This is a genomic window from Morganella sp. BCCO 40_0007, assembly GCF_032989665.1.
GTDB lineage: Bacteria > Pseudomonadota > Gammaproteobacteria > Enterobacterales > Enterobacteriaceae > Morganella > Morganella sibonii.
The window spans coordinates 57,672-173,014 of record NZ_JAVBIN010000005.1; the positions used below are offsets into that span (position 1 = coordinate 57,672).

Genomic DNA, 115,343 nt, shown 5'->3' on the forward strand with positions numbered 1-115,343 from the left:
CTCAGTCAAACGTATGATGGGACGCTCACTGACGGATATCACGCAGCGCTACCCTGATTTACCGTATCAGTTACAGGCGGGTGAAAACGGCCTGCCGATCATCCGCACTGCAGCCGGGCTGACTGATCCTGTCCGTGTCTCAGCGGATATCTTATCGGTGCTGGCACAGCGCGCACAGGAAACCCTCGGCGGTGAACTGGATGGCGTGGTGATCACCGTTCCCGCGTATTTCGATGATGCCCAGCGTCAGGGCACCAAAGATGCTGCCCGTCTTGCCGGGTTACACGTGTTACGTCTTCTGAATGAACCGACCGCTGCGGCGATCGCCTACGGGCTGGATTCCGGTCAGGAAGGCGTGATTGCGGTTTATGATCTCGGCGGCGGCACCTTTGATATCTCAGTGCTGCGTCTGAGCCGGGGTGTGTTTGAAGTGCTGGCGACCGGCGGCGATACTGCGCTCGGCGGCGATGATTTCGATAATCTGATCGCCGACTGGATTTATGCGCAGCGCGGCATTCAGTCGCAGGGCCATTCGCAGCACCGCGAAGTATTAAACGCAGCAGCGGAAGCTAAAATTGCACTGTCCGGTGCCGCACAAACCACGATTACACTGGATGGCTGGCAGGGCGTACTGACCCGTGACATGTTTGAGGAACTCATCCGTCCGCTGGTCAGAAAAACCCTGATGACCTGCCGCCGTGCACTGAAAGATGCCGGAACAGATCAGGATGAAGTCCGCGAAGTGGTGATGGTCGGCGGATCAACCCGTGTGCCGCTGGTGCGTGAACTGGTCGGCGAATTTTTCAGTAAAGAGCCTCTGACCTCGATTGACCCGGACAAAGTGGTTGCTGTCGGTGCGGCTATTCAGGCGGATATTCTGGCCGGTAACAAACCGGACAGCGACATGCTGCTGCTGGATGTTATCCCGCTCTCGCTGGGGCTGGAAACCATGGGCGGCCTGGTGGAAAAAGTTATTCCGCGCAATACCACCATCCCGGCGGCACGTGCTCAGGAGTTTACCACCTTTAAGGATGGTCAGACCGCGATGAGCATTCATGTGTTACAGGGTGAGCGGGAAATGGTCAGTGATTGTCGTTCGCTGGCACGTTTCACTCTGCGCGGCATCCCGCCGATGGCTGCCGGTAATGCCCATATCCGTGTCACTTTCCAGGTGGATGCGGACGGACTGCTGAGTGTCAGCGCACTGGAAAAATCCACCGGTGTGCAGGCCGCTGTCCAGATCAAACCGTCTTACGGCCTGAGCGATACTGATATCGCCGGGATGATCAAAGATTCACTCGAAAACGCAGAAAATGATTTATCCACCCGCCGTCTGGCGGAACAAAAAGTGGAAGCTGCCCGCCTGCTGGAGAGCCTGACCCAGGCACTTTCAGAGGATGGCAATTTACTGAGCGACGACGAAAATGCTGCTATTGATGCGGCAGTCGGCGTGCTTATTGAGAGCGTTGAAGGCGACTCTCCTGTCGCGATTGAAAACGCAATTAAACAACTGGACAAGCAAACACAGGTATTCGCGGCACGCCGGATGGACAATTCTGTCCGCAAGGCACTCGCGGGTCACTCTGTGGATGAGATATAACGGGAAGATTATGCCTAAGATTGTTTTTTTACCGCATGAGTCATTATGCCCTGAAGGTGCGGTATACGACGCAAATGAAGGTGAGTCAATTCTGGATGTTGCCCTGCGTAACGGTATCGAAATTGAACATGCCTGTGAGAAATCATGTGCCTGCACCACCTGCCACTGTATCGTCCGCGAAGGGTTTGACTCCCTCGAAGAGAGCAGCGAGCTGGAAGATGACATGCTGGACAAAGCCTGGGGACTGGAGCCGGAAAGCCGTCTGAGCTGTCAGGCGAAAGTCGCGGATGAAGATCTGGTGGTGGAAATCCCGAAATACACCATCAACCATGCACGTGAGCACTGATAAAGGAGTCTGAAATGGGACTGAAATGGCAGGACAGCCGTGAAATCGGTGAAGCGCTGTATGATCTGTACCCGGATACGGACCCGAAAACGGTGCGTTTCACCGATATGCACCAGTGGATCTGCGAACTGGATGATTTCGACGATGCACCGGAAAAATCTAACGAAAAAGTATTAGAAGCAATTTTGTTAGTCTGGCTCGACGAATTCGAATGATGTCTTTTGTTACGCGCATCAGGCCGCACAATTGTGTTAGCGTGCGGTCTCTGATGCGCGTATGCTGTTACCGCCTCCTGTGCAGACCGGCACGCCGTGCATTCCTCAAATAAAATCTGACTGTTACGGCAGTCTAAAAGTCAAAAGAGAGAACGAAATGACGCAACTCATCATGCCTGTAACCTTATCGTATGAACCTGCTTCTCCGGCGTGGGGAGAAAAAGCCCTGGTCAGCGCGACTGACAAAGGAATGACCGTTCATTTAAGCCGCAAAGGGATGCTGTGCGCCGTGCAGAGCGCAGGCCGCAAAATTGACGGTCAGGGTATCCGCAATGTGGTCCTGAGCGGCAGCAACTGGGATCTGGAAACCAGCTGGGCATTCTGGCAGGGCTTCCGTGGTCCGAAAGGCGCGCGCTCGATTGAATGGCCGGAATTGCCGGAAGCGGATAAAACCGAACTGGAACACCGTATCCGCATCATTGACTGGGTACGTGATGTTATCAACACGCCTGCGGAAGAGCAGAGCCCGGAACAGCTGGCGCAGCGTGCGATTGATCTGCTGTGCGGTGTTTCCTGTGATTCTGTCGGCTACCGTATCATCAAAGGTGATGACCTGCGTGAGCAGGGTTATATGGGCATCCACACTGTCGGCCGCGGCTCGGTACGCCCGCCGGTACTGCTGGCACTGGATTTCAACCCGGGCAAGCAGGAAAACACACCTGTCTTCGCCAGCCTGGTCGGTAAAGGGATCACCTTTGACTCCGGCGGTTACAGCCTGAAACCGTCTTCCTCTATGGATTCTATGAAATCGGATATGGGCGGCGCAGCCACACTGACCGGCGCACTGGCAATGGCTGTCTGCCGTGGTCTGAAAAAACGCGTCAAACTGTATCTGTGCATCGCGGATAACCTGGTAAGCGGTAATGCGTTCAAACTGGGCGATATCATCCGTTACAGCAACGGTAAATCCGTTGAAATCATGAATACCGATGCGGAAGGGCGTCTGGTGCTGGCGGATGGTCTGATTGAAGCGGACAAAGATAACGCCGGGTTTATCATTGATGCGGCGACGCTGACCGGTGCGGCGAAAACTGCCGTCGGTAACGATTATCACTCTGTGATGAGCTTTGATGATGCGCTGTACAATGAACTGATGTCAGCCGCTGATCAGGAAAAAGAGATGTTCTGGCGCCTGCCGCTGGCGGAATTCCACCGCCGTCAGATGCCGTCCTCTTTCGCTGATCTGAGCAACACCGGCGCACCGAATACCGCCGGGGCAAGCACCGCAGCGGCATTCCTGTCCCACTTTGTGGAAGATTACCGCAAAAGCTGGCTGCACATTGACTGCTCAGCGACTTACCGCAAAGCACCGTCTGAATTATGGTCAGCGGGTGCTACCGGGTATGGTGTGCGCACCGTGGCGGCTCTGCTGCTGAAAAAAGCCGGGCAGTAACCGGACAGCGCAATACTAATTCTGCTGTAAAACGGTCACACACACGTGTGGCCGTTTTTCTGTAACGTTTAAAAAAACAGAAACTGAAATACAGAAGCTGAAATAAGGAGATCTGTGATGGCGGATATACTCCCGGTACAGGAAGTCATGATTGAACAGGGTACAGCACTGCTGCTCAGCGTGCCGGAAAATAAACCGGACGCAGTGCTTGATGCACTGACCGGTGTGTTTAAACAGCATAAACCGGTACGCCGTGCATTTTGGGTGATGGCAGCCGAAAAAAATACGACGGCTCCGGATGAGGCGGCATTACTGATTGTGCTGGAACTCAGCGAAGAAGAAGAGGCGGATATAGTGATCCGGCAGGCGGCAGAGGCTGCCATGGAGCATCTTGCTGACGGGGAACACATTGATTTTTGCCTGTTAAACCCGGATGAGAATGACGGACTGACACACTTTCTGACGCAACATATACAGGCATTCTATCAGCGCCGTCTCGGTGGCTGGTTGCGTAATGCGATTCCGGTAACAGAGGCGTAACAATAATTTATCCGGATGGTGAATATGTATGGTGCATATATTCAGAATAATGCACTATACGCTTGTTTAGGCTTTGTTTACACTTCGTGAAATAATACCGAACAAGTGCCCGTTTTCCGGGCTCACCAGAAAGGATTGATTATGCGTTCTCCGATTGCAGGACAGGGTCCCGGCAAAAAGCGCTGCATTGCAGTGCTGCTTGCTTCAGCGCTCGCACTCACGGGTTGTGATGATACCGGCAGTAACACCACGGCGGCGGGCAGTAATGACAGCGCGCCGGCCAATAATAAAGAAAACTCGTCTTCCTCATCTGCTTCCTCTCAGTCTCCGAAAAAAACACATGATGCCGCATCACTGGCAGAGCTGGCCAAACGTTATGCCGGGAAAGATGTGACGATCATCGATGCCTCTGAGATTCAGCTCGACGGCGCGAATGCGATGGTGGTGACGTTCTCTGTTCCGCTGGATCCGAACCAGGATTTCAGTCAGTTTGCCCGTCTGGTGGATGTGAAAAACGGAAAACTGGAAGGTGCGTGGGAGCTGTCGGATAACCTGACGGAACTGCGCATGCGTCATCTGCCGCCGTCGCGGGAATTACAGCTGAGTATCGACCGCGGCGTGCGCGGTATTAACGAACGCACACTGGTTAACGGTTATGATTTAAAACTGACCACAGCTGATGTGGTCCCGAGTGTCGGCTTTGCCAGCCGTGGTTCACTGTTCCCGTCGGATGTCCTGCAGGGACTGCCGGTATTTGCACTGAACGTGGACAGCATTGATGTTAATTTTTACCGCATCAAACCGGATTCCCTGGCCTCTTTCCTCGCAAGCTGGCAGTACGGTAACAATCTCCAGTACTGGAATTCGGATGACCTGCTGAATAACACTGATCTGGTCTATACCGGGCGTTTTGATCTGAATCCGCAGAAAAACACCCGCGAAAATATGCAGATCCCCCTGAAGGATATCAAGCAGTTACAGGAAGAGGGCGTGTACCTGGCGGTTATGCAGCAGGCCGGGCGCTACAGCTATACCATGCCTGCAACACTCTTTACCCTGAGTGATATCGGCGTTTCCATGCACAGCTATCTGAATGAGCTGGATGTCTTTACTCAGTCGCTGGCGAAAGGCAGTGCCCTGAAAGGGGTGGAAATCCGCCTGCTCGACAGCAAAGGTCAGCTTCTCAGCAAAGCCGAAACCGACAGCAGCGGTCATGCAAAACTGGATCGCGGGGCGGATGCCGCGCTGTTGCTGGCTATTCAGAACGGCCAGACCAGTATGATCGACCTGAAAAACCCGGCGCTTGACCTGGCGGAATTTGATATCGCCGGTCCGCAGGGCTATGCAAAACAGTTCTTCGTCTTTGGTCCGCGTGATCTGTACCGTCCGGGGGAAACCCTGGTGATCAACGGTCTGCTGCGTGACGGCGATGGTCGTCCGGTCAAAGATCAGCCGGTCAAAGTGGATGTGCTGAAAAATGACGGCCAGGTGGCCTCCACCTTCGTCTGGCAGCCGGAAAACGGCCTTTACCAGTATCAGTACGCCATTCCGGAGAACATCGAAACCGGCAAACTGACACTGCGTTTTGACCTCGGGGACAACACACCGCGCTTCTACAGCGTCAATGTGGAAGATTTCATGCCGGAACGTATGGCGATGGAAATCAAAACCGACAAGCAGCCGATCACCACACAGCAGTCCGCCGATTTTGAGATTGAAGGCCATTATCTCTACGGTGCACCGGCAGCCGGTAACCAGCTGACCGGGCAGCTATTTATGCGTCCGGATCGCGAAGTCTCCGCCAGACTGCCGGGTTTTGAATTCGGTAACATTCAGGAAGAAAACCTGACCCGTACTCTGGACGAGTTCGATGAAACCATGAATGACAGCGGAGAGCTGGCATTTACCATCAGTAATGATTACTGGAAAGAGGTTAAATCGCCGTTCAAACTGATCCTCCAGGCAAGCCTGATGGAAACCGGCGGTCGTCCGGTGACGCGCCGTGCAGATGTCGCGGTATGGCCTGCAGCGAAAATGGCCGGTATTCGTCCGATCTTCGCCAAAAAAGAGGTATATGACTACCGTACAGACAAATATGTATCTCAGTACAGTATGGATGAAGATTCACTGGCTGAATTTGAAATTGTCTATACCGACCGTCAGGGAAATAAGTTACAGGCCGATGATCTGAATGCGCGTCTGATTTATGAGCGCCGCGATTATTACTGGCGCTGGTCTGATTCCGAAGGCTGGTCATCCGGTTATGACCAGAAAGACCTGGTGATGTCCGATGACAAAATCACCATCGCCAAAGACGGCACGGCAAAAGTGACCGTTCCGGTTTCCTGGGGGGCATACCGCCTGGAGGTGGTGGATCCGTCCACCGGGCTGACCAGCAGTGTGCGTTTCTGGGCGGGATATTCCTGGCAGGATAACACCGGCGGCACCGGCGCGGTTCGCCCGGACCAGGTGAAACTGAAACTGGATAAACCAAATTATCACGCCGGTGATAAAGTGAAACTGAATGTCACCGCGCCACAGGCCGGTAAAGGCTATGTGCTGCTGGAATCCAGTGACGGCCCGCTGTGGTGGCAGGAAGTGGATGTACCGGAAGGCGGCACCGATGTGGAAGTACCGCTGAACAAAGAGTGGACGCGTCATGACCTGTACGCGACTGCCGTGGTTGTCCGTCCGGGGGACAGCTCCCGCCAGGCGACCGTCAAACGTGCGGTCGGTATTCTGCATATTCCGATGGCCGATCCGGCCCGTAAGATTGATGTGGCGCTGGATACCCCGGCCCGTATCCGTCCGAATCAGGATCTGACCGTCAAAATCAAAGCAAAAGCACAGGACGGCAAACCGGCTCCCGAAAAAGTCAATGTACTGATTTCTGCCGTGGACACCGGTGTGCTCAATATTACTGACTATAAAACACCTGATCCGTACGATGCCTTCTTCGGCCGCAAACGCTACAGTGTTGATCAGTATGATGTCTATGGTCAGCTGATTGAGGGCGGCGGTCGTCTCGGTACGCTGCGGTTTGGTGGTGACGGCGGCGATGACCTTGATCGCGGCGGCCTGAAACCGCTGACCGAAGTACAGATTATCGCGCAGCAGGCCGCACCGGTGGAACTGAATGCGCAGGGCGAAGGTACCGTTACCCTGGCGATCCCGGATTTCAACGGCGAACTGCGTCTGATGGCGCAGGCGTGGACAGATGAGGATTTCGGCCACGCGCAGAATAAAGTGATTGTTGCCGCACCGGTGATCAGCCAGATGGCGCTGCCGCGCTTTATGGCCGGCGGTGACCGCTCGCAGCTGACACTCGATCTGACCAACCTGACTGATGAAACACAGAACCTGACCGTTAATTTCAGCGCGGACGGCATGGTGCATCTCAAAGGTGCGGCAGAGAAAGAAATCACACTGGCGAAAGGCCAGCGCACATCCGTGAATGTCCCGGTTGAAGCCGCAAACGGCTTTGGTCAGGGCGAGGTGTTTATGACCGTCAAAGGGCTGAAACTGCCTGATGAAAGCAGCAACACCTATAAAAACAGCTGGAAAATCGGTGTCCGTCCGGCGTATCCGGCAGAAACGGTGTCTTACTCCATGTCACTCGGCAATAGCGCGGAATGGGCATTACCGGCTGACCAGCTTGGTTATCTGGACGGCAACACTGTGTCCGGTGAAATGATGCTGACCAGCCGTCCGCCGCTGGATATCTCGCGTTACATCCGTGAGCTCTATGCCTATCCGTACGGCTGTCTGGAACAGACCGTGAGCGGGCTGTATCCGTCCCTGTACTCCTCCGAGGCGGAACTGAAAAAACTGGGCATTAAAACCCAGACTGACGCCGGACGCCGCCAGGCAGTGATGACCGGTATCCCGCATCTGCTTGGTATGCAGCGCAGCGACGGCAGTTTCTCCCTGTGGGACAACAGCGGTGCGGAAGAACCGTGGCTGACGGCTTACGCGACTGATTTCCTGTTCCGTGCCGGGCAGCGCGGCTTTGAGGTTCCGGCAGATGCCCTGAGCAACGCCAATAACCGCCTGCTGCGCTATCTGCAGGATCGCTCGGTGATCAGCAGCAGCTATTACGGCAACAGTGACCAGATGCGCTTTGCGGTACAGGCGTATGCCGGTTATGTGCTGGCACAGCAGCAAAAAGCACCGCTCGGGGCACTGCGTCAGGTGTATCAGCGCCGTGACGATGCCGCAAGTGGTCTGGCACTGGTGCAGCTCGGTATTGCCCTGAAGAAAATGGGTGATGCGGATCGCGGTAATGAAGCCATCCGTCTGGGTGTGATGAAAAACCGTGACAGCGTCTATACCGGCGATTACGGCAGTACCATCCGTGATGATGCGATGATTATTGCACTGCTCAGTGAGGCGGATTCCAATGCGGATCAGCGTTACGGCAAGTTGCAGGCGCTTTCTGCGGAGATACAGAATAACCGTTACTTCTCCACGCAGGAGAGCAACGCGCTGTATCTGGCAGGTCGTCAGTACATTAATCAGAGCGAAAAACCGTGGTCTGCACTGATCAACGGGCAGGCCCCGGCGGTCAGCCGTGACAGTGCGCTGCGTGAAACCCTCACTGCCGCACAGCTGAATAACGGTATCAGTGTGGCAAACCGGGGTGATACGGAGCTGTTCGGTCGTGTCAATATCACCGGTTATCCGCTGCAGGCACCGGCTCCGTCTTCTGAAGTGCTGAAAATCAAGCGGACGTATATGGATCTGAACGGTAATCCGATCAGCATTGACCGCCTGAGCAGCGGTGATCTGGTGGCTGTCCGCCTGGATATTCAGGCTGACCGCAACGTGCCGGATGCACTGGTGGTGGATCTGTTACCGGCCGGTCTGGAGCTGGAAAACCAGAATCTGGCAGCGGCAAGTGCCAGCCTGGCTGACAGCGCGCCGAATCTGGCGGAAGCTATCCAGGATATGCAGCAGGCCAATATCCGCCATACCGAGTACCGCGATGACCGCTTTGTTTCCCAGGTGGCTGTGGAAGAGTACCGTCCGGTGACGCTGGTCTATCTGGCCCGTGCGGTCACACCGGGTAAATACAGTGTTCCGGCTCCGCAGGTGGAATCGATGTATATTCCGTCCTGGCGCGCCACCGGTGTGACACCGGCAACACTGGAAGTGGTTCGTTAACAGCACGATTGTTGTCCGCAGCCTGTCCGGGCTGCGGCAGCAAACACAGGTAAAATGCCCTTATAACGAACTATAAGGGCATTTTTATCTCAGAAATTCTGATAATGCGGTTTGATACATGAAAGTGTGGTTTAAACGTCTTGCGCTCACCGGTCTGATAACAATTGTCCTGACGCCGCCGCTGCTCTGGCTGGCCGATAAAATCTGGCCGCTGCCGCTGGATGAGGTGGTAATGGCGCGTACGGTCACAGCTGAGGACGGGTCACCGCTGTGGCGTTTTGCCGACAGCAACGGTGTGTGGCGCTACCCGGTCACGCTGAAGGATGTATCACCGGAGTTTATTGAAGCGCTTCTGACATACGAAGACCGCTATTTCTATCAGCACCCGGGGATTAACCCGGTGGCTATCGGCCGCGCGGCGTTGCAGGATCTGACCTCCGGACGCATTGTCTCCGGCGGCAGTACACTCTCCATGCAGGTCGCCCGGCTGATTGACCCCCATGATCGTACTCTGACCGGCAAACTGAAACAGGTTTTCCGGACTATTCAGCTGGAATGGCATTATTCCAAAGATGAAATTCTGGAGATGTATCTCAACCGTGCTCCGTATGGCGGGACGGTTGAGGGGATCGGGGCGGCAAGCTGGATGTATCTCGGTAAACCGCCGTCAGAACTGACCGCCGGGGAAGCAGCGCTGCTGGCGGTTCTGCCGCAGGCACCGAGCCGTCTGCGCCCGGATCGCTATCCGCAGCGGGCGGAAGCGGCACGGAATAAAGTACTCGACCGGCTGGCGGAGTTTCAGGTGTGGCCGCAGGCAAAAGTGAATGACTTAAAACAGGAGAGCATCTGGCTGGCACCCCGCCAGGTACCGCACTCCGCACCGCTGCTGGCACGGCGTGTGGCGTCGGGGGTGAAAGACCCGGTGATCCGCACCACCATCAATCCTGCCATTCAGCGTCAGCTGGAGGAGATGGCCCGTAACCGCAAATATCAGCTGCCGGAAAAAACCTCCCTCGGCATTATGGTGGTGGATAACCGCGACATGAGCGTGAAGGGCTATGTCGGCTCCATTGATTTCTCTGATGACACCCGTTTCGGTCATGTGGATGTGAACAGCGCCTGGCGTTCGCCCGGCTCAACCCTGAAGCCGTTTTTATATGCCCTGGCGATGGATGAGGGGCTGATCCACAGCGAATCCCTGTTACAGGATGTACCGCGCCGTTTTAATGATTACCGTCCGGGTAACTTTGATACCGGATTCAGCGGGCCGGTGAGTGTCAGTGAGGCACTGCGCCGCTCTCTGAATCTGCCGGTGGTTCAGCTGCTGGATGTCTACGGTCCGAAACGTTTCAGTGCCAAACTGCGTAACGTCGGCCTGGAACTGCGTTTCCCGATTGGCAGTGATCCGAACCTGTCGCTGATTCTGGGCGGTACCGGAGCGCGGATGGATCAGCTGATTGCCGCGTACAGTGCGTTTGCCCGGCAGGGTAAAGTGGCACCGGTACGTTTCCGGCCGGACGATCCGCTGGCTGAACGTCAGCTTATCTCCCCGGGGGCGGCGTGGATCACCCGGCGGGTGATGGCAGGGGAAACACGGCCGCTGGCAGATGACCGTCTGGCACAGGACGTACCGCTGGCATGGAAAACCGGCACCAGTTACGGCTACCGTGATGCCTGGGCGCTGGGCGTGAATAACCGCTATACCATCGGGGTGTGGGTCGGGCGTCCGGACGGGACACCGGTGGCCGGACAGGCCGGGTTTGCGACCGCGATTCCGATCCTGTATCAGGTTGACAGCTATCTGCGCACACGCGGCGGCAAAAAATTACCGGACCCGAAACCCGTCAGTGTCAGCAGTAAAATGATTTGCTGGCCGTCAGGACTGGCCGCAGACAAGCAGGACCCGAACTGCCGTCAGCAGCGGATAGCGCTGGTGCTGGATAATACCGTGCCGCCGACACTACCGTCAGCAGGACAGGAGAGCCTGTCCGGCACCAATGCGGTGATCTGGGTGAACGGGCAGGGGGAACGGGTGTCTCCGGATTGTCCGGATGCACAGGAGAAAACCGTTGCACTGTGGCCGATTGCACTGGAGAGCTGGCTGCCGCCGGGGGAGCGCCGCAGTCACCGCCTGCCGCCGGTGAGCAAAACCTGCCCGCCGCTGCGGGTGGAAGCCGCACCCCTGCTGATTTCCGGTATCCGTGAAGGGGATGTGCTGCGGCGTCTGCCGCTGGCGAAAACCCTTGATTTGCGGGTGGTGACTCAGGGCGGCGAAGGCACACAGTGGTGGTTTCTTAACGGTGATCAGGCCGGCAGCACCGAATCCGGTGATCCGCTGTTGCTGACGCTGGATACCCCCGGGCGTTATCAGCTGACGGTACTGGATCTCAGCGGCCAGGTCAGTTCGGTCAGTTTTACCCTGAAATAGCAGAAACGACGGGAAGTTCAGCGGAAAAAGTGTGATACAGACGGAAAATCTGTGATCTGTTATCAGGAATACTTTGCAAAAATGTTGCGTAACTGTAGGCGAAACAGCGGTGAGCCCGTATAATCATCACCTTACCACAAGGTGTGGACCGGTCTGCCGTCAGCCGCAAATAACAATGACAACAGCGCACATGCGCACATTTGAGGTCAATTAAATGTCTGTACAACGCACATTTTCTATCATTAAGCCAAATGCCGTAAAGAAAAATGCTATCGGGGCTATTTATCACCGTTTTGAAAGTGCCGGTTTCCGTATTATTGCCGCCAAAATGCTGCACCTGAGCCGCGAACAGGCTGAAGGATTCTATGCCGAGCACAAAGGCCGCCCGTTCTTTGATGGTCTGGTGGAATTCATGACTTCCGGGCCGATTATGGTACAGGTGCTGGAAGGGGAAAATGCCGTACAGCGTCACCGTGACCTGATGGGCGCCACCAATCCGGATAACGCACTGGCCGGTACACTGCGTGCTGATTACGCGGACAGTTTCACTGAAAACGCGGTACACGGCTCTGATGCGGAAGAATCCGCCGCCCGTGAAATCGCCTATTTCTTCACTGAAGATGAAATCTGCCCGCGCTGATAAAATAAAGCAGGAAAAACCCTGTGTTATCCTGCTTTATCAGTGAATTCAGTCTCAAAAGCCCGGTTATCCGGGCTTTTGCTTTTTTACCGGACAACAAGGACAGAGATAGTGGCGTAATGGATCAGTGCCGATGCGGTGGATCCGAGGAAACGGCTTTTCATGGTCGGGTTTTTGGAGCCGATAACAATCAGGTCGGCGTTGATTCTTTCTGCATTTTCAAGAATGGCTTCTGCCGCACTTCCGATAAGAACACCGGTGGATATCTGACTTTTCTGTACGGCAAATTTTTCGGTCACCGCGTCGAGTTTCTCCAGCAGCATTTTGATGCGCTGGTCTTCTGATTTTGCATTTTCGGTCATGACAGGGAAGGTCAGGCCATAGTCAAACAGCTGCTCAGACGGGAGGATAACGGTAACAAAATGGAACTTCACATTTTTATCTTTAGCGTAGTCGTTAATTTCAGTAATGACATTCTGAGATAACGCACCGGCATTCAGATCGATCGGGACAAGTATAATTTTATGCATAACAACTCCTTTGTTTCAGATTTAATTACCTGTAAAAGATGAGTGTTAATATCATTAATATCTAAAAAATCGATTTAAACAAGTATTATTATTTAATAAATCGATTTACATTTACGTGTTTTAATTTGCCATATCACTGCGAATGTTTGTACAATGCCGCGCCCCGTCATGATACGGGGCTTTTATGTTTCCGCCGTATCCGTGACGCAGTCCGTTTCAGCGGCTATTCTTATTCCTGTATCTGTGATGCGCACCGCGCGTCACCGCCGAAAGTGTAACAACGAGGCAATGTTAACAATGTCAGAACTGACCACTCAAGACGCCTGTGTAACAGGCTCCGCTCCGATTGCTCCTGAAAAAATCAACGGAAAAATTAATTTACTCGACCTGACCCGCAAAGAAATGCGCCAGTTTTTCGCCGATATGGGCGAGAAGCCTTTTCGGGCTGACCAGGTAATGAAGTGGATTTACCACTATTGCTATGATGATTTCGATCTGATGACCGATATCAACAAAGTACTGCGCACCAAACTGAAAGCGGTGGCGGAAATCCGCGCGCCGGAAGTATCGGAAGAACAACGCTCTGCGGACGGCACTATCAAGTGGGCTATCCGTGTCGGCGATCAGGAAGTGGAAACCGTCTATATCCCGGAAGAAGACCGCGCCACACTGTGCGTTTCTTCCCAGGTCGGTTGTGCGCTGGAATGTAAATTCTGCTCAACCGCACAGCAGGGTTTTAACCGCAATCTGCGGGTCTCCGAAATTATCGGCCAGGTCTGGCGTGCCGCGAAAATCATCGGCTCCCTGAAATCCAGCGGCCGCCGTCCGATTACCAACGTGGTCATGATGGGGATGGGTGAACCGCTGCTGAACCTGACCCATGTTGTTCCGGCCATGGAAATCATGCTGGATGACTTCGGTTTCGGGCTGTCCAAACGCCGCGTGACTATCTCAACCTCCGGTGTGGTACCGGCTCTGGATAAACTCGGTGATATGATCGATGTGGCGCTGGCGATTTCCCTGCACGCACCGACGGATGATGTTCGTGACGAAATCGTTCCGATCAACAAGAAATATAACATTGAGACATTCCTGGCATCTGTGCGCCGTTATCTCGGAAAATCCAATGCGAACGGCGGGCGTGTCACCGTGGAATACGTCATGCTGGATCACATCAATGACAGCACTGATCAGGCGCATCAGCTGGCGGCCTGTCTGAAGGACACACCGAGCAAAATCAACCTGATCCCGTGGAACCCGTTCCCGGGCGCACCTTACGGACGCAGTTCCAACAGCCGGATTGACCGCTTTGCCAAAGTGCTGATGGAATACGGATTTACCACCATTGTCCGCAAGACACGCGGTGATGATATTGACGCCGCCTGCGGACAGCTGGCCGGTGATGTCATCGACCGGACCAAACGGACACTGAAAAAACGCATGGCCGGTGAACCAATTTCTGTCAAAACAGTCTGACAGTAATATTAAGTAACATTCCCGGGTGACACTTTACGTTAATATACCTGCCTTACAGACAAGGAGGCAGTATGATAAGGACGTATTCCCCGGGATTAATTGCAGTCATGCTGCTGGCAGGATGCCGGACAGCACCCGTGATACAGACAGTACCGGCGGCGACCGGTACCCGTCTTGCACTGGGTGAGGCTTATCTTCAGGCCGGCCGGTATGATGCCGCACGCTATCATTTTGACCGGGTACTGAAAGCACAGCCGCAGCATACCGGTGCGCTGGCAGGCGCGGCGCTGAGTGCGAAATGCGATCAGCAGCCTGAAATTGCGGAAAAATACCTGAATTTAGCCGTGAATTCCCCGTCAGGCAGTGATAGTGTGGTACAGTACATTTTGGCTTATGAGTGTCCGCCGGATAACAGTCTGTAAAACAATATAAAAGTGATGTTGTTTTCAGGATTATTTTTATCATCACAGGTGGCATGCTGTATGCCGGAATACGGAACTTCGGTGCGCGGAAGGGCAGATCTCCGCGCTTTCTCGTAACCAGAACTGTTTGTGTCCTGAAACTCATGAATAACTCTCAATCTCAAGATAATTTCCAACTCACTCTTGGCCAGCTTTTAACACAACGTAGGGAACAACTTCAGTTATCACGGGAAACAGTCGCCGACAGACTTTGTCTTAAACTGACAACAGTGCGTGAAATCGAAGAAGATGCACTGAAAGAAGCCAACCCGACGTTTATCCGCGGTTATATCCGTGCCTATGCCCGTTTGCTGCAGATCCCCGAACCGGAGATCATGCCTTATCTTGATAAAATCGCTCCCGCACAGATGACCAAAGTCCAGCCGATGAAAAGTGTGACGCTGGGGCGTCAGCGTAAAAAACGCGAAGGCTGGCTGATGAAATTTACCTGGCTGGTCCTGTTAGTGGTACTGGCTCTGGTGGGCGTATGGTGGTGGCAGCAGTATCAGGCACAGCAGGCTGATATCGCCTCACTGGCACAACAGAATGATGTCACGGTCAATGCCCCGGCGGATGTTCCGGGAACCGATCCGGCAGACACTACCGCACCTCAGGTACTGAATACCCCGGCAGGAACACCGGATTCAGCACCGGCAGGTAATACCAATACCGCTGCACTGGAATTATCAGCGGCCACCCCGCAGGATCAGGAAATTGACAGCAGTAAAATCGTACCGCTGCCGGGCAGTGACCGCGTACCGCCGGTCGTTAACCGTGCCGTGGACAGCGAAGGCGGAACACTGCCGACGACCACGCAGACACAGGATGGTCTGGTGCTGACGTTCAAAAATACCTGCTGGCTGGAAGTGACTGATAATAAAGGAACAAAAATTTTCAGCGGCACCAAACAGAAAGGGGATACCCTGGAATTTGCGGGCGCAGAACCTTACCGTCTGAAAATCGGCGCTCCGGCTGCCGTTGATGTACAGTTCAAAGGTCAGAGCGTTGACCTGAGCCGTTTCATCAAAGCAAATACAGTGGCAAAACTGAGTGTGCCGAAAGCCGGTGAATAATTGATTTATAAATTAAATCTTTACTACATAATAAACACAGCAATGATTAAGGGCACAAGGATGTTCCGGAGAAAGACATATGCATAATGAATCCCCGATAAAAAGACGCAAATCCACCCGTATTTATGTGGGGAATGTGCCGGTCGGTGATGGTGCACCTATCGCAGTGCAATCAATGACAAACACCCGGACAACGGATGTTGAGGCAACCGTCAGACAAATAAAATCCCTTGAGCGCGTCGGCGTGGACATTGTCCGCGTGTCAGTACCGACGATGGATGCGGCGGAAGCCTTTAAACTGATTAAACAACAGGTATCAGTACCGCTGGTGGCAGATATTCACTTTGACTACCGTATTGCGCTGAAAGTGGCGGAATACGGTGTGGATTGTCTGCGTATCAACCCGGGCAATATCGGCAGTGAGGATCGCATCCGTCAGGTGGTGGATTGCGCGCGTCACTATAATATTCCTATCCGTATCGGGGTGAACGGCGGCTCACTGGAAAAAGATATCCAGGAGAAATACGGCGAACCGACACCGGAAGCGCTGCTCGAATCTGCCATGCGTCATGTGGATATTCTCGATCGTCTGAACTTTGATCAATTCAAGGTCAGTGTAAAAGCGTCTGACGTTTTCCTGGCGGTCGGTGCATACCGTCTGCTCGCGAAGAAGATTGATCAGCCGCTGCACCTGGGGATCACCGAAGCGGGCGGTGCACGCGCCGGTTCGGTGAAATCCGCGATCGGATTAGGTATGCTGCTGTCGGAGGGTATCGGTGATACTCTGCGTATCTCGCTGGCGGCGGATCCGGTGGAAGAGGTGAAAGTCGGGTTTGATATCCTGAAATCCCTGCGTATCCGCTCACGCGGCATCAACTTTATCGCCTGTCCGACCTGCTCCCGTCAGGAGTTCGACGTGATTGGCACAGTGAATGCCCTGGAACAGCGTCTGGAAGATATCATCACACCGATGGATGTATCGATTATCGGTTGTGTGGTCAACGGCCCGGGTGAGGCGGAAGTCTCCACGCTGGGCGTGACCGGGGCGAAAACCCGCAGCGGATTCTACGAAGACGGCGTCCGTCAGAAAGAGCGTCTGGATAACACGGATATGATTGATCAGCTGGAAGCGAAAATCCGTGCCAAGGCGGCTATGCTGGATAAAAATAACCGGATTGATATCAGTCTGGTTGATAAAGAGTAATCGCGGACCGGCTCATGACTGATGAGCCGGTTTTGTCTGTTTTGGCAGAGATACGGTTTTAAGACGATATACTGTTTTAAGACGATATATCCGCCTCCCGATATTGCGCCCGCACAGGGTCGCTTTTATAATCGGAAACATATTTCATTGAGTTAAGAGAATTAACGTGGCGACAAAAATCCAATCTGTTCGTGGTATGAATGATTATCTGCCTGCTGATACTGCGGTATGGCAGCGTATTGAAAACACGCTTAAACGCATTCTGACAAGCTACGGGATCAGTGAAATCCGTACGCCGATCGTCGAGCATACCCCCCTGTTTCAGCGCGCCATCGGTGAAGTGACTGATGTTGTTGAAAAGGAAATGTACTCTTTTCAGGACCGCGAAGAAAATGTGAGTTTAACACTGCGGCCGGAAGGAACAGCGGGCTGTGTTCGTGCCGGGATTGAAAAGGGGCTGCTGTATAATCAGGAACAGCGTCTCTGGTATATCGGGCCGATGTTCCGCCATGAGCGTCCGCAGAAAGGCCGTTATCGTCAGTTCCATCAGCTGGGAGCGGAAATTTTCGGCCTGAGCGGCCCGGATATTGACGCCGAGCTGATTATGATGACCGCCCGCTGGTGGCGTGAACTGGGCATTGCGGAGCATGTCACCCTGGAACTGAACTCAATCGGTTCATTGCAGGCGCGTGCTAACTACCGCGAAGCGCTGGTCGTGTTCCTGGAACAGCACAAAGACAAGCTGGATGAAGACTGCAAACGCCGGATGTACACCAATCCGCTGCGTGTGCTGGATTCCAAAGACAAAGTTGTTCAGGAACTCCTGAACGATGCACCGGCACTGTTTGATTATCTTGATGAAGAATCCAAAATTCACTTTGACGGCCTGTGCGCGATTCTGGATGCTGCCGGTATTCAGTACCGCATCAATCAGCGCCTGGTCCGTGGTCTGGATTACTACAACCGCACCGTGTTTGAGTGGGTAACCACCGCACTGGGCTCGCAGGGGACTGTCTGCGCGGGCGGCCGTTACGACGGGCTGGTAGAGCAGCTCGGCGGTCATAATACCCCGGCGGTTGGTTTTGCGATGGGTCTGGAGCGCATGGTACTGCTGGTGCAGGCGGTGAATCCTGATTTTGTGAGCGAAACAGCGGTGACCGATATTTATCTGGCGTCTTTCGGTGAAGGCAGCCAGGTGGCAGCGATGATGCTGGCGGAACAGATCCGCGACAGCCTGCCGGATGTGCGTATCATGACCAACTACGGCGGCGGCAACTTTAAAAGACAGCTGAGCCGTGCGGATAAAAACGGTGCGCGTATCGCCCTGATTTTAGGTGAGGATGAAATTGCCAACGGGACAGTCACTGTCAAAGAACTGGCCACCGGTGAGCAGCAGACGCTGGCACAGAGCGGGCTTTCCGCTCGTCTGAGCGAACTTTTAGGTTAAGGAGAGACGTGTGGAAGTCTATACCACAGACAATGAACAGGTATCAGCGCTGAAGAGTTTCTTTGTTGAAAACGGCAAAGCAATCGCAGCAGGATTGATCATCGGTATCGGCGGTATCGCCGGCTGGAATTATTATCAGTCTCACCAGGTCAGCAAATTACAGGACGCGGCTATTGCCTATGAAATGGCGATCGCAGCGAAAGGTTCTCCGGAGGAGCAGGCTGCCCGTCTGCAGGCCTTTGCGAAGGACGCCAACAATAACTATGGTGCCATCGCCGGTCTTGATCTGGCGATGAAAGCGGTTGACAGCAACGACCTCCCTGCGGCGGAAAATGCCCTGAGTCAGGCGCTGACAAAAACCGATAATGAAGATTTGAAAGATCTGATTAATGCACGTCTGGCCCGCGTACAGCTGGGACAGAAAAAACCGGATGCCGCGCTGGCAACCGTTGCGGCAATAAAAGGGAAAGGCTGGGCGGCTTACGCACAGGATATCCGCGGTGACGCCCTGTTACAGAAAGGGGATGTGAAAGGCGCGCAGGAAGCCTATACCGCCGGTATTCAGAGTGAAGGCGCCGGGACTATCAAATCCGTTATGACATTCAAACTCGATAACTTAGCCGGGTGAGGGGACTATCGATAATGCAACTGCGTAAAACACTGCTGGTGGGATTAGTCGCTTCTGTGCTGCTGGCCGGCTGTTCAAGTGAACAGGATACTATCGTGATGTCACCACTGCCGGAAGTGACAAATCAGTTCACACCGGAAACGGTGTGGGATAAATCCGTCGGTGACGGTATCGGTAAATACTATTCTCACCTTTCCCCTGCATGGGAAGGAAGCAGTATCTATGCCGCAGATCGCAATGGCCTGGTCAAAGCACTGGATGCCGATTCCGGCGTTGAAATCTGGTCAGTGAACCTGGCGGAAAAAACCGGTTTCTTATCTGCCAGTATCCCGGCGATGTTATCCGGCGGTCTGACCGTTTCCGGTGAACACCTTTATGTGGGTACTGAACGCGGTACGCTGATCGCCCTGAACGCAAATGACGGTGAAATAGCCTGGACGGCAAACGCCGGCGGCGAAGTGCTGTCCCGTCCGGAAGTCAGTGAGGGACTGGTGCTGGTGCATACCGGTAATGGTCTGCTGCAGGCATTCGATACCGCAACCGGCGAACAGCGCTGGAGCCTGAACCTGGATACCCCGAGCCTGTCGGTCCGTGGTGAATCCGCCCCTGCCGTGGCAATGGGCGCCGCCTTTGTCGGCGGTGATAACGGTCGTGTCAGTGCGGTTATGCTGGGTCAGGGACAGCTCATCTGGCAGCAGCGTATTTCGCAGGCTACCGGGACCACTGAAATCAGCCGTCTGAATGACGTGGATATGACGCCGGTTGTTGCTGACGGCCGTGTTTATGCTATCGCTTATAACGGTAATCTGGTGGCGATGGATATGCGCAGCGGTCAGATCCTGTGGAAACGTGATTTCGGCTCAGTGAATGAACTGGTGCTGGATGGTGAATCGCTCTATGTCGTTGATCAGAATGATAACGTCTATGGCCTGCGGGCTGCTGATGGCGTCACTATGTGGTCACAGGATAAATTACTGCACCGTAATCTTTCCGCACCGGAACTCTTTAACGGGTACCTGGTGGTGGGTGACGGTGAAGGTTATCTCCACTGGCTGGATACGTCCAACGGGCAGTTCGTGGCACAGAATAAACTGAGCAGTTCAGGTATTCTGAGCCGTCCGTCAGTTGCCGGTGATAAACTGATGGTACAGGCCCGTGACGGACGCCTGTATTTACTCCGCCGCTGACAGTAAACCGCTGTTTCCGGCATCACTCCGGCAGGGTAACTGACTGCGGAGTGGTTTCATTGACGGCTCCTGAATGACAGGGGCCGTTTCGTCTTTAATCTCCTGTATGGTGCAGGGGATTTTTTCAGTGTTATGAGGCAGTAAAAGCATGATACCTGTCGTTGCTCTGGTCGGGCGTCCCAATGTCGGGAAGTCCACATTATTCAACCGCTTAACGCGTACGCGCGATGCGTTGGTTGCTGATTTCCCCGGCCTGACGCGGGATCGTAAGTACGGTCGTGCAGAGGTTGAGGGACAGGAATTTATTATTATCGATACCGGGGGTATTGACGGTACGGAAGAGGGTGTTGAAACCCACATGGCCGCACAGTCACTGCTGGCGATTGAAGAAGCCGATATCGTGCTGTTTATGGTGGATGCCCGTTCCGGTCTGATGCCTGCGGACAGCGGTATCGCCAAACATCTGCGCAGCCGCGATAACAAAAGCACGTTTGTGGTGGCGAACAAAATCGATGGTATCGATCAGGATCTGGCGCTGGGTGAGTTCTACAGCCTGGGTCTGGGCGAAGTGGTACCTATCGCTGCGTCACACGGACGCGGCGTGAGTCAGCTGATCACCCGTGCGCTGGTGCCGTTCTACGGCGAGCCGGAAAGTGAGGATGATGATCGCGAGTTAACCGAAGAAGAGGCTAACGCCGCTTACTGGGAAGAGCAGGAAGCGCTGGCTCAGGCCGCAGAAACGGAAGACGGTGAAGAGGAAGATGATTTCAACCCGATTGACCAGCCGATTAAAATGGCGATTGTCGGGCGTCCGAATGTCGGGAAATCCACACTGACCAACCGTATCCTCGGCGAAGAGCGCGTGGTGGTTTACGATATGCCGGGTACAACCCGCGACAGTATCTATATCCCGATGGAACGTGACGGACGCGAATATATCATTATCGATACCGCAGGTGTGCGTAAGCGCGGTAAAGTCACTGAAACTGTTGAAAAGTTCTCGGTCATCAAGACATTGCAGGCCATTGAGGATGCTAACGTGGTGCTGCTGGTGATTGATGCCCGTGAGGGAATCTCAGACCAGGATCTGTCACTGCTGGGCTTTATTCTTAATGCCGGGCGCTCTCTGGTTATCGCCATCAATAAATGGGATGGTATGACAGCGGACGACCGCGATCACGTCAAAGATATGCTGGAACTGCGCCTCGGCTTTGTTGATTTTGCCCGTATCCACTTTATCTCTGCGCTGCACGGCAGTGGTGTCGGTAATCTGTTTGATTCTGTACAGGAAGCGTATGACTGCGCGACCCGTCGTGTCAGTACCGCACTGGTCACCCGCATTATGAAAATGGCAGCAGACGATCATCAGCCGCCACTGGTGCGCGGTCGCCGTGTCAAACTGAAATATGCGCATGCAGGGGGCTATAACCCGCCGATTATTGTTATCCACGGTAACCAGGTATCAGATTTACCGGATGGCTATAAACGCTACCTGATGAACTATTTCCGTCAGTCACTGAAAGTGATGGGTACGCCTATCCGCATCCAGTTTAAAGAGGGTGAAAACCCGTTTGCGGATAAGAAAAACGTCCTGACAGCGACCCAGCTGCGGAAACGTAAACGCCTGATGTCTCATATTAAGAAAGGGCGTTAACAAAGAAAACCCGCATTTTAATGCGGGTTTTTTTATGTCCGGACATTATTACGGCTCCAGCCCGACGGCGTGCCAGGCACTCATCAGTACCGCTGCAACTTCCTCATCATAATTATCACCGGCGACGGTCATGGTTTCGCGGGCAAAAGTCCGGAAATCACATTCCGGCGGCAGGTTGCCTCTGCGCAGGGTATCAAACCAGATTTGGCCTGCCACCTCCCAGCTGTACCCGCCGAGGGCGGAGGCGAAATGATAAAATGCATGATTCGGGATACCGGAGTAGCAATGCACGCCGCCGTTATCATTTTCCGGATCATCCGGCAGCTCAACATAATCGCGCATATGTGCCACTTGTTTATCCTTACCAATCACCGGATGGTTATAGGCATTTCCCGGTGAAGATAGTGAACGTAATGCTTTTATGCCGCTCTGTTTATTAAATAATGTTCTGCCGATATGCCAGTCCCCCTGGTGGCTCGCGTGGCGGCGGTGATAATGGCCCAGCATGATGGCAAACACATCACAGACGGATTCATTCAGGGCACCGGATTGATGGCTGTAAGTCAGCGGGGAAAGGTGATCAATCACGGCATGGGAAAACTCGTGTGTGGCGATATCCAGCTGAGCAAAACTCAGGAACAGCGGGGATTCACTCAGCGGGGCATCACCGGCACCAAAAACGAGGTGAGCACCGTTCCAGAACGCATTGCAATAGCCGCGCCCGTAATGTGTCATGGCAGAGATAGTGGCATTGCTGTCATTGAACGATTTGTAATCAAAAACATCGTCGAAAAAACCGTAAATGATATTAAGGTATTCAAACATATTGTCCGTGTCCGTATCACTGAGAACGGCCGGATAGTGCTGTGTGTTTTTTGCTTTTCTGTCTTCCCGGTAATACAGAGCAGGAACGGTAGTCAGGTTTTTCAGATGCATAACACGGCGGTGTACCGGTAAATGGCATCCGGTTTCTGTCAGAGAGGCATAATTGCACGGCGTGATGTCTGTGCCGGGCTGGTGACTGTAAGCCAAAAGCTGGTGTATATGCTGATAGCATAACAGCGCTTCTTCATTATTTTCTTCATGAAGCAGCCGTTTCTTCAGAATCCAGGGCGGTAAAAATGAATAGCGCGGGGCGTGTGCTGACATAAGCGGTTCTCCTCAGGTTGGAGCCGCTATTTTTGCGGAGGAAAATACTTACCGCAGCAGACTATCAGCCTGCTTTTCAGTCAGCACACTGTGAATTGATATCAGACCCAGTCCCGCGGGATCAGGAAATCGTCCAGCGCGGCTTCAGGGGAACCGGCCTGCGGCTGGTAATCATATTCCCAGCGCACCAGCGGCGGCATTGACATCAGGATAGATTCCGTCCGGCCGCCGCTCTGTAAGCCGAACAGGGTACCGCGATCCCACACCAGATTGAACTCAACGTAGCGGCCGCGCCGGTAGAGCTGGAACTGCCGTTCGCGCTCACCATAAGGGATAGAACGACGTTTTTCCGCGATGGGCAGATAAGCGCGGGTAAAGCCGTTGCCGACAGCCTGAGTAAACGCAAAGCATTCCTCAAAACCGGGTTTATTCAGATCATCAAAGAACAGACCGCCGATACCGCGGGCTTCATTACGGTGTTTCAGATAAAAATAGTCATCGCACCATTTTTTATAACGCGGCCAGGCATCCTCACCCAGTGGCCGGCAGATATCCCGTGCCACGGTATGCCAGTGTACGGCATCTTCGGAAAACGGATAAAAAGGTGTCAGATCAAAACCGCCGCCGAACCACCAGACCGGCTCACATCCGGCTTTTTCGGCTATAAAAAAGCGGACATTGGCGTGCGCGGCCGGCACATACGGATTATGCGGATGCAGCACCAGGGAAACACCCATGGCCTGATAGTGACACCCGGCCAGTTCCGGCCGGTGTGCGGTGGCAGATGGCGGCAGATTATCCCCGCTGACATGTGAAAAATTGACACCGGCCTGCTCAAACAGTGCGCCGGATTTCAGTACCCGGCTGCGTCCGCCGCCGCCGGACTCCCGCTGCCATTTATCTTCAGTAAACGCCGCACTGCCGTCACTGGCGGCCAGTTGTCCGCAAAGGGAGTCCTGCAATTGAAGGAAAAAATCTTTAACACTGTCACTATCAGGGATATTCATTACATCACGACCATTGAGCTGCGGATAAACTTTAGTATATCATTTTGTTTTTATAAGATATCACACCCGTTCCGTCACGGACACGGGCAGACAACCGGCAGACAGGTAACGGTATGGACATTCGCACATTTCAGCAAGGTGATTTTGAAGAGGTTGTTGCGCTCTGGGAACGCTGTGATCTGGTCACCCCCCCGGATGACCCGGAAACCGTGATCGAGCGGAAAATGGCACATGATCCGGCACTGTTTCTGGTGGCGGAGGTCAACGGTGAAGTGGTGGGCACACTGCTGGGCGGCTATGACGGATATCGTGGCTATGCCTATTACCTGGCCGTGCATCCGGAGTTTCAGGGGCGGGGAATTGCAAACGCTATGGTGGTGAGGCTGGAGAAAAAGCTGCTGGCGCGGGGATGTCCGCAACTGCTGCTGGCTATCCCGGATGACAATACCGCCACACTGAGTATGTTTGACAAACTGGCTTACGACGAATGTCAGCAGGACAGCCTGACCTACACGAAACGCCTGCTCACCGACCCGGAATATTAACTGCCCGGATTCACCACACTGAGCGCATCGGCGGTCACCACAATCTCATGGCGGTCTTTTTCCATTCCGCCTTCAATACGGATAATATCATTAGTCGTAATAATCTTTTTTCCCCACAAATCAGCCGGGATTTTTACTTCGACAATACCACTGTAATCCCCCAGCAGATAGTGTTCCGCTGAAATCTGAGACTGAATATTACCTTCCAGGATCACACGGCTGTTATCCTGCAGATAGGGCAGTTGTTTGATGACAAAACGCTGCGGCGTTTCACATTTGACAGTACTCTGATGATATTCATACGCGGAAAATGACGGCAAAGCAGCAGCAGGCTGAAGCCCTGATATACCTGTCAGAACAACTGCTGAAAGCAGATAAAAAGACGATGATGTGAATGTCATTTCAGCCATAGCTTACGACGCCGGTAAATGAGAATGTCGGTGATATGCCGGGACATATCTTATCGGAAACGTTAATTTACTGAATTCGTAAATATACTTATTTCATTAAAGTTATTTGATGTAATAATTCAGAATGAATGTTTTGTCAATTCCGGAGTCTGATATCTGAACCGAATGAAAGGAGCAATGAATGAAGTGTTATCAGGCAATTAAACTGGCTGCCGTGGCCGGTACCGTACTGATGCTGAACGGGTGCAGTTCGTTTTCATGGTCATCATTATCGCCGGTAAGCTGGTTCAGCAGCAGTGCAATGACGATGACGGCACAGGGGGTCGGTGATGTGAATAGTCAGACCGCCATGACAGAAAGTGCAATCAGTCAGGGTCTGGACGACAAATACACGCTGCGTGGTGGTATGCAGACAGAGCAGGGTGAGATCGTTAAGATTTTTGAGGGCCGGAAGAATGATAAAACCGTTATCCGGCTGTCCGGGCCGGAAAACGGGACTGTGCAGCGTATTGTCGTCAATGATGCGGATATCCGCACTGAGTGGGATACCGGAACCGGAACGCGGTTTTCTGATATCTATCCGCAGGCCGCTGCCGGTGCCTGTACGCTGACATCTGAATTTGACAATGTTGCACAGGTTATCTGTCGTTCACCACAGACCCCGCGTATTTCCTATGTTTTCCGCGGAATCTGGTTTGGTCCTGAAACACTGATGCCGTCAGATGATATTCTGAAAAACTGGACAGTCAGTTATGTCGTCTGGGCAAATAAATAACCCGCAATGACAGATGAACTTGCGGAATAGCAATGTAATTCCGTGTCAGTGATTTATGATAAGGCCATTTCCTGATCAGACTGACGATGCAAAGGGAGCAATATGTCACAAGCACAAAGCGGTATTCTGCCGGAACACTGCCGTTTCGGTATTTTTATTGAAGCAAACACGAAAGATGATTTACCGGCAATCCGGCGCGGTTGTCAGGTTTTTCTGGCGGCACTGAAAAAATTACAGGAACAATTTGCCTCTGATCAGCTGAGTGCAACAGTGGCATTCGGTCATGATCTGTGGCGTCAGCTGGGCAGTGAGAGCAGTGCGCCGGAGCTCAAAAACTTCCGTGAACTGGGGCGCGGTCTGGCACCGGCCACGCAGTATGATTTACTGATCCACATTCATTCTCAGCGTCATGATATCAACTTCTCGCTGGCTCAGGCGGCGGTGGCGGCATTTGCCGGTGCGGTTGAAATTCAGGGGGAAACACACGGTTTCCGCTGGACAGAAGAGCGCGACCTGAGCGGTTTCATCGACGGTACTGAAAACCCGGAAGGGGAAGAGCGTCCGGAGGTGGCACTGATCGCGGATGGGGAAGATGCGGGCGGCAGTTATATCCTCACGCAGCGCTGGGCGCACAGCCTGAATAAATGGACACGTTTTTCCGAAGAGCAGCAGGAAAAAATGATTGGCCGCACCAAAGCAGACAGCACCGAGCTGGATGAGAATGTGCGTAACGTGACTTCCCATGTATCCCGTGTGGTCATTGAGGAGGAGGGCGAAGAACTTTCCATTCTGCGCCAGAGCCTGCCGTACGGTACTGCCAGTGGTGAGCACGGACTGTTTTTTATCGCGTACTGCGGTCGTCTGCACAATATTGAGCAGCAACTGCTGAGCATGTTCGGCGAAACTGACGGTAAATTTGATGATCTGCTGCGTTTCAGTAAACCGAAAACCGGTGCTTACTATTATGCGCCGTCGCTGGAACAGCTGAGCGCGCTGTAATAGCAGGTTATGCGGTAAGTAACACAGTTGCTTATGTATAGCTGAAGCAACGGACAAATGAACGAAAAGCATGCGCGTCATGGATGACGCGCCTGAGCTTACAGGGAGGTATTTACAGCGGCTTTTCGTTTTGTCTGTTGTGGCAGCGCTCCCCGGACACTACCAACCGGCATTATCTTTATCCTTACAAAAACAAAGGTTAAATGACACTATTCCGCTGTACCTTCCCCTGAGGGCAACCCCTATCCTGCAGGTATCAACCACACAGGAGGTTCCTCATGTACGAATTTTTCAGAGAAAACTGGTTTCTGCTGATGTTACTGATTTGCCCGCTGATGCACTTCTTTATGCACAGAGGACACGGTTCACACGGCAGTTGTGACCACAATCAGCATAATGAAAAAGCATCAGCACAGCAGGAAGAAAAGAAACATATCGATGCGTAATATCCGGAAGGAAATAATCACTATATATAATTCCATAATGGTATAAGCAAATGGCTTGTATCACTTTACTGATATATGCACACTGACCGGAGTTCCCTGAAACGCATCATCATAATGAGGTTCTCCGCCGTGAAACTGTCTGCCAACGCTGTATTACCTGCCGGTCTGCTGCTCCTCTCTGCGGTGTGGAGTGGCGCCGCCGGTGCTGCTCAGCTGCTGAACAGCTCCTATGATATTGCCCGTGAGTTGTTCACGGACATTAACCCGCTGTTTGAAAAACAGTGGAACGCGGAACACCCGGACGATCCGCTGACTATCCGCCAGTCGCACGGCGGCTCCTCAAAACAGGCCCTGGCGATATTACAGGGACTGCGGGCAGATGTGGTCACTTATAACCAGGTGACAGATGTGCAGATTCTGCATGATAAAGGAAATCTGCTGGCGGCTGACTGGCAGGCCCGTCTGCCGAATAACAGTTCTCCGTATTATTCCACCATGGCTTTTCTGGTGCGCAAAGGAAACCCGAAACAGATAAAAGACTGGGATTCCCTGCTGCGTGATGATGTGAAAATCGTCTTCCCGAACCCGAAAACCTCCGGTAACGGCCGCTATACTTACCTGGCTGCGGAGGGTTTCTGGCAGCAGAAAAACGGTAAAAACAGTGCCAAAACGCAGGAGCAGATGAAAAAATTCCTCAGTAATGTCGCGGTATTTGATACCGGCGGCCGCGGAGCCACCACGTCATTTATCGATCGCGGGCTGGGGGATGTGCTGATCAGTTTTGAATCAGAAGTGAATAATATCCGCAATGAATATGGCGCGGATGATTACGATGTTATCGTTCCGGCATCGAATATTCTGGCGGAATTCCCGGTGGCGCGGGTGGATAAAAACACCGAAAAAAATGGTACTCAGGCTGTTGCCGATGCGTATCTGACTTTCCTGTACAGCCCGGCGGCGCAGGCAAAAATGACACAGTTTAATTACCGTGTTACTGACCCGGATGTGATGGCGGCGACCAAAGGACAATTTCCGCCGGTCACGCTGTTTAAAGTGGAAGATCAGTTTGGTTCATGGTCTGAAGTGATGAAAAGTCGTTTTAATTCAGGCGGTGAATTTGACACTCTGATGGCTCAGGGACGCTGATATGGCAAGGCGGGTATTGCCGGGATTCGGCCTGTCCCTCGGGTTTACCCTGCTTTACAGCGGGCTGATCCTGTTGCTGCCTCTCACCGCGCTGGTATTACAGCTGGCGCAGATGAGCTGGGCGCAGTACTGGCAGGTGATCACCGGTCCGCAGGTGGTTGCCGCCTATAAAGTCACACTGCTCGCTGCGCTGGCCGCCAGTCTGTTCAATGCCGTTTTTGGTGTGCTGATGGCCTGGATTCTGACCCGCCACCGCTTTCCCGGCCGCCGTATTCTCGATGGCCTGATGGATCTGCCCTTTGCGCTGCCCACCGCGGTGGCGGGGCTGACGCTCGCCACACTGTTTGCCCCCAACGGCTGGTACGGCCGTTTTTTTGACTCATTTAATATCACGGTGGTGAATACCTGGATTGGTATTGCTGTCGCGATGATGTTTACCAGTATTCCGTTTGTTGTCCGCACGGTACAGCCGGTGCTGGAAACCCTGAAACCGGAATATGAGGAAGCGGCAGAAACGCTGGGTGCTTCGCGTTTTCAGATATTCCGCCGTGTGATCTGGCCGGAAATTGCGCCTGCCGCCCTGGCGGGCACCGTTTTATCGTTTACCCGCAGTCTCGGTGAGTTCGGCGCGGTGATTTTTATCGCCGGTAATCTGGCGTGGCAGACGGAAGTGGTGTCGTTCCTGATTTTTGTCCGTTTGCAGGAATTTGAATATCCGGCAGCGGCAGCAATTGCCTCTGTGGTGCTGATGACATCACTGGTGCTGCTGCTGGCGGTGAATATCATCCAGAGCCGCGCCGGGTTGCGCACAGGCAGGTCACATGGCTGATTCACTGCGCCGCAGGCGTTTTCCGTGGCAGAAGTGGCTGCTGATTGGCACCGGTCTGCTGCTGACGTTTGTGATCCTGATTGTTCCGCTGATATGGATTTTTGTCACCGCGTTATCTGACGGTATCGGTGGTGTGGTCCGGGCGCTGGCGGAGGCGGATATGCTGCATGCTATCTGGCTGACGCTGATTGTGGCGCTGATCACCGTACCGGTGAATCTGATTTTCGGCACACTGCTGGCGTGGCTGGTGACACGGTTCCGTTTTCCCGGCCGTCAGTTGCTGCTGACGCTGGCTGATTTGCCGTTTGCGGTATCACCGGTGATTGCCGGGCTGCTTTACCTGCTGCTGTACGGCTCGAACAGCTGGCTTGGCGGTTTTCTGGAAAGCTCGCTGGATACCCAAATCATGTTTGCGCTGCCGGGGATTGTGCTGGTGACTATTTTTGTGACCTGTCCCTATGTGGTCAGGGAACTGGTGCCGGTGATGCTCAGCCAGGGCGCGCAGGAGGAAGAGGCTGCTGTGCTGCTGGGAGCCCGTGCGTGGCAGATTTGGTGGCGGGTGACGCTGCCCAATATCCGCTGGCCGCTGTTTTACGGTGTGATACTGACCAATGCCCGTGCTATCGGGGAGTTTGGCGCGGTCTCGGTGGTTTCCGGGGCGATTCGCGGGGAAACGTTCACTCTGCCGCTGCAGGTGGAATTATTGCATCAGGATTATCAGACGGTGGCGGCGTTTACCGCATCCGGACTGCTGGCGCTGATGGCTGTTGTGACCTTATGCATTCGTCACGGAGTGATGGCATATCAGGGATACCGGAGGAAATATGAGCATTGAGATCCGTCATCTGACACATCATTTCGGCGCAGAGCCGGTATTGCAGGATATCTCGCTGTCGGTGGCGGACGGTGAAATGGTGGCGTTGCTGGGGCCGTCCGGTTCCGGAAAAACCACACTGCTGCGCATTATTGCCGGGCTGACGCCTCATACCGCCGGTGAACTGTATATCAGCGGTGAGGAAGTCTCCGGGATGGCTGCCGGTGAGCGCCGTGCCGGGTTTGTATTCCAGCACTATGCGTTGTTCCGGCATATGACGGTGTTTGACAATATTGCGTTCGGTCTGACCGTTCTGCCGCGTAAAACACGGCCGTCAAAAACGCAGATCCACGATAAGGTGATGTCGCTGCTGGAAAAAATTCAGATGCCGCACCTGGCGGACCGGTATCCGGCACAGCTTTCCGGAGGGCAGCAGCAGCGGGTGGCACTGGCCAGAGCGCTGGCGGCGGAGCCACGTATCCTGCTGCTGGATGAACCGTTCGGTGCACTGGATGCCGGGGTGAGAACCGAACTGCGCCGCTGGCTGCGTCAGCTGCATCAGTCGCTGGGATTCACCGCTGTGTTTGTGACGCACGATCAGGAAGAGGCACTGGAAGTGGCCGACCGTATCGTGGTAATGCGCAGCGGGCATATAGAACAGGTTGCGGCACCGGAAAGCCTCGGCAATGATGACAGCAACCGTTTTGTGACGGAATTTCTTGGTCAGATAAATATTTTCCGCGGTGATATCGGTACTGACGGTGTGGTCCGGGTCGGCGGTGTGCGTCAGCCGGTTACCGCGCTGACGGCCGGATCCGGGCCGGTGGCGGTATTTGTCCGCCCGTGGTCGCTGACACTGAAACATACGTTTTCAGCAGATGCGGTTGCCGCACGGATCGTGACGCTCCGTTCACACGGTCATTACCGCACTGCGGTAGTGACTACGGAAGCCGCAGAAGATGAAGTGACGGTGATATTACCGCCGGACACCCGCGCCGCCGCCGGTGATTCTGTCTGGCTGACTATCAGAGAGCTGCGGCTGTTCCGCGGTGAACACGAACTGGCACTGCTGCCGCAGGCGCAGTGCGCATGAACATGAGAATAAATCCGGTTGCATATTGCCTTGCTGCGGCGGTATGGTTTCAGTTTACGGCTCAGGAGGCAGAATAACGTGGCATCTATCAGTAATGGTATCGGTAATACCCCGCTTTTCCGGCTTGCCCGGCTGGGGGAAGAGTACGGTGCAGAAATCTGGATCAAACCGGAAGGCAATAACCCCGGCGGCTCGGTAAAAGATCGTGCGGCGAAAAGTATGATTGAAGGCGCTGAACAGCGCGGGGAAATTCGTCCCGGCGACACGCTGATTGAAGCCACCAGCGGCAATACCGGTATTGCACTGGCGATGATTTCCGCCATACGCGGATACAAATTAAAACTGCTGATGCCGGAAAATATGAGTGCCGAACGTCAGGCCGCCATGAAGGCGTACGGTGCGGAACTGGTGCTGGTCAGCCGGGCGCAGGGCATGGAAGGTGCACGGGATCTGGCGCGGCAGATGGCAGCGGACGGAGAGGGCTATGTGCTCGATCAGTTTAATAACCCCGATAATCCGCTGGCCCACTACCGGACAACCGGCCCGGAGATCTGGCAGCAGACCGGTGGCCGTATCACTCATTTTGTTTCCGCGATGGGCACCACCGGCACCATCACCGGGGTGGCGCGTTACCTGAAAGAGGTCGCGCCGCAGGTGAATATCACCGGCCTGCAACCGGCGGAAAACAGCCAGATTCCGGGGATACGGCGCTGGTCACCGGGGTATCTGCCGGGCATTTTTCAGCCGCAGCTGGTGGATGATATTCTGGATATCACCCAGCAGGACGCGGAGAACACCATGCGTCAGCTCGCGCAGCAGGAAGGTATTTTCTGCGGGGTCAGCTCCGGCGGGGCGGTGGCCGGTGCGCTGAGGATTGCGAAAGAAAAACCGGGAGCGGTGATTGTGGCTGTCATTTGCGATCGCGGTGACCGTTATCTCTCAACCGGTGTTTTCGGCTGAGACATCATCCCGCTGTTTTGCCGGTATATTTCATGTGCAGCAGCGGGAACGGGTTTCCCTCACCATCCAGTTCAGAACGACCTGTCTGTATAAAGCCCATATGGCGGTAAAAACCGGCGCCCTGCGGGTTTTGTTCATTCACATCCAGCTCATCGGCCTGTAACTGCTCAACCGCATAATTCAGCAGGAATTTACCGGTGCCTTTGCCGCGAATTGCCGCATCCACAAACAGCATCTCAATCCGGTTTCCGTCTGTGCCGAGGAAGCCGTGAATCTCTCCGTTTTCATCCTGTGCCATCACCACATTCAGGTTCGGCAGATAGGTATTCAGCAGCAGCGGACGCAGCTTTTCAATATCAGCCTCACCTAAAAAATCATGTGTGGCACGGACGGATGATTCCCAGATAGCCACAAGGCGCGGAAAATAAGCCGGTTTTGCAGGAATGACAGTTAACATAATAACCTGTAAATCAGAGGTATTGAGATGGCAGATGTCCCGGTATGGCGGGACACCTGCGTATGATTAGCTATTGGTATGACGTCTTTTGGGGGTACAGATATACACCCACGCAGGCGGAACGTTGAACATCACACGCTCTTTGCGGAAATGGAAATAGCGGTGCAGGTATTTCTCAAACTTGGTGGTGTACTGGAATAGAATAAACTGTCCGTTACTGATTTCAAGATTGTCACGTACAGCTTTCAGAATACGCAGCCCGACCCGGCGGTCAATGGACAGGAACGGCAGGCCGGAAAAAATCACATTATACGGATGGTTCAGCTTTTCTGCCGAGTCCGAAAAAATCCCCAGACGGCTGTCCTGAAATTTATTCAGCAGACTGACAAAATACGGATCAATCTCGTAGGCATCCAGTTTTGCCTGCGGATTCATCTGATCCAGAATCTGGCGGGTGATAACCCCGGTACCGGCACCCAGTTCAGCAAAATGCTGAACACCGTTCCAGTCGACGTGGCGGACCATTGCACGACACAGCCAGCGTGATGAGGGAGTAATAGTTCCCATGGTTGCCGGAGACGCAATAAATTTTTTAATGTACGCGTAATAGCTCAGTAACGGTGAATAGTTTGATACTTCCATAATAAGCATTCCTTACAAACCCGGCCGGTGTCCGGCAAAAACAGAACACAACATACAACGCACGTTTAAATAGTCACGTCCGTGAAACTTATTCAATATCATATGCCGATTATTCCCTTTCCTCTACAGATAATTAAGGAATTTTTTTAGTGGGCTAAAAATTAAAAACGTCATAAAATTATCATGTAAAACAATGAAATAGAGTGTTTTATTTCGGCTATTAATTAATGGACAGATAATACTGATTTGTTATAAATAATAATCAGATGGATGAATGAGGTAGCTGACAGGGAAAGAATAGCGGATTAAGAGGCCGTTAGTACAGGGATGACAGAGACTTTTGCAAAAGCTGACATTAACGGAATAAACATGACACTCCGCACCGGCATATTATGCTGAATAAAAGCCGGTACGGAATAAGAATTAACTAGTGATGTATTTTTCCGTGATCCATTATCGCCTGACGGAGGCGCTGCTGTAACTCATAACGCTGTTCATACGGCAGCGGGTTGCTGTCACCCAGGCTGACCATCAGTTCATTCATTTCAGTAATACTGTTGCTCTCAATGGCTTTTTCCACATCAGCAACACTTTGGGCATAATCGCTCATACGGCTGTCCTTATTCAGTCTGATTTTAATGCTGCTATCCTACCTGAACAGCCAAAAAAACGTTAGTGCAAAACGGCGGTGTTCAGGCGGCGTGATCATTATGCCGGGATGGTGGTTCCAGCGGAGGCAGACCGTGTGCGGCTCTTGCCCGGTCACAGGCGGCATTGTGCACACCGCTGACCCATGACTGATCAAATTCACGGCAGGGGGACGGGCGCTGCGCGTAGATACTGCATGCCACACACTGACCGACTTCCCCCTGAAGATTGATACAGCGCGGGGATTTCTGATCTGTACCTTTCATGCAGGCCATAAAATCATTCACTTTTTCTGTCATCTCTGCCGGTACCACACCGCCCGTGATATCCATTTCTCCGTGATAAAATGAGACCCGGAAATAGGCACAGCATGCCCCGCACTGCATACAGGGATTGGTGTCCGCATCAGTAAACGCAATTACATTACTCATGATAGTTAGCCACATTATGCAAACGCGGTGATAATTTCACCGCCGACCGAGTTTTGTCCTGAATAAATCTTCAGGGCGGATTATTGTTTTTATTTTACCGCTTAAATTCATTAAAAATAAACAGCAACAGATCACAAAATAATGGGCAAAGCTAAAATAATAAGTCTACTAACAAAAGATGATCAGGATTATTATCTGATATCTGAGCTAATTTTCTGTTTTTAAAAGATAAAGTAAATTCAGCGCTGGCGGTGTTCTCCTGCACAATCTGCTGCCGCAGTCTGGCGCAAAGCTAAAAAAATCAATGAGGTTGCTGACAGTGGTAATACTTTCAATATGGTTTACTTTCCGCATCGGAAAACAGCGTCGGAAAGTAAAGGGAAAGGCATGCCCATGTCTCAGGATGAGCAGAAAGCACTGTGGTTGCCCGTTTGTGAAACACAGCCGCAGGGGGAGTATTTAAAAGCAGACAGTGCCCGTTACCGGCCGCTGCGTAATCTGTTCAATATTGCCCAGTCTTCACTGCGCCGCCTGCTACAGCAAACCGATGAGGAAAGCAGGGCGCAGCACCGGCAGCAGATGCTCGCCGATCAGACCGCGCTGGCGGATACATTGTTCCCGGTTCTGGCAGATACTGCCCGTGATATCAGTCTTTCCGGCTGGTATCTCTGGTGCCGGATTTTACAGGACCCGTCTCTCCGCGCCCTTGAGCAGTCTCTTGCCTGGTTCTCTGTGCAGATGACAGAACACTGGGAACACCAGCCGCCGCAACATACGGAAGATCCGCAGGCTGAGCAGATAAAATTACAGGAGCTGAGTCTGATTCTGGGCACCGCCACCGAAAACTGCTTGTTTTACAGTGCGGTATTGCTGTTGCCGGTGGCAGATGACATCCCCTATTACCATTATCTGCAATGTCAGCACCGCGGAACGTTGCCGGATCTCCCGGCGCGCTCTGAAGAAGCCCGGACAGATGCCCGTCAGCGCATTGATATGCTGACACAGTGCCTGGCGCACTTACAGCCGCTGGCTGCCTTTTTTACGGCACGGAGTGCTGCCGGCACGGTACATCCCGCCTTTTTTACCGAATTACTGACCGGTTACCGCAGTGCGGTGATGGCTGTCAGCGGTCTGCCGCTGTCCGCACCACCGGTAACGGATGCACCGCCGGAATCCCTGCCGCAAAAACCGGAATCACCGGCTGCGGAACAGTCTGCCCGCCCGGATTTTCCGGCACTCAGTCAGCGTAATCATCACAACCGTGATACTGCACTGCGGCAGTTACGCGAAATTTCACGCTATTTCAGAGACAGCGAACCTCACAGCCCGATCTCCTACCTGCTGGAAAAAGCCATCCGCTGGGGACAGATGTCTCTGGCCGGGCTGTGGCAGGAAATCTTACTGGAAGACAACAGCACTCTGCTGGACCGGATTTTTTCACTGACCGGTCTGAATGACATGCAGATGACGGAATTGCCGGAGCCGGAAAACGGTATATCCGGCACGGCATCCGCAGATGAAAACCCGACCTTACCGGCAGAGCGCGGCAATACCGCACTGCGCTGGTAATTATTACACACACATAATAAGGATAGTTATGGCAAGTATTTATATGCGAATTGATGGCGTTGATATTAAAGGCGGCGCAACAGTTATCGGCCTGGACGGCGCAAACTGGTTTGCGGTGGATTCTTACAGCTGGGGCGGCTCCCGCAATGTGGCGATGGATATCGGTAACGGCAATAACGCCGATTCCGGTATGGTCGCGATTCAGCCGGTCAGTGTGGCAAAACAGATTGATGGTGCATCGGAAGATCTGCTTTCTTTCCTGTTTAATCCGGGTAAAGAAGGTAAAACGGTGGAAATCGCCTTTACCAAACCGGAAGCTGACGGTTCCGGCGCATCGGTGTATTTCCAGATCAAACTTTCTCATGCCCGCCTGACCGGTTACAACGTCAGCGGTTATGACGGCGCACAGCCGCATGAAATGATCACGTTCTCCTATGTGGAGATTTCCCAGAAACATTCCTATGAACTGGAAGGCGGCGAGCTGAAAGAGGGCGGCATTGTTACCTACAACCTGCCGCAGGGCAAACTGCTGTCCGGCGCGAAATAATACTGAACGGGAAGCCTGAGAGCTTCCCGTTTTCTTGATAACCGCAGGAAAATTGTTATGGCAATGAATGCACAGCACAAGCGGGTAAATAAAAACCGCGTCAGTATTACGTATGATGTTGAAGTAAACGGGGGATCAGAAAACCGGGAATTGCCGTTTGTCGTCGGGGTGGTCGGTGATTTTTCCGGCCACAAACCGGCGGATAAAAAATGTGCGCCGGAAGACCGGGAATTTACCGGTATTGATAATGACAATTTTAATGATGTGATGGCGCAGATAAATCCGGAACTGACCTTTAATGTCACCAATACACTCAGTGATGACGGCAGTGAGTTCCCGGTTGAACTCTCTTTTACCTCAATGGCGGATTTCCATCCGGAAAATCTGGTTAATCAGATTGCACCGCTTAAATCGCTGGCTGAAACCCGTAATCAGCTGAAAACGCTGCTCAGCAAAGCAGACCGCTCCCGTGATCTGGAGCAGTTGCTCAAAGAAATCCTGCAAAACACCGAAGCGCTGAGTTCGCTTTCCTCCGAGCTGGCTGTACAGGAGGAGAGCTGATGAGCGACACCCTGCAACAACAGGCGGCAGCATCACAGAGCACGGCAGAACTCAGCTTTCTGGATCGCGCGGTGCAGGCCACGGTGCAGACGCCGCCGGACACCACCCGTGATCTGATGACCGCGCTGACCCGGCAGGCCATGGCGGGTACCGTGAGCTGGGACAAAAATCTGACGCTCACGCTGCGTAAAGCGATCGCACTGATTGATAAACAGATTTCCGCGCAATTATCCGAAGTGATGACCGATCCGGATTTCCGGCGGCTGGAGGGCAGCTGGCTGGGATTGCATAAACTGGTCAGGGAAAGTGACCCCGGCGCTGATCTGAAAATCCGTATGGCGGATTACACCAAAACCGAGCTGCTGCAACAGTTTGAAAACGCACCTGCGATTGATCGCAGCCCGTTTTTTAACTGTGTTTATCAGGCAGAGTTCGGTACTGCAGGCGGTCAGCCGTACGGGGTGTTGCTCGGGGATTTTGAATTTGGCTACGGTGATGAGGATGTGGCGCTGCTGCGTTACATCGGCGAAGTGGCCAGTGCCTCACATGCGCCGTTTGTGGCGGCGGCGGGGCAGTCGATGTTTGATTTTCAGTCAATGACCCGGTTTGCGGACGGCAAACCGGTGGCCGCCGGGTTTGATGCTCCCGCGTATGCCTCGTGGAATGCATTCCGCGCCGCCGATGAATCCCGCTATGTGGCACTGACACTGCCGAAAACCCTGGCGCGTCAGCCTTACGGCACCGGCGGAAAAAGTATCGGCGGATTTGAGTTTGAGGAATTACCGCAGCGGGCGGACGGCTCCGCACAGGTGTCGTCACAGGATCAGTTTGTCTGGAGCAATGCGGCCTATGCTTTCGGGTTGCTGCTGACACAGGCTTACCGCCGCTTCGGCTGGTGTACTGCGGTGCGCGGAGCAGAGAATGGCGGCAAAGTGGATAATCTGCCGAATTATATCTACCGCAATGATGCCCGTGATGCCGTTCAGCTTTGCCCGGCACAGGTGAATCTCACCGATGAGCGGGAAAAAGAGCTCAGTGACCTCGGCTTTCTGCCGCTGGTGCATTACAAAAATGCTGCACACGGCGTATTTATGGGCGCGCAGACGGTACATAAACCGAAAATCTATACTGATCCGGCGGCGACCGCTAATGCGGCAATTTCAGCCAGACTGCCTTACGTCATGGCAAGCAGCCGTATCGCACAGTATCTGAAAGTGATTGGCCGTGATCGTGTCGGTTCGAATCTTTCGGCGGCGGATGTGGAAAAATCCCTCGATCGCTGGCTGCATCAGTATGTTAATCCCAATGCTATCGGCAATGAAGCTAAAGCCACGCATCCGCTGGCGGAGGCCAAAGTTACCGTGACAGATTTACCCGGCCGTCCCGGTATGTATGCGGCGGTGGCGTGGATACGGCCATGGTTGCAGATGGAAGCCCTCACGGCTTCGCTGCGGATGGTGGCGGATATTCCGGGCGGGTAATACAGGATGTCGCGGATGACGGATTTTCAGACTGCGCTGCATCAGGCGGCGGCCCGGCAGGATCACAGTCAGTTTTGTGCGTTGATACAGCATGCTGTTCACAGTATTGACCAGCTGTGCACCACTCAGCTGCAACAGGTGCTGCATCACCCGGATTTCTGCGCGCTGGAAGCCCGCTGGCGCAGTCTGCGTCATCTGACCGCCCTGGTCACATCCCCCCGGCGGGTGGTTATCCGTCTGCTGGATCTCTCCTGGCCGCTGCTGGCCCGGGAGCTGAACACCGCCTTTGATATCCGGCATACCCTGTTATACCGCCTGCTGTATCAGCGTGAACTGAATACGGCGGGGGGATTGCCGTTCGGGCTGTTGCTGGTGGATCACCAGATGGTGTTTACCGGCGGTGGTGAGTATGACGAGCTGTATACCGCCACCCGGCTGGCTGAGCTGGGAGAAGTGTCATTATGTCCGGTGATCATCGGTACTGACCCGCATTTTACCGGAGATGACCTGCACTGGTTCTCCGCGGATCACGACAGAATTTCCCGTATTCTGAACAGCCCGGATTACTGCCTGTGGCAAAAGTTACGTTGTCACGAACAGGCGCGCTTTCTTTATCTCGCGCTGCCGCGTTTTCTGCTGCGTTATCCGCATACAACACCCCGCTGCGGCTTTGTTTATCAGCCGGATAACCTGCCCGGCGGGGAATTATGGGGCAATGCTGCCTGGCTGGTGGCGATGAATGTTATCTGTGAGTTTGAGCGGATCAGCTGGTTCGGTTTTTTGCGCAGTTATGACAGCGGCGGCACACAGGGGGCGATAGTGGCTCCGCTGGCAGGCGGGGATACGCTCACGCCGCCGGAGATAGTCACGGAAACCGATCTGGCCTGCGAACAGGATAATTTCTGGGCAGAGCAGGGGCTGACCGCCTGTACTTCACTGTATCTCAGCGGGCAGTACGGTTTTTTCAGTTATTACAGTGTCTGGCAGCCGCCGGAACCCCGCTGGCGGCAACTGACCATGCTGCCGGTGAATCTGATGGCATGCCGGTTTGCGCATGCCATCCGGACGCAGATCCGCGACAAAATCGGCAATTTTGATTCCCCGGCGGCGTGTCAGCGTGCAGTGGAAAAATGGCTGAAACGCTATGTCAGCGATGTTGATTACGGCGAGGATGTCATTATGGCCGATTATCCGCTGCGCCGTGCGTCTGTCGTTATGAGTGCGGACCCGGCGGATCCGGCGCGTTATCAGTGCCGTATCTGCCTGCAGCCGCAGTATCAGTACGATATCAGCGAGGCGAATGTGGATCTCACACTCTGGTTTTCCCGGCCGCAGGGAGAGGTGTTGTTATGAGCCTGCTCGAACGGCTGTGCCACGAAGCGGATGAGCCGCCGTATCAGCCCTGTACGGAACGGGCGATCACGGCACATCTGTACCGGATCATCAACGCCAGAGCACCGATCTGGCAGGACGGCAGGAAAGGCAGCGGTATCGCCGGGTTTGGTCAGAGCCATCTGCTGCGGGCGCAGGGAAAATTCCATCTCACGGCAATCACACAGGAAATCGAAAGTCTTATCCGCTGCTATGAACCGCGCTTACAGCAGGTGAATGTCACCATTGTGCCGCATTCATACCGGCAGCATCAGATTCATTTTGAGATCACCGCACTGTGCGGCGGCCGGGAAGTGTGTCTGCCGGTCTGTCTGGATTTTAATGCCGGACAACTGATAAACCCGGAGGCCGCCGGTGCGTGACAACACACTGTATTACTTTGAACAGCAGCGGCAGCAACTGCTGGAGGGGCTGGATGCTTTCTGTCGTCAGCATCCGCATCAGGCGCAGTTACTGGGGATCAGCAGACAGACGATTACCGATCCGCAACTGCGTGCGCTTCTCGATGGTGTGGCCTACCTGACGGGACTGACGGCGCAGCAGTTGGATCTGACCGCGCCGCAGCTGACAGAAACGCTTGTCCGTACTGTGTTTCCGGATTACCTGCACCCGGTGCCTGCGCTGCTGCCGGTGGTATTCACACCGCAGGCGGCGGCACAGGTGCAGACGCTGGCGGCGGATACTCCGTTCACCACCCTGAACACTGCCGGGGATACCATACACTGGCGGACACAGCAGCCGCTGACGCTGACGCCGCTGGCAATAACCGGACATCGTTTTATTCCGCAGGCGGTGATCTATCCGGAGCAGGGGGAGAGCCGTACCGCCGCCTGTTCCCTGCAACTGACTTTTTCGGTGACTGTGCCGGGATTTCCGGTATCAGAACTGCACCTGACTTCCCTGGCGCTGCATTTTACCGGTGACGGCGATCTTCCCTGGCTGATTGATGATGCAGTTCACTGTCAGTGTGCCGCCATCCGGCTGAATGCCGGGGAAACAGAGATGTTTTTACCGCCGCAGGCGTGTCAGCGATTACCGCTGACTCAGCGTACGGAAGCGGAAGATAATGCGCAGGCACTGTTATATGACGCGCTGTGGTATCCGGAACAGGCGGCAGGCACGGTGATATCACTGGCGGATTCACTGCAGCAGTGCAGCGGGCAGGATTTCACACTGACATTTATTTTCCGCGACATGCTGCCGGAACCGGCACGTTTTGCCCGCAGTGGCAGCATCGTGCTGTTCCGTACGGTGCTGACAAACTGCTTTGAACATCAGAGTGAACCGTTACGGGTATCGCCGAACACCAATCCGCACCCGCTGTGCGCAGATACCCGCGCGGATGTGCTTTTGTATTCAGCGGACGCGGTGACGGATATCACCACACTGCCTGCCCGGCCGGTGCCGCAGCTGTACCATCAGCTTGTCACACAGCGCTCTGGCTGTTGCTGGCAGCCGGTGTGCGGTGCGGCAGGAGACGTGACACATCTTAACTGCCTGTTATCTGATGAAGACAGCGGGGAGGGGCATGCACGGCTCTGGGTTGTGCGCGGCCGCGGAACTCAGGGAGCGCTGGCAGAGACAGCGGCCGGAGAACCGGTCACACCGCAGCAGGCCGATCCGCTGACCTATCACGTTGTTGCCGCTCAGCGGGCAATGCAGCTTCCTCTGCCGGTGCAGCCGGATCCGTGCGCGCTCTTTTTACGGCTCCGGCAGACCCGGCTGGCAGATCTTATTGATTCACCGCACGGTGCCGCACCACTCAAAGCCCTGTTGTCGCTGTATGACCGGCAGAATTCACCGGTGATCACCGGGCTGATTGCCGCCATTGAAGAGGTCACTTCCTCGCCCGGCGTGACCGTCCGTTTTTATCATCACCTCCCGCTGACGATTCCGGGGCGGCATATCACCGTCACACTGGCACACAACACGCCGGTGGCAGGAACGGCTTTCTTTGCCGCTCTGCTGGAAGCACTCTTCACCACGCTGAGTCATGATCATGAATTTATGCAGCTCACACTGCGTTGCCGTAATGATCGTGGTGCGGCATATCACGGACCGGTGAGGATCGCTGATGAGCCGTTCTGATCCTCCCGGCCTGCTTGGCACCGGTGGTGTGCTGCCGCGTTATATTACCGGCCCGGTAGCGGAATATGCACAGGCTCATCAGCAGACCGCCCCGCAGGATTTTTTTCTGATTTTTGATGCGGTCTGCCGCCGGTTACAGCAGGCGGCAGACCGGCAGCACAGCGGACAATCCGCCGCTGCGGAATTACCGCTGACAACGCTGATACAGACGCTGTTACCTGAAGCGGCTGTCTGTTATCCGGCAGCGGCGCAGGTATGGGGCGGCAATACCCGGCTGCGGGCACTGAACAGGACAGTATCGGCCTTTTTTGCCTGCCGCACGGAATTTCAGTACGCCCCGCCAGTCCGTATCCCGTATCACCCGCCTGCCGGAACCGGAAACTGCCTCGGCGGCGGTGCGCTGGCAGGCACGCACTGCTATCTGCGGAATGCACATCTGCAGGTGCATGTCTTTACTGATCCGCTGCAACCCCGCGACAGCTGGCAGACCGGCGGGGAATATCACCATTATCTCGGATTACTTATCCGGACATTTTTCCGCCGTCCGCTGACGTTTGACGTTATTTTCCGGACAGATAACACACAGATGATGCCTGCACAACTTGCTGCCGCCGCATCACGGCTGGGACGAAATACCCGGCTCTGACAAGGAACCGCTATGCTGACTATCGATTTACATCAACTTATCCGGCGGTTATCGCCGCCGCTGGTGACGGCACTGGAGGATGCGGCGCAGGAGTGTGTCCGCCGTCATCACCGGGCGGTCACACCGCAGCACTGGCTGCTGATTCGCCGCCTGCCGTGATCTGAACTGGTGTGAGGCACCGGCAGATAATGCGGCACTGCAATACAGCCTGAATGATGCACTGGCGCTGCTGCCGCAGTCGGCGGATGCGTCCCCGGTGTTTGCCCCGGAACTGACAGAACTGATGAAACAGCTCTGGCTGCATGTCTCGCTGAATCAGGGCGGGCAGCAGATCAGTGATATTCATCTGTTGCAACTGCTGCGGCAGACGGCGTGCAGCGGCATCCCGCCTGCGGTGACGGCATGGGCACAATCAGTGGACGCACAGTGGCTGGCGCAGAAGATAACGGCATTGCCGCCGGGTGCGGCTCCGGCGGCACAGGACAGCCAGGGAACAACACTGCTGGAGACGTATGCCCGCGACCTGACAGCCCTGGCGCGGGCGGGAAAGCTCGACCCGGTGATTGGCCGTGACAGTGAAATCCGCCAGATTCTGGATATTTTCTGCCGCCGCCGTCAGAACAGCCCGATTATGGTCGGCGAGGCAGGCGTGGGAAAAACCGCCATTGCGGAAGGCCTGGCGCAGCAAATCAGTGACGGTAATGTGCCGGAACGGCTGCGCGGCTGCGAAGTGTGGGAGCTGGATCTGACGGCGTTACAGGCGGGTGCCGCTATGAAAGGGGAATTTGAGCAGCGGCTGAAAAACCTGCTGGCGGAGATCCGCACCGGCAGCACAGAAAAAATCATTTTTATTGATGAAGCCCATACCCTGATCGGTGCAGGCGGCACAGCGGGTCAGGGGGATGCGGCCAACATCCTCAAACCGGCGCTGGCACGCGGCGAATTCAGAGCGCTGGCTGCAACCACCTGGTCCGAATACAAACAGTTTATTGAGCCGGACCCCGCGCTGACGCGGCGTTTCCAGCCGGTAAAAATTGCCCCGCCGGATGAAGCCACCACGCTGACCATCCTCAATACCCTGAAACCGGTACTGGAGCAGCATCACGGCCTGCCGGTCACGGAAGCCGCCTGTGAAGCGGCGGTACGGCTTTCTGTCCGCTATCTGCCGGAGCGGCAACTGCCTGATAAAGCGATCAGTCTGCTGGATACCGCCTGTGCCGGGTTATCGGTTGCACGCTCCGTCACACCGGAAAGTGCGGCAGATGCCGTGAATGACCATCATATTGCGGAGGTTATTGCGCTGTGGACGGGCATTCCGGCCGGGCATCTGGCCGCGGATGACATTTCCCGGCTGAGCCGCCTGGAAGAAAAAGTGGCGGAGCGGGTGATCGGCCAGACCGCGCCGGTTGCGGCGGTGGCACAGGCTATCCGTATCGCCCGTAGTGGTCTGAATAACCCGTTGCGGCCGCAGGGGGTATTTCTGATGTGCGGTCCGGGCGGTACCGGCAAAACCGAAACTGCTCTGGCACTCTGTGAGGCGCTCTGCGGCGACGAACGGCGGATGGTCACACTGAATATGACGGAGTTTAAAGAGCCGCACAAAGTCTCCATGCTGCTGGGTGCCCCGGCGGGCTATACCGGCTACGGCAAAGGTGGTGTGCTGACCGAAGCCGTGCGCCGTAATCCGTACACTATCCTGCTGCTTGATGAGATGGAAAAAGCGCATCCGGCCATTCATGACGTGTTTTATCAGATTTTCGACAAAGGCCGTATCGCTGACAGTGAAGGGCGGGAAATCGATTTTCGTCACTCGATCATCATTATGACCAGCAACGCGGCAGAAGAAGAGATTGCGGCGCACTGCCGTGAAGAGCGCCCGGAAACAGCCGGACTGGTGCAGCTGATCTTCCCGGCACTGCTGCGTCATTTCCGGCCGTCGTTTCTTGGCCGCACCACCATTATCCCGTACTACCCGCTCAATGATACGGAAATGGCGGCGATTGCCCGGCTGTCACTGGAACGGGTGGGTAAACGTATTCAGGAAACCTATCAGTGCACGTTTGATTATTCAGATGAATTAGTCACTTATCTGTTGTCACTGCCTTATTCAGCAGAAACCGGCGCAAGAGCGGTTGAGCAGGGGATCACGGGTAAACTTCTGCCGCAGATTGCCGAAGCCTGTATTGAAAAACGCAGACAGCAGACTGCCATTACCCGGGTTTCATTATCAGTGACTGATAATAACCCCGTTGTTTTTATTGATTAACATCAGGATCACCGCTATGTCATTGACGATTCGGATAGTCAGCGCGCCGGAGAATAACCCTCTGTCACAATACTGCTTTGACAGCAGAGACGGCACTATCGGGCGTGATGCTCAGGCCGATATTGTGCTGGATGACCCGGATTCCCGTATTGAGGATATTCATGCCACACTCCGCTGCACGGCCGCCGGTTATATTCTGACCGATACCAGCCGTGACGGGGTGTTTATCAATAACCGGCACGACGCGCTGGGTCATGGCACAGACTATCTGTTACAGGACGGCGACATGCTGGGAATCGGTGCTTTCCGGCTGCTGGTCTCCTGTTTTTCCCCGCTGAACCGGACACCGGAGCCGCTGAATACACAGGGCGAAGAAAATGCCCTGCGCAGCCTGTTTTCGCCGGCGGATGATAACACCTGTTTTGATAATGACCCGTTCCTCGGCACTGCACCGGTGAAAAAACCGGCACCGCATGATATCCGTTACCGTTTTTCAGCAATAGCCAGACCGTACGGCAGCCCGGCAGCGGTTGCAGAACCCGCACCGGAACCGGTGTGTGTTCCTGAACCGGACAGTGTGCCGGTTCCTGAACCCGTTCCCGTGTTTACGGCGGCACCGGAAGCTGTTTTACCGCCGGTGCTGACCGGCGGCAAACTGATGCTGCTGCAATCACTGCTGCCGGAAATCAGCCGGGCCCTGAACCTGGCGGCGGAGAAAATGATCCGTGATATCTCCCCTCAGCAGTTGGAAGCACTGCACCGTGACCAGAAAATTGCCGGAAAAATTGATTACTGGCAGACCTACAAGCGCTTCTTCAGCCAGCAGATTGCGGATGACCATCTGAAAACCAAACTGACAGATTATTTCCGCAGTGAATTTTACACCCAAATTATTCAGTCATCATGAAACGACGTATCTATCTGTTTATATCTGTTTTTTTATTTTTCGGCCCGGTGTCCTGCCGCTTCGGGACACCGCCGGATACCGGTCTGTTGCGTGTGGTAATCCGGGCACAGGAAAACAGTAACCCGAATGCGGATAACCGCCCGGCACCGGTTGTGCTGCGGATCTATCAGCTCAGCAGCGATGAGATTTTTCAGCGCGAACGCTTTCTGCCGCTGTGGCAGCAGGATCAGAGGTTACTCAAAGAACAGCTGCTGGCCAGAAAGGTGACGGCACCGGTCTATCCCGGCGGTCTGGAAACGCTGTTGCTGCAATTACAGCCCGGTGTGACACATATCGGTGTGCTCGCCGGTTTCTCTGCGGCAGAGGCTGCGAATAAGCAGGTGATTGCGGTACTTCCGCTGCCGGTGATGCAGGTGTCACTGTTTCTGGACGGACAGACACTGTCACTTTCAGCGGGGGGCAATGATGATTAATGAAACGGCCGGTATCTGGTGGCTGGAGGGATTATTTCTCCAGCCGGAGCATTTTATCCAGGAAAGCCGTCTGCACAGCTACTGCCTGCGCGATGTGACACAGCAGCTGAGCGGCGGTCTTGCCGGTTTTTCCCGGCTGATGACAGATGAGTCTCTGACAGGGGCGGGAAAACTGACTTTGTTACAGGCACACGGTGTGATGCCGGACGGTACGCCGTTTATCACGGACACGCCGCTGAGTGTCAGTCTGGACGGACTGGCGGGGGATATGACGTTTCTGCTGACACTGCCACTGAGCAGTGCGCCGGATCGTTTTACCGCAAAACCGCTCAGCGTCAGTGAAAACCGGGAGCCACAGATGCGCGAACCGGTGATGACCAGTGCCGCACATCTGAATCTTCAGCTTAAATGTGCCTCACAGTGCCGTGAAGATGAAACCGGGCTGAAGGTTGCCCGGCTGCACTGCCGGGAGGGTGCCGGACACCCGCTGCCGGAGGCGGAATTTTGTGCGCCGTATCTGTTTGTTCAGGATAACCCGTGGCTGAGCCGCAGGGCGGAAGATATCCGGCTGCTGCTGGCACAGCGGCTTCAGCGGCTTTATAACGCTCCGGCCGGGGAAACGGCCTGTCTTCATTTACAACCGCTGCTGACACAACTGCAAAGTCTGGCGGCGGGCGATCGTATCTTCTGCCGGGATTTTTACCGTTTCTGTCTGCATCTGCAATCCGTTTTATATGCGCTGACCGCGACACCGGCACCTGAACCGCAACCGTGGCGGAATGACGATCACGCCGGGCTGTTTACGCCCTGTATTCAGTCACTGAAGCACCTTCTTGCCCCGCAGACCCGGCAGCATATACAGCCGCTGAACTGGGATACCCGGCTGCTGACAACCCGGCGTTTACTGCGGCTTGCGCTGCCGGAATCCGCCTTTGCGGAGCAAAGCCGCCTGATCGTGGAATATGCGGATGACAGCGGCAGGCCGCCGGATGCCGGCCGGACAGCACGCCTGCTGAAACTGGCCGGAAACCGTCAGATAGCGGCCTGTGTGAATAACGGGCTGACCGGTATTCCGCTGCTGCCTCTGAACAGCGTTCCGGAGGGGATCACAACACATCCGGGCGCCATTTATTTTGAACCGGATATCCGCAGCCCGCTGTGGGCGCAGATGGCACAGGACGATCTGGTTCTGGCTCTGCATATTGATGGCCAGCTGCCGCATGCCCGGCTGAATGCCATCCTGATAACCCGGAGGTAATACGTCATGGAGACAGGTTCCGTAACAACCGCAGAAGCCGGACATCCGGACACTGGACAAAATGTGCTGATCAGCGCAGGACAACCGCTGCTTCAGGCTTTGATTATGCTGGTGCAGGGCGGGACTCCGCCGGATCTGACACTGTTCCGGCAGCAGATGTTACAGGGCGTGAGCCGGTTTTACCGGATTTGCGCTGCCCGTCAGCTGCATCCTTCCCTGATCGGAAAAAGTGCCTTTATCTGGTGTGCCGCGCTGGATGAGGCGGTGCTGAGTACGCCGTGGGGAGCGGAATCGGTCTGGCAGGAACATACGCTGACCGGAGCGGTGTTTCAGAACCGGCGCGGCGGAGAGGACTTTTTCCGCTATCTGCACCTTGCGGTGCATAACCCCGTTCCGCTGCGGGATTTTCTCGAATTACAGTTTTATCTGTTATCACTCGGATTCCGCGGGGAATACCGCACACAGCCGGAAGCGCTGGCCGCCTGTTACAGCCGGCTGCGCCATATTCTGATCAGCAGCCGTCAGGATGCGCTGTCTGCGCCGCCGGGACGTTGTACCGGCCGGAACCGGCCTGCGAAATGTATTCCTCTGCCGCTGATTTTGTCCGGTTCACTGCTGCTGTGCGCAGCATTCCGGGCGGCGGCGGATTTCAGTTATCAGCAGTTATTACAGCAAGTGAGTGATGCGCTGACAGCCCTGTTCTGAACAACGGAGATTGGTGATGAAAATCAGAACCGCAATAATGTATGCGCTGGTGATCCTGCTGCTTACCGGACTGACCGCAACGGCCTGGTATTACTGGCTGACAGAGGGCGGCAGCGCACTTTTGCCGGTATTTGTGTCGCTGCTGAGTTTGTGTCTTGCGGTTTACGGACTGTTCAAAACCTCATGGCAGGCAGAGCAGGATGTGAAGCAGTTACAGCGGCAGCAACAGCGCCGTGAACTGCGCCGGTACCTGCATCAGACACGCCGCCGTCTGCGCCGCAGCGGCGGGGCACCCCGGTGGGACAAGCGCCGTATCAGCACGTACTGGCTGATGTGTGACGATCTGCCTCAGGCACAGGCGTTTATGCGTCAGCACGGATTTACCCCGCTGGCGGAAGAGCAGGTACCTTTCTGTTATCAGGCGGGTAATACCGTGATTCGTATCAGCACACCGGCGTGGCTCACCGGAGACGGCGGGCAGGAGAGTGCCCGGTACCTGGTGCGTCTGAATCCGTCTCAGCCGCTGCACGGTTTTATCTTATTGTCTCCGGCACCGGCGCTTGCGGCGCTCAGTGATGAACAGGTGATTCAGTCCGGGCGGCAGCACCATGAAGCCTGTATCGCATTTTCAGTTCTGCTCGGATGCCGCCCGCCCTTGCATCTGATGTTCCCGGGGCTCGGCAGTGTGCCTGCTCTGCGGCGCGGATTTGCTGATCCGCAGCGGGCACAGTTTTGTCACAGCACCGATTTCAGCCGTGAGCGGAAGACGCTCCCGGATGCGCCGTTTGCACAATTTACAGCGGATTTAATATTGTCATTACAACGGGAGCAATTTACGGCGCTGGCAGACGGGCAGCCGGAACAGAATGCGGCCGTGCTGTCGTTCCCGGCACAACTGGAAGCACACCTTAACAGACAGACACAGTATGTGGCGGCCCTGCAGCACCAGCACACGGCGGGCACACGTCTGGTGTTGTCATCGGCACTGCTGTGCGCGGCGGAATGCGGGGAACTGCATATCGCCACACCGTTGTTTGAACGGGTTATTCATGGCCGTGATGAAGTTATCTGTCAGGGGCGGGAGCGGCGCAGGCTGACAGGGTATTGTCTGGCAGTCAGCGTGTGCCTGGCGGGCACTGCTGCAGCAGGCGTGATGCAATGGCACCGTTTTCAGGTACAGCAGGAAACTTTCAGCGAACACCTTGAATATCTGTCACGTATTGTCCCGGCACCGGCCGGAGAACGGGTTCACTATCTGCATCTTTTACAGCCGGTGGTCACAGCGATCCGCCGTGATTATGAGCAGCGCTGGTTTTCGTCCCCGTTGCTGCCGCTGTACCGCGATTATCAGCAGCAGATCCGCACGGTGTTATTTCCGCTGCTGGCTGCTGAGCGGGAACAGCATCTGCAACAGGCGGTAACGTCGTCTTCACCGCAACTGTTACAGGTTACCGGCGATTACCGGCAGTTATTTGCGGATGACCACCGCGGAACAGATATCAGTGATGCTGACAGCGGTGATGATATTCTTTCTCTGCTGGATGATTATCCGGTTCAGCCGCTGACTCAGGAGGAACGCCGTTTATACAACGCCGCGCTGGTGGCGCAGGCACGGCAGAAGGTGGCAGCGTCTGATCCCGCGCAGTGGATCTACCCGGTGCTGCGGGAGCAGTTTCTCCGGGAGTACGGCACGGTGCCGCTGAATACCCTGTTTCCGGCGGATATCACATCACTGTTTCAGCCGGAACACCGTTTTTCATCGGTCCCGTACACCATGACCAAAGCCGGTTATACCGCCTGGCAGGCACAGTGGGAAGACCCGGATTTTCAGTCCCGGTTTACGGATCTCCTGCAACAGTGGACGGAGAATACACCGGTTGCACCGGAGAGTATCATCGCGCAAATCAGCCGTCAGTATGATGAGGAATATATCCGCTACTGGCAGCAGTTTTTGTCATCGCTGGCACCGCGTCATACCGGTTCACCGGAAGCACTGATCACGGCACTGCGGCTGACAGAACAGCCGTTCAGTGATCCGGTGACGGCGCTGGTACAGGGGATCAGCCGTAATACCACGTTTGCGGCGGCGAAGCCCGGTGCTGCACCGGATCTGAAATCCGGACAGCAGACTGCCTCATTACTGGGGATGAGCAAACTCAGCAGTAAGCTGAGAAAAGCAGGACGGCTGCAATCCGCGTTCAGTCAATATAAAAAAACAGATGAACCGGCGGGGGTTAATATCAGCCGCGCGTTTTCCGCATGGTATGTATTACTGACCCCGGAGGGGATGCCGTCACCGGCGCTGGCCGCCCTCCGGCAATCGTCGGTATCTCTCCGGCAGTACTGGGAGCAGGGAATGGCAGGAAATGACCCGCAGGCATGGGGTTATCAGCAGATAATGAAAAGCGCGGAGCCGCCGGAGACCGTACCGGGTGTGCCGCCGGTACTGGAGGCTTTGCTGCGGCAGTGGCAGCAGACCTCCGCACAGTTACAGGCCGGTCTGGCGGCACACTATCTCGACAGACAATGGCAGACCACCGTTTACCCGTTCTGGCGTGACCGGCTCGCCCCTTACTACCCGTTCAGCCACAATGCACAGGGCGTGAAACCGGATGATCTGCATGCTTTTCTGACCCCCGGCGGAGTGATGGACACTTTTATGCAGTTATTGCCGCCGGATCACCGCAACAACCCGCTGTATGCGGCACTGAAACAGCCGGAAGCACAGACCGGACAGTTACGTCAGTTATTTTATGCGGATGCCTCTGCGGCGCTGAATATGCGCATCTCATTACGTCCGGTGGCGCTGACGCCGCAATTATCAGGAATCCGGCTGGCACAGGGAAATAATTCGCTGTTCTACCAGCACGGCCCGTCGTTATGGCAGGATTTTTACTGGCCGCCTGCCGCAGATGCAGAGCCGCTGACAGCGGACTATTTCCGTCACGGCAAAGTCGTGTATTCCGCCTCTTATCCGGGAGAATGGGGACTGTTGCGCTGGCTGCTGACGGCACAGTCTCAGGGGCTTGCCGCATCACCGGAGAGTGTGGTCACGGAAAACGGTTATATGTTCCGGTTCCGCAGCCGGATCAACGGCAGAGCAGTATCGTCAGCCGCCGGACTGTTTGCGGATTATCATCTGCCGCCGTCACTGTTCAGCAGCAGTAATTCCGCTGAAAATCCACAAAATCCCGCTGACAGGTGAGGGCGGAACACCGCCGTATTGTGGCACTCTGTGTGCTCTGTCAGGCTGAATGATGAGTATTATGTTATGGAAAACTATGCCGGTCAGCCCCGTCCGCTTACCGTAACGCTGGATAACAGTGCACCGTATGTGGCGACCCGTCTGCATGCAAAGGAGTCGTTATCAGACGGCACATGGCTGGAAGTGCATCTTCTGAGCCCGTCACCGCCGGATGAAGGGCTGCCGGGAAAAATGGCCGTGGTTACCTGTCGTGAACGGACATTTGCCGGATTGATACAACAAATTGAATGTGACGGTTTTCATCCGGATAAACAGCTCTATTTTTACCGTATTATTGCGGTTGATCCGCTGACCTTTCTCAGTCACGGACGTCAGCGGCGCTTATTTCAAAATCAGAACAGCAAAGGGCAGATCAGTACACTGCTCAATCTGCATCAGCTGACGGCATTTGTCCGTTTTTCTCTTAGTGGTGAGGGGGAAACCCGCCCCTGTATGTGCCAGATGGATGAAAGTGACAGCGCTATGATCCGCCGGATTATGGCGGGACAAGGCTGGTTCTGCCTCCGCAATCCCGGCAATATCACGCAGTGGACAATTACGGACGGATTACAGCATGTGCCGTCAGCCGGGGAGATTTCCGCCCGTCTTATCACACCGTTCCGCGACTGCCGCCGGGTCAGCAGCGGGGTGTTCTCCGCAGAAAGCTGGTCGCAGGAGCAGCATCACAGCCGCACTGACCGGCAGACACTCACCGGCAGCGGTACCACGCAACAGACACACTATTATGACGGCCAGCCTGCCGCGGCACGGTTTGCCTGTGAAGCAGCAGCGGCTGCCGCGCATTATTATGAGGCGGGCTCGCCGGTGATGACATTGTGTGCCGGTATGCGCTTCCGGGTAAGTGACCATCCGGCGGGGGAATACAATGGCGAATATTATGTCAGCGATATCACGCACACCCTTGATTGCAGCGAAAGCAGCGGAAACCCGGTGTACAGCAATACATTCCGCTGTCATCCGGCCCGCACACCGTTCCGGCTGCCGCCGGTTTCCGCACCCCGCTATGACGGTATTCAGGCGGCAACCATCGTTGCCCGTGAAGGAGACGAAACCTGTTATGACGCTCAGGGGCGGGTCAAAGTCCGTTTTCACTGGGAAAATAATGATCAGGACAACGGATTATCTCAGGCCTGGTTGCCGGTACTTTCGCACAGCGCGGGTGCCGGGGCGGGGATTCAGTTTCTGCCGCGCGCCGGGGATGCGGTTGTGGTGCAGTTTCTCAACGGTGATCCGGATAAACCGGTGGTCACCGGTGCACTCTGGCACCAGAATCATGCCCGTCCTTTTTCCGGGCCGCTGACCGGCGGCATATACAGCCGCTCATCTCCGGCGGGGGCCGGAGGCGACGGCAATCAGCTGCGTTTTGAGGACAAACGGGATGAGGAGTGCCTGGCGCTGGCGGCACAGAAGGATTTACAGCTGACAGCCAACAATGACTGGGTCAGTCTGATTAAAGGCAATATCCGCTGTGAAACAGAAAAAAACCTGACCATCAGCAGCAAAGAAAATTCGCACCATCAGAGCGATAAACAATGGCAGCTGAAAGCGGCTGAGGGGATAACCCAGAACAGCGGAAAAAACCTGACATTACAGGCTGACAGCACCCTTTCGGGGGATGCGAAAACGATCACCTTATCCGCATCTCAGACACTGACACTGACGGCAGGCGGCAGCAAAATTGAGCTTTCCGCCTCCGGTATTACCTTGCAGGCCCCTCAGATTACCCTGAAAGGGAACGGTAAAATTGCACTCGACAGTGCGGTGCTGACTATGGCAGCACAGGCAAAAGCACAACTGAGCGGCGCGCTGGTGGAAATCAATGGTTCGGCAATGACAGAAGTCAAAGCCGGGGCAATGGTGCAAATCAGTGGTGCACTGACAAAAATTAATTAAGGAGCGGCGATGCTGAACAAAATGCCATACAGCAGCGTAATACCGGTGATGGAACACTATACCCCCTCCGCTGAGGCAACCGCGCTGGCAGCGCAATATCCTGATCCGGCTGATTTTCTGAGTGCGGCGCAACAGCAGGGATATTACGGCGATGCCGTCCTTTTTCTGGCACACGGTCTGCCGCTGAAAGAAGCACTCTGGTGGGGGTACCGCTGTGCGCAGCAACTGACGGAATGGAATGCGCAGGAGCGGGGTGTGCTGGACACGGTCCGAAACTGGATAACCCGTTCCGGTGAATCTGAGCGCCGGGCCTGTGGTGATGCGGCAAAACAGCAGGGATTATCTGCCGCCGCCGGGTGGCTGGCACAGGCAGTTTTCTGGAGTACCGGCAGTATGCTGGACGCAGATCAGCCGCCGTTACCGGCACCGCCGTTTTTATATGCACAGGCGCTGAGCGGTGCGGTAAATCTGATGGCGGTGATGCCGGATGGCGCGCACCTTGCGGAACGTTACCGGATCTTTCTGGCACACGGAATGGCGATTGCCCGCGGAGATAAACAATGAAACCGGCGGCCAGAAGCGGCGATATGCATCTGTGCCCGGCACAAACTCCCCCTCTGCCGGTACCGCATATCGGCGGTCCGGTACTGCCCGCACCGGCGACCGTGCTGATTGGCGGATCACCGGCCGCCACACTGGGACAGATGTGTCTCTGTACCGGCCTACCGGACAGTATTATCACCGGCAGTATGACGGTGCTTATCAATAATAAACCTGCCGCCCGTCTGGGTGACAGTACGGCACACGGCGGCATCATTGTCTCCGGAATGCCGTCAGTACTGATCGGCGGTTAGTCTGACTCCAACAATAAAAAGGGAATTTTATGGCAATATCAGCAGCAGATATCAATACGGGTCTCGGGTATACCAATACGGCACTGGGGTACGCATCATCAGTGACGGCGATACCGCTCACTGCACTGGATGAAAAAATCATGGCCGCAGAGCGCACCAAAATTGCGCAATCTGTGAAGAAAATGTATGCGACCTATATTTCTCAGGCACTGAGCATCAGAACGCATACCGCCGTGATGGTCGGTACGGACAGCACACAACGCACACACCTCGACAGAGACGTGGTTGGCGGAAAAAGTCTGCTGGAGGAAACGGCGGATTACTATGAAAAAGGCCGCAGTCAGAGCACTTACCGGATTATGCGTAAAATGGCGGATATGGGACGTGATAAGCTGAAAAAAAATCTGACCTCCGGGCTGACCGCGCCGCTGGCCTTTATCCCGGACGGCGGGATCAGCAAAATGGTCGCATCCTGTGCACTGACCGTAATGGCGCAGGGAAAAGCGATCCGCCGTGGCCGCAAACTGAAACATTATCTGCATGACAAGAAGGGCGTTGCAGCGGAAATCGGTGAAACTGAAGCACAACGTAAATCCGCCAAATGGAGCTGCAAAACCCTCAGCGGTCTCGGCGGCGACTTACAGCGCAACCTCTATAAGCTGAAACAGTCGGTAGTGGTGCTGCAAAACCGCGGACAAAGTACTCAGCAGCGGATTGAGTTGCTGAACAGCCACAGTCACAACCATCTCGGCAGTCATGATTTATCCGTGATACGCGGAGAGCTGACAGACCTGGCGATGAGTTTTCATGAAAGCCTGCATTATGTCGAAAAAGTCACCAATATGTGTACATTGCTGGATGCCGCGAGTTGTGAAATCAAAGCGCATATGGCGAATATGCTGGAATTACTGGAAGCGACAGAATCCACTCTGATGACACAGGGGGATAATTTCTTCCGCTGAATCTGACAACCGGTGCTGTAGTGTAAAAGGCAGTACGGCGCCGGTATTTTCCGTTATGCTGTAACCGTCTTAATTACTGTCTGAGAGTGTAATGGAAACGGATGATCGTCTGCGCTGTCTGAAAGCGCTGTTACAGTTACACACCGCAGAGCGCTGCGGCGGGTGGGATACGGATGTTCCGGGGCTGGCTCTGTGCCGGTGGACCGCACCGGCGGAGGCGCAAACCTGGACTTACGAACCGGGTATCGCACTCGCGGTTCAGGGGGCAAAACGGATCACCCTCGGGGATCACACCTATTGTTACCGTGCCGGGGACGTGCTGCTGACGTCCGTGGATATCCCTGCTATTGCACAGGTCTGTGAGGCATCAGAACAGGCACCGTTTCTGGCACTGCTGGTCAGTCTTAATCTCAGCGATCTTCCTGCGCTGTTACAGGAAAGCGGCTTTCGGCAGCTCTCCTCAGCATCTGCCGTGCCGCAGGCAGTCTGTCCGGTCACAGAAGAGCTGCTCAGTGCGGTCTGCCGCCTGGTGGCGCTGCTGGAAAAACCGGATGATATTCCGGTAATGGCACCGCTGATCCACAAAGAAATTCTCTATTACCTGCTGAAAAGCGGCCAGGGAGCACGGCTTCAGCTGATGGCTTCTCATAATAAACAGTGCCGTCAGATAAGCAGCGTGCTGAATTACCTGAAAGCGCATTTTGATCAGCCGGTATCGGTTGAAACGCTCTGCCGTCATGCACAGATGAGTGAATCCTCCTTTCACCGCCACTTCCGCCGGGTGACCCGGATGAGTCCGCTGCAATATCAGAAATGGCTGAGGCTCAATGAAGCCCGGCGTCTGCTGCTGGTGGAATCTGCGGATGCATCAGAAGCGGCTTTCCGCGTCGGGTATGAAAGCGCCTCACAGTTTAACCGCGAATACCGGCGGTTGTTCGGGCTGCCGCCGGGTCAGGATAAAAAACGGGTTCTGATCTGACAGGCGTATGAATTTTGCGCAAAATGACAGGATCAGGCAAATATCAGAGCGGACAGGCTAACGTATTTGCAGAGTGAGCCGGTTAGGATAACGATATTAACGGCATCATTACTGAGCAGGTAACACAATGAAAAATATCTTTATTATTAATGGTTCAAAAGAGTTCGGTGGTTCTGACGGCAAACTGAATGATCACATGACAGACATCGCCCGCCGTCATCTGACAGAAAAAGGCATGAATGTCCGCGTCACCCGTATTGATGATGGTTATGATGACGAGCAGGAAGTACTGAACTACCTGTGGGCGGATGTGATTATTTACCAGATGCCGGCCTGGTGGATGGAAGGGCCGTGGATTGTGAAAAAATACATCGATGAGGTCTTTACACAATCTGATGACCGTTTTCATATTAATGACGGGCGCAGCCGCCGTGACAGCAGTAAAAAATACGGTTCCGGCGGTGTGCTGACAGATAAAAAGTATATGTTATCGGTGACCTGGAACGCACCGCAGGACGCGTTTGAGGATGAAAATCAGTTTTTTGAGGGGCGGGGTATCGACAGTGTGTACTTTCCGTTGCATAAAACCAATCAGTTTACCGGGATGACATCACTGCCGACATTTGCCTGTTTCGACGTGGTTAAAGATCCGCATATTGATGAGGATATCCGCCGCTATCTCGCCCATCTGGATGCGAATATCGCGGCCTGAATCCTCAGCGCGCCACTGATGCCAGACGCAGCCCGAGCGCAATAAAAGTGGTGCCGACCAGACGGTCAATCCAGTAATGCGCTTTCGGGCTGCCGGAAATCCGCGCGGCCAGTGTTCCGGCAATCAGGGCCAGTATGGTATCGGTGCAGAACCCGAGCAGGGCATAGGTTGCACCGAGCAGCAGAAAGGATTCTGCATAGTAACCTCCGCCAACCGCAATAAACTGCGGGAAAAAGGCAATAAAAAACAGCAGTACTTTCGGGTTGGTCAGCGTGGTGATAAATCCGCGGATCAGAATCGATTTTGCTGCTGCTTTCTGAATCACCACGTCTTTACCTTCATCCGCAGATTGGCCGCGTTTTCTGATTGTGCCGAGGATCATTTTGACACCGAGGAATGCCAGGTAAAGCGCACCGAGATACTTAATCACCGTAAACAGTGTCGGCGACGCGGCAATAATCGCCCCCAGCCCGACCGCTCCTGCAATCGCATGCACGCTGCTGCCGAGCATCACACCCAGTGCGGACAAAATACCGGCTTTACGGCCGTTAGCCAGACTTTGTCCCAAAACATAGGCAATATCCGGTCCCGGGGTTACTGCAAAGATAAACACAGACAGTAAAAACAGCGGGTAATGGATAATATCCAGCATGCGACAGCCCTCCGGGGTCAGAGAAAACGTTATATTATGGAAGATATAATGCCATTAAGTATGATCCTCTGGCAAATGACATTTTTGCCGGTTTTTTGTATGCATTTATTGATAAGCTGAATCATATAAACTTGTTTAATATTTATAATGAATTACTCACTTTATTATCAACCCGGTACAAAAGACGGGCGGAAAAAGAGTACGCATCAAAAGAGTGTTTCCGGATGGCAGATAGTGTAACAAAACGTAAAAGCACGGCTTTACATCAGACAAAGTGTATTATACTCAGCTGCACTAATGGAATCGAATCATCGATTAATTAGCTGAATTAAAAGATGATATTTTGATTTTTACCTTATTTTTGTTGTGGATATCACCAGATATCTGCGAGCTTATTTTTCTTTGTAAATGATAATTATCTGATATTCATCACTGTACGCGGTTTCTGCGGATAATTAACAATAACAGTCTGACACCCGCAGTTTTTGACAATAACGGCAGTGATTAATCGGAATTTCTTATCAACAGGCAACCGGAACAATCCGGCAGCCGGACGCTATATGTGACGCCGGAAAAAACAGATTCCGGGGATTACAATCCGCAGGAGAATGCAGTTGAAACGCCTATTTTTCAGACAACGGCGACGCCGTTTGCTCATTACATTACTTATCTTCCTGATTATCATGGCAGGTTACGGAATATACAATGCCATCAGGATGAAAGCTGACGGTGTGGAGGAACATTACACACACCGGGGAGAGATTAAGCAATACGCCCTCCGTGACGGCAGCCAGCTGAAGCTGGATACCGAATCACGCGCGGTGGTGGCCTATGATAACAGCAGCCGTGTGGTAAAACTGCTGTCCGGCCGTGCACGTTTTGCTGTCAGTGAAAATAATGAGGAGCAGCGCCCGTTCCGGGTCTCTGCCAATGGTGTCCGTGTGGAATCCGGCAACGGTAACTTTGTGGTGGATATTGCGGATAACAAAGTCTCCGTCTGCCCGCTGGATAAAACGGTCACTACCTTTTTTAACGGCAAAACTGAAACCGTGGGGCCGGGACAACGTCTGGAAATTCTGCCGGAAGGCCGGGCAAAAGTATTTCAGCGCAAATATACCGATATTGACTGGTTATCCGGTTCACTGGTGCTGAATAAGATTCCGCTGTCAGAAGCGATTGAAATGATTAACAGCTATCGCGCGGTGCCGGTGGTACTGCTGGATAATGATAAGCAGAATATTGTTGTTGACCGTGTTCTGGATCTCAGCCGCCTGGATGAGGAAGTGGAGGAAATGATGCTCTCTCTCGGTCTGACCCGTGAATCACTGCCGGGTTCAGAGGCTTACCGCTGAGTTGCCTGTCCGGCGATAAGATTTGACTGTCCGGCAACAGCAGCGGTAGTGTATCACCGTTATAATGAGGTGAAAGATTCTCATTATTAACCGTTGTACAGCAGACAGAGAGCACTATGACATCAGCAGAAATTGAATGGGCCGATTTTGAAAAAGTGGAACTGCGGGTCGGTGTGATACTGACCGCAGAATTAAACCCGAAAGCCCGTAAGCCTGCCTTTATCTTCACCGTGGACTTCGGTGAGTCCGGTGTGAAAACCTCCAGCGCACAGGTAACTGTGTTATATAAACCGGAAGAATTAATCGGACGTCAGGTATTATGCGTATGCAATTTTGCCCCGAAACGGGTGGCAGGCGTAAAATCTGAAGTGCTGATCACCGGTGCCGCCAATGCGGACGGGGATATCGTTATCGCGGAATTTTCCCTGCCTGTGCCGGCGGGTCACCGGCTGATGTAATACACTGCCGTCTGTCGTTTTCCGCAAGCCGGGCTCAATATCCCATGAAACGACCTGTTATTGCATTACGTACTTATCAGCACGAGATCCTGGAACACAGTCATGATGATATGTGGCAACTGGTGCTCGGCGGCAGCGGCGCAATGGAGCTGACGGTCGGCAGTGACAGCGGTTCAGTGGAGCAGGGACGGATGGCGGCGATCCCGCCGGGATATCATCACCGTTTCTGCGGTACCGGTCATAACCGGCAGGTGGTGCTCGAACTGCCTGCTGACAGCTTTTCCTTCGCAAACCTTGATTCTCTGTGGTCAGTCCTGCCTGATGCCACCCGTGCTTACGTGGACTGGCTTATCTGTTATCCGTCCATGATTGAGCAGCATCCCGAAAGTGCACGTATCCTGCTGGCAGAACAGCTTACAGCTCAGTTACAGCCGGACGGGCAGGATCGGCGCTGGCTGCAAAAACTGACGCAACGGCTGACAGCCCGCCCGGAGTATCCGTGGACGGTCAGTGAAATGGCGTCGTGCTGTGCGCTGTCGGCCAGTACGCTGCAACGCCGCCTGCTGACAGCAACCGGGAAGACACCGGCCGTTTTTCTGACAGAAATCCGCCTGCGCCGGGCACACCATCTTATCTGCCATACGTCGCTGGCTCTGCCGGAAATTGCGCTGCGTTGCGGCTACAGTACCCAATCCTCCCTGACCAGTGCGTTCCGCCGTTTTTACGGTGATACGCCGGGCAGCCTGCGTATAAAAAAAGGGTGAGCCGGAGCTCACCCTTTCTGTCTTTATATACTATTGCTGTCAGGCAGATTTGTTGTCTGCGCTTTGCAGCATTTTCCGCACCGGTACAATCAGCACACACAGTACTGCGGCACAGATAAGCAGGGCAACAGAAACGTGTGAGAAGAAGCCCGGCAGGTTCATCAGCTGATCCGGACGCACATTACCGCCCATGATACCGGCTGCGAGGTTACCCAGCGCACTGGCGCAGAACCACAGACCCATCACCTGGCCGCGCATTTTCATCGGCGCCAGTAATGTCATGGTCGCCAGACCAATCGGGCTCAGGCACAGTTCACCCAGCGTCAGCAGCAGGATACTGAAGGTCAGCCACATCGGTGACACACCGGCGCTGGTTTCAATCACACGCTCAGACGCCATCATCATCACAGCAAAACCACCCGCCGCAAACAGCACACCGAACATAAACTTGGTGATACTGCTCAGGTTCATATTACGGCGCGCCAGGGCAGGCCATAACCAGCTGAATACCGGAGCCAGCAGAATGATAAACAGGGCGTTGATGGACTGGAACCAGACTGTCGGGATTTCAAAACCGAACAGGTTGCGGTCAGTGTAATCTTTCGCGAACAGGTTGAATGATGTTGGTTTCTGTTCAAACGCAGACCAGAACAGGGCGGCGGTGACTAACAGAATAAAACAGACAAACAACCGGATGCGCTCACTGCTTTCCAGACCGGCAAACACAAACAGGTAGATGAAGTAGAGAATAACCATCCCGGAGATGAGGTAAACCATGTTGGTGGCAACCAGCATCGGGTTGAACGGGATAACACCGGTAGCGATCAGTGCTGTGACAACTGCGATAACCGCCGCCGCCAGACCCACCCACATACCGACATTTTTGCGCACGACAGTCGGGCGATCCCAGCTGGAATCCAGACCCACTTCACCGTCATACTGACGCATCAGCGGTACAGCATAGAAGCGGAAGACCAGCAGTGCCACTAACATACCCAGACCACCGATACCGAAGCCCCAGTGCCAGCCGAAGTTAGGTACTAACCAGCCGGTCGCCAGCGGCGCGATAAAGGAGCCCATGTTAATCCCCATATAGAACAGGGAAAAACCACCGTCACGGCGTGTATCGTCCTGTTTGTACAGCGTACCGACCATTACCGTCACACAGGTCTTAAATAACCCGGTACCGATAACGATAAACAGCAGACCGACAAAGAACAGCTTTGGTGACCAGATTGCCGACAGGGCAATCGAGAGGTGACCCAGCGCGATGATAATTGAGCCGTACCAGACCGCCATGCGCTGTCCCAGCCAGTTATCCGCCAGCCAGCCGCCCGGCAGGGAGGTCAGGTAAATCGCACCGGCAAAAATACCGACGATAGCGGATGCCTGTTCACGCGGAATATCCATCCCGCCTTCATAGACGGTGGCTGCCATAAACAGGATAAGTAACGGACGAATACCGTAGAAGGAGAAGCGTTCCCACATCTCGGTAAAGAACAGAGAGCTCAGCGGGTAAGGGTGCCCGAAGAAAGTACGTTTTTTGTTTGTTGTTGATTGCATCTGTAATTTCCCAAAGGCTTATTCAGGGGAATAAGCCTGAAAATGGTAAGGATAAACAGTTCCTGTTAACAAAATGATACTTTTGCGTATCAATAAACATCCTGTCTTATTAAAGTATTATTAACATACTTATCGTGAATCGTATTCACTTAAAGCACGTTTTCTATTTTATAAACCATTTTTTAGATGAAATGTCGACAAAAATCTCATTTCACAAGACTTATTTATACAAAATGTGACAAGGTCTCTTGACAGAAGATGTGGATTATGAGGCTTTCGTATAATTATAAAATTATTTTAAAACAACAAGTTAAAGTTGACGGGTAACGGAAAGATGAAACTTCAGTAACAAATTGCTGACAGTGAAAAGTAAGCGGATGAAAACCAGCGATATCTACCCGATATCGGCCGGTTTAATTTCCGGCGTGCTCTGCGATTTTATGCACCGCCACGAATAAAACAGATTGAACAGTACAACTGCGGCGGTGAAATAAAAGACAGAAGCGAAGCCGAAATGTGCGGCAACCCAGGCACCCATTAACGGTCCCGTAACATTACCGGCATCGCGCAGTGCCTGGTTATAGCTGAAAATCCGTCCGGCAATTTCATGGGTGATATGATAAATAATCAGCGTCTGTACCGCGGGCAGTAAGGCGGCATTAACGGCACCGAGCAGAAAACGCAGGGCACCCAACTGCCAGTAATGGGTTACCCAGGCCATCGGCAGGATGACAAAAACAGAGACTGCCAGCATGGCAATCAGTACTTTATCCGGCCCTATCCGGTCACTCAGTTTCCCGAGGCGCGGGGCACTGATAAGCGCTGCCAGTCCCGGTACGGAGGCAATCAGTCCGCTGATAAAGGCAAGGTTTTCGGGATGTCCGCCCAGCTCCCGGATATAGAGGGTGATAACAGGGCTGACCGACCCCGCGGCTATCTGAATACACATGGTGGTAAAGAACAGACAGATCACCAGGCGCGGATTTTTTATCGCTGCAAAGACCTGTTTTGTGCTGAGGGCATCTTTACGTGACACCGGGGTGAAGTTTTCGCGGACAAAAAACAGGGTGACAAAAAAGCAGATAAACAGCACGGTGGCGGTAATATAGAAGACCGGGCGCAACCCGGTGTGATCCGCCAGAAAACCGCCGATAAGCGGGCCGATCAGTGCGCCGCTGACGGCCCCGGTGGAGAGTGTGCCCAGCGCCCAGCCGGTGCGTTTGACCGGCACCTGAGTGGCAATCAGGGCATTGGCATTCGGCACAAAGCCGCCCAGCAGCCCGAGCAGGGCGCGCAGAAACAGCAATTGCCAGACATTTTGCGCAAAGCCCATCAGCAGCATGACGATAGCCATACCGAGCGCCGAGCGCAGCAGCATCAGTTTACGGCCTTTGCGGTCAGAGAGTTTGCCCCAGAAAGGTGCCGCGATAGCAGAAAACAGGAAAGTAATACTGAATGCCGCTCCCGTCCATAAATTGAGTTCTTCGTGGTCTGTCACCCCGAGCTCTTCCACATAGAGCGGGAGAAAGGGCATGATCAGGCTGAAGGCGGCGCCGGTCAGAAAACAGCCGAACCACACAACATAAAGATTTCGTTTCCAGTTACGGTTGGGGGCTTTGTTCTGCATTAGTGTAGTGATTTCATTCCTTTGTCAGAGCGGTAAAACAAACACGGCCGTTTCAGATGAAACAGCCGTGAGCGGATTAATGGACGTTATCCCGGTTATGATAGAGGGACGGTTCGCCTTCCGGCCGTGTTTTGAAGCGCCGGTGCAGCCACATATACTGCTCCGGGGCGCGCAAAATTTCAGTTTCCACAATATGGTTCATAAACGTTGCCGCGGCAATATCATCATTCTCCGGGAAGTTTTCCGCAGGCGGCTGAACCAGTAATTCATAGCCTTTACCGTCCGGTAAGCGGCGGGGGGTAAAAGGCACCAGAACAGCACGGCCCGCTTTAACCAATATAGAGGTACCGGTGATAGTCGCGGCTTTCTCCACAGCAAAAAATGGCGCAAAAACACTTTTATGCGGGCCGTAGTCATGATCCGGTGCGTACCAGAGAATCTCACCGTCACGCAGGGCGCGGATCATCCCTTTGACATCTTTACGGTCAATCATGGATTTATTGGAGCGCATACGGCCGATTGTCTGTACCCAGTCCATGACCGGGTTATCATTCGGACGGTAAACGCCGATTCCGGGGCTCATGATCCCGATAATCCGCGCGCCCAGTTCCAGCGTCAGGAAATGGATACCGACAACAATGATGCCTTTACGTTCTTTCTGTATTTCATAGATGTGCTCAAAGCCATCAGTACGAAACCAGCGTTTTATCCGCCAGTCCGGCCAGAACCAGGCCATACCGGTTTCAAACAGCCCCATACCGACGGATTCAAAGTTTGCCACCACCATCGCTTTGCGTTTTTCATCCGGCATATCCGGAAAACACAATTGCAGATTGCGGTCAGCAATTTCCGCACGGCGTTTGAGAAAGCGCATGGACAGGCGCCCCAGCCGGGTGCCAAGCCAGTAAATCACCGGATACGGCAGCAACACCAGCACATACAGCACACCCAGGCCAAGCCAGGTCAGCCAGTAGCGGGGATGCAGAAACGAGCGTTGAAATTCAGGAGCTGTAATCATAGTCAGACATCGTTGTTATCAGAAGCATCAGCAGATGCGGGTTCATGTAAATGATATAACACTAAATTATACGTTGTATCGGCGGCAGATGTCAGTATTCCGCAGTGCTGTTTTCAGGAGCGGTAATACTGTTGAGTTGCGTGACCAGCTCAGCGAGACTGCCGGCCGCCATTTTTTCCATCACTTTGGCGCGGTGTACTTCGACGGTTCTTACCGCTACGTGGGCGATATCCGCGATTTCCCGGTTCATCAGCCCCTGCGCGACAAAACCGGCGATCTGACGCTCTTTGGGTGTCAGGGTCTGAAAACGTTCGCGGATTTGCGCGCAGGCCACCGCTTTGGAGGTTGCCGCCTCCGCCAGCGTCAGCGCTGCCTGTAACGGCTGTGTGGCGACCGGTTTCTGCAGGAAATCCACCGCACCGAGTTTCATCTGTTCAACCGCCATCGGCAGATCACCGTGGCCGGTCAGGAAAATAACCGCCAGTGTGCTGTGCTGTTCCAGAAGGATCTGATGCACCCGGCAGCCGTCCATATACGGCATGCGCATATCCAGTAATACAATACCGTAAGTGTGCAGCGGTGCCTGTGCAATAAATGTCCAGCTGTCATTCCAGACACAGACGTCATAACCGAGGCTCTCCAGCAAAAACTGACACGCCTGTGTCACAGCAATATCATCATCAACCAGGTGGATCACGGGCATGGGGGCTCCTCTGTCGGTTCACTGAAGATAAGGGTAACACATAAGCCGGGCTGTTCGTCCGGACCGGTGCAATTTTCCATATGAATATCACCGCCCTGGCTGCGCATCAGGCGCTGGCAGATCACCAGTCCGAGCCCGAGCCCTTCCGCACGGGTGGACCGGAACGGTGAGAAAGGCTGGATCAGCTGCGTTTCATCCATCCCGCCGCCGTTATCCTGTACCACCACTATCTGCCCGCCGGGAGTGCGGTGATGTGTTACCCGGATGCAGTCAGCCCCGGCCTGAAGACTGTTGCTGAACAGATTGGAAAGCACCTGATCGAGCAGTGCCGGGGGTAAGTGTAATACGGCATCATGAGCAACGGTGTTATATAAAACCGCAGCAGGATATCGTTCCGTAACCCGCAGCAGTTTCCAGACCAGATCCGGCACTGCGGCCACATTTTGCGGTACCGGTGCGCCTTCCGGTGAAGACGGGCTGTTTCCCGCCCACAGCCGCAGATTGCGGATAATACTGGCGCCGCGTTCGGCCTGGCTGTCAATCTGCGACATAACCGGCAGCAGCGGATGCGCGGGATCTTCCCGTTCCAGCCGGATTTGTGAGCCCTGGGCATAATGACGGATAGCGGACAGCGGCTGATTCAGTTCATGAGCAAAGCCGGAGGCCATCTCCCCGAGCACACTGAGTTGCTGGGCTTTTTCCAGATCCTGCTGCTGGCGCTGTAACTGTGAATGCGCGGCTTCCAGCTGGCGGGTGCGGCGGCGTACCCGGAAAGCAATCCAGACATGATTAATGCCGAGCAGCAGAAAGACCAGGGCAACCGAGCCTAACAGCCAGCTGTTTTTCCGGCTCCAGCTGATAATTTCCTGCCAGAACTGACGCTGCTGCGGATGCTGATTGACTTCACGCAGCAGGTTTTCCACCTGGCGGGTGGATGACGGCGCACCCCAGCGCATCGCTTTTTCACCGTGACTGTTGAGCAGGACGCGGGTGACTTCATCCGCCAGTTCATCCGGGACATCACTGCCTGCGGCAAATGACCAGTTCGGGTATAACTCACTGCTCGTCCAGCAGGGAATAGTGCTGTCGTGCCGGATCAGAGGGCGGAAATCATCCTGATGAATGAGTCCCTCTTTGTCCATGGATTCAATCAGACATGCCGGGACAATCGCGCCGGAAATTGCGTTGTCCCGTAACAGATAGAGCAGGGCATCAGCCGGAAAACCGGAGAACTGAAGATGGAAATCACGCGGCGGGTTGATACCTGCATCGCGTAATGCTTTATAGCCTAATAAATAGCCGCCGAAGGCATCGGGTGCGACCGCACCGACTTTTTTACCGGTCAGATCCGCCGGTGTCTGATAAGGGCTCTCTTTGCGCACCAGCAGGACACTGCCGATCACATTCCGGGTGGCGTTATCCGGCTCATAAGCCGAACGCAGGGAAACCAGCCAGCGCAGGGGAAAATTACTGTCCAGCTGAATAAATTGTGCCGGATTGGTGAGAACAAACTGCACTTTATTACTGTGCAGGGCTTCCCGCATCTGATCCAGCGTCAGCGGCAGCAGCGTGAAGTGTTCACCGGGCAGCGCGCGGTTAAGCTGTTCTGTCAGCGGCTCCCAGTAATGACGTGTCGGTGCATCCCCCCGCAAAGCCAGCACACCGATAGTCCATTGTGCGGCAAACGAAAAGGAGGTGAATAATAACAGTATGGTCAGTAACCCTGTGCGTACGGCCATCTTACATATGTTCCGGGTTCAGTGCGTCCTGAGTCAGTTTTCCGGGAAAAATCTGTTGTTTTAGATCAACGTATTCCCCGTTATGTGGTTAACCACAATAGGGGAAGTCTCCGGCAATTTTTACAATCCCCATAATGACATATCCCTTTACTCAACAACATGTTTATTCCCTTTTGGTTGAGTTTGAATACGACGAGCAATGAAGTTCCAAATACACCGGAGAGCAGTATGGATCTTGGCAAACGAAAATTTCTGCAAAACCTGGGCGTCCTGACAGCAGGTACGGCTCTGGTTCCTATGGCGGAGGCAGGTCTGCATTTTTCGCCGACCCGCCGTGAAGGTGACCCGTCAAAGCGCTACGGTATGCTGATTGATTTACGCCGCTGTGTCGGCTGTCAGTCCTGTACCGTCAGCTGTTCTGTTGAAAATCAGAGCCCGCAGGGGCAGTTCCGCACCAGTGTCAGTCAGTATCAGATTCAGATCCGTAATGAAGAGGCAACAACCAACGTGCTGCTGCCGCGTCTGTGCAACCATTGTGATAATCCGCCGTGTGTGCCGGTTTGTCCGGTACAGGCCACCTTCCAGCGGGAAGACGGTATCGTGGTGGTGGATAACACCCGCTGTGTCGGCTGCGCCTATTGCGTGCAGGCCTGTCCGTATGATGCCCGCTTTATTAACCACAGCACACAAACCGCAGATAAATGCACATTCTGTGCCCACCGCCTGGAAGCCGGGCTGTTACCGGCCTGTGTTGAATCCTGTGTCGGCGGCGCGCGTATTATCGGTGACCTGAAAGATCCGTCCAGTACCATCAGCAAAATGCTCAGAGAGCACGAAGCGGCGATTAAGGTACTGAAACCGGAAAACGGCACACTGCCGCAGGTGTTCTATCTGGGACTGGATGAGGCTTTTGTTCATCCGCTGGAAAACCGCGGACAGCCCGCATTATGGCAGGAGATCCACTGATGACTGAACAAGTGATGTTAATTCAGGAAGTGCTGGTCCGGCCGCAGGAAATTACCTGGCTGCCGTGGGCGGTACAATACTTCTTTATGATCGGGATAGCCGCCTGTGCCGCCCTGTATGCCTGCTGGCAGCGCTGGCGCGGAGATAAACGGGATGCCCGTCTGGAGATGCTCGCGGTCTTTATCAGTATCACGCTCGGGATCGCCGCTCCGCTGGCACTGACGGCGGATCTGCATCAGACCGCCCGCGTCTGGCACTTCTACGCCTATCCGACACCGTGGTCATGGATGCCGTGGGGAGCCGTGTTCCTGCCGGCGTTTACCGGTTGTATCGGTCTCTATTTCCTGGCGCTGGTGGCGGACAAAATCTGGCATAAGCAATTTAAACTGACCCGCTGGGTGGCGCTCGGCAGTGCCGCATTCGCCATCGGCCTGCTGCTGTATACCGGCCGTGAGGTTTCCGTGGTGCGTGCGCATCCGATCTGGTTCAGTTATTGGATACCTGTGCTGCTCTTTTTCAGTGCATTGCAGGCTCTGCCTGCCCTGATGATGCTGGGTGCCCGCCGGGAGCCGCAGTATCAGGCACAACTGGCGCGTTTACAGGTGGTTTCCTTACTGCTGCTGGCAGTGTGCATGGGATTCTGGATCGCCGGTGATACCATTTCCGGCGCGGCTATCCGTGAACAGCTCCGTTTCGGCACAACCGGATGGACGCTGGCCATGGGGGAAATTGTTCTGTGGATTGCCCTGATGGTGCTGGCGGTTCGTCTGCTGACGCATCGTGGTTCAGTGGCGTATGTCACCATTCACACACTGCTGACGCTGTTCCTGACCTGGTCGCTGCGCTGGCTGCTGCTGATGCAGGTACAGACACTGCCGAAATACAATGTCATGCACAATCCGTACAGCCTGCCGATGGGGACGGATGGTATTCAGGCCATTATCGGTACGATCGGTTTATGGATAGCTCTCGTGATTATATTCCGTGAAGGTATCCGCTGGGTTAATAACAAAGTACAGAATCAACAGAAAGTCGCGCAGGACGGGGGTGTACAACATGGCTAAGTCAACAAGACGTCAGTGGTTAAAAGCAGGTTTGGCGATCGGCGGACTGGCAGCGTTCGGTTACAGTTACCGCGATGTGGCGAAACGCGCCGTCGACGGGCTGATGAACGGTACCTCCGGAAAAGTGACTCTGCATCGTATTAACGGCAACTCGCTGATCCCGGAAGGAAACGCGGTGAAAGGCTGGCAGGCGGAAAGCACACAGGCGGTCTCGATGACGCAGTGTTTCGGTTGCTGGACGCAGTGCGGTATCCGCGCCCGTGTTGACCGTGAAACCAATCAGGTGATCCGCATTGCCGGTAACCCGTATCACCCGCTCTCACATGACCGCCATATCGCCTACAACACGCCGCTGGCGGAAGCGCTGAAAAATATGGGCGGCGAAAGCGGCCTGGAGGGTCGATCTACTGCCTGCGCCCGCGGTGCGACCCTGATGGAAGGCCTGCACAGCCCGCTGCGTATCCTTGAACCGATGAAGCGCACCGGTAAACGCGGTGAAGGCAAATGGCAGCGCATCAGCTTTGAACAACTGATAAAAGAAGTGACGGAAGGCGGTGATCTGTTCGGTGAAGGCCATGTGGACGGACTGCGTGCTATCCGTGACCTCGATACGCTGATTGACCCGGCACAGCCGGCACTCGGGCCGGTGGCAAACCAGTTACTGGTAACCAATGCCGGGGATGACGGGCGCGATACCTTTATCCGCCGTTTTGCCCTGAATGCGTTCGGCAGTAAAAACTTTGGTGCGCACGGCTCTTACTGCGGGCTGGCTTACCGTGCCGGTTCCGGGGCGCTGATGAACGATCTCGATAAAAACGCCCACGTCAAACCGGACTGGGATTATGTGAAGTTTGCTCTGTTCCTCGGCACCTCTCCGGCGCAGTCCGGTAACCCGTTCAAACGACAGGGGCGCCAGCTGGCCAATGCACGGATCCGGGACAGCTTTAACTATGCGGTTGTCTCTCCGGCACTGCCGCTGACCACCACACTCGCCAATGATCACGGACACTGGGTTCCGATCACGCCCGGTACCGATTCCGCGCTGGTGATGGGAATGATCCGCTGGATGATTGAGAATAACCGCTGCAACAGGGAGTATCTTGCTGTTCCGGGTGAAGCGTCAATGAAACGTACGGGTGAGAGCAGCTGGACAAATGCCTCGCACCTCGTAATCACCGATGATGCACATCCGCTGGCCGGTCAGCATCTGACAGCGGAAGCACTGAACGGACAGACATCTGAAGAACCGGTGTACATCGTGCTGACAGAGCAGGGTGAGCTGGTGCCTGCGGATAACTGTGACCGCGCGGTACTGGAAGTCAGTCAGCCGGTTACCCTGGCAGACGGCACGACGGTGAATCTGAAGAGCAGCTTCCTGCTGCTGAAAGAGTCCGCGCAGCGCTTTACCCCGGCAGAATACAGCGCCCGCTGTGGTGTGCCGGAAGAAACAATTGCCGCACTGGCGAAAACACTGACGTCGTACGGGCGTCAGGCAGCCGTGATTTCCCACGGCGGTATGATGTCCGGTAACGGTTTTTATAATGCCTGGGCGGTGATTATGCTTAACGCACTGATTGGCAACATGAACCTGAAAGGTGGTGTGTCTGTCGGCGGTGGTAAGTTCAACGGCGCCAATGACGGGCCGTGCTACAAAATGGACAGCTTCCCGGGCAAAGTGAAACCGAAAGGCATGAACCTGGCGCGCAGCAAGTCAGTTTATGAAAAGTCCGATGAGTACAAAAACAAAGTGTCTGCCGGTCAGAACCCGTATCCGGCCAAAGCACCGTGGTATCCGCTGGCAGCCGGTCAGCTGACAGAACAGCTCGGCTCCGCGCTTGAGGGGTATCCGCACAGGCTGAAAGCCTGGATCACCAATATGACCAACCCGCTGTACGGTATTGCGGGGATGCGTCAGGTGATGGAAGCGAAACTGAAAGACCCGGCACATCTGCCGCTGATTATCGGCATTGATGCCTTTATGAATGAGACTACCGCACTGGCGGACTACATCGTCCCGGATACCCATAACTTTGAAAGCTGGGGATTCAGTGCGCCGTGGTCCGGTGTGCAGACCAAAGCCACCACCGCCCGCTGGCCGGTTGTTGAGCCGCGTGTGGCAAAAACAGCGGATGGTCAGCCGGTTGCCATGGAATCCTTCTGTATTGCGGTGGCAAAAGCCCTGAATCTGCCGGGATTTGGTGATAATGCTATCGCAGACAATGACGGCAACACGCACCCGCTGAACACGGCAGAGGACTATTATCTGCGCGTGGCCGCGAATACCGCCTTTATGGGCGAGAAACCGGGGCCGGAAGCCAAAGAGGCGGATATCCGTCTTTCCGGGGTGGATCGCATCATGCCTGCCATGCAGCAGGTACTGAAAGCGGATGAAATCAGCCGAGTGGCATATCTCTACAGCCGCGGTGGTCGTTTTGCACCGTATGAAAAGGGCTGGGACGGAGAGAAAACCGGGCCGCAATGGAAACAGCCGCTGCAGATCTGGAATGCGGATGTGGCGCAGAACCGCCATGCCATCACCGGTGAGCGTTTCAGCGGATGTCCGGCCTATTACCCGCCGCGCCTGTCTGACGGCAGTGATATTGACCGCGTTTATCCGGCAGAAAACTGGCCGCTGAAACTGATGTCGTTTAAATCCCATGTGATGAGCAGCTCAACCACCATGATAGAGCGTCTGCACCATGTGAAACCGTCAAACCTGGTGGCAATTAACCCGGCCGACGGCGAAAAATTCGGCGTGCAGCACGGGGATCTGGTGCGTATCACCACGCCGGGCGGCAGCGTCGAAGCGCAAATCAGCCTGCTGAGCGGTGTTATGCCGGGTGTGGTGGCGATTGAACACGGTTACGGACATCACGAGATGGGCGCACGTCAGCATTATCTTGACGGCGAAGCGCTGGCGACGGATAAGCGCATCGCGTCCGGTATTAATATTAACGACCTGGGCTTCGCTGACCCGACCCGTCAGGTGGCGAACACCTGGCTGGACTGGGTAACCGGAGCTTCTGTGCGGCAGGGACTGCCGGCGAAAGTGGAACGGATTTCCGCGGCCTGATTACATTATCTGCCTCAACCCATCATCCGACAATTATTATAAAGCTGTAATGCAATACCTCTGACCACCTCCGGGTGGTCTTTTTTTTGCCGCAGAAAACAACAAAGGACACCAAATGGTGTCCCTCTTGTGCAGTCTTTAGCGGTCAGTGTCTGATATTGTCTGACTGATTATAATATTCACCGGATTCAATTTTATCGATACCGGCCTGAAGTATATCAATTAACTGACGGGCGACATCTGTCGTCAGCCACATGGTTTTATCCACTTCTGCATGTTCGGGAGACTGGGACTGATCCTGCAGATAATGCAGGCGCAGCATCATAGCGTCGTAACTGTCGACGGTACTGATGTCCCATCCGATGACCGGATGAGTCTTAATGACGGCTTTTTTATCGTTCATTGAACCTCCTAATCATACTGCAAGATGGTTAATATCTCTGACTAAGAGCTGACATCCCGTTAACAACGGGTAGTATCAGTATAAGGTCTTTTTGCAAAGTAAAAAGGGGGGGATAAGACTTTTATTATGCAAAAAACGGGAAAATTGTCTTCTCTGAACATAAGAAGAGTGCAATAAGATGTTTTTCGCCTTATTGCACTAAGAGACTGCGGGTTTATACCTGGTTTGTTTTACTTAACGACAGGTTTTTACATCCCAGCGGGCATCGGTTCCGGCCAGGAAAGGAACTAAAATATCCTCTGCACCGTTAATGGTTTCCGGTGTGATAACTTCCCGGCGGGTTAATTCGACAAAACCGTCATTGACCGGCAGGCCATAAAACGCCGGGCCGTTCAGTGAGCAGAACGCCTCAAAGTGTGCCAGCGCATTTATTTCCTCAAAGACAGTGGCATAAGCAGCCAGAGCGGTCGGGGCATTAAACACCCCGGCACAGCCGCAGGCGGACTCTTTACGGTGGCGCGCATGAGGTGCACTGTCTGTGCCGAGGAAGAAACGTTTACAGCCGCCCGCCACTGCCTGACGCAGCGCTTCCTGATGCACATTGCGTTTCAGTACCGGCAGACAGAACAGATGCGGACGCACACCGCCGACCAGCATATGATTGCGGTTAAACATCAGATGCTGTGGTGTCAGTGTGGCGGCGACATTATCATCCCCGTCGAGTACATACTGCGCGGCATCTTTGGTGGTGATATGTTCAAAAACCACTTTCAGTGCCGGAAAATCACGGCGCAGCGGGATCATCACATCATCGATAAAGCGGGCTTCACGATCGAAAATATCAATATCGGCGTGAGTCACTTCGCCGTGCACCAGCAGCGGCATGCCGTTACGGGACATCATCTCCAGCACCGGATAAATATTGCGGATATCTGACACGCCGTGCGCGGAGTTGGTGGTCGCATTGGCCGGATACAGTTTGCAGGCGGTAAACACACCTTCACGGAAACCGCGTTCAATCTCTGCCGCATCTGCGTTATCGGTCAGATAACAGGTCATCAGCGGGGTAAAGTTGTGTCCCTGCGGCACTGCGGCCAGAATGCGATCGCGGTACGCTATTGCGGCATCAGTAGTGGTAACCGGCGGAACCAGGTTCGGCATCACAATAGCGCGCCCGAAAAATTCACTGGTAAAAGGCACAACAGTACTGAGCATCGCACCATCACGGAAATGGATATGCCAGTCGTCAGGGCGGTGGATTTTCAGGGAAGTAACAGGATGAGTCATTGAACCGGCTCCGAAATAAGTAAAGGATAACCTGATGGCGGGTGCCATAAGCCGGAAAAGAATGATAGAACGATTTGCCGGTAAATACCATGTTAATTTGCGTTTCTGCGTGACCGGCGGAAAAACGGCGGTATTGTTACAGAAACAGGCGGAGGAATACTGAAGGTGTACCGGGATTAGCGGGATCATTGATCGGTTGTTTTTGGCGTCTGTTGTAAAATCCGCACTATTGCTTTGCACCTATATAGCATCTGATCTATATTATAAGGACATAACGTGTGGAAGATAATTACAACAGATAATTTTGCAGCGTGGTTTGCTGCGCAGGATGACGGGGATCGTACAGCAATACTGGCAGCGATGCTGGTATTGGAGAAGACCGGACCCGGTTTATCAAGACCGTATGCGGATACTGTGAAAGGTTCGCGTTATACGAATATGAAAGAGTTACGTATACAAAGCAGAGGGCAGCCGATAAGGGCATTTTTTGCATTCGACCCTGAACGGAGAGGTGTTTTGCTGTGCGCGGGATATAAAACCGGCAAAGAAAAACGTTTTTATATGCAGATGATCCCGCAGGCTGACCGTGAGTATACAGAATGGCTGAACAGGCCGGAAAACAGGAGTTAACAATGGGAAAGTCACTCAGACAACTGCTGGCTGAGGAAAAGCCGGAAGTTGCGGCAGCAGCACGGGTTCAGGCGGACGAGATCCTGCTGAATATCCATCTGGCGGAACTGCGGGAGAAAGTGAACAAAACACAGGTGGAAATGGCACAGGCGCTGGGGATCAAACAGCCGACGGTCGCCGGGATGGAAAAACCGGGGCGCGATGTCAAATTATCCACGCTGAGACGCTATGTGGACGCCATCGGCGGAAAACTGAATATTGATGTTGAGCTGCCGGACGGCACGCATTATATGTTCAGGGTCTGATACGGGACACGGCGGATAAAACAGGGAAATAAACAGGAGAGGTAAACGTTGGCTCCTCCAGCTGGACTCGAACCAGCGACATACGGATTAACAGTCCGCCGTTCTACCGACTGAACTATGGAGGAACATCTTCAACGCGGGGTGCATAGTAGTGCGGTGCTGAGGGTTTGTCAAAATGAAAAATGACTTTTTGAATCGTTCGCTTTGTTTATGATCACTTTGCGGAAAATAACAGCGGGAAACAGAATTTTTTGCCTGTAAATCAGTTAGTCACAGGAAATAAAAACAGATAAATAAAAACAGTTAAATAAAAGATGGCGGCGTGTCAGAAAGCAAAAAGCCCGCTCAGTGAGCGGGCTCTTAAATCTGGCTCCTCCAGCTGGACTCGAACCAGCGACATACGGATTAACAGTCCGCCGTTCTACCGACTGAACTATGGAGGAAGCGTGTTCTCTGTGAGAACGGGATGCATAGTAATGCGGTCAGTACGGATTGTCAAAGCGAAAATCAGGGAATGTGATCTGTTTGCTGTACTTATGAGCATTCAGACGGAATAATCATCAAAATCACAGGGTTAACAGGTATAAGTCCGGGTTTTTAATTAACGGAAATAACAGGGAAGGCGATAGGGGAAACCGGTAATCAGCAGAAATGAAAAAAGCCTGCTCACTGAGCAGGCTTTTAAATTTGGCTCCTCCAGCTGGACTCGAACCAGCGACATACGGATTAACAGTCCGCCGTTCTACCGACTGAACTATGGAGGAATTGCGTTCTCGTGAGAACGGGGTGAATCATAGCTATCCTGCGGCAGCTTGTAAAGGGCAAAATGCAAAAAAACGACTGAGTGGCTAAGGCTTGAGCAATTGCAGATAAACAGGGGCAGAAATGCAAAAAGCCCGCTCAGTGAGCGGGCTCTTAAATCTGGCTCCTCTGACTGGGATCGCCTTTGCCAGTAACTGGCTAATAAACAAGCTAAACGTGAATTCCCTTGTTGTCAAGACCACCAGAATGACCACCAATAGGTGCCGATTGTATAAAACTGGTTTGAGCTCTCTGTGGTAGGGGGTGATCATTCATATGGTGTCTACCATAAGAGAAGCGTGGCTAGTTCACAGAAAATTGTCAAAACCATAGGATATTGCCCTGCTTGGAGCGGAGACAAAGTTACAGGTCACTTTACATGCTAACTGCGTGTCATATCCATCACGACTACCTTAACTCGTCCCATTTTGACGGCCTTGCTACGTTCTTCCAGCATCGTTTTCAATTGCTCAGGAGTACTGGGGGATGGGCACCCATCTGCTGGACGGGGAGGTTTCTTGGATTGTTTGCCAAACCACAACACTAAGTAGATGCCTAGGTCCGAGCCTTTGTGAAAGCTGACATACCCGTCATCGAGTTGATGATCGGCCGCGCTCCAAAGTTGTCGGTTCCAAGCACCTTTGATTTCTATGGGTAATGTGATACCCCTGGTTTCGCACATGATGTCCACGCGTTTTTGGTCTACCACGCGTCTTTCGGGGGCGAATCGGATACTCTCCGCTATATTTTCAAACATTCCAATCAAACGATCTCGGCAACATTCTTCTCCTTGTGGCGTCTTGCCATCGTCCTTGTAAAACAGTTTCCAAGAGTTGATTTCGTCATTTTTGATCCGCTGCTGCACAACATCCAATTGTTCGAGAAGGAAGGCCAAAAAATCAGCTCCGGTAAGTGGTGGTTCGTCACACTTGATTGCAAGCAACGCCTCCAATGTAAGTGGCTGGTATACCTTTCCCTTGTTGTGCTGACGTTGAAGGGCGCGGTGTTCACATAGGAAATCGGTGTAACTATCACGAGGTGCTTCACACAGGAGGTTCATAGCCGAGCATGCTTCGTCGGTTTGCTGCTCGCTTAGCTGGAAAATCAGGCGTTGCAGGTATTCATTTTCCGGTCTTGACCAGCCTTCATCGTGCAAGTTGCCCTTGAGCCAGTCTGTCATAGGGTACAAACCCCGGAATCTTTCGATGATCCACTGGGTAGTGGCCACAGTTGGCGTGAGCATCTGAAACTCACTAAGTGCCAGCAATAGTTCAGGGTTCACGGGAGTGCTATTGAGATGTACTGACATTTCCTTGAAGTTCACGATGAGTTGCACAGCTTCAATGGATAATGGCATGGGACGAGAATTTTTTGGTCCCCAATGCTGTAGAACATGAGGAAGTGTGTCTGGCTTATTGAAAGCAAGATGCTGCAAGCACCAGTGCTGAGAGTCCTCGGGCAGGTCAGGCTGGCACTCTAGCCAGTCGCTTGCCAGCGTCGTCAGAATTTTCTCGGTTTGCTTGTAGAGTTCAGGACTATCTGGAAAAATTTGTGGGATATTCTCGCCGCGAAATATACTGGGTTCGAACCAGAGCTTTATTGCCTCCATCAGAAGATTGCGTTTGCTTAGCGTCTTGTATACCAGTGTTTTCAACGTATCGGGTGCCTTGAAAATGAGTTGTTTAGTTGAAAGAAAGATAGCCAATAGCGCTTCGTCCGCTAAACATGCCAAAGAACTTCGAGTGCGTATATGCTCGATGGCTGCAGCCAAGATGATCTCTGCGGAAAGCTCAACCATATTCTGGTTGTTGTGTTCGTACAGTCTGAGGTGACCGAAGTACTGGCTGCTCGCTTCAGACGATAGATGTTTTTGAATGTTCAGAAGATATTTTTCGAAGCCTTGAAAAACTGCGGTTGCCAATTCGTCACCAGCCCACTGCACTAGAGCGGCATACCTGTCTTCTGCGTCATTAATATGGCGAGACCCGTGCAGGTAGGTTTTAGCCGGTTTCATCAGGTATCTGTGATCGCCCAAGCTTATGGCAGCCATCGCAGCCTTATGCTCATCCAGCCTGGTTGTTGCGTCGTGACGATCCTGTTCCTCGCGTCTCTGATTTTCGTGCTGTAAGAGTTCTCGACGGGCTTGCTGACTGAAGTCTAGTTCGATGTTACTTGCCCAAGCTCGCCTTTGCGGGTGGTCACCGGCAAAAAGTAGCGCAGCGGCACGCAGTTTAACACCGTGCTCATTATCATGATGAACAAGATTTACCAGTGTCTTCCAACGCTCGTCCTTTAAATCGTCGACGTCCAGTTTCGCCAACATCGCGATTATATCGCTTTCTGAACAAACAAGACCTAGCTCTAACAGCCGGTCATATCGTTGGGTAAGGCTCTCATCATCATCTGTACAGTCGAGCATCACATATTGTTGTATGGCTTGGCGAAATGAGTGATCTTGGGCCAAATGTTTGGTGAACGAGGAATCTAGGAATGTGTAAAGTGGAACTGAATAGAGGAAAATGAACACGCACCAAGCTTGGGTCGGAGATAACTTATTGGCCATCATGGCTGCTAAAGTTAAGGCAATAAGCAATTCACGAAATTCATTATCCTGTCGGGTATAGAATTCTGTACTGAATGGCTCTTGGGGCATTTGATTGATCAGACAATCCAACAGCGAAGGACATCGCAGTACCGGAAAGCTAGACTTCAGCGGAGCGAACTTATCCAGCTCACCGAAGCGTTCATTCTGATATGAACAGCCAATTATAAGAGTAGCAAGTAGTTTATTTTCGACACCGTCAAAATTGACCAAGCAAGCAAGGTCGAAGGCTAATCTAACGGAGTCGGGATCATCATAATTATACAGGACGTGAATGCACTCAATAACTTCACCTCTGGGTAAGAAATTAAACAATGCCTGCAATGCTGCCCGACGAATGGCGTAATTTTCCGTGCTGTCGTGTATGAAATCCAACAAGAGTTTTTTGAACGGCTCAAGTTCTGCCGCTGCTTCTAGGGATTCAAGAACAAATAGGCGCAGTCGGACTGGTTTATTTCGATCGCTCCCGATGTTTACCAGCTTTTCCATCAGGCCTTTGTTGGTCAGTTCAGTGGCGCTGCCGAGGCGCCACCACGAAAGTGCCATTGGATTACTCGTATAGCACTCTTCCAATTGTTTTAGTAGTAGGTTGGATGATTTAATATCAAGCTTAGCTAGGTCCGCATTTTCGATGACACCGGCTGGATCCATACTTATTACACTTTGGGACAGCTTCGAATTCATGCTCAACCATGCGTGAATACCGCGCAGGCCAGAGGGTACGGTGCCATACTGATGAAATATTCCGAGCAGTCGTCGCTGATTTCTTCCTGGCAGAGGTTCGCGTGTCAGCCAGTAAGCGGCTAGGTATTCGGCGATGCTCCGGTGAATGTATTCGAAACGATTGTTATCAAGCGCCTTGAAGAGGCGAGTGCCCAGCAAATCTTTGATCCGATCGCCGTTTGGTATTTTCTCAAGTTCGATGAGAGGGAAATCGGTAATACGGGTTTGTTTTGCCTTAAGAGAAATAGCCGTGTGGCCGGTAAGAAAAAGTGCTGCACAAACAGCTCCCGCTAACTCTAAAGCATCATTAAGAGCGAAAGCGTTGTTTGTCTTCATGTCATTATGTTCGCTAACCAATTGTTCCACTGCATATTGGAACAGTTCGGAGCGATTGCAGGGGATTTTGTCATGCACAGCACTTTCTGCAATCAGTTTCAGTGTGTGTGGGTTACCAAGCCAATGGGTAAATCCGAAGCGTTCGAGGTGTGACTGGAGCTTGATGATTTGCTCTGAGTCAAGGTATACACGCAGAAATGTCTGGATACCTTCGTCATCGAATGGTTGTAGATGCAGTATTTTAGGTTCCTTGCCGTAGGCGGCCTGGATCCAGCTTGTATGTTTTGCATGCAACCAATCTGAGGTACGGCAGGATATAATGAAGGATGGGCAGTTACTTTTTTTCAGTTCCTGCAAAACCATCTTTAACGCTTCAGCGGTAGTGTCTGCAGCTTCGTCTAGTGCATCGATCAGCCAGACTGTCGAGGCACGGTTATTAGTCAGATCGATCTCGTCGGCTCGCACGATGTCCCAACCTTCTTTTGTGGCTAGTTGAGTGAGCAAGCGGCTTTTCCCCATTCCAGCGTCGCCCAGTATCACGATGGGGGCTTGATTCGGATCAAGTTCATTATCATAAATGCGGCCGTGACACCCATTTTGGTGCAGCAGGATACGTGAGATAAAAGGAGGTTCCTTTCTCATAGCATTTTTCTTTATCCAGAAATTTCCATTTAGGTTAGCCACTTAGTGGCATCAGTCTTTTATCGAAGTTAATTGTTTTGCTCAGTCGAAAAAAAGTGAGCAGCAACGAGTGCTAGCGCCCGGCTCGCAGATCGAGTCGGTCAAGTTCTTCAAGAGTTTGGACAACGGACTCCACAAGTTCTCCATCAAAGTCATCGCGGTCCGCTTCTTCATGAGTGCCTTTGTTGAGGTAGGTCCAGACAAGATTGTTAACGGGGATACCCAAAATACGTCCATAAGCTGTAAGAAGTGGCTCCTTGTTCGCGTGATTAAAGGTTGGAGAATCTCGCAATTTCTTGACTAATGCTTCGCATAAATTTCTCAATCCGGGCTCAGCGCCAACTCCAGCGAGCATGAGATTTAGCACACCAAGATCATGACTTCCAAGCCAGCGCCAAGTTTTCTCGCTCAGCATCTCCAACGCTTGGCGTGAAGCAGCCAACGCATCTCGGTCGTTCAGTGTTTCTCTTGCTGTTCTGGCCTTGGCGATGTAGTTCGCGCTAGGTATGTTGCCGGTTACTTTCGGTTGATAGTTACCATCGTGATGTCTTAGTAGATAAACTTGGCACCCATTCCTACGCTGTGCAGGTAGGTGTTGTTGGATATCTTTAATAAACTCATTACTATGACAGGTGACGATCAACTGGGTGTTTGTGAAGTGGTCACTTTCAAAAATAGCCTCTCGGATTCCACCTCTATGGTCATGATCGATCGCATTGATGGCATCATCGAAGACGATAACTGGACAGCCGATACTTTTTGCTTTGGTCATCAGGATTGCCAGTCCGAGACAGCGAATATGTCCCTCACTAAGAACATGGAGTGCATCGACGCGAATATCAGGATTTCCCTGAAAACTGATTTCGATCTTGCCATCATCGGTTAAAGGCAGATACAGCGCTGATAGCTTGTCTTCTTCGCGATCATTACGATTGAAAGTGTTATAGAGATCTTTAGCTGCTTCGTTTAGGCCAGCCATTAGCTGACCGGGAAGTTGATCTCTATAAGACCTCAATGTTTCAAGAAATCTGTCATAGGCAGCCTTGTATGGTGTGTCGCGGACGATATCTAGTGCTTCCTGAGCCGCTTGTGTGATCAACTCGGCATTTGTTTCATCGAAGGCTTTGATTCGGTTACGCGCGGCTTCAATATCTGCTTGCAGTTGTTGCCGTTTGAGATCTTGCGCTTGGACCTTTAGTTGAAACTCATTGAGTCGCCGACGTTCGTCGATGTGCGATTGTCGCTCTCTCTGAGCCTTCCGTGACGTATCGTCTTGAGCTACCATGCGCTCTACAAAGGTTACAATATCTTCAAGTGACGGCAATCCGTGTGGATCAGCGGGCTGCTGGGGGTAGATATCTGTCCACCATCGTCCGACAGGCTCAGCAGGAAGTTGCAATACCCAACGACCGAGTACTGTTTCCTCTTCTTGGTTAGCTGTTACAAATGCGCATAGTGGGGTTAGCATTTGCCGTAACGCGCGTGATGCTTGGCCTAGTTTTACCTCGATGGCTTGCCGTTTATCTTGAAGTGCGCCTAGCTCTTCAAGCTTTTGCAAGCCATCGGTTGCTTTCCCAAACGGATCTACGACAACACCTGTCAGTGGTGTGTCGCAAGCGGGGCAACGATCTCGAATGGTCTGTTGCAAGGCGAGAACAGAGTTGTAGAGTGTCTTGAAAGAAACCTGGTCGCTTTTGGCTCGAAGAGCATTGATGACTGCATCCAGCTCTTCGTAGTTTTGATGTGCTTCAGCAAAAGCATCTTGGAGGCCTTGGCATGTGATGCCAATAATATTCGGTGGAATCGCTCCCAAAATATTATCTAGCTCTTGAAGACGACCAGGGGCCTCAGCCGAACCAACTAAGCCCTTAAGGGCTTGGTATGTGAGTTCAATCGCGTACTCTTTCGCTAGAGAAGCTTCTTCTTCATCCAATACTTGCAGGGAGGCGGCAGCTCCTTCAACGGTTGCTCCATCTGCCGCCAATGCATTACGGCGAAGTGCCAAGGCATTTTGTTGATCACTGATTAGCACAAGCTGTCCGTCAATGCTTTCGTTGAAATTTCTTACGAACTCATTGAACTGGTCCATACCAAACAGCGTGGCAATCAGTTCAGCTCGTTGGGCATTGGGTCGGGCAGCGATTCTTGAGAATGCATCAATTCGGTTTTTTTCAATAAAGCAGAAGCGATAGGTGTCGAGGTTGGCGACAACGTCAACCTCCCGTCCTTGTTGATCCGTTGCTTTTAGGACTGGAGGGTCGAATCGTCCATCGTGAACATTTTTTAGGTACGTGCTAGCCGCAATACGTTTACTTCCGGCCTCTTCGACATCACCCAGAAGGGCATATTCTAATCCTTCGCAAAGGCTGGTTTTCCCGCTACCATTGGGGCCGTAGAATAAGATGATCTGCTTTGTTAAGTCAAAAGGTTCAGGTGTTCTGAATCCCCGAAATGGCCCGAGTGTCAGGTGACGCAATTTGTTCCATGACCAGACACCGACGTTTGCTTCAGCGATGTCGAGCGGAGGTGCCTCTACTGTGTCGCCAAGCTTTTGCCGCATTAGACTGACCAGAAATGTGGAGCGCTGGCTTCGTTGTCGCGAAGTTCCCGCCAATTCGTCAAAGTTAGCAAGGGCCAAGGTAGCCAAGCGTCGCACGTTACTAGGAACTTGCCTCTCTGGTTGGTATAACCACTGCACAAAGCTTTCAAAATCCTGTCTTGCAGATGCCATGCCTCCTCCCTTTGAGTGACGCTATCATTGATTAACTTATCGCAACGGACGTTCGTAGCTCAATATAAAATTCTATCAATCACTTAGATATTTATAATTGTTCGACACAGTCTAGCACTTTACACCGGTACTGAACAAAGGGAAGAGATCAATTATCCTGTGGCCACTCTTTGCTGCGTGTTCGGAGTTCACCGCAGCAGCTACAGATACCGGGAAAACCGGCCTGACATAGCCGTATTACGTCGTCAGGTTCAGGAGCTGCACGGCCTCAGCTATTGTTCAGCAGGTGCAAGAAATATCGCCATAATGGCAACATGCAGGGGCTTCAGGATGGGACGATTGCTTGCCGGCCGGTTAATGAAGGAACTGGGGCTGGTGAACTGTCAGCAGCCTGTTCACCGGTATAAGCGTGGTGGTCATGAACACATTGCTATCCCGAACTACCTTGAGCGACAGTTCCAGTGATAGAGCTCAATCAGGTATGGTGCGGCGACGTAACGTATATCTGGACAGGTAAACGCTGAACATACCTGGCCTTTGTGCTCGACCTGTTTGCAAGGAAACCCGTACATTGTCGCGTTTTACTTTCAGCTCTTTAACTTCGGCCTATTTCTTGGCGTTAGGATCAGTGCCTTGAGTAAGAAGCCTTTTCGCTTCATTACGGCGCTGTCTTGCATCAGTAAGTGAAACAGCAGGGCAGACACCTATGGAGAAGATTTTTTGTTTCCCTTCGAAACGATAGGCCATTTGCCAATATTTAGAACCCTTGGGGGTAACGCGAAGGAACATGCCAAAGCCATCGGTCAGTTTGTATTCCTTATCGAGAGGTTTGGCGTTTTTTACTTTGATATCAGTAAGTGGCATAACGGCATCCCCTGCTTGTTGGTAAAATGCAATCGAACTACCATTACCAACATTTTTACCAGCAAATGGGTATGGTTTCGAGTGGTTTTTAGTGAACGAGGGTGAACTTGAAGAAGGGGATAACCATCTGATAGAAATGCAGAAAACAGACGTCAGTGAACGTCTGTTCCCCTTAAATCTGGCTCCTCCAGCTGGACTCGAACCAGCGACATACGGATTAACAGTCCGCCGTTCTACCGACTGAACTATGGAGGAAGCGTGTTCCCGTGGGAACGAGGCGCATATTAACGGGGTGATCCGGTTGTGTCAACGGGAAAAAGACAATTTTATACCGTTTGCTCAGCAAGTAACCCGGGTGAATGAAAAACAGGCATAAACAGAGGGTTAAGCCGCACCTTTCATCCAGTGAGAGCGTGGTTTTTCCGGGTGTTCTTCCGGATAGGCCATCAGATGCAGGTCATAAAACGACATTGTACCTTTTGTCTCTGTCATATGGCGGATATCCTGCTTCAGTGTATCGCTGACCTGAGGGTGACTCAGTATTGCGGTCAGTGTTTCCTGCGGCACGGCTTCGCTGACAAACCATTCGCCGTTGTAGCACACCCGTAAATCCAGTACGCCGATATCGGAAAAACGGTAAACCGGCTTAACTTCAAAAAGTAAAACCGCGGCCATTACCAGGAACAGGGCGCTGAAACCGAGCAGCCAGTAAAAACCGAAATAGGGTGCATAATAAATAAGAACACCCAGCACGAGATAGGATACGACCATCGCCAGACATAAATAAGGATAGGTGCGGATAAAATGACTGCTGAAGCGGGGTTTCCCGTCCCGTTTCTCACGCTGGTTGATATTATCAAGAGCGCCGGTAATTAGTGTTCTGACGACATCCATAGAATGACCTCCGGAGGTCTGCTGCTTTCTGATACATTATATTAACATGTCCGGAACACAACCGCGCAGAACAGTTACGGTGTTTGTGAGGAATAACTGTTATGTTATAAGGATTATTAAGAATAGTCTTACTGCTGTTAAATCAGGTGCGCCCGGCAGCTCAATTTGCTGAAATCGCAGACAATTAGCCGGATAAAAGTTAATAAATATGAGCTCTTTCACTTTTTTTAAAATTCACGGTAATAAATCAGTTGCTATTCATCCCCACTCATGAGTTAATGTTTGCGGCCCTAAAAAGAGCAGCTTTATGTATGACAACTGAGTTTGAGCGTTTAAGTTGAGTGTTATCCAGGATAGCCTTTGACCGTTTCATATGCTGTGTGCCTCCATTTAGTTTTTGCTTCCGGCCAGTACCTGCCAAAATGGCAATGCATTTATTTATATATAGGAAAGTCACATGTCTGACAAAATGAAAGGTCAAGTTAAGTGGTTCAACGAATCTAAAGGCTTTGGTTTCATCACTCCAGCTGATGGCAGCAAAGATGTTTTCGTTCACTTCTCTGCCATTCAAGGCGCAGGTTTCAAAACCCTGGGCGAAGGCCAACAAGTAGAATTCACCATCGAGAATGGTGCTAAAGGCCCGGCTGCAGCTAACGTAACTCCGCTGTAAGATATAGCCAAACCGAATTCCAAGCCTGCCGCGTAAGTGGCGGGCTTTTTTTATATCTTTTTTTTATGTTTATCACCTTATTATGATCACCGGGAGCCGGATTATGCAGATTAACGATACCGTTTATGTCAAAACGGATGCGGATGAACCCCGCGAAGGCCGGATATTACTGATCGAACCTTTTAGTGAAGGTGTGATGTATCTGGTGGCTCTGCCGGAATATCCGGATGGCATCTGGTTCTTCAATGAAAAAGAGGGCGGGGATGGTGTATTCATCACGCCGAAAAATAATTTCTGACTTTACATATTTTTGCGGACAACCTATACTCCGCGCATCTTTTCTGAACAGAGGACCCGGATTTGGACAGTCACAGTTATCACTCAATTAATAACTGATCCGGCACACCTTTCTTTTCTGAAACTGTCTGCCGGTACGATGATGGCGGGCAGCACCTCTCTGTGGTACTGCATTTTTTATAATTACAGATGATCTGCCGGTTCCCGGTTGTATCACTGCAACAGGTATGCAGTATGTTTATCGTTTCTCACGCACTCTTTCCTCCGGGTTACTGAGCAGAATTCTTTCGTTATTTTTACATTTTCTGCTGTTAACACCTGACGCTGTTGCGTCTTTCGGGTGGAGGTTACTATGTTTGCAATTCCTTATTTACTCAATTTACTGGCTGCGCTGGCACTCGGTGCTCTGATTGGTGCGGAGCGCCAGTGGCGTCAGCGGATGGCCGGTCTGCGGACCAATGCGCTGGTGGCAGTGGGTGCCGCTGTATTTATCTTAAGTTCTGTCACGACATCACCGGACAGTCCCGGCCGGATAGCCGCGCAGGTGGTTTCCGGGATCGGTTTTCTGGGGGCCGGGGTCATTATGCGTGAAGGTATGAATATCCGCGGGCTGAATACGGCCGCTACGTTATGGTGCTCTGCCGGTATTGGCGTGTTGTGCGGTCTGGGAGAGTTCGGGCCTGCGCTGACAGCGGCACTGGTGATCTTATGCGCCAATATTTTGCTGCGGGAAGCTGCGCAGCGTATCAATGCCCGGCCGGTTATTCACGCCACAGATCTCGTACAGGACTACAAAATCCGGGTTATCTGTCATGAAAAAGATGAAATTCTGGTCAGAACGGTGATCCTTCAGGCACTGAATGGTTCGCATGTCCGGCTGCATTCACTCAGCAGTGCAGATACAACCGGCGGAAAACTGGAAGTTTGTGCCGAAGTCCGTGCCACACCGGCAGAACAGAAAGAGATCGAAGGCATTGTCTGCCGTGTCAGTCTGGAAAGAAGTGTCAGTGCAGTAAACTGGATGATTGCATCTGAACTGCCTGTCTGATGATTTTTGTACAAATTTTGGTAATTATCGCGATTGTTTTAATAAAGCCTTAAGGTTTGGCCGGTGGCAAATCCACCGGCTTTATTCTGTGTATCAACAGAATATTTATATTTAGTGATAATTTTTGATAGGGATGGTGGCGGGTTTTTTACTTATTTTAAGAATAAAGAACTAAATCCTCAGCTGTCCGGCTGATAGAAATTATCTGACCAGTGTCACACTACAGCTGGTTTTCCGTGGTGCTGAAGCGGGATCACGGGATAAAAAACGTGATTTTCGTCATAGCGATCGGCCGGAATTTGAGAAAGTTTTCAGAAAAATGGTGATAAATCGTGATGGCAATCACAAGGTGATACTTTTTTTCCGGCAATCCGCCGCTATCATAAAAAGCAAAAAACTGAAAATTTTGATCTGCTTACTTATTCCGGGTGTAACAGAAAAAATGCATCTCTGTACCGGGCGGAACCGGGCGAAATGTTTATCCAAAATTCGGATACCGCCGTAATACAATTTTAATTTGTAAAAAAAAAAGTATATAGTAACCATAGGTTACTATATTGATAGTGATTACTTCAGGCTTATCTGACTGTATTGATGCTACATTTAATTAACGACTTTGCTAATAGGAAAATACCGGGATTGTGATGAGGGAATGACATTTCTGTGACAAGCAGATGCCATTGTCTCCTTCAGAAGCAAAGGCGGATAATCAGAGAGGCGGTTTAGTTTATAAAAGTATCATCTGAACGTATATACATAACCTTATACGCTCCGAAAAGACAAATAAGTGAGCATATAAAAAGAAAGAGACATTATTCTTTTAAAAGAAATAAAGTACATTCAGAATAGAAAACCTCAAAAATGAATTAAATTCATTTAATCTTTAATTGTCTCTCCGTTAAATAAAGAACCCCCATAACATAAGATAATTTTATGTTTTATGTCATAAATAGCCCGTTTTTGTTAAAAAATACTAAACATTGATCTGCGCGGGGTATCTGAAATGTTCATGGTTACACTTTGTTATAACGCGGTCATAAACCGGGTAAAAATGAACTAAAGCGTACGATATATCACCTTACCGGTTAAAAATAAGTATTTTACACCGCCATTTTTGCTAAGTATTCCCTGTGGTAATGGCATAAAGCAGAGTTTCCCAATAAGACACTTTGATCTGAATCAATATATCTATTTTCATTATATGCATGGTGTAAAGGACTTAGGTGACACGTATTTTGAGTCATATTTACCTAAAGATTACTGGCATTTGACTTAGGTGAGTGATAAGTGCGGTGGGTATTTGGGATATGTTGAGACAAAATATAATTAATAGTAAAATTGTACTAATGCATGGTGGGATATTTATCTTTCTGAGATAAAAACAAACATCAGTGGCTTGAATAGTTAATTTTGTGGTGCATAATAAATAACGTCTATAAATGATATAAGATGATTCAGACATTAAATAAGCTGGTGCTGATTTTAATCGTTACTTTTATTGTTTACAGGTATTCCTGATGTGTATTTAATTTAAGTTTACTTTTGTGTGTTTCGCACGCATGCCGGATATTTATATGGATTGGCAGTAAACAATGGAATGAGCTTCTCCGGTATTTATAACATTACGTAAAACAGGATCTCCGGTATCACACAGCGCCGGAGATGGTTTCTGCTGTACTTTGATGCTGCTGATATCCGGATAGGAAAAAAAATGAGCCAGACGACTGATTTTCTGAAGCATATTTATGATATTAACCTCTCATACCTGCTGTTAGCCCAAAAACTTATTGCTCAGGAAAAAGCTTCTGCCATGTTCCGCTTAGGCATTAACGATGCAATGGCAACTACGTTAGCAAATCTTACGCTCTCTCAATTGGTCAAATTGGCAGAAACCAACCAGCTAATCTGTCAGTTCAGATTTGAGAGCAGCGAAACCATTGAAAAACTCACACGTGATTCCCGCGTGGATGAATTACAACAGGTTCATACCGGAATTTTACTGTCAACCCGTCTGCTGCAAACGCACGGCGCGGCTGGCACTGACTCACACGCAAGAAAAAGATAAGTATCATGGCCGAAAAAAGTATCATCAAAGAGGCTCAGGATATCCGTCTCGCGATGGAATTAATCTCTCTGGGTGCTCGTCTTCAGATGTTGGAAAGTGAAACTCAAATCAGTCGCGGACGCCTTATCCGCCTGTACAAAGAGCTGCGCGGGTGTCCTCCCCCGAAAGGGATGCTGCCGTTTTCCACAGACTGGTTTATGACATGGGAACAGAATATTCACGCCTCCATGTTTTATAACGCTTATGAGTTTCTGATGAACAGCGGACAGTGCTCCGGTGTTGATGTGATAGTAAAGGCGTACCGGCTGTACCTGGAGCAGTGTCCGCCGGCTCCCGGTGAAGAGCCTCTGCTGGCACTGACCCGCGCCTGGACACTGGTGCGGTTTGTGGAGAGCGGAATGCTGCAGCGTTCTGTCTGCAGCTGCTGCAGCGGGTCATTTGTCACCTACGCTCACATCCCTGAAAACAGCTTTACCTGCAGTTTATGCCAGCCGCCTTCACGGGCAATAAAAAAACGTAAACTTTCCTCACTTCCCGCCGATATTACGCTATATCGAGAGGATGGCATTGCCAAAGCGGTAATGTAACTGGATTGATTTGGTAAACAGGCAAATTCGTTTTGCCTGTCCTTCCTGAAAGTGCCCTTTGACAGCCATCCGATACCTAACTGAGTTAAAGGGAATAGCGTGTTAATACTCATCGGATACATCATTGTTACGGGCACGGTCATCGGCGGCTATCTGATGGTTGGCGGCCACATGGGCGCACTTTATCAACCCGCTGAATTTGTTATTATTTTAGGTGCCGGATTTGGCGCATTTGTCGTCGGTAACAGCGGGAAATCCATTGTTGCCCTGGGAAAAGTGCTGCCGCGTCTGTTCCGCCGCTCCTCTTACAACAAAGCGATGTCAATGGATTTGATGGCGCTGTTGTTCCAGCTTCTTAATAAATCCCGCCAGCAGGGGCTGCTGGCCCTGGAAAAAGATATCGAAAATCCGCAGGAGAGCGATATTTTTTCCCAGTACCCGCGCATTCTTAAAGATCAGACCGCACTGATGTTTCTGGTGGATTATCTGCGTCTGATGATCACCAGTAACCTGCAAAGTCATGAAATTGAAGCACTGATGGATGAAGAGCTGGAAACATTCCGTCAGGAGAGCGAAGTGCCTGCTTCCGGCCTGAATATGGTCGGGGATTCCATGCCTGCATTCGGTATTGTTGCCGCCGTCCTCGGCGTGGTGAACGCACTGGGTTCTGCTGACCGTCCGGCCGGTGAACTGGGGGCGCTGATTGCGCATGCGATGGTCGGGACATTCCTCGGTATTCTCGTCGCGTACGGTTTTATTCTGCCGCTGGCGTCACTGATCCGTCTGCGCAGTGGTGAACAGCTGAAAATGCTGGAATGCATCAAAGTGACTTTCCTTTCTTCCTTACAGGGTTACCCGCCACAAATTGCCGTTGAATTTGGCCGTAAAGTGCTGTTCAGCGCGGATCGTCCGTCCTTTACCGAACTGGAAGATAAAGTCCGTGAGGTAAAAGTCAGCCACCGTACCGAAGCGCAGGACGGGGAGTAAACGGACGATGAAACCGGGCAATACGCATATTATCCGCGTCAAAAAGCGGGGCGGTCACGGGCACGGCGGCGGACACGGCGGGTCATGGAAGATTGCTTACGCTGACTTTATGACCGCCATGATGGCGTTCTTCCTGGTGATGTGGCTGATTTCTATCTCCAGCCCGCAGGAACTGACTCAGATTGCGGAATACTTCCGCACACCGCTGAAAACGGCCATCAACCCGGGAACAAAAACCGGGGATGCGACCAATCCGATTCCGGGCGGCGGCAAAGACATCATTTACAAAGAGGGTGACACTCTGCCGGACCCAGACAGCATGCAGGATCAGCAGGGACAGGATGATGCCGGTCGTTTTGAGAAACTGAAACAGGATCTGGAACAGGCCATTCTTAAAGATCCGCGGCTGAATGAACTGAAACCACATCTGCTGATTGATACCACGGATGACGGGCTGCGGATCCAGATTGTGGACAGTGCCAACCGTCCGATGTTTATGGTCGGCTCCACCCATGTTGAACCGTATATGCGGGATATTCTGCGCGCGATTGCGCCGATTCTGAATGACGTACCGAATCGTATCAGTATTTCCGGTCATACCGATGATCTGCCGTACGCCAACGGCGGCAACTACAGTAACTGGGAACTGTCTGCCGAGCGTGCCAATGCTTCCCGCCGTGAACTGGTCCGGGGGGGGATGGCTGAGAACAAAATTCTGCGGGTGGTCGGAATGGCATCCTCTATTCACCTGGATAAAAACGACGGGCTTGCGCCGGTGAACCGCCGTATCAGCATCATCGTTCTGAATGAGGCGGAGATGGAAAATATCCTCCATGAATATGAAGGGGCCGTTCCCGTTACGGATATACAGCAGCTGAAGCAGTTGCCGCCGCGCAGCGAAACACCGGTACCGCCGGAGATCCCGCCGGAAGCGGGGCCGGAACCGGTCGCTCCGGATCAGACGCCGCCGCAGAACAGTGCCGCAGCGGCGGATACCACACAATAAACAGGATGGACAGGTACTGCCGGATTTCCGGCAGTACCTGTCAGCCGTAACACAAGAAAAAATTGGATAACCGCGATGGATATAACTGAGTTTTATCAAACGTTCTTCGATGAAGCCGATGAGCTGCTCCGGGATATGGAACAGCACCTGCTGGAACTTGATCCCCGGGAACCGGACAATGAACAGCTCAATGCTATCTTCCGCAGCGCACACTCCATTAAAGGTGGTGCGGCAACATTCGGCTTCACGCTGTTGCAGAAAACCACACACACCCTGGAAAACCTGCTCGATAAAGCCCGCCATGATGAACTGACGCTGACGCCGGATATTATTGACGTTTTCCTCGATACCAAAGATGTGATGGGCTCGCAGCTGGATGCCTATAAGAGCGACACTCTGCCGGATGAAGAGAGCTTTAACCGGATCTGTGAAGTGCTGGGGCATGTGGAACAGAGTGTGGCCGATGCTGTGGTTGTCACAGAAACGGCCGCACCGGAAGCTGTCAGCAAAACCGCAGAGGATACCCCGGTTGCTGAAGAAACCGGCACGGTAACCGGTTTTTCACATCATTTCACTTTCACACTCAGTAAGCTGAAAGAAAGTGAAGTCGCTTTGCTGGCGGATGAATTGTCACTGTTCGGCACGGTATACAAAACCGAACAGGGCACCGATACCCTGAAAGTCTGGCTGGGCACCAATACCGCAATTGATGACATCAGCGGAGTACTCTGTTTTGTGGTGGATGATTCACAGATTGCTTATGAAGAAACTCCGGCAGCGGAATTAGCCGCCATTCTGGCCGCAGACAGCATCCCGGCAGAACAGGAAGCGGAAACAGCCGGCGCACCGGTTGCTGCAGCGGTACCGGCGGTATCGTCTGCTGCACCGGCAGCACGTAAAGCACCGGCTGCAAAAAGCAAAGGTGACAGCGGCAGTATCCGTGTGGCAGTAGAGAAAGTGGATCAGCTGATCAACCTCGTCGGTGAGCTGGTGATTATCCAGTCTATGCTGACCCAGCACAGCCAGCAGGTGGATCAGGCTGAATATGCGGATCTGCTCAGCTCCATTGTCCAGCTGGAACGCAACTCCCGCGCACTTCAGGAATCCGTTATGTCCATCCGTATGATGCCGATGGATTATGTCTTCAGCCGCTTCCCGCGCATGGTGCGCGATATCGCCTCAAAACTGAATAAGAAAATCGAACTGAAAGTGGAGGGCAGTTCCACCGAACTCGATAAGAGCCTGATTGAGCGGATTATCGATCCGCTGACACACCTTGTGCGCAACAGTCTCGACCACGGTATTGAAAAACCGGAAGTCCGTGCGGCCAACGGCAAACCGGAAGCCGGCACACTGACACTGGCGGCGGAACATCAGAGCGGCAATATCTGCATTGAAGTGCGGGATGACGGTGCCGGTCTGAACCGGGAACGCATTCTGGCCAAAGCCCGCCAGCAGGGTATGGATGTGCACGACAACATGACCAACGATGAAATCGCGATGCTGATCATGGCGCCGGGTTTCTCCACTGCGGAAGTTATCACCGATGTGTCCGGCCGTGGTGTGGGCATGGACGTGGTGAAACGAAACATCCAGGACATGGGCGGTCGCATTCAGATTGGTTTCACAGAGGGCCGCGGTACCGTGACCCGGATTCTGCTGCCGCTGACACTGGCTATCCTCGACGGCATGTCCGTCAAAGTGGCTGATGATGTCTTTATTGTACCGCTCAGCGCCATTATCAGCACACTTCAGCCGCGTCAGGAAGATATTTACCGCCTTGCCGGTGAGGAAAAAATGCTGCTGGTCCGCGGTGAATATCTGCCGCTGGTCGAAATGCACAAGGTCTTCGGTATTAAAGAGGCCGAGCATGATCTGGCAAAAAGTATCGCCCTGATTGTTCAGAACGCCGGTAACCGTTACGCGCTGCTGGTGGACAGACTGATCGGACAGCAGCAGGTGGTGGTGAAAAATGTTGAAAGTAATTACCGCAAAATTCCGGGGATCTCCGCAGCCACTATCATGGGCGACGGTTCCGTTGCACTGATTATTGATGTGGCGGAATTGCAGAGAATGAACAACGAAATTTTGTGCAAAAAGAAACTGAACACGTCACACGTCGTGATGCAATAAACAAAGGTAAATAACCATGTCGATGATGGATGAAGATTTAAACAAACTCGATGAAGAGAAAAACGGCGAAGGGTATCTGATTTTTACGCTGGGTGAAGAAGAGTATGGCATTGAGATCCTGAAAGTACAGGAAATCCGTGGTTATGAGCAGGTCACCCGTATCGCGAATACCCCTGATTTTATTAAGGGTGTCACTAACTTACGCGGCGTGATCATTCCGATTATTGATCTGCGGGTGAAGTTCTCCCATCAGAACGTTACTTATAACGACAACACCGTGGTGATTGTGGTCAATCTGAAAGATCGCGTGGTCGGTATTGTTGTGGACGGCGTATCTGATGTGCTGGTGCTTAAAGATGAACAGATTGCGCCGGCTCCGGATTTTGCGGTCACTTTATCGACACAGTATCTGACCGGCCTCGGCACGATCGGTGACCGGATGCTGATTCTGGTTGATATCGAAAAGCTGCTTTCCAGCGAGGAAATGGCACTGATCGACAGCATGGCTGAATGATAATTCAGCCATATAGTTTTGGTTAATCCATCACTAAAGTTTTTTGTCGTGTGACCGATATCAAAAATACAATAACACTATGCCAGTAGAAAATTATGTATAGCAGAATTAAAATTGTATCAGGGCTTTTATCCGTTATTCTTATATTCGTACTGTTGCAGCTGGCATCCAGCGGACTGATGTTCAGCAAACTGGGTGAAAACCGCGACAGTATTCACTTTTTGGATTCACTTCAGAGCCAGAGACAGGTACTTACCCAGAGCTGGGTTAACCTGATCCAGGCCCGCGCCAATTTAAACCGGGCTGCAAACGGTTTTCTGCTCAGAGAACACACCTTTAAAGACGATGCCACCCCGGACGAGCTGATCAAGCAAGCCACCCGTCAGTTAGCAGATGCGGATGCCGCGTATGCCCGCTATATGAAAATGATGGAAGGCACCAGCTACGACAAGGCTAAGTTTGAAAAACTGCTTTCCACCTATGAAACCTACCGTAATGCGCTGACCCGGCTGATGTCCTACGTCCGGGAAGACCAGCTGGAACAGTTCTACACCTATGCCACATCCGGCTATCAGATGAAATTCGAAGAGCAGTTTAATTCGTATTTCGACAGCATTTCGGTGGCATTCCGGGGTGAAGTGCAGAATGCGGAAGATAACTTCAGTGAATCACTGTATATGCTGATTGCACTGGCGGTTATCCTCGCGCTGATCGGTATTATCAGTTATCGCTATGTACAGCGCGGGATTATTCATCCTCTTAATGGCCTGGTTGATCGTATCAAAGTGTTTGCTGCCGGTGACCTGACTCCGACAGTGCCTGTCAACGGCCATAATGAAATCGCTGATCTCGGCCGCGGTGTGCAGCATATGCAGCAGGAGCTGATTAATACGGTGCGCGGTGTGCGTGACGGCAGTGAAAACATCTATCAGGGAACCAGCGAAATCGCCGCCGGTAACAATGATTTGTCCGCCCGTACCCAGGAGCAGGTTGCCTGTCTGGAAGAGACGGCAGCCAGTATGGAAGAACTGACCGCAACGGTGAAACAGAACACCGAATATGCCCATCAGGCCAGTGAGTTCGCCGGTCAGGCGTCCGAGATTGCCCGTGAAGGCGGCAAAGTGGTATCCAACGTGGTGAATACCATGCTGAATATCGCTGACAGTTCCCAGAAAATTTCCGATATCACCGCTGTTATTGACAGCATTGCGTTCCAGACCAATATCCTGGCACTGAACGCGGCGGTTGAAGCCGCCCGTGCCGGTGAACACGGCCGTGGTTTTGCGGTGGTGGCGGATGAAGTCCGTAACCTGGCGCAGCGCAGCGCGGATGCGGCGAAAGAGATCAAAACCCTCATCGAAGACTCGGTATCCCGTACCGGAACCGGTGCCCGTCAGGCAGAAGATGCCGGTAAAACCATGACCCGGATTGTGGAATCCGTCACCCGGGTCACCGATATTATGGCGCATATCGCCACCGCATCCGATGAGCAGAGTAAAGGTATTTCACAGGTCAGTATTGCAGTTGCCGAAATGGACAAAGTGACGCAGCAGAACGCCTCACTGGTTGAGCAATCTGCGGTGGCGGCAAATGTGCTGGAAGAACAGGTGGCGAAACTGTCACAACTGATAGCCATTTTCCGTTTACCGGCCCTGAAACACAAGGACGATAAACATACTGAACCGGCGGCAAGAACGATTTCCAATGTCGTGAAAACCCCGGATCTCAGCAAAATATCATCGAAGAATCACCAAGATGATGACAATTGGGAAACTTTTTAACGACGCGTCTGTGCTTTGCGCTGTCAGGGAAACCTGACGGCGCTTTTGTGCATCACAGCGATAATAATAATTGAAGCAGGTGAGCCCGGCCGGACGCAGTGGGGATAGCATTATGTTTGGTAAGAGAATACGGATTTCTGTCAGTTTATATCTGTTGCTTATTTTCTTTTGCGGTATGCAGATAGTGTCCAGCGGATTATCGCTGGGGATTGTTTCATCAGAATTATCATCACTGGAACGGGTCGATCTCGGCTCAAAAAAACGGGCTTTGCTGGTGTCTTCTTATGAAGATCTGATGCAGGCCCGTAACCTGCTTACCCAGGTTGTTGTGCATATTAAAGTCGGCTCTGAGGAGAGCGATATCCGCCAGGTTAAAGCAGCGTTTGATTTACTGCTGGAGAAAGCAGCGGAAGATTACAATAACTTCAAATCCCAGCCGATCCTCAGTGAGAAAGAGGATTTTGCCGGTATTGAGGAGCAGTACCAGTCTTACCTAAGTGTCATCAAAGAACTGCGTGGTTACATTGATAACGCCAATATCCCGGCGTATGTGGAACATCCGACTCAGATGTATCAGGATAAAATGGGTGCTGTGGTCAATGATTATCTGGCTCTGCTGGATGAGGAAAGCCGCAGTGCGATTGAGTCCGGCACCTTCTATAACCGTCTGGCGTGGATCATGTTCTTTTGCGTCACCGCCACCATTCTGCTGATTTCCGGCCTGGCCCATTTCTGGATGCGTCACAAAGTGATTAACCCGCTGACCAGCATGAGCGAGCACTTTATGCAGGTTGCTCAGGGCAAACTGAACCAGAAAATAGAAGTGACCACCCGCGATGAAATCGGAGTGGTATTCGGCCAGCTTAAACTGATGCAGGAATCACTGGCAGAATCTGTCTCAAACGTTCGTCTGAATACAGACCAAATGTATACCGGAATTCGCGAGATTGCGCTGGGCAATAATAATTTATCATCGCGTACAGAACAGCAGGCTGCATCGCTGGAAGAAACCGCCGCCAGTATGGAAGAGTTGACCGCGACGGTGAAACAGAACGCCGACAACGCCCGTCAGGCCAGTGAACTTGCGGTCACAGCATCGAAAACCGCCAGCCGCGGTGGCCAGATCACGGACAGCGTGATCGAAACCATGACCTCGATTGCCAACAGTTCGCAGAAAATCAGCGCCATTATCAGCGTGATCGACGGCATTGCCTTCCAGACCAACATCCTTGCCCTGAACGCTGCCGTGGAAGCGGCCCGTGCCGGTGAGCAGGGACGCGGATTCTCCGTGGTCGCCGGTGAGGTTCGTGCGCTGGCACAGCGTAGTGCGGAAGCGGCAAAAGAGATTAAGTCCCTGATTGATGAATCTGTTGACCGTGTCGGTCAGGGAACCCAGCTGGTGGACAGCGCCGGCAAGACAATGGAAGAACTGGTCACTGCCGTGAACCAGGTGACGGAACTGATGAGCGAAATCGCGTCGGCCTCCAACGAGCAGAGCCGCGGTATCGAACAGGTGGCAACCGCCGTCAGCCAGATGGATCTGGTGACCCAGCAGAACGCCGCACTGGTTGAGCAGTCAACAGGTGCGACAGCCGCACTGGAGGATCAGGCGAATAACCTGGTCGATACGGTCGCTTTCTTTGAGCTGCCGGAGAACAAGGGCATACAGTCCGGCTTTGCCGGCTGACGGTTCTGCTGATCCCCGCCCGCCCCGGTTCGTATCGCAGACCCGGCGGCGGGCGGTAACTGATCGGTTTGTATTGAAACTGTCACTGAATCGTTTTTACCGAAAGGACAACAAGTACGATGCTTTTTGCGCCACAGATAGAACCACTCACAGATGATGAGTTTGGTCGGGTGTGCCGGTTTATTCATAAAAAGTCAGGCATCGTCCTTAGCATGAATAAAAAGAATATGGTCTACAACCGCCTGTTAAAGCGGCTCAGAGACTGCAATATGAGCACATTCGCCGAGTACCTGCGTTTGCTGGAACGGGAGCCGCTGCACCCGGAATGGCAGGCTTTTATTAATGCTATGACTACCAATTTAACCGCATTTTTCCGGGAGCCTCATCACTTTCAGACACTGACTGATTTTATCCGTCCCCGCCGTAACCAGCCGGTCACTATCTGGTGTGCAGCCGCATCGACAGGGGAAGAACCGTATTCGATCGCTATGACACTCAGTGATGTTCTCGGTGCGAACGCCATGAATGCCAAAGTGATCGCCAGTGATATCGATACCGAAGTTCTGGATAAGGCCCGCAAGGGTGTCTACCGTATCGAAGAGCTGAAAAACCTCAACGCCCTTCAGCGTCAGCGTCATTTTATGAAAGGGGTCGGGGAATATGAAGGCTATGCCCGGGTTAAACCGGCGCTCGGCCGGATGATTGATTTCCGTTATCTGAATCTGACGGACAACGACTGGCAGTTTCAGGGGCAGTTTGATGCCATATTTTGTCGTAATGTCATGATTTATTTTGATAAGGACATGCAGAAACAACTACTGGAACGTTTTGTTCCGTTACTGAAGCCTGACGGGCTGCTGTTTATCGGACACTCGGAGAACTTATCACAGCTCTCTTCGCGTTATGTCATCAGAGGACAGACCGTTTACAGCATTCAGGCGGCCGGGAGAAGTGATGAAAAAAATAAAAGTGCTTTGCGTTGATGACTCGGCGCTGATGCGTCAGTTAATGCGTGAAATTATTAACAGCCATCCGGATATGACCGTGGTGGACGTGGCACCGGATCCGTACGTTGCGCGTGATCTGATTAAACAGCATGAACCGGATGTGGTGACACTGGATGTGGAAATGCCGCGGATGGACGGCATCGATTTTCTGGAAAAACTGATGCGCCTGCACCCGGTGCCGGTGGTGATGGTTTCCACGCTGACCTCCAAAGGCTCGGAAGTGACCCTGAAAGCCCTGGAACTGGGCGCGGTGGATTTTGTCACCAAACCGCAAATCGGAATTCGTGAAACCATGATGAGCTACCGCGACCTTATCGGTGAAAAAATCCGTGCGGCAGCGATGTCAAAAATCACGCAGAGTAACCGCTTCCGTCGTCAGGAAAAAGTAACGGCAGCACCTGCGGTGATAAGCAAACCGCTGTCATCGTATGTCTGCCACAACCGTCTGATTGCGGTGGGCGCGTCGACCGGTGGTACCGAAGCTATCCGTCAGTTCCTGGAGATGCTGCCGCCGGAGTGTCCGCCGGTGGTGATCACCCAGCATATGCCGGCCGGTTTTACCCGCTCATTTGCCGAGCGCCTGAACAAGCTCTGTGCGCTGACAGTAAAAGAAGCTGAGCACGGTGATGTGCTGCTCAAAGGGCATGCCTATATTGCCCCGGGGGATGCGCATATGCTGATCGCGGATAAAGGCCACGGATACCAGGTGGTACTTCAGCAGACACCGCCGGTGAATCGTCACCGACCGTCCGTGGATGTGCTGTTTGATTCAGTGGCTGAATGTGCCGCACGCAAATGTATCGCGGTACTGCTGACCGGCATGGGTATGGATGGCGCGCGCGGTATGCTGAATCTGCGGCAGAAAGGGGCGGTCACTTACGCCCAGGATGAGCGCAGCTGTGTGGTTTTCGGTATGCCGAGAGCGGCGATTGAACTGAATGCAGTCGATGAAATTCAGGATCTCGTCAAAATTGCCCCCAGTGTGCTGGGCAGACTTGCTGCCGTTTCCGCCTGACGGAACCGGCAATTATTCATTGTATTTATTCATTGTATTATTGCAGGAGTGGTTATGGCCGCTAAAGATTTGAATTTTCTGGTAGTTGATGATTTTTCCACTATGCGCCGTATCGTGCGTAACCTCTTAAAAGAGTTGGGATACAACAAAATTGAAGAGGCGGAAGATGGTGTGGATGCCCTGGAGAAAATCCGTACGGGTCAGATTGATTTCGTGGTTGCGGACTGGAACATGCCGAATATGGACGGGCTGGAGCTGCTGAAAACCATCCGTGCGGATGATGCGCTCAAACACATCCCGGTCATGATGGTGACCGCCGAAGCGAAAAAAGAAAACATTATTGCCGCCGCTCAGGCCGGTGCCAGCGGTTATGTTGTCAAGCCGTTCACCGCCGCGATCCTCGAGGAAAAACTGAATAAAGTTTTCGAAAAGATGGGTCTGAACTGAGAGGAATCAGCAGAAGGAAAGCAGGATGACGGAAAATAAATCAACGGACAGAAACAAAAACAGTGATGATGACTTAAAACAGATCATCACCAGAGTCGGTTTTTTAACGAGGATGTTAAGAGAAAGCATGCGTGAACTGGGATTAGAAAAGGGCGTGCAGCAGGCGGTCGCGACAATTCCGGACGGAAAAGACAGACTGCGTTACATCGCTCAGATGACCGCACAGGCGGCGGAAAAAACGCTCAACGGCATCGATACCATCAAGCCGTTACAGGTAAAAATGCACGAGGATGCTCTGGATTTGCAGGCGCGCTGGCAGTCCTGCCCGTCCGCGGAGGTTGATCCGGCATTGCAGGAATCCACTCTGGCCTTTATCCGCCGGGTGATTGACGGCAGTGCGGTAACCAAAAGTGAGTTGCTGGAAATTATGATGGCACAGGATTTCCAGGATCTGACAGGTCAGGTCGTGAAAAAAATGATGGAAGTGGTGGAAGAAACGGAGAAACAGCTGCTGTTTCTGCTGATGGAAAACACCCCGGCAGACATCCGCGCCAAACATCCGGTCGACAGCCTGAAAAACGGGCCGCAGATTGATCCGAAAGGGACAAACGTGATGGCATCTCAGTCACAGGTTGATGATCTGCTGGATGAGCTTGGTTTCTGACATAAAAAAACCGCAGCAGGGATGCCGCGGTTCAGATCTGTCAGTCCGTCAGAACGGAAATCAGATACCCATAGCCTGTTTGACCTGGGCCATTGCTTCGCTGCCGGCTTTACATGCAGCATCCTGCTGATCAGCAGGCAGTGCGGCGATCTGTTTTTTCGCATCGTCGTACTGTTTCATCATTGGTTCTAACTGAGCTTTAACCGCTTCGTTATCACCTGCTTTGTCAGTCGCTTTCTTCATTAAATCATCGACTTCAGCGAAGTATTTGTTACAGGTTTCAGTGGCACCCGGAACGGATGATGCTGATTTTTCTTCGCCGGAACACGCAGTCAGAGCCAGAGCCATTAAACCCAGAGAGCAGGCTAAAATTGTTTTTTTCATTCGTGAGTACCTTGTGATTATCGTGGAATAAAACAGTGGCAAATTATAAAGTACCGGTAATAAGTGCCTATCGGAATTGTTCCTAATTTCACGAATTGTCCGAAATACGGACTTTCATCAGGTTCCGCAGCTGAAATTGGTTATTTTACGTGGCCGGCCACTGCCTTCAGGCGTCACTGAGTGATTTTCTGCTGATAAAACCGCCACTCCTGCTTTAATCAGGGAATTGCACCGTTAAGTTCAGTCATTTTCCACCATTGAATTTGCCGCACTCTGTCATGCTATAGCCATAAGCAAAATCCCGGCAGACGGCGGAGGCGTGTGTGTCTGATGAAAGTGATGTAGAAAAAACAGAAGAACCCACCCCCCATAAAAAACAGAAAGCCAAAGAAGACGGACAGATTGTCCGCTCGAAAGAACTCAGTTCACTGATGATGATGCTGGCGGGTATCAGCCTGCTGTGGTTAAGCGGCGGCCATCTGGCGGGACAGCTGCGGGATATTTTTCGTCAGGGATTTATCTTCGATAACTTTTATCTGCAGAACCCGGGGCTGATGCTGCGTTTTCTCGGAAAGGTGATTGGTGAAGCTTTGTTTGCGCTGCTGCCGGTTGTCGGTGGTCTGGCTCTGGTCGGTATTTCCGCTTCGGCGCTGGTCGGCGGTCTGGCGTTTAACACCAAATCCATCAAATTTGACCTGACAAAACTCAGCCTGCTGAAGGGGCTGAAACGCCTTTTTTCCATGAATGCGCTGGCCGAATTATTCAAGGCGATTCTCAAATCCCTGCTGATTGGCCTGGGCGCATGGATTTTTTTATGGCAGGCATGGCCGTCATTACTGCATCTGGCGATGGAATCTCCGTCAACAGCGATGGCAAACGCGATGCAGAAAGTACTTTTTGCCGGTTACCTCATCATTTTTATGCTGATCCCGATGGTGGCATTTGATGTGTTCTGGCAGTTCCGTTCGCACCTGAAAAAGCTGCGGATGAGCCGCCAGGAAATCAAGGATGAATTTAAACAGCAGGAGGGTGACCCGCAGATAAAAGCGAAAATCCGTCAGCAGCAGCGTGCCATGGCACGTAACCGCATGATGGCGGATGTGCCGCAGGCAGATGTGATTGTGACGAACCCGACACACTACGCCGTTGCTCTGAAATATGACGAGAAAAGAATGACCGCGCCGCGGGTTCTGGCCAAAGGTGCCGGTGTGCTGGCACTGCGGATCAAAGAGATTGGTGCGGAGAACCGCATTTTGCTGCTGGAGGCTCCGCCGCTGGCGCGGGCACTTTACCGCCATGCTGAAGTGGGGCAGTCGATCCCGGCGGCACTGTATGCCGCAGTGGCGGAAGTGCTGGCATGGGTGTTTCAGCTGCGCCGCTGGCGTCGCGAGGGCGGCCTGAAACCGAAAAAACCGAAGAATTTACCGGTGCCAAAGGCACTTGATTTTGTTGGAGAAAATACCCGAAATGGCTAATCTGGCTGCACTTTTTAGATTACCGAAAACGATGCAGGGAGCACAATGGCAGTTACTTGCCGGGCCGGTCCTCATCCTGATGATCCTGTCAATGATGGTACTGCCGCTGCCGGCGTTTGTGCTGGATTTGCTGTTTACCTTTAATATCGCGCTTTCCATTATGGTGCTGCTGGTGGCGATGTTCACCCGCCGCACCCTGGATTTTGCCGCGTTCCCGACTATCCTGCTGTTTTCCACCTTACTGCGCCTGTCGCTGAACGTGGCCTCAACCCGTATCATTCTGATGGACGGTCATACCGGTCCTGCGGCGGCGGGCCGGGTGGTGGAAGCCTTCGGGCACTTCCTGGTCGGCGGAAACTTTGCTATCGGGATTGTGGTCTTTATCATCCTGGTGTTAATCAACTTTATGGTTATCACCAAGGGGGCGGGACGTATTGCCGAAGTCGGAGCCCGCTTTGTTCTCGACGGGATGCCGGGCAAACAGATGGCGATTGATGCGGATCTGAACGCCGGGATCATCAATGAAGAAGAAGCGAAGCGCCGCCGTACCGAAGTGACGCAGGAGTCCGATTTCTACGGCTCGATGGACGGTGCCAGTAAATTTGTCCGTGGTGATGCTATCGCGGGGATCATGATTATGGTCATTAACGTGGTCGGTGGTCTGATTGTCGGTGTGGCGCAGCATCATATGGCGCTGGGCGATGCCGCCAGTACCTATACGCTGCTGACTATCGGTGATGGCCTGGTGGCACAGATCCCGGCACTGATTATCTCCACTGCGGCCGGTGTGATTGTGACCCGTGTGGCAACCGATGAAGATGCCGGTGAGCAGATGGTCACCCAGCTGTTCAACAACCCGCGTGTGATGTGGCTGAGTGCCGGGGTTCTGGGACTGCTGGGTCTTATTCCGGGCATGCCGAACTTTGTGTTCCTGTTATTTACGGTAGCGCTGGCATCACTCGGCTGGTATCTGGTGAAGAAAAGCAAAGAACCGGTCAAAGAAACCGAAACCAACGCGCAGGAGCAGCATTTCCGTGAGGCGAACAAAGTCACGGAAGCGACCTGGGATGATGTGGTGGCGGAAGATCTGCTGGCGATGGAGGTCGGCTACCGTCTGATCCCGCTGGTGGATAATGACCAGCAGGGTGAACTGCTCGGACGTATCCGCGGACTGCGCAAAAAATTCGCGCAGGAAGTGGGGTATCTGCCGCCGGTGGTGCATATCTGCGATAACCTTGAACTGGCGCCGACCGCTTACCGGATTCTGATTAAAGGTGCGGAAATCGGGCGTGGTGAAGCACAGCCGGGCCGCTGGCTGGCGATTGACCCCGGCAATGCAGCGGGCTCTCTGGAAGGGGATGCCACGCAGGAACCGGCCTTTGGTTTACCGGCTGTATGGATTGATGATGATCTGCGTGAGCAGGCACAGATTCAGGGCTACACAGTGGTATCGGCCAGTACGGCGGTGGCGACGCACTTTAACCAGATCCTGCTGGAATACGCGAGTGACCTGTTCGGCCGTCAGGAAGCGCAGATGCTGTATGACCGCCTGAAGAAAGAGATGCCGAAACTGGCGGATGATCTGATTCCGGATACATTGTCACTGACTATCTTCCATCGTGTATTACAGAATCTGCTGACTGAAAATGTCATGATCCGCGATATGCGCACCATCATTGAAACGCTGGCAGAGCAGGTTGGTGAGAACGGCGAGCAGAAAGATACCGATGTTCTGACCTCGCAGGTGCGTATTGCACTGGGACGTGCCATCACCCAGCAGTGGTTCGGCGCGTCCGGGGAAATTCAGGTCATCGGTCTGGATGCGGGGCTGGAGCAGATTCTGTTGCAGGCGTCGAAAAGCGGCGGAGGCCTGGAGCCGAACCTGGCACAGAATATCGAAATGCAGGCAATGAATGCGGTACAGCACCAGGAAGCCATGGGCGCACCAACGGTATTGCTGGTCAATCACTCACTGCGTCTGATTTTATCCCGTTTCCTGCGCCGCAGTCTGCCGCAGCTGGCAGTAATGTCTAATCTCGAACTGAATGACCGCCGTCAGATACGGATGACCTCCATGATCGGCGGTTAAGACCGGACAACATAACCACCTAAAGGGGAACCCGCGCAAGCCGGTTCCCCTTTTTGTTATATACGCTGCCATTCTTCCCGGGAAAAGGAGTTTATCGCTGACGGAAAGCAGTGATGAACTCAGTTTATCCGGACATCTTAATTGCCGTGTAATGATTGAAGTGCCTGCTGACATACCGGCCGGTATCCGGAAAAAACGACTGGCACAGCCCGTGCGGATAATGTCAGGTCCGTATTGCAGAAAGGGTATAAAGGTATGGTATGAGAGTGCTCTGTTTACCGGGGGGATATCAGAAAGCACCGCAGTAACGCAGGATAATAAACAGAGATATTATATGCATGGAAGATTAACTGCCGGGAAAGGGCAGTTAATGATCAGACAGAAATTTTTTTGCCAAGCACCGAAGTACGGGATTCCTGGCCGTCAGAGCCGTAAGTTGCCTGGTTATTATGTTTTTTCATAAAATCCAGCCGCTCCTGATTAAATTGCATATGCAGTTTCAGCATCTGATGATTGCGGTAATTCATCTCTTTCAGCGTGGTGGTCAGATCTCTGATTGCATTCCAGACAGTGCGCGCGGTTTCATTATTTTCATAAGGGGCACACAGCCCGCTTTCCTCTTCCAGCGCCCGGCGGCGGGTTTCATTATGGCTGATAGCGGCAACCAGAAAGCGTTTCTGCTCCGTGGCTTCCTGAAACGGGGACTGCGGAACACGCGGGTAGCCGAGTAACAACTCTTCATTTTTCATCACCTGATGCAGTGACTGTAAATGAGAGAGTTGTTGATCCAGCAGCGGCAGAAGTTGATCAGTCATTAGTTGATCAGTTATTAGTTGATCAGTCATTTTTATCAGCACTGTCCATGGATAACATGCATTCGTGCGCATCACGCAGCAGGCCGTCAGCAATTTTACCGGCGTCCATCCGTAATGTGCCGTCTTTCAGTGCCTGTTTGATTTCAGTGACTTTTGCCGTATTAATATCGTTTTTACCCGGTGCAAGCAGTTGCTTCTGAAGTTCGCTCGGCGAAAATGCGCTTTCGCGGACTGTCTCTTCAGCCTGAACTTTTTTATCGCGCACCGGCGCGGTCAGTTCTTTCGGATCGCGGTTAGTCACTTTGGTCAGTGCTGAAATCGCGGATGTTTGCTCAATTGCCATATCTGTTTTCCTTTTCCCGATCTGTATGAGATGGAGGGGTGCCTCCCTTATGCTCATTATTTATCGGCAATCTTATCTGAAACTTTATATCTAAATTTATCACTCAGCATATAACTACAGTGACACTTTCACGCTGCCGTTTTCAAGGGCTTTGCCGCTGATAACCTGACCATTGACCAGCCGGACGCGGATTGGCGTCCCGGCGGCGGCATTATTAATGGCACGGCCTTCATATTTTACCGAGAAATTATCACCGTCCGCCATGACAAAAACACTTTGTCCGGCTTTTATTGCCCAGGCTTTGCGGGTCATCGAGGCAACATAGGTCTGGCCTGCATCAATATTACGCAGGGCAATAGCACCGCGAAGTGACATTTTATCGGTAACGGCGCCCGCAGGCAATTTGTGGAGTAATCCGCGCTTTGTGCCGATATCCACAAACTGAACAGTATCACCGCGCTGAACCTGCCGGGTTGCCACGTAATACTGACCGGTGACATTCACTGCCAACTGCATAAAGGTGCGTTTTTTGCCGCATAACACCGGCAGTGACACATTACCGGTGTTGCGTCCGCCCGCAGGTAGTTGCAGTACCGGATTTTTGCAGGCGGGCCAGCGGTCTATCGGGGTTTTTATCTCAACAGACACCTGCATCGGTTTCGGATGCAGCTGACGGAAGTAACGGTTGATATCTTCCGGTAAACCGGCGTGTGCTGAGGCGGAAAATACCAGTAATCCGCTGATAAACAGAGTGCGGTAACGGGATGTCATTTTCTTCTCCTTGCACAAACACGGTTATTTCTGATGGTCGCAGTTTACGCAATTTCCGCACTGTTGAATCCGGTAAATAGGTTGGTTATTTCGCGTTTATCCCGCCATTAGATTTTCCCGGGGACGGATAATATACCTGTCACAAGAACAGGCGTAACACATCAACAGAGGACAGACATGCTTGATAAGTTAAATGCCACGTTTGCATTCCAGCAGCAGGCGCTTTCACTGCGGGAAACACGTCAGACAATCCTGGCATCCAATATTGCCAATGCGGATACCCCCGGGTATCAGGCCCGGGATATCGATTTCAGTCATCAGCTGAAACAGGCGATGAATAACGGCACGGTGAAAAACGGCGGCCTGGCGATGGCGGTGACCGCAAAAGGTCATATCAGCGGACACGGTGCAGCAATGCCGCAGGTGGCTGATCTCAAATACCGGGTTCCGTATCAGACATCGATGGACGGTAACACCGTGGATATGGATGTTGAACGCAGTCAGTTTGCTGATAACACCCTGAAATATCAGGCTGACCTGACCTTTATTAACAGCCGTGTGAAAAGCATGCTGGCTGTCTTACAGCAAGGGTAATCACCATGGCATTACTGAGTATTTTTGATATTTCCGCCTCCGCACTGACCGCGCAATCCCAGCGGCTGAACGTCAGCGCCAGTAATATGGCTAACGCAGAAAGTGTTGCGGGACCGGACGGCGAGCCGTACCGCGCGAAACAGGTGGTATTTCAGACCGCACCGCAGGGCCGTTATGACATCGGCGGCGTAAAAGTCAGTCAGCTGATTGAAGACCCGGCACCACCGCGCCTTGAATACAAGCCCGGCCATCCGCTGGCGGATGAAAAAGGCTATGTGCGCATGCCGAACGTGGACACCGTGGGTGAAATGATCAACACCATTTCCGCCTCCCGCAGTTACCAGGCAAACCTGGAAGTGATGAACACCGCCAAGCTGCTGTTGCAGAAAACCTTAACTCTCGGACAGTAACGGAGTCAGTCATGGGGATTAATGCAACAACCAATGATCCGGTTGATAACGACATCGACACTCAGAAGAAGGAAAAGAGTCAGAGTGAAGAGATGAGAGATACCTTTCTGAAAATGATTGTCACGCAGATGCAGAACCAGGACCCGACCAATCCGATGGATAATTCGGATCTGACCAGTCAGCTGGCGCAAATCGCCACCCTGGAAAGCATGAATAATCTGAATGACACAGTGAGCGGTATTTCCAAGCAGATTAACTCCGGTCAGTCATTGCAGGCGGCGCAACTGGTCGGAAAAAATGTACTGATACCGGGGAGTGATTTGGTGCTGGCGCCTGTCAGCAGCGATATTACCCCGGTCAAACCGGATAATCCTCTGCCGGGTGAAGATACATCAATTGCACCATTCGCCGATGATGACAAAGGTGATGACAGCAAAGACGACGATAAAGAAGATGACAATAAAATTCAGACCGGATTTGAATCTTCTCCGTTTGGTTTCTTCCTCGCTAAACCGGCGGATAAAATTGAGATAACTATTCGCGACAGAAATAAAGGAATTACCAGAACTATCACGATAGAAGGCGAAACAAAACCGGATATCTACGACAGAACATGGGACGGGCGTAATGATAAAGGTGAGCTGGTACTTGATACCAAAGGAAAATATACCTTTGAAGTTAAGGCCAGTCTGAAGGGAGAGGAAATAGCAGAAAGTAATGTAGTCAGACTGAAATACGCAAAAGTGAATGGTGTCACACCGGGTGCGGAAGCACCGTTACTGGATGTGGGTATCGGCCACAGTGTGTTGCTGTCTGAAATATTTAAAGTTTATCCGGATTCTTAATTACTAAACCCAATTGTCATGGAGGTGACATGTCTTTTTCTCAAGCAGTCGGCGGTCTGAATGCCGCATCATCCGGTCTTGATTCGATCGGTAACAATATTGCCAACTCCGCAACCAATGGCTTTAAAGGAGCACATGCTTCTTTTGCTGATATGTTTGCCGGTTCCGGTGTGGGTCTCGGGGTTAACGTTGCTGCGGTATCGCAGAACTTCAAAGATGGCCCGATCTCCCGTACTGACCGGGCTACGGATGTTGCCATTTCCGGCAACGGTTTTTTCCGTCTGCTGGACAGTAACGGCGACGTGGTTTACAGCCGTGATGGTGAATTTCACCGTGACAAGAGCGGTAACCTGGTCAACAACCAGGGCATGATGGTCAGCGGGTTTCCGGCAGGGACTGATGCTAATGGTGATGTGACTATTCAGACCGGTGGTGTACCCGGGGGGATCAATATCCCGACCGATATGATGGATGCCAAAGCATCATCCAAAGGTGAATTAACCATTAACCTGAACTCGGATGACAAAAAACCGACTGCGGCCACGTTTGATCCTGATAACCCGGACAGTTACAACTTCAGTACCACCATGACTACTTATGACAGTCAGGGTAATGCGCATGAAGTCGCGGTTTATTTTATTAAAACAGATGATAACAAATGGTCAGTCAAAGCCATGGACAGCAGTGATAAAACCGCGACTGTTCAGGATCTGGGCAATCTGGAGTTTGATGGTAACGGTAAATTAGTCGGGACTGCCGATTTCAAACTCAATTATAACGGGTTGAATGGTGCGGATGGCGGAACGATTGATCTGAGTCTGAACAAAACCCGTCAGCAGAAAGTCACTGAATCATCAGTCAGTAAAATTGATATCGACGGTTACCAGTCCGGTGAATACACCAGCTTTAAAATTGAAGATGACGGTACCATCACCGCCAGCTATTCCAACCAGCAAAAACGCACTGTCGGTAAAATTGCGTTGTCATCATTTGCTAATCCGAATGGTCTGGTCTCACAGGGCGGTAACGTCTGGAAAGCGAGTAATGCATCCGGTAACCCGATGGACGGCGTTCCGGGGACGGGGCAGTTCGGTAAATTAACCGGAGGTGCACTGGAAGGATCCAACGTGGATATGAGTCAGGAGCTGATCAACATGATTGTGATGCAGCGTAACTATCAGTCCAACTCGCAGACCATCAAAACGCAGGATCAGATGCTGCAGACGCTGGTTAACTTACGTTAAGCATAAAGACAGAAGGTGTCCATGGATCACGTCATTTATACAGCAATGGGCGGCGCTAAACATGCGCTGGAAAATCAGGCTATTGTCTCGAATAACATTGCCAACGTCTCGACGTCCGGGTTTAAGGCGCAGTTATCCGCCATGCGGGCAGTGCCGGTAAACGGTGATACAGAGCAGACCCGGACACTGGTGGTTTCTTCGACCCCCGGGGCGGACATGACACCGGGGCCGCTGAACTACACCGGCCGTCAGATGGATGTGGCGCTTAACGAAGGCCATTTCCTGGCGGTTGCGCTGCCGGGCGGGGAAGAAGCGTATACCCGTAACGGCAGTATTCAGGTTTCAGCGGACGGTCAGCTGATGCTGGGCAAACACCTTCTGCAGGGTGACGGCGGTGCGATTGATGTGCCGCCGCATGCGGAACTGACTATCGGTGGTGACGGTACCATCACCGCACTTATCCCGACTGATCCGCCGACTATGCTCGGACAGATTGGCCGTCTGAAAGTGGCGGAGGCGAAACCGCAGGATTTGATGCGCGGCGAAGACGGACTGTTTCATCTTACTGCTGCGGCGCGTAACGCCAACGGCAATGAACTGCCGGTCAGTGAGCGCGGTAAAGTGTCTTCCGGTGTACTGGAAGGCAGTAACGTTAATCCGGCTCAGGCGATGGTGGAAATGATCGCCAATGCGCGTCATTTTGAGATGCAAATGAAAGTAGTTCACAGCGCGGATGAGAATGCCCAGCGGGCCAATCAGCTGCTTGCGGTGAGTTAATATTCAGTAAGGAATTATCATGATCCGTTCATTATGGATTGCCAAAACCGGGCTTGAAGCCCAGCAGACGAACCTGGATGTTATTTCCAACAACCTGGCCAACGTCAGCACCAACGGTTTTAAACGCCAGCGTGCGGTGTTTGAAGATCTGCTTTATCAGAACATCCGGCAGCCGGGTGCGATGAGTTCCGAACAGACGTCATTGCCGACCGGTCTGCAACTGGGTACCGGTGTGCGTCCGGTGGCGACCACCCGTATTCATGCTCAGGGTGCGCTGAACAAAACCGGCACCTCTACCGATATCGCCATCAGCGGACAGGGTTTTATCCATGTTCAGATGCCGGACGGTTCTGATGCTTATACCCGTGACGGCTCCCTGCATCCGGATCAGAACGGTCAGCTGGTGACCTCATCCGGTTATCAGATTGTCCCGGCCATTATGATCCCGGAAGGGGCGCAGAAGATGGAAATCGGCCGTGACGGTACTGTTTCTGTCACCATGTACGGCGAAAGCCAGCCGCAGCAGGTCGGGCAAATCACGCTGACCACCTTCATTAATGATGCGGGTCTGGAGAGTATCGGTGAAAACCTCTATATGGAAACAGGCAGCTCCGGCGCACCGACAGAAAGTGCGCCGGAAACCAACGGTGCCGGTCGTCTGTATCAGGGTATGGTGGAAACCTCAAACGTTAACGTGGCGGAAGAGCTGGTCAATATGATCCAGACGCAGCGTGCGTATGAAATCAACAGTAAGGCCGTTTCCGCCTCTGATCAGATGTTACAGCGTCTGACACAACTGTAATCCCTGTCCCGGCCGTGAGGTTATCGCGTCCGGGACTTTTTGACTGAGACACGCACAGAACAGCAAGAGTATTAAGATGACTGAAAGCGGCATTGTTCCACGGCAGCAGGATTGCGCAAGTTCTCCTGCAATATCTGTTTGCGGGCGCGGACTGGTGACAGCGGCAGTGCTTGCCGTATCACTCAGCGGCTGTGCTTATATCAAACCCAAACCTCTGGTGGATACTCACACCACCGCGCTGCCGGTTGCACCGACTGCCCCGGCCGCGAACGGTGCTATTTTTCAGAGTGCACAGCCGGCTTATTACGGCTACCAGCCGCTGTTTGAGGACAGACGCCCGCGTAACGTCGGCGATATCCTCACCATCAATCTGCAGGAAAACGTCAGCGCCAGCAAAAACTCCTCCGCGAATGCCAACCGTGCCGGGAAAACCGGGTTTCTCGCGGCAATTCTGCCCGGCTTTATGCAGGGCTGGCTCGGCGGCGGTAACACAGAGCTGGACGTAAAAGGTAACAGTGAATTTACCGGCAAAGGCGGTGCCAATGCCCAGAACACCTTTAAAGGCACGATTACGGTCACGGTCGACCAGTTGCTGGCAAACGGTAACCTGCATGTGGTGGGTGAAAAACGGATCGCCATCAACCAGGGCACCGAATCTATTCGTTTCTCCGGTGTGGTTAACCCGCGCACCATCGGAGCGGATAACAGTGTCAGCTCAACGCAGGTGGCGGATGCCCGTATTGAATATGTCGGTGACGGCTATATCAACGAATCGCAGAATATGGGCTGGTTACAGCGTTTCTTCCTGAATGTGTCACCGTACTGAGCAGAGGTAAAGTGAGAATGAAAAAAGTACTGACCGGCCTGCTGATTGCGGTTTTGGGTGTGGCGAGTATTCCCGCACACAGCGAGCGGATTAAAGATCTGACCACCGTGCAGGGTGTACGTGAGAATGCACTGATTGGATACGGGCTGATTGTCGGCCTCGACGGCACCGGTGACCAGACCATGCAGACGCCGTTTACCACACAAAGTCTGAATAACATGCTGTCGCAGATGGGGATCACTGTCCCGCCGGGCACGAATATGCAGCTGAAAAACGTGGCGGCGGTGATGGTCACCGCCAAAATGCCGCCGTTTGCCCGTTCCGGTCAGGCAATTGATGTGGTTGTTTCTTCAATGGGTAACGCCAAAAGTCTGCGCGGCGGCACACTGCTGATGACACCACTCAAAGGGGTGGACGGACAGGTTTATGCGCTGGCTCAGGGTAATGTCCTGGTCGGCGGTGCCGGTGTCAGTGCCGGGGGAAGCAGTGTTAAAGTGAACCAGCTGGCCGGCGGCCGTATCAGCGGCGGGGCAACGATTGAGCGCGAACTGCCGGGCGGATTCGGCCAGAGCGGCGTGATCAATCTTCAGCTGAATGAAGACAGTTTTGCGCTGGCGCAGGATATCAGTGACGCAGTGAATCGCATGAACGGCTTCGGCACCGCGACACCGCTGGATTCCCGTACCGTACAGCTGCGTGTGCCGCAGAGCAGCAGTGATCAGGTGCGCTTCCTGGCGCGGGTGCAGGATCTGAATATCCGTCCGCCGCAGAATGAAGCCAAAGTTATTCTGAATTCCCGTACCGGCTCAGTGGTGATTAACCGTACTGTCACCCTCGACAGTTGTGCGGTCGCGCACGGCAGCCTTGCGGTAACGGTTGATCGCGAGACACAGGTCAGTCAGCCGGATACCCCGTTTGCCGGTGGCCAGACCGTAGTGACCCGTAATACCAATGTCGGGCTACGCGAGCAGGACGGCACACTGAAGAAAGTGAACGCCGGGGCAAATCTTAATCAGGTTATTCAGGCACTCAATACATTAGGGGCCACTCCGACCGATCTGATGTCGATTTTACAGGCGATGGAAAGTGCCGGTTGTCTGCGGGCAAAACTGGAGATCATCTGATGAGTGATATGCAGTTGATGCAGAGCGCGGCCTATGACGTTCAGTCGCTGGGCGGCCTGAAACAGCAACTGAATGAAAAGCCGCAGGAGGGGCTGCGTCATGTGACGCAGCAACTGGAGGCGACCTTTGTTCAGATGATGCTCAAAAGCATGCGCGCCGCACTGCCGCAGGACGGATTATTCTCCAGTGATCAGACCCGGATGCTGACCAGTATGTATGACCAGCAGATAGCCCAGAACCTGTCAGAAAAGGGGCTGGGCTTCGGCGATATGATGTATAAGCAGCTTTCTGCAGGTAATGAGCCGGATCTGCCGCTGCGTTCGTCGATGATGCCGCTGGATGATGCCACCGTTATTCAGTCGATGCCGCAGCAGGCGATGGCACAACTGATGCGGAAATTCAGTTCCGCGGGGGATGCGCTGAGTTCACCGCTGAAAAAAGTGCGTGAACTGGGGCTGAACAGTCAGAACTTCATTGCAAAACTGACAGCACCGGCGAAAGCCGCGTCACAGAAAAGCGGCGTGCATCATCTGCTGATCCTGGCGCAGGCCGCGCTGGAAAGCGGCTGGGGTAAGCGGGAAATTTTGACCGCTGACGGCAAAACCAGTCACAACCTGTTTGGTATCAAAGCCGGGAAAGGCTGGGAAGGGCCGGTCACCAATATCATGACCACTGAGGTGATCAACGGTAAAACCATCAAAATGCGGGATAACTTCCGTGTTTATGGCTCTTATGAAGAGGCGATTGCCGATTACACCCGCCTGCTGACCGAAAATCCCCGCTATCACGGTGTGAAACAGGCAGTCAGTCCGGAACAGGCGGCACAGCGTCTGCATAAAGCCGGTTACGCCACCGATCCCGGCTATTCGGACAAACTGATTGTCCTCATCAATCAAATCCGCGGTACGCCGGCGGCGGCCCCGGTCGCTTCACGGGCGGTACAGGCGTACACCCTCGACCTGAGTGATATTTTCTGACCATTACAGGTGCAAAAAAATACGGTGAACACTAAATTTTTGCGCCATCTTTCCGATAATAAGGTGAGAGATAATTTTAAACAGATGCAATCTGCGCAGCATTTTCAGTAAGTTGCCGGGAAAGCAGTTATCAGAGAAAGGATAAATATATGCTGAATAATGTAATGAATAACGCATTAAGCGGAATTAATGCAGCCCAGGGCGGGCTGAGTGTTATTTCCAACAATTTGGCCAACGCAGGGGTGGGTTATTATCACCGTCAGAGTGCGGTATTCGGAGAAAACCCGGGCACAATGAGTGCCAACGGCTACTTCGGTAACGGCACGTATTTCAGCCATGTCCGCCGTGAGTTTGATGAGTTTGTCAACGGACAGTACAACAATGCGCGTTCCCGCAGTGGTGACTATGAAGCGTACATGAAAAATGCTTCTGGTGTGGATGACTTGTTATCTAACAGTACGGACGACGTTGCCGGGATGCTGGGCAGCTTCTTCACCTCTCTGGATGAAGCAGCCAGTGATGCCAGTGATAAAACGCTGGTGGATGTGTTTCTCGGTAAAGCTAAGGCGATGGTCGGGCAGCTGAAAGAATCTGATCGCCGGCTGCGTGAAATGGATAGTGATGTAAACCATCAGATTGATAATAAAATTAAAGATATTAATACCTATGCAGAAAAAATTGCCAAACTGAATGAGCAGATTAACAGCGCCCGTTCAAGTAATGGCGCAGAACCGAATGATTTGCTGGATGTGCGTGACCGCCTGGTCAGCGAGTTAAATTCGGTTGTCGGCGTCAAAGTGATTGAACAGAACGGTAATTTCAACGTCTCTTTCGCAAATGGTCTGCCACTGGTGACCGGTGCACGCGCAAACCGCCTGGAAGCAGTGGCGTCCAGTACGGATGACAGCCGTCTGAGTGTCGGTTTTATTGATTCTGCCGGTAATGTCCGTGAAATCAAAGATGAACAGATTCGTGGTGGTGAACTGAGTGGTGTTCTGCGCTCACGCCGTGAAGTTATCGATCCGGCAAGACAAAAACTGAATCAGATGGCGCTGGTCTTTGCAGAAAAATTCAATGAGGTTCACCGTAAGGGTTATGACTCCAAAGGCCAGACAGGTAAAGATTTCTTTTCTGTCGGCGGCGGCAGTGCAGTAGGTAACTCCCATAACAAAGGTAAAGCTGATTTTGATATTAAATATGGTGATACCTCTCAGGTAACCGGCAGTAACTATGATGTCAGTTTTGACGGTACTAACTGGAATGTGACTAAATTACCGGAAGGTACGGCTGTGAATGCGAACTTTGATGCCACTTCCGGAACGCTGAGCTTTGATGGCATGGATATTAAGATCAGTAATAATACGGCACAGGCGGGTGACAGTTTTCTGCTCAAGCCGGTGGATAATGTTATCGGCGGCATGAATACCCTCATCACTGATGCAGCAGATTTTGCCGCAGCAGACAGTACCGGCGGTGACAGTAACAATGAAAACATCAAAGAGCTGGTGAAATTACAGGATGAGAAACTGGTTGGTGGTACATCAACATTATCAGATTTCTATGCCTCTCTGGTTAATGATGTGGGCAGTAAAGCGAGTCAGGCTCAGATTGACTCTGAAGTTCAGAATAAGCTGACCGTCAGTTTTTATGAGCAGGAACAGGCTGTTTCAGGCGTTAATACCAACGAAGAAAGTGTGCAGATGCAGAAAATGCAGCAATTCTTTAATGCTAATGCCAAAGTACTGTCAACTGTTGAAGACTTATTCAAC

General features: G+C 52.7%; 106 protein-coding genes, 4 tRNA genes and 1 pseudogene (2 of these 111 cut by a window edge). 82 read left to right on the top strand and 29 right to left on the bottom strand.

The window, feature by feature from the left end; all coding sequences use genetic code 11:
- The 8 genes from hscA to ndk all read left to right on the top strand — a co-directional run.
- A protein-coding gene (hscA, locus tag R5268_RS07220) for a Fe-S protein assembly chaperone HscA (protein WP_218455375.1) crosses the window boundary here: on the top strand, positions 1-1,600 show its 3' portion. 248 nt of this gene lie to the left of the window's left edge; only the last 1,600 of its 1,848 coding nucleotides appear in the window; its start codon lies off the left edge, out of view; its stop codon occupies positions 1,598-1,600.
- Positions 1,601-1,610: 10 nt separating this feature from the next.
- Positions 1,611-1,946 (top strand): ISC system 2Fe-2S type ferredoxin, encoded by a 336-nt coding sequence (gene fdx, locus R5268_RS07225; RefSeq protein ID WP_046892506.1) that lies wholly within the window; start codon positions 1,611-1,613, stop codon positions 1,944-1,946.
- A 14-nt stretch (positions 1,947-1,960) separates the two neighbouring features.
- Positions 1,961-2,161, top strand: coding sequence for a Fe-S cluster assembly protein IscX (gene iscX / locus R5268_RS07230; protein WP_046892505.1), 201 nt, complete (start codon positions 1,961-1,963; stop codon positions 2,159-2,161).
- Positions 2,162-2,318: 157 nt separating this feature from the next.
- Positions 2,319-3,614 carry an aminopeptidase PepB gene (gene pepB, locus R5268_RS07235; RefSeq protein ID WP_046892504.1) on the top strand — a complete coding sequence of 432 codons (1,296 nt, stop codon included), beginning with the start codon at positions 2,319-2,321 and terminating at the stop codon, positions 3,612-3,614.
- A gap of 117 nt (positions 3,615-3,731) precedes the next feature.
- On the top strand, positions 3,732-4,154 hold the full coding sequence (locus tag R5268_RS07240; RefSeq protein ID WP_218455376.1) for an enhanced serine sensitivity protein SseB C-terminal domain-containing protein: 423 nt from the start codon (positions 3,732-3,734) through the stop codon (positions 4,152-4,154).
- A gap of 141 nt (positions 4,155-4,295) precedes the next feature.
- The gene (locus R5268_RS07245) at positions 4,296-9,317 is read left to right on the top strand and encodes an alpha-2-macroglobulin family protein (protein ID WP_218455377.1); all 5,022 of its coding nucleotides are present in this window, start codon (positions 4,296-4,298) and stop codon (positions 9,315-9,317) included.
- Positions 9,318-9,435: 118 nt separating this feature from the next.
- Complete coding sequence (gene pbpC / locus R5268_RS07250; protein WP_317419057.1) at positions 9,436-11,745, top strand: peptidoglycan glycosyltransferase PbpC; 2,310 nt, start codon at positions 9,436-9,438, stop codon at positions 11,743-11,745.
- A gap of 214 nt (positions 11,746-11,959) precedes the next feature.
- A complete protein-coding gene (gene ndk, locus R5268_RS07255; protein ID WP_046892500.1) occupies positions 11,960-12,385 on the top strand; it encodes a nucleoside-diphosphate kinase in 426 nt (141 codons plus the stop codon).
- A gap of 86 nt (positions 12,386-12,471) precedes the next feature.
- On the opposite strand, the gene R5268_RS07260 is transcribed toward ndk, so the two are convergent.
- Positions 12,472-12,915, bottom strand: a complete 444-nt coding sequence (locus R5268_RS07260; RefSeq protein ID WP_054424513.1) for a universal stress protein — start codon at positions 12,913-12,915, stop codon at positions 12,472-12,474.
- Positions 12,916-13,212: 297 nt separating this feature from the next.
- Here R5268_RS07260 and R5268_RS07265 point away from each other — a divergent pair, with 297 nt between their 5' ends.
- The 8 genes from R5268_RS07265 to der all read left to right on the top strand — a co-directional run bounded on the left by R5268_RS07265 (position 13,213) and on the right by der (position 22,045).
- Positions 13,213-14,391 carry a bifunctional tRNA (adenosine(37)-C2)-methyltransferase TrmG/ribosomal RNA large subunit methyltransferase RlmN gene (locus tag R5268_RS07265; RefSeq protein ID WP_046892498.1) on the top strand — a complete coding sequence of 393 codons (1,179 nt, stop codon included), beginning with the start codon at positions 13,213-13,215 and terminating at the stop codon, positions 14,389-14,391.
- Between the two features lie 71 nt (positions 14,392-14,462).
- Complete coding sequence (locus R5268_RS07270) at positions 14,463-14,813, top strand: tetratricopeptide repeat protein (protein WP_107678390.1); 351 nt, start codon at positions 14,463-14,465, stop codon at positions 14,811-14,813.
- Positions 14,814-14,956: 143 nt separating this feature from the next.
- Entirely contained in the window at positions 14,957-15,925 is a 969-nt protein-coding gene (gene rodZ / locus R5268_RS07275; RefSeq protein WP_243846755.1) for a cytoskeleton protein RodZ, read from the top strand.
- Positions 15,926-16,004: 79 nt separating this feature from the next.
- On the top strand, positions 16,005-17,129 hold the full coding sequence (gene ispG, locus R5268_RS07280) for a flavodoxin-dependent (E)-4-hydroxy-3-methylbut-2-enyl-diphosphate synthase (RefSeq protein WP_046892496.1): 1,125 nt from the start codon (positions 16,005-16,007) through the stop codon (positions 17,127-17,129).
- Positions 17,130-17,295: 166 nt separating this feature from the next.
- The gene (gene hisS / locus R5268_RS07285; RefSeq protein WP_317419058.1) at positions 17,296-18,576 is read left to right on the top strand and encodes a histidine--tRNA ligase; all 1,281 of its coding nucleotides are present in this window, start codon (positions 17,296-17,298) and stop codon (positions 18,574-18,576) included.
- A 10-nt stretch (positions 18,577-18,586) separates the two neighbouring features.
- Positions 18,587-19,204 carry a YfgM family protein gene (locus R5268_RS07290; RefSeq protein WP_218455379.1) on the top strand — a complete coding sequence of 206 codons (618 nt, stop codon included), beginning with the start codon at positions 18,587-18,589 and terminating at the stop codon, positions 19,202-19,204.
- Between the two features lie 14 nt (positions 19,205-19,218).
- Positions 19,219-20,391, top strand: a complete 1,173-nt coding sequence (gene bamB, locus R5268_RS07295; RefSeq protein ID WP_046892493.1) for an outer membrane protein assembly factor BamB — start codon at positions 19,219-19,221, stop codon at positions 20,389-20,391.
- A gap of 148 nt (positions 20,392-20,539) precedes the next feature.
- A complete protein-coding gene (gene der / locus R5268_RS07300) occupies positions 20,540-22,045 on the top strand; it encodes a ribosome biogenesis GTPase Der (protein WP_107678393.1) in 1,506 nt (501 codons plus the stop codon).
- Between the two features lie 48 nt (positions 22,046-22,093).
- Here the strand turns inward: der and R5268_RS07305 are convergent, their stop codons facing one another.
- Both R5268_RS07305 and hemF read right to left on the bottom strand, forming a co-directional pair.
- Positions 22,094-23,194, bottom strand: a complete 1,101-nt coding sequence (locus R5268_RS07305) for a M4 family metallopeptidase (protein WP_317419059.1) — start codon at positions 23,192-23,194, stop codon at positions 22,094-22,096.
- Positions 23,195-23,295: 101 nt separating this feature from the next.
- On the bottom strand, positions 23,296-24,201 hold the full coding sequence (hemF, locus tag R5268_RS07310; RefSeq protein WP_317419060.1) for an oxygen-dependent coproporphyrinogen oxidase: 906 nt from the start codon (positions 24,199-24,201) through the stop codon (positions 23,296-23,298).
- Between the two features lie 113 nt (positions 24,202-24,314).
- On the opposite strand from hemF, the gene R5268_RS07315 reads away from it, so the two are divergent.
- Positions 24,315-24,746: a GNAT family acetyltransferase gene (locus R5268_RS07315; protein ID WP_046892488.1), complete on the top strand. Its 432-nt coding sequence runs from the start codon at positions 24,315-24,317 to the stop codon at positions 24,744-24,746.
- On the opposite strand, the gene R5268_RS07320 is transcribed toward R5268_RS07315, so the two are convergent.
- Positions 24,743-25,156: a YgiW/YdeI family stress tolerance OB fold protein gene (locus tag R5268_RS07320; RefSeq protein ID WP_218455382.1), complete on the bottom strand. Its 414-nt coding sequence runs from the start codon at positions 25,154-25,156 to the stop codon at positions 24,743-24,745. The genes R5268_RS07315 and R5268_RS07320 overlap by 4 nt on opposite strands.
- A gap of 181 nt (positions 25,157-25,337) precedes the next feature.
- On the opposite strand from R5268_RS07320, the gene R5268_RS07325 reads away from it, so the two are divergent.
- The 8 genes from R5268_RS07325 (at position 25,338) to cysM (ending at position 32,218) form a co-directional block, all read left to right on the top strand.
- The gene (locus R5268_RS07325; RefSeq protein WP_317419061.1) at positions 25,338-25,931 is read left to right on the top strand and encodes an RpoE-regulated lipoprotein; all 594 of its coding nucleotides are present in this window, start codon (positions 25,338-25,340) and stop codon (positions 25,929-25,931) included.
- Positions 25,932-26,033: 102 nt separating this feature from the next.
- Entirely contained in the window at positions 26,034-26,930 is an 897-nt protein-coding gene (locus R5268_RS07330) for a Dyp-type peroxidase (protein ID WP_317419062.1), read from the top strand.
- Positions 26,931-27,208: 278 nt separating this feature from the next.
- Entirely contained in the window at positions 27,209-27,376 is a 168-nt protein-coding gene (locus tag R5268_RS07335) for a DUF2933 domain-containing protein (RefSeq protein ID WP_218455384.1), read from the top strand.
- Positions 27,377-27,490: 114 nt separating this feature from the next.
- The gene (gene cysP, locus R5268_RS07340; protein ID WP_046892484.1) at positions 27,491-28,522 is read left to right on the top strand and encodes a thiosulfate ABC transporter substrate-binding protein CysP; all 1,032 of its coding nucleotides are present in this window, start codon (positions 27,491-27,493) and stop codon (positions 28,520-28,522) included.
- A gap of 1 nt (position 28,523) precedes the next feature.
- Entirely contained in the window at positions 28,524-29,351 is an 828-nt protein-coding gene (cysT, locus tag R5268_RS07345) for a sulfate/thiosulfate ABC transporter permease CysT (RefSeq protein ID WP_317419063.1), read from the top strand.
- Positions 29,344-30,186, top strand: a complete 843-nt coding sequence (gene cysW / locus R5268_RS07350; RefSeq protein ID WP_317419064.1) for a sulfate/thiosulfate ABC transporter permease CysW — start codon at positions 29,344-29,346, stop codon at positions 30,184-30,186. Before cysT ends, cysW begins: the two co-directional genes overlap by 8 nt.
- Entirely contained in the window at positions 30,176-31,258 is a 1,083-nt protein-coding gene (locus R5268_RS07355) for an ATP-binding cassette domain-containing protein (RefSeq protein WP_317419065.1), read from the top strand. The genes cysW and R5268_RS07355 overlap by 11 nt, the downstream gene beginning before the upstream one ends.
- Positions 31,259-31,336: 78 nt before the next feature.
- Positions 31,337-32,218, top strand: coding sequence for a cysteine synthase CysM (gene cysM, locus R5268_RS07360; RefSeq protein ID WP_218455387.1), 882 nt, complete (start codon positions 31,337-31,339; stop codon positions 32,216-32,218).
- Between the two features lie 4 nt (positions 32,219-32,222).
- Here cysM and R5268_RS07365 read toward each other — a convergent pair whose 3' ends face one another.
- The 4 genes from R5268_RS07365 to R5268_RS07380 all read right to left on the bottom strand — a co-directional run bounded on the left by R5268_RS07365 (position 32,223) and on the right by R5268_RS07380 (position 34,396).
- Positions 32,223-32,675, bottom strand: a complete 453-nt coding sequence (locus R5268_RS07365) for a GNAT family N-acetyltransferase (RefSeq protein WP_107678401.1) — start codon at positions 32,673-32,675, stop codon at positions 32,223-32,225.
- Between the two features lie 66 nt (positions 32,676-32,741).
- Positions 32,742-33,317 carry a class I SAM-dependent methyltransferase gene (locus R5268_RS07370; RefSeq protein ID WP_107678402.1) on the bottom strand — a complete coding sequence of 192 codons (576 nt, stop codon included), beginning with the start codon at positions 33,315-33,317 and terminating at the stop codon, positions 32,742-32,744.
- Positions 33,318-33,744: 427 nt separating this feature from the next.
- Complete coding sequence (locus tag R5268_RS07375; protein ID WP_004241466.1) at positions 33,745-33,927, bottom strand: DUF2526 family protein; 183 nt, start codon at positions 33,925-33,927, stop codon at positions 33,745-33,747.
- Positions 33,928-34,009: 82 nt separating this feature from the next.
- Positions 34,010-34,396, bottom strand: a complete 387-nt coding sequence (locus R5268_RS07380; RefSeq protein ID WP_046892477.1) for a YkgJ family cysteine cluster protein — start codon at positions 34,394-34,396, stop codon at positions 34,010-34,012.
- Between the two features lie 387 nt (positions 34,397-34,783).
- Between R5268_RS07380 and R5268_RS07385 the strand changes: the two genes are divergently transcribed.
- The 21 genes from R5268_RS07385 to R5268_RS07485 all read left to right on the top strand — a co-directional run bounded on the left by R5268_RS07385 (position 34,784) and on the right by R5268_RS07485 (position 56,954).
- Positions 34,784-35,965 (top strand): type VI secretion system ImpA family N-terminal domain-containing protein, encoded by a 1,182-nt coding sequence (locus R5268_RS07385; RefSeq protein WP_317419066.1) that lies wholly within the window; start codon positions 34,784-34,786, stop codon positions 35,963-35,965.
- A gap of 28 nt (positions 35,966-35,993) precedes the next feature.
- Positions 35,994-36,512 carry an Hcp family type VI secretion system effector gene (locus R5268_RS07390; protein ID WP_025152132.1) on the top strand — a complete coding sequence of 173 codons (519 nt, stop codon included), beginning with the start codon at positions 35,994-35,996 and terminating at the stop codon, positions 36,510-36,512.
- Positions 36,513-36,569: 57 nt separating this feature from the next.
- Positions 36,570-37,073, top strand: a complete 504-nt coding sequence (gene tssB / locus R5268_RS07395) for a type VI secretion system contractile sheath small subunit (RefSeq protein ID WP_107678406.1) — start codon at positions 36,570-36,572, stop codon at positions 37,071-37,073.
- Positions 37,073-38,554 (top strand): type VI secretion system contractile sheath large subunit, encoded by a 1,482-nt coding sequence (gene tssC, locus R5268_RS07400; RefSeq protein WP_317419067.1) that lies wholly within the window; start codon positions 37,073-37,075, stop codon positions 38,552-38,554. Before tssB ends, tssC begins: the two co-directional genes overlap by 1 nt.
- A gap of 15 nt (positions 38,555-38,569) precedes the next feature.
- On the top strand, positions 38,570-39,907 hold the full coding sequence (locus R5268_RS07405) for a type VI secretion system contractile sheath domain-containing protein (protein ID WP_317419068.1): 1,338 nt from the start codon (positions 38,570-38,572) through the stop codon (positions 39,905-39,907).
- A complete protein-coding gene (locus R5268_RS07410; RefSeq protein ID WP_182105037.1) occupies positions 39,904-40,308 on the top strand; it encodes a GPW/gp25 family protein in 405 nt (134 codons plus the stop codon). The genes R5268_RS07405 and R5268_RS07410 overlap by 4 nt, the downstream gene beginning before the upstream one ends.
- Complete coding sequence (locus R5268_RS07415; protein WP_317419069.1) at positions 40,301-42,034, top strand: type VI secretion system baseplate subunit TssF; 1,734 nt, start codon at positions 40,301-40,303, stop codon at positions 42,032-42,034. Before R5268_RS07410 ends, R5268_RS07415 begins: the two co-directional genes overlap by 8 nt.
- The gene (locus R5268_RS07420) at positions 42,021-42,680 is read left to right on the top strand and encodes a type VI secretion system baseplate subunit TssG (protein WP_317419070.1); all 660 of its coding nucleotides are present in this window, start codon (positions 42,021-42,023) and stop codon (positions 42,678-42,680) included. Before R5268_RS07415 ends, R5268_RS07420 begins: the two co-directional genes overlap by 14 nt.
- A 12-nt stretch (positions 42,681-42,692) precedes the next feature.
- A complete protein-coding gene (locus R5268_RS07425) occupies positions 42,693-42,839 on the top strand; it encodes a hypothetical protein (RefSeq protein WP_317419071.1) in 147 nt (48 codons plus the stop codon).
- Between the two features lie 97 nt (positions 42,840-42,936).
- Positions 42,937-44,946 carry an AAA family ATPase gene (locus R5268_RS07430; RefSeq protein ID WP_317419072.1) on the top strand — a complete coding sequence of 670 codons (2,010 nt, stop codon included), beginning with the start codon at positions 42,937-42,939 and terminating at the stop codon, positions 44,944-44,946.
- A gap of 16 nt (positions 44,947-44,962) precedes the next feature.
- A complete protein-coding gene (locus tag R5268_RS07435) occupies positions 44,963-45,853 on the top strand; it encodes an FHA domain-containing protein (protein WP_218455395.1) in 891 nt (296 codons plus the stop codon).
- Positions 45,850-46,326 (top strand): type VI secretion system lipoprotein TssJ, encoded by a 477-nt coding sequence (gene tssJ / locus R5268_RS07440; protein ID WP_107678414.1) that lies wholly within the window; start codon positions 45,850-45,852, stop codon positions 46,324-46,326. Before R5268_RS07435 ends, tssJ begins: the two co-directional genes overlap by 4 nt.
- Positions 46,316-47,584 (top strand): type VI secretion system baseplate subunit TssK, encoded by a 1,269-nt coding sequence (gene tssK / locus R5268_RS07445; protein WP_317419073.1) that lies wholly within the window; start codon positions 46,316-46,318, stop codon positions 47,582-47,584. The genes tssJ and tssK overlap by 11 nt, the downstream gene beginning before the upstream one ends.
- Positions 47,585-47,590: 6 nt before the next feature.
- On the top strand, positions 47,591-48,289 hold the full coding sequence (gene icmH, locus R5268_RS07450; RefSeq protein WP_317419074.1) for a type IVB secretion system protein IcmH/DotU: 699 nt from the start codon (positions 47,591-47,593) through the stop codon (positions 48,287-48,289).
- 16 nt (positions 48,290-48,305) lie between these two features.
- Positions 48,306-51,494: an ImcF-related family protein gene (locus R5268_RS07455; protein ID WP_317419075.1), complete on the top strand. Its 3,189-nt coding sequence runs from the start codon at positions 48,306-48,308 to the stop codon at positions 51,492-51,494.
- Between the two features lie 66 nt (positions 51,495-51,560).
- Positions 51,561-53,447 carry a type VI secretion system Vgr family protein gene (locus tag R5268_RS07460; RefSeq protein WP_317419076.1) on the top strand — a complete coding sequence of 629 codons (1,887 nt, stop codon included), beginning with the start codon at positions 51,561-51,563 and terminating at the stop codon, positions 53,445-53,447.
- Between the two features lie 9 nt (positions 53,448-53,456).
- Entirely contained in the window at positions 53,457-54,011 is a 555-nt protein-coding gene (locus tag R5268_RS07465; protein WP_317419077.1) for a DUF6931 family protein, read from the top strand.
- The gene (locus R5268_RS07470; RefSeq protein WP_317419078.1) at positions 54,008-54,301 is read left to right on the top strand and encodes a PAAR domain-containing protein; all 294 of its coding nucleotides are present in this window, start codon (positions 54,008-54,010) and stop codon (positions 54,299-54,301) included. The genes R5268_RS07465 and R5268_RS07470 overlap by 4 nt, the downstream gene beginning before the upstream one ends.
- Before the next feature lie 29 nt (positions 54,302-54,330).
- Complete coding sequence (locus tag R5268_RS07475; RefSeq protein ID WP_107678421.1) at positions 54,331-55,263, top strand: hypothetical protein; 933 nt, start codon at positions 54,331-54,333, stop codon at positions 55,261-55,263.
- Between the two features lie 91 nt (positions 55,264-55,354).
- Positions 55,355-56,242 carry an AraC family transcriptional regulator gene (locus R5268_RS07480; protein ID WP_107678422.1) on the top strand — a complete coding sequence of 296 codons (888 nt, stop codon included), beginning with the start codon at positions 55,355-55,357 and terminating at the stop codon, positions 56,240-56,242.
- Positions 56,243-56,369: 127 nt separating this feature from the next.
- Positions 56,370-56,954: an NAD(P)H-dependent oxidoreductase gene (locus R5268_RS07485; RefSeq protein WP_046892463.1), complete on the top strand. Its 585-nt coding sequence runs from the start codon at positions 56,370-56,372 to the stop codon at positions 56,952-56,954.
- Between the two features lie 4 nt (positions 56,955-56,958).
- On the opposite strand, the gene R5268_RS07490 is transcribed toward R5268_RS07485, so the two are convergent.
- A complete protein-coding gene (locus tag R5268_RS07490; RefSeq protein WP_317419079.1) occupies positions 56,959-57,606 on the bottom strand; it encodes a LysE family translocator in 648 nt (215 codons plus the stop codon).
- A 650-nt stretch (positions 57,607-58,256) separates the two neighbouring features.
- Here R5268_RS07490 and R5268_RS07495 point away from each other — a divergent pair.
- The 3 genes from R5268_RS07495 (at position 58,257) to R5268_RS07505 (ending at position 60,180) form a co-directional block, all read left to right on the top strand.
- A complete protein-coding gene (locus tag R5268_RS07495; protein WP_218455405.1) occupies positions 58,257-58,958 on the top strand; it encodes a FecR family protein in 702 nt (233 codons plus the stop codon).
- 116 nt (positions 58,959-59,074) lie between these two features.
- A complete protein-coding gene (locus R5268_RS07500; RefSeq protein ID WP_107678424.1) occupies positions 59,075-59,416 on the top strand; it encodes a tRNA-binding protein in 342 nt (113 codons plus the stop codon).
- Between the two features lie 44 nt (positions 59,417-59,460).
- Complete coding sequence (locus R5268_RS07505) at positions 59,461-60,180, top strand: helix-turn-helix domain-containing protein (protein WP_218455406.1); 720 nt, start codon at positions 59,461-59,463, stop codon at positions 60,178-60,180.
- Between the two features lie 39 nt (positions 60,181-60,219).
- Here the strand turns inward: R5268_RS07505 and R5268_RS07510 are convergent, their stop codons facing one another.
- The 5 genes from R5268_RS07510 to ttrS form a co-directional block, all read right to left on the bottom strand.
- The gene (locus tag R5268_RS07510) at positions 60,220-61,743 is read right to left on the bottom strand and encodes a peptide MFS transporter (RefSeq protein ID WP_052927354.1); all 1,524 of its coding nucleotides are present in this window, start codon (positions 61,741-61,743) and stop codon (positions 60,220-60,222) included.
- 394 nt (positions 61,744-62,137) lie between these two features.
- The gene (gene mdtG / locus R5268_RS07515; protein WP_107678426.1) at positions 62,138-63,370 is read right to left on the bottom strand and encodes a multidrug efflux MFS transporter MdtG; all 1,233 of its coding nucleotides are present in this window, start codon (positions 63,368-63,370) and stop codon (positions 62,138-62,140) included.
- Positions 63,371-63,446: 76 nt separating this feature from the next.
- Positions 63,447-64,388 carry a Kdo(2)-lipid IV(A) acyltransferase gene (locus R5268_RS07520; RefSeq protein WP_107678427.1) on the bottom strand — a complete coding sequence of 314 codons (942 nt, stop codon included), beginning with the start codon at positions 64,386-64,388 and terminating at the stop codon, positions 63,447-63,449.
- 91 nt (positions 64,389-64,479) lie between these two features.
- Positions 64,480-65,091: a tetrathionate respiration response regulator TtrR gene (ttrR, locus tag R5268_RS07525; protein WP_317419081.1), complete on the bottom strand. Its 612-nt coding sequence runs from the start codon at positions 65,089-65,091 to the stop codon at positions 64,480-64,482.
- Positions 65,082-66,830 (bottom strand): tetrathionate respiration histidine kinase TtrS, encoded by a 1,749-nt coding sequence (gene ttrS / locus R5268_RS07530; protein WP_317419082.1) that lies wholly within the window; start codon positions 66,828-66,830, stop codon positions 65,082-65,084. The genes ttrR and ttrS overlap by 10 nt, the downstream gene beginning before the upstream one ends.
- A 228-nt stretch (positions 66,831-67,058) precedes the next feature.
- Here ttrS and ttrB point away from each other — a divergent pair, with 228 nt between their 5' ends.
- From ttrB to ttrA, 3 genes are read left to right on the top strand one after another with little or no spacing between them, the layout of a single operon-like run.
- The gene (gene ttrB, locus R5268_RS07535) at positions 67,059-67,796 is read left to right on the top strand and encodes a tetrathionate reductase subunit TtrB (protein ID WP_046892453.1); all 738 of its coding nucleotides are present in this window, start codon (positions 67,059-67,061) and stop codon (positions 67,794-67,796) included.
- Positions 67,796-68,860 (top strand): tetrathionate reductase subunit TtrC, encoded by a 1,065-nt coding sequence (gene ttrC, locus R5268_RS07540; RefSeq protein ID WP_218428016.1) that lies wholly within the window; start codon positions 67,796-67,798, stop codon positions 68,858-68,860. Before ttrB ends, ttrC begins: the two co-directional genes overlap by 1 nt.
- The gene (gene ttrA / locus R5268_RS07545; RefSeq protein WP_317419083.1) at positions 68,853-71,933 is read left to right on the top strand and encodes a tetrathionate reductase subunit TtrA; all 3,081 of its coding nucleotides are present in this window, start codon (positions 68,853-68,855) and stop codon (positions 71,931-71,933) included. Before ttrC ends, ttrA begins: the two co-directional genes overlap by 8 nt.
- Before the next feature lie 145 nt (positions 71,934-72,078).
- Here the strand turns inward: ttrA and bssS are convergent, their stop codons facing one another.
- Together bssS and pyrC are read right to left on the bottom strand one after the other, a co-directional pair.
- Positions 72,079-72,336: a biofilm formation regulator BssS gene (bssS, locus tag R5268_RS07550; RefSeq protein ID WP_107678432.1), complete on the bottom strand. Its 258-nt coding sequence runs from the start codon at positions 72,334-72,336 to the stop codon at positions 72,079-72,081.
- 234 nt (positions 72,337-72,570) lie between these two features.
- Positions 72,571-73,623: a dihydroorotase gene (pyrC, locus tag R5268_RS07555; RefSeq protein ID WP_317419084.1), complete on the bottom strand. Its 1,053-nt coding sequence runs from the start codon at positions 73,621-73,623 to the stop codon at positions 72,571-72,573.
- Positions 73,624-73,899: 276 nt separating this feature from the next.
- Here pyrC and R5268_RS07560 point away from each other — a divergent pair, with 276 nt between their 5' ends.
- Together R5268_RS07560 and R5268_RS07565 are read left to right on the top strand one after the other, a co-directional pair.
- Complete coding sequence (locus R5268_RS07560) at positions 73,900-74,253, top strand: type II toxin-antitoxin system RelE/ParE family toxin (RefSeq protein ID WP_317419085.1); 354 nt, start codon at positions 73,900-73,902, stop codon at positions 74,251-74,253.
- A gap of 2 nt (positions 74,254-74,255) precedes the next feature.
- Positions 74,256-74,558 (top strand): helix-turn-helix domain-containing protein, encoded by a 303-nt coding sequence (locus tag R5268_RS07565; RefSeq protein WP_046892450.1) that lies wholly within the window; start codon positions 74,256-74,258, stop codon positions 74,556-74,558.
- Between the two features lie 49 nt (positions 74,559-74,607).
- Here the strand turns inward: R5268_RS07565 and R5268_RS07570 are convergent.
- The 6 genes from R5268_RS07570 to R5268_RS07595 form a co-directional block, all read right to left on the bottom strand.
- A tRNA-Asn gene (locus R5268_RS07570) sits at positions 74,608-74,683 on the bottom strand.
- Between the two features lie 242 nt (positions 74,684-74,925).
- A tRNA-Asn gene (locus tag R5268_RS07575) sits at positions 74,926-75,001 on the bottom strand.
- Positions 75,002-75,246: 245 nt separating this feature from the next.
- A tRNA-Asn gene (locus R5268_RS07580) sits at positions 75,247-75,322 on the bottom strand.
- Positions 75,323-75,406: 84 nt separating this feature from the next.
- Positions 75,407-75,631: a hypothetical protein gene (locus tag R5268_RS07585; protein ID WP_317419086.1), complete on the bottom strand. Its 225-nt coding sequence runs from the start codon at positions 75,629-75,631 to the stop codon at positions 75,407-75,409.
- Between the two features lie 110 nt (positions 75,632-75,741).
- Positions 75,742-79,662, bottom strand: coding sequence for a hypothetical protein (locus R5268_RS07590; protein WP_317419087.1), 3,921 nt, complete (start codon positions 79,660-79,662; stop codon positions 75,742-75,744).
- Positions 79,663-79,774: 112 nt separating this feature from the next.
- Positions 79,775-82,432 carry an AAA family ATPase gene (locus R5268_RS07595; RefSeq protein WP_317419088.1) on the bottom strand — a complete coding sequence of 886 codons (2,658 nt, stop codon included), beginning with the start codon at positions 82,430-82,432 and terminating at the stop codon, positions 79,775-79,777.
- A 153-nt stretch (positions 82,433-82,585) separates the two neighbouring features.
- On the opposite strand from R5268_RS07595, the pseudogene R5268_RS07600 reads away from it, so the two are divergent.
- Positions 82,586-82,953 (top strand): annotated as a pseudogene (locus tag R5268_RS07600) (IS3 family transposase); the annotation flags it as partial.
- Between the two features lie 85 nt (positions 82,954-83,038).
- Here the strand turns inward: R5268_RS07600 and R5268_RS07605 are convergent.
- The 3 genes from R5268_RS07605 to R5268_RS07615 all read right to left on the bottom strand — a co-directional run bounded on the left by R5268_RS07605 (position 83,039) and on the right by R5268_RS07615 (position 84,190).
- Positions 83,039-83,296 carry an Arm DNA-binding domain-containing protein gene (locus R5268_RS07605; protein WP_317419089.1) on the bottom strand — a complete coding sequence of 86 codons (258 nt, stop codon included), beginning with the start codon at positions 83,294-83,296 and terminating at the stop codon, positions 83,039-83,041.
- Positions 83,297-83,475: 179 nt separating this feature from the next.
- A tRNA-Asn gene (locus R5268_RS07610) sits at positions 83,476-83,551 on the bottom strand.
- A 129-nt stretch (positions 83,552-83,680) separates the two neighbouring features.
- Positions 83,681-84,190, bottom strand: a complete 510-nt coding sequence (locus tag R5268_RS07615; protein ID WP_107678434.1) for a YlaC family protein — start codon at positions 84,188-84,190, stop codon at positions 83,681-83,683.
- Positions 84,191-84,647: 457 nt separating this feature from the next.
- Between R5268_RS07615 and cspE the strand changes: the two genes are divergently transcribed.
- From cspE to R5268_RS07690, 15 genes are all read left to right on the top strand, one after another.
- Complete coding sequence (gene cspE / locus R5268_RS07620; RefSeq protein ID WP_004240014.1) at positions 84,648-84,860, top strand: transcription antiterminator/RNA stability regulator CspE; 213 nt, start codon at positions 84,648-84,650, stop codon at positions 84,858-84,860.
- Positions 84,861-84,963: 103 nt separating this feature from the next.
- Positions 84,964-85,158 (top strand): protein DsrB, encoded by a 195-nt coding sequence (gene dsrB / locus R5268_RS07625; RefSeq protein ID WP_046892448.1) that lies wholly within the window; start codon positions 84,964-84,966, stop codon positions 85,156-85,158.
- 351 nt (positions 85,159-85,509) lie between these two features.
- Entirely contained in the window at positions 85,510-86,205 is a 696-nt protein-coding gene (locus R5268_RS07630) for an MgtC family protein (RefSeq protein ID WP_046892447.1), read from the top strand.
- Between the two features lie 1,711 nt (positions 86,206-87,916).
- Positions 87,917-88,270 (top strand): flagellar transcriptional regulator FlhD, encoded by a 354-nt coding sequence (gene flhD / locus R5268_RS07635; RefSeq protein ID WP_004240016.1) that lies wholly within the window; start codon positions 87,917-87,919, stop codon positions 88,268-88,270.
- A 5-nt stretch (positions 88,271-88,275) separates the two neighbouring features.
- Positions 88,276-88,857 carry a flagellar transcriptional regulator FlhC gene (gene flhC / locus R5268_RS07640; RefSeq protein ID WP_046892446.1) on the top strand — a complete coding sequence of 194 codons (582 nt, stop codon included), beginning with the start codon at positions 88,276-88,278 and terminating at the stop codon, positions 88,855-88,857.
- A 99-nt stretch (positions 88,858-88,956) separates the two neighbouring features.
- Positions 88,957-89,844 carry a flagellar motor stator protein MotA gene (gene motA / locus R5268_RS07645; protein ID WP_107679415.1) on the top strand — a complete coding sequence of 296 codons (888 nt, stop codon included), beginning with the start codon at positions 88,957-88,959 and terminating at the stop codon, positions 89,842-89,844.
- Between the two features lie 7 nt (positions 89,845-89,851).
- Entirely contained in the window at positions 89,852-90,850 is a 999-nt protein-coding gene (gene motB / locus R5268_RS07650; protein ID WP_317419090.1) for a flagellar motor protein MotB, read from the top strand.
- Between the two features lie 75 nt (positions 90,851-90,925).
- Complete coding sequence (gene cheA, locus R5268_RS07655) at positions 90,926-92,983, top strand: chemotaxis protein CheA (protein WP_317419091.1); 2,058 nt, start codon at positions 90,926-90,928, stop codon at positions 92,981-92,983.
- A gap of 16 nt (positions 92,984-92,999) precedes the next feature.
- The gene (cheW, locus tag R5268_RS07660; protein ID WP_052927372.1) at positions 93,000-93,497 is read left to right on the top strand and encodes a chemotaxis protein CheW; all 498 of its coding nucleotides are present in this window, start codon (positions 93,000-93,002) and stop codon (positions 93,495-93,497) included.
- Positions 93,498-93,592: 95 nt separating this feature from the next.
- Positions 93,593-95,278: a methyl-accepting chemotaxis protein gene (locus tag R5268_RS07665; RefSeq protein WP_107679412.1), complete on the top strand. Its 1,686-nt coding sequence runs from the start codon at positions 93,593-93,595 to the stop codon at positions 95,276-95,278.
- A 112-nt stretch (positions 95,279-95,390) separates the two neighbouring features.
- Positions 95,391-96,965: a methyl-accepting chemotaxis protein gene (locus tag R5268_RS07670; protein WP_317419092.1), complete on the top strand. Its 1,575-nt coding sequence runs from the start codon at positions 95,391-95,393 to the stop codon at positions 96,963-96,965.
- Positions 96,966-97,084: 119 nt separating this feature from the next.
- A complete protein-coding gene (locus R5268_RS07675) occupies positions 97,085-97,948 on the top strand; it encodes a CheR family methyltransferase (RefSeq protein WP_107679410.1) in 864 nt (287 codons plus the stop codon).
- The gene (locus R5268_RS07680) at positions 97,920-98,987 is read left to right on the top strand and encodes a chemotaxis response regulator protein-glutamate methylesterase (protein WP_107679409.1); all 1,068 of its coding nucleotides are present in this window, start codon (positions 97,920-97,922) and stop codon (positions 98,985-98,987) included. The genes R5268_RS07675 and R5268_RS07680 overlap by 29 nt, the downstream gene beginning before the upstream one ends.
- Positions 98,988-99,041: 54 nt before the next feature.
- Positions 99,042-99,434 carry a chemotaxis response regulator CheY gene (cheY, locus tag R5268_RS07685; protein ID WP_107679408.1) on the top strand — a complete coding sequence of 131 codons (393 nt, stop codon included), beginning with the start codon at positions 99,042-99,044 and terminating at the stop codon, positions 99,432-99,434.
- Between the two features lie 25 nt (positions 99,435-99,459).
- Positions 99,460-100,098, top strand: coding sequence for a protein phosphatase CheZ (locus R5268_RS07690; protein WP_046892438.1), 639 nt, complete (start codon positions 99,460-99,462; stop codon positions 100,096-100,098).
- A 60-nt stretch (positions 100,099-100,158) separates the two neighbouring features.
- On the opposite strand, the gene R5268_RS07695 is transcribed toward R5268_RS07690, so the two are convergent.
- Complete coding sequence (locus R5268_RS07695; protein WP_046892437.1) at positions 100,159-100,482, bottom strand: DUF5339 domain-containing protein; 324 nt, start codon at positions 100,480-100,482, stop codon at positions 100,159-100,161.
- Between the two features lie 323 nt (positions 100,483-100,805).
- Here R5268_RS07695 and flhB point away from each other — a divergent pair, with 323 nt between their 5' ends.
- Positions 100,806-101,957: a flagellar biosynthesis protein FlhB gene (flhB, locus tag R5268_RS07700; RefSeq protein ID WP_107679407.1), complete on the top strand. Its 1,152-nt coding sequence runs from the start codon at positions 100,806-100,808 to the stop codon at positions 101,955-101,957.
- Positions 101,950-104,046, top strand: coding sequence for a flagellar biosynthesis protein FlhA (flhA, locus tag R5268_RS07705; protein WP_317419093.1), 2,097 nt, complete (start codon positions 101,950-101,952; stop codon positions 104,044-104,046). The genes flhB and flhA overlap by 8 nt, the downstream gene beginning before the upstream one ends.
- Positions 104,047-104,420: 374 nt before the next feature.
- On the opposite strand, the gene R5268_RS07710 is transcribed toward flhA, so the two are convergent.
- The 3 genes from R5268_RS07710 to flgA all read right to left on the bottom strand — a co-directional run bounded on the left by R5268_RS07710 (position 104,421) and on the right by flgA (position 105,975).
- Positions 104,421-104,861: a flagella synthesis protein FlgN gene (locus R5268_RS07710; protein ID WP_317419094.1), complete on the bottom strand. Its 441-nt coding sequence runs from the start codon at positions 104,859-104,861 to the stop codon at positions 104,421-104,423.
- Positions 104,862-104,883: 22 nt separating this feature from the next.
- Positions 104,884-105,204, bottom strand: coding sequence for a flagellar biosynthesis anti-sigma factor FlgM (gene flgM, locus R5268_RS07715; RefSeq protein ID WP_317419096.1), 321 nt, complete (start codon positions 105,202-105,204; stop codon positions 104,884-104,886).
- Positions 105,205-105,318: 114 nt separating this feature from the next.
- Positions 105,319-105,975, bottom strand: a complete 657-nt coding sequence (gene flgA, locus R5268_RS07720; protein WP_317419097.1) for a flagellar basal body P-ring formation chaperone FlgA — start codon at positions 105,973-105,975, stop codon at positions 105,319-105,321.
- 177 nt (positions 105,976-106,152) lie between these two features.
- On the opposite strand from flgA, the gene flgB reads away from it, so the two are divergent.
- The 10 genes from flgB to flgK form a co-directional block, all read left to right on the top strand.
- Positions 106,153-106,569 carry a flagellar basal body rod protein FlgB gene (flgB, locus tag R5268_RS07725; RefSeq protein WP_317419099.1) on the top strand — a complete coding sequence of 139 codons (417 nt, stop codon included), beginning with the start codon at positions 106,153-106,155 and terminating at the stop codon, positions 106,567-106,569.
- 5 nt (positions 106,570-106,574) lie between these two features.
- Entirely contained in the window at positions 106,575-106,979 is a 405-nt protein-coding gene (gene flgC / locus R5268_RS07730) for a flagellar basal body rod protein FlgC (protein WP_317419100.1), read from the top strand.
- Between the two features lie 11 nt (positions 106,980-106,990).
- On the top strand, positions 106,991-107,824 hold the full coding sequence (locus tag R5268_RS07735) for a flagellar hook assembly protein FlgD (protein WP_317419101.1): 834 nt from the start codon (positions 106,991-106,993) through the stop codon (positions 107,822-107,824).
- Positions 107,825-107,853: 29 nt separating this feature from the next.
- Positions 107,854-109,068: a flagellar hook protein FlgE gene (gene flgE / locus R5268_RS07740; RefSeq protein ID WP_317419102.1), complete on the top strand. Its 1,215-nt coding sequence runs from the start codon at positions 107,854-107,856 to the stop codon at positions 109,066-109,068.
- A gap of 21 nt (positions 109,069-109,089) precedes the next feature.
- Positions 109,090-109,845: a flagellar basal body rod protein FlgF gene (locus R5268_RS07745; protein WP_317419103.1), complete on the top strand. Its 756-nt coding sequence runs from the start codon at positions 109,090-109,092 to the stop codon at positions 109,843-109,845.
- Between the two features lie 19 nt (positions 109,846-109,864).
- Positions 109,865-110,647 carry a flagellar basal-body rod protein FlgG gene (gene flgG / locus R5268_RS07750; RefSeq protein WP_317419104.1) on the top strand — a complete coding sequence of 261 codons (783 nt, stop codon included), beginning with the start codon at positions 109,865-109,867 and terminating at the stop codon, positions 110,645-110,647.
- Between the two features lie 76 nt (positions 110,648-110,723).
- Positions 110,724-111,473: a flagellar basal body L-ring protein FlgH gene (locus R5268_RS07755; protein WP_317419105.1), complete on the top strand. Its 750-nt coding sequence runs from the start codon at positions 110,724-110,726 to the stop codon at positions 111,471-111,473.
- A 17-nt stretch (positions 111,474-111,490) separates the two neighbouring features.
- A complete protein-coding gene (locus tag R5268_RS07760; RefSeq protein WP_317419106.1) occupies positions 111,491-112,597 on the top strand; it encodes a flagellar basal body P-ring protein FlgI in 1,107 nt (368 codons plus the stop codon).
- Positions 112,597-113,574: a flagellar assembly peptidoglycan hydrolase FlgJ gene (gene flgJ, locus R5268_RS07765; RefSeq protein WP_317419107.1), complete on the top strand. Its 978-nt coding sequence runs from the start codon at positions 112,597-112,599 to the stop codon at positions 113,572-113,574. Before R5268_RS07760 ends, flgJ begins: the two co-directional genes overlap by 1 nt.
- Before the next feature lie 149 nt (positions 113,575-113,723).
- Positions 113,724-115,343, top strand: partial view of a flagellar hook-associated protein FlgK gene (gene flgK, locus R5268_RS07770; RefSeq protein ID WP_317419108.1) — the 5' portion only. 21 nt of this gene lie beyond the right edge of the window; 1,620 of the gene's 1,641 nt are visible here — the first part of the coding sequence; the start codon lies at positions 113,724-113,726; its stop codon lies off the right edge, out of view.

Excerpts from the sequence above, each read along its gene's own strand:
- fdx (WP_046892506.1), top strand. The coding sequence starts at position 1,611 with ATGCCTAAGATTGTTTTTTTACCGCATGAGTCATTATGCCCTGAAGGT.
- iscX (WP_046892505.1), top strand. The coding sequence starts at position 1,961 with ATGGGACTGAAATGGCAGGACAGCCGTGAAATCGGTGAAGCGCTGTAT.
- pepB (WP_046892504.1), top strand. The coding sequence starts at position 2,319 with ATGACGCAACTCATCATGCCTGTAACCTTATCGTATGAACCTGCTTCT.
- R5268_RS07240 (WP_218455376.1), top strand. The coding sequence starts at position 3,732 with ATGGCGGATATACTCCCGGTACAGGAAGTCATGATTGAACAGGGTACA.
- R5268_RS07245 (WP_218455377.1), top strand. The coding sequence starts at position 4,296 with ATGCGTTCTCCGATTGCAGGACAGGGTCCCGGCAAAAAGCGCTGCATT.
- pbpC (WP_317419057.1), top strand. The coding sequence starts at position 9,436 with ATGAAAGTGTGGTTTAAACGTCTTGCGCTCACCGGTCTGATAACAATT.
- ndk (WP_046892500.1), top strand. The coding sequence starts at position 11,960 with ATGTCTGTACAACGCACATTTTCTATCATTAAGCCAAATGCCGTAAAG.
- R5268_RS07260 (WP_054424513.1), bottom strand. The coding sequence starts at position 12,915 with ATGCATAAAATTATACTTGTCCCGATCGATCTGAATGCCGGTGCGTTA.
- R5268_RS07265 (WP_046892498.1), top strand. The coding sequence starts at position 13,213 with ATGTCAGAACTGACCACTCAAGACGCCTGTGTAACAGGCTCCGCTCCG.
- R5268_RS07270 (WP_107678390.1), top strand. The coding sequence starts at position 14,463 with ATGATAAGGACGTATTCCCCGGGATTAATTGCAGTCATGCTGCTGGCA.
- rodZ (WP_243846755.1), top strand. The coding sequence starts at position 14,957 with ATGAATAACTCTCAATCTCAAGATAATTTCCAACTCACTCTTGGCCAG.
- ispG (WP_046892496.1), top strand. The coding sequence starts at position 16,005 with ATGCATAATGAATCCCCGATAAAAAGACGCAAATCCACCCGTATTTAT.
- bamB (WP_046892493.1), top strand. The coding sequence starts at position 19,219 with ATGCAACTGCGTAAAACACTGCTGGTGGGATTAGTCGCTTCTGTGCTG.
- der (WP_107678393.1), top strand. The coding sequence starts at position 20,540 with ATGATACCTGTCGTTGCTCTGGTCGGGCGTCCCAATGTCGGGAAGTCC.
- R5268_RS07305 (WP_317419059.1), bottom strand. The coding sequence starts at position 23,194 with ATGTCAGCACACGCCCCGCGCTATTCATTTTTACCGCCCTGGATTCTG.
- hemF (WP_317419060.1), bottom strand. The coding sequence starts at position 24,201 with ATGAATATCCCTGATAGTGACAGTGTTAAAGATTTTTTCCTTCAATTG.
- R5268_RS07315 (WP_046892488.1), top strand. The coding sequence starts at position 24,315 with ATGGACATTCGCACATTTCAGCAAGGTGATTTTGAAGAGGTTGTTGCG.
- R5268_RS07320 (WP_218455382.1), bottom strand. The coding sequence starts at position 25,156 with ATGGCTGAAATGACATTCACATCATCGTCTTTTTATCTGCTTTCAGCA.
- R5268_RS07325 (WP_317419061.1), top strand. The coding sequence starts at position 25,338 with ATGAAGTGTTATCAGGCAATTAAACTGGCTGCCGTGGCCGGTACCGTA.
- R5268_RS07330 (WP_317419062.1), top strand. The coding sequence starts at position 26,034 with ATGTCACAAGCACAAAGCGGTATTCTGCCGGAACACTGCCGTTTCGGT.
- R5268_RS07335 (WP_218455384.1), top strand. The coding sequence starts at position 27,209 with ATGTACGAATTTTTCAGAGAAAACTGGTTTCTGCTGATGTTACTGATT.
- cysP (WP_046892484.1), top strand. The coding sequence starts at position 27,491 with ATGAGGTTCTCCGCCGTGAAACTGTCTGCCAACGCTGTATTACCTGCC.
- cysT (WP_317419063.1), top strand. The coding sequence starts at position 28,524 with ATGGCAAGGCGGGTATTGCCGGGATTCGGCCTGTCCCTCGGGTTTACC.
- cysW (WP_317419064.1), top strand. The coding sequence starts at position 29,344 with ATGGCTGATTCACTGCGCCGCAGGCGTTTTCCGTGGCAGAAGTGGCTG.
- R5268_RS07355 (WP_317419065.1), top strand. The coding sequence starts at position 30,176 with ATGAGCATTGAGATCCGTCATCTGACACATCATTTCGGCGCAGAGCCG.
- R5268_RS07365 (WP_107678401.1), bottom strand. The coding sequence starts at position 32,675 with ATGTTAACTGTCATTCCTGCAAAACCGGCTTATTTTCCGCGCCTTGTG.
- R5268_RS07370 (WP_107678402.1), bottom strand. The coding sequence starts at position 33,317 with ATGGAAGTATCAAACTATTCACCGTTACTGAGCTATTACGCGTACATT.
- R5268_RS07375 (WP_004241466.1), bottom strand. The coding sequence starts at position 33,927 with ATGAGCGATTATGCCCAAAGTGTTGCTGATGTGGAAAAAGCCATTGAG.
- R5268_RS07380 (WP_046892477.1), bottom strand. The coding sequence starts at position 34,396 with ATGAGTAATGTAATTGCGTTTACTGATGCGGACACCAATCCCTGTATG.
- R5268_RS07385 (WP_317419066.1), top strand. The coding sequence starts at position 34,784 with ATGCCCATGTCTCAGGATGAGCAGAAAGCACTGTGGTTGCCCGTTTGT.
- R5268_RS07390 (WP_025152132.1), top strand. The coding sequence starts at position 35,994 with ATGGCAAGTATTTATATGCGAATTGATGGCGTTGATATTAAAGGCGGC.
- tssB (WP_107678406.1), top strand. The coding sequence starts at position 36,570 with ATGGCAATGAATGCACAGCACAAGCGGGTAAATAAAAACCGCGTCAGT.
- tssC (WP_317419067.1), top strand. The coding sequence starts at position 37,073 with ATGAGCGACACCCTGCAACAACAGGCGGCAGCATCACAGAGCACGGCA.
- R5268_RS07405 (WP_317419068.1), top strand. The coding sequence starts at position 38,570 with ATGACGGATTTTCAGACTGCGCTGCATCAGGCGGCGGCCCGGCAGGAT.
- R5268_RS07410 (WP_182105037.1), top strand. The coding sequence starts at position 39,904 with ATGAGCCTGCTCGAACGGCTGTGCCACGAAGCGGATGAGCCGCCGTAT.
- R5268_RS07420 (WP_317419070.1), top strand. The coding sequence starts at position 42,021 with ATGAGCCGTTCTGATCCTCCCGGCCTGCTTGGCACCGGTGGTGTGCTG.
- R5268_RS07425 (WP_317419071.1), top strand. The coding sequence starts at position 42,693 with ATGCTGACTATCGATTTACATCAACTTATCCGGCGGTTATCGCCGCCG.
- R5268_RS07435 (WP_218455395.1), top strand. The coding sequence starts at position 44,963 with ATGTCATTGACGATTCGGATAGTCAGCGCGCCGGAGAATAACCCTCTG.
- tssJ (WP_107678414.1), top strand. The coding sequence starts at position 45,850 with ATGAAACGACGTATCTATCTGTTTATATCTGTTTTTTTATTTTTCGGC.
- tssK (WP_317419073.1), top strand. The coding sequence starts at position 46,316 with ATGATGATTAATGAAACGGCCGGTATCTGGTGGCTGGAGGGATTATTT.
- icmH (WP_317419074.1), top strand. The coding sequence starts at position 47,591 with ATGGAGACAGGTTCCGTAACAACCGCAGAAGCCGGACATCCGGACACT.
- R5268_RS07455 (WP_317419075.1), top strand. The coding sequence starts at position 48,306 with ATGAAAATCAGAACCGCAATAATGTATGCGCTGGTGATCCTGCTGCTT.
- R5268_RS07460 (WP_317419076.1), top strand. The coding sequence starts at position 51,561 with ATGGAAAACTATGCCGGTCAGCCCCGTCCGCTTACCGTAACGCTGGAT.
- R5268_RS07465 (WP_317419077.1), top strand. The coding sequence starts at position 53,457 with ATGCTGAACAAAATGCCATACAGCAGCGTAATACCGGTGATGGAACAC.
- R5268_RS07470 (WP_317419078.1), top strand. The coding sequence starts at position 54,008 with ATGAAACCGGCGGCCAGAAGCGGCGATATGCATCTGTGCCCGGCACAA.
- R5268_RS07475 (WP_107678421.1), top strand. The coding sequence starts at position 54,331 with ATGGCAATATCAGCAGCAGATATCAATACGGGTCTCGGGTATACCAAT.
- R5268_RS07480 (WP_107678422.1), top strand. The coding sequence starts at position 55,355 with ATGGAAACGGATGATCGTCTGCGCTGTCTGAAAGCGCTGTTACAGTTA.
- R5268_RS07485 (WP_046892463.1), top strand. The coding sequence starts at position 56,370 with ATGAAAAATATCTTTATTATTAATGGTTCAAAAGAGTTCGGTGGTTCT.
- R5268_RS07490 (WP_317419079.1), bottom strand. The coding sequence starts at position 57,606 with ATGCTGGATATTATCCATTACCCGCTGTTTTTACTGTCTGTGTTTATC.
- R5268_RS07500 (WP_107678424.1), top strand. The coding sequence starts at position 59,075 with ATGACATCAGCAGAAATTGAATGGGCCGATTTTGAAAAAGTGGAACTG.
- R5268_RS07505 (WP_218455406.1), top strand. The coding sequence starts at position 59,461 with ATGAAACGACCTGTTATTGCATTACGTACTTATCAGCACGAGATCCTG.
- R5268_RS07510 (WP_052927354.1), bottom strand. The coding sequence starts at position 61,743 with ATGCAATCAACAACAAACAAAAAACGTACTTTCTTCGGGCACCCTTAC.
- mdtG (WP_107678426.1), bottom strand. The coding sequence starts at position 63,370 with ATGCAGAACAAAGCCCCCAACCGTAACTGGAAACGAAATCTTTATGTT.
- R5268_RS07520 (WP_107678427.1), bottom strand. The coding sequence starts at position 64,388 with ATGATTACAGCTCCTGAATTTCAACGCTCGTTTCTGCATCCCCGCTAC.
- ttrR (WP_317419081.1), bottom strand. The coding sequence starts at position 65,091 with ATGCCCGTGATCCACCTGGTTGATGATGATATTGCTGTGACACAGGCG.
- ttrS (WP_317419082.1), bottom strand. The coding sequence starts at position 66,830 with ATGGCCGTACGCACAGGGTTACTGACCATACTGTTATTATTCACCTCC.
- ttrB (WP_046892453.1), top strand. The coding sequence starts at position 67,059 with ATGGATCTTGGCAAACGAAAATTTCTGCAAAACCTGGGCGTCCTGACA.
- ttrC (WP_218428016.1), top strand. The coding sequence starts at position 67,796 with ATGACTGAACAAGTGATGTTAATTCAGGAAGTGCTGGTCCGGCCGCAG.
- ttrA (WP_317419083.1), top strand. The coding sequence starts at position 68,853 with ATGGCTAAGTCAACAAGACGTCAGTGGTTAAAAGCAGGTTTGGCGATC.
- bssS (WP_107678432.1), bottom strand. The coding sequence starts at position 72,336 with ATGAACGATAAAAAAGCCGTCATTAAGACTCATCCGGTCATCGGATGG.
- pyrC (WP_317419084.1), bottom strand. The coding sequence starts at position 73,623 with ATGACTCATCCTGTTACTTCCCTGAAAATCCACCGCCCTGACGACTGG.
- R5268_RS07565 (WP_046892450.1), top strand. The coding sequence starts at position 74,256 with ATGGGAAAGTCACTCAGACAACTGCTGGCTGAGGAAAAGCCGGAAGTT.
- R5268_RS07585 (WP_317419086.1), bottom strand. The coding sequence starts at position 75,631 with ATGATCACCCCCTACCACAGAGAGCTCAAACCAGTTTTATACAATCGG.
- R5268_RS07590 (WP_317419087.1), bottom strand. The coding sequence starts at position 79,662 with ATGAGAAAGGAACCTCCTTTTATCTCACGTATCCTGCTGCACCAAAAT.
- R5268_RS07595 (WP_317419088.1), bottom strand. The coding sequence starts at position 82,432 with ATGGCATCTGCAAGACAGGATTTTGAAAGCTTTGTGCAGTGGTTATAC.
- R5268_RS07605 (WP_317419089.1), bottom strand. The coding sequence starts at position 83,296 with ATGCCACTTACTGATATCAAAGTAAAAAACGCCAAACCTCTCGATAAG.
- R5268_RS07615 (WP_107678434.1), bottom strand. The coding sequence starts at position 84,190 with ATGGATGTCGTCAGAACACTAATTACCGGCGCTCTTGATAATATCAAC.
- cspE (WP_004240014.1), top strand. The coding sequence starts at position 84,648 with ATGTCTGACAAAATGAAAGGTCAAGTTAAGTGGTTCAACGAATCTAAA.
- dsrB (WP_046892448.1), top strand. The coding sequence starts at position 84,964 with ATGCAGATTAACGATACCGTTTATGTCAAAACGGATGCGGATGAACCC.
- R5268_RS07630 (WP_046892447.1), top strand. The coding sequence starts at position 85,510 with ATGTTTGCAATTCCTTATTTACTCAATTTACTGGCTGCGCTGGCACTC.
- flhD (WP_004240016.1), top strand. The coding sequence starts at position 87,917 with ATGAGCCAGACGACTGATTTTCTGAAGCATATTTATGATATTAACCTC.
- flhC (WP_046892446.1), top strand. The coding sequence starts at position 88,276 with ATGGCCGAAAAAAGTATCATCAAAGAGGCTCAGGATATCCGTCTCGCG.
- motB (WP_317419090.1), top strand. The coding sequence starts at position 89,852 with ATGAAACCGGGCAATACGCATATTATCCGCGTCAAAAAGCGGGGCGGT.
- cheA (WP_317419091.1), top strand. The coding sequence starts at position 90,926 with ATGGATATAACTGAGTTTTATCAAACGTTCTTCGATGAAGCCGATGAG.
- cheW (WP_052927372.1), top strand. The coding sequence starts at position 93,000 with ATGTCGATGATGGATGAAGATTTAAACAAACTCGATGAAGAGAAAAAC.
- R5268_RS07665 (WP_107679412.1), top strand. The coding sequence starts at position 93,593 with ATGTATAGCAGAATTAAAATTGTATCAGGGCTTTTATCCGTTATTCTT.
- R5268_RS07670 (WP_317419092.1), top strand. The coding sequence starts at position 95,391 with ATGTTTGGTAAGAGAATACGGATTTCTGTCAGTTTATATCTGTTGCTT.
- R5268_RS07675 (WP_107679410.1), top strand. The coding sequence starts at position 97,085 with ATGCTTTTTGCGCCACAGATAGAACCACTCACAGATGATGAGTTTGGT.
- R5268_RS07680 (WP_107679409.1), top strand. The coding sequence starts at position 97,920 with ATGAAAAAAATAAAAGTGCTTTGCGTTGATGACTCGGCGCTGATGCGT.
- cheY (WP_107679408.1), top strand. The coding sequence starts at position 99,042 with ATGGCCGCTAAAGATTTGAATTTTCTGGTAGTTGATGATTTTTCCACT.
- R5268_RS07690 (WP_046892438.1), top strand. The coding sequence starts at position 99,460 with ATGACGGAAAATAAATCAACGGACAGAAACAAAAACAGTGATGATGAC.
- R5268_RS07695 (WP_046892437.1), bottom strand. The coding sequence starts at position 100,482 with ATGAAAAAAACAATTTTAGCCTGCTCTCTGGGTTTAATGGCTCTGGCT.
- flhA (WP_317419093.1), top strand. The coding sequence starts at position 101,950 with ATGGCTAATCTGGCTGCACTTTTTAGATTACCGAAAACGATGCAGGGA.
- R5268_RS07710 (WP_317419094.1), bottom strand. The coding sequence starts at position 104,861 with ATGACTGATCAACTTCTGCCGCTGCTGGATCAACAACTCTCTCATTTA.
- flgM (WP_317419096.1), bottom strand. The coding sequence starts at position 105,204 with ATGGCAATTGAGCAAACATCCGCGATTTCAGCACTGACCAAAGTGACT.
- flgA (WP_317419097.1), bottom strand. The coding sequence starts at position 105,975 with ATGACATCCCGTTACCGCACTCTGTTTATCAGCGGATTACTGGTATTT.
- flgB (WP_317419099.1), top strand. The coding sequence starts at position 106,153 with ATGCTTGATAAGTTAAATGCCACGTTTGCATTCCAGCAGCAGGCGCTT.
- flgC (WP_317419100.1), top strand. The coding sequence starts at position 106,575 with ATGGCATTACTGAGTATTTTTGATATTTCCGCCTCCGCACTGACCGCG.
- R5268_RS07735 (WP_317419101.1), top strand. The coding sequence starts at position 106,991 with ATGGGGATTAATGCAACAACCAATGATCCGGTTGATAACGACATCGAC.
- flgE (WP_317419102.1), top strand. The coding sequence starts at position 107,854 with ATGTCTTTTTCTCAAGCAGTCGGCGGTCTGAATGCCGCATCATCCGGT.
- R5268_RS07745 (WP_317419103.1), top strand. The coding sequence starts at position 109,090 with ATGGATCACGTCATTTATACAGCAATGGGCGGCGCTAAACATGCGCTG.
- flgG (WP_317419104.1), top strand. The coding sequence starts at position 109,865 with ATGATCCGTTCATTATGGATTGCCAAAACCGGGCTTGAAGCCCAGCAG.
- R5268_RS07755 (WP_317419105.1), top strand. The coding sequence starts at position 110,724 with ATGACTGAAAGCGGCATTGTTCCACGGCAGCAGGATTGCGCAAGTTCT.
- R5268_RS07760 (WP_317419106.1), top strand. The coding sequence starts at position 111,491 with ATGAAAAAAGTACTGACCGGCCTGCTGATTGCGGTTTTGGGTGTGGCG.
- flgJ (WP_317419107.1), top strand. The coding sequence starts at position 112,597 with ATGAGTGATATGCAGTTGATGCAGAGCGCGGCCTATGACGTTCAGTCG.